This window comes from Pseudomonas sp. zfem002 (assembly GCF_032621685.1).
GTDB lineage: Bacteria > Pseudomonadota > Gammaproteobacteria > Pseudomonadales > Pseudomonadaceae > Aquipseudomonas > Aquipseudomonas japonica.
On record NZ_JAVYJH010000002.1, the window covers coordinates 449,665 to 565,007 of the forward strand.

Consider the following 115,343-nt stretch of genomic DNA (forward strand, 5'->3'; position numbering starts at 1 on the left):
GATCGGCAGCTCGGTGTTCGACATCCTCGGCGTGATCAGCGGCCTGTATCTGTTCTGGCTCGGCTGGCGCGCGCTGCGCAGCCGGCCGGGCGATGCCGCCGAACAGGGCGCGGTGCGCCAGCCGTTCTGGCATGGCGTGGTGTTCGGCCTGACCAACCCCAAGGCCTACCCGGTGGCGGTGGCGACCTTCACCGCGCTGCTTTCCAGCCGTGCCGAAGCCCTCGACTGGTCGATGCTGCCGGCGTTGATCGCGCTGAGCTTCCTGGGTGGCTTGCTGGCCTACCTGATCCTGATCGTGCTGGTCGGGGCGCGGCAGGTGCGCACCCTGTATACCCGCTATGAGCTGTGGATCACCCGGGCCTGCGGGTTGATGTTCATCGGGTTTGCCGTCAATGCGCTGATGCATGCGCTGCCGGGGCTGGTGCCGCGACGGGGGTGAAGCCCTCCGGGACCGCGTTGCGGTCCCGGCTATCTCAGGGCAATACCGGCGTCGTCTTGACCCGCGACTGATCCGCCTCGTCGCGCCTGACCTTGTTGCGCCACAACCGATACGCCCGGATCCCCGCGCGCACCGAGCCATACAGCAGGTGATTCTCCATCTCCCGGGCCAGCCCCGAGCGCACCAGCATGCGCAGGAAGGCGCCCCTGGCCCGCGCGATGCCCAGCTCGATCCCTTGCGCATTCAAGGTATCGCGCACTTCGCGCAACGCCGCGATGCCACTGACATCGATGCTGCTCACCGCCTCGGCATCGAACAGCACCGCCTTCGGTTCCGGCTCGCGCTGGACCGCTTCGAGCAGGCGCATCTTGAAGTAGTCGGCGTTGAAGAACAGGATCGCGTCGTCGAAGCGGTACACCACCAGCCCCGGTACGGTGCGCGCGTCCTGGTGCCGGCTGATGTCGACCTGGCCCTCGATCCCCGGGGCCCAGCCGAGCACGGCGTCGGTGGGCTGGTAGATGCTGTAGAGCAGGCGCAGGACCGCCAGGGTCACGGCGATGATGATCCCCGGCAGCACCCCGACGCCGAGTACGCCGAAGGTGGTGAACACGCAGAGGCAGAACTCGAAGCGGCTCAGCGTCCAGATCTTGCGCAGCGACTGCACGTCGATCAGGCCCCAGCCCGCCATCAGCAGCACCGCGCCCAGCGCCGCCTGGGGAATCCAGGCCATGGGCGCGGTGAAGAACATCAGGATCACGGCGATCACCAGCGCGGCGACGATGCCCACCAGTTGGCTCTTGCCGCCGACCATGTCGTTGACCGCGGTGCGCGAGTCGGCGCCGCTGATGGCGAAGCCCTGGGACACCCCGGCGGCCAGGTTGGACACGCCGAGGGCGACGAACTCGTGGTTGGCGTTGATCGCATAGCCATGCCGCGCGGCGAAGCTGCGGGCGGTGAGCATGGCGCTGCAGAAACTCACGGTGGCGATACCCAGGGCGTCGCGCAGCAGGCTCTTCATTTCTTCCAGCGAGGTCTGCGGCCAGGCCAGTTCCGGCATGCCGCCGGGGACATGGCCGAGCACCGCCACGCCCTGGCTGTCGAGGCCGAAGACTCCGGCGATCAGGGTGAACACCGCCACCGTCACCAGCGCCGAGGGCAGTTTCGGGTAGCGCCGTGGCAGCCAGATCAGCATGGCCAGGCCGGCCAGACCGATGGCCAGGGTCAGCCAGTGGATTTCGCCGAGCCGTTCGAAGAAGTTGATCATGCTGAGGATGAAGCCGTTGCCCTCGATCTTGAAGCCGACCACCTTGCCCAGTTGCCCGGCCAGCAGGCTCAGGCCGATACCGTTGAGGTAGCCGATGAGGATCGGCCGCGAGAAGAAGCTGGCGATGAACCCGGCGCGCGCCACCCCGGCGCAGATCAGCATCAGGCCGACCAGCACCGTGACCACCACCGACAGTTGCAGCAGGCGGTCCGGATCGCCCATGGCCAGTGGCGCGATGGCCCCGGCGACCATGGCACAGGTGGCGGCGTCGGGGCCGACCATCAACTGCCGCGAACTGCCCACCAGGGCGTAGACGATCATCGGCAGGATGCAGGCGTACAGGCCTACCTGCGGCGGCAGGCCGGCGATCTGGGCGTAGGCGATGGCGATGGGAATCTGGATGGCGGCCACCGACAGGCCGGCCTGCACATCCGGGCGGAACCATTCGCGACGGTAATGCAGCAGATTGGCCAGGCCCGGAAGCCAGCGGGAAAGAAACATGTTCAGGTCCTTTTGATGTATCTGACAGACGCTAGCGCAATACCCCGGCATCCGGCGCTTCAGGGACGAAGGTCGGGGTGATTGGGGGCATTTGGCCAGCATCGTACCCCAGCGGGAGGCAGGAGGCCATGTCTGCTCAGGACCTGTGGCTTGCCCGCGAAAGGACCTTGTAGGAGCGAGGCTTGCCCGCGAAGGACCGCGCAGCGGTCCCAGATAGCAGCGAGGTCCGGGACCGCTGTGCGGTCCTTTCGCGGGCAAGCCGCGCTCCTACGGTGTGTGGGGGGGTGTTACTCAGCCCACTCCGGATCCCCGGTGAACACCACGGTCAGCCAGCGATCCGGCCCTTCGCCGCCAATCGCATTGCCGATCTCGTCCCGCCAGGCATCCCACTCGGCGATGTTCCGCGCCGCCATGGTCCTGGGCACGATGAAGTACAGCTCGATCTCCCGCGAGCGCCCGACCTTGGCCACATAGGCCCGGTACGACAGCATGCTGTGCCGCTCGACGAAGGCCTGGGCCACTTCGTCGACATGCTGCTTGAGGTCCCCCGGGGTCACCAGGAACATGTCCGCCAGGGCCTGGCGGATCACCGACAGCGGCAGCGGGATGATCACCAGGCACACCAGCCCCAGTACCGCCGGGTCGATATAGGGCGAGATCCACTCCCACTCGGTCCCCTGCACCGCGATGCCGACGCAGAAGGCGACCAGCAGCGCCGCGGTGATGCTGGCGGACATCACCCAGCCCTTGACGTCCATGCGCACGAAGTCCGAGTTGATCCGGCGGTTGGCCCGGGCCTCCAGCACGGCGATGGTCAGGCAGGCGCAGACGGTGACCAGCGCATACGCCAGGGCCACGCCGAACTCCAGCTCGCGTCCGCCTTCCAGCAGGCTGAGCACGGCGTTGATCAGCGCATAGATCGCCACCCCGGTCAGGAGGATGCCGTTCAACGCCAGGACCATCGGCTCCAGATGCCAGAAGCCCATGCTGAAACGCTCGCGCAGCTTGCGCGACATATGGGCGCTGCGGGTATGCGCGGTGATCAGGCGCACCACCACCAGGGACAGGCCGCTCATGCTCGCGTCGACCATGGAATAGACGCCGTCGAAGACGATCGAGAACGACCCCGACGCCACGCCGAAGCCGATGCCGATCACGGCGATGAACAGGGTGACGGCGATGGAGGTACGCAGTACTCCCTGCTCGTCGGTCAGGTCGAAAAATCGTCTTGCCACAAAGGAACTCCTTAATTGAAACACCGGGCCATCAGACCCGGAATTGCTCCATCAGCGCCTGCTGCTGGTTGGCCAGGCGATTCAGCGCCTGGCTGATGCGCGCCGATTCGTCGGCACGGCCGGACAGCGATTCGGTGACGTCGCGAATACCGGCGACATTGCGGTTGACCTCCTCGGCCACGGCGCTCTGTTCCTCGGCCGCCGAGGCGATCTGCAGGTTCATGTCGCTGATCACCGTGACCGCTTCGCCGACCCGTTGCAGGGCCGGCACCGCCTGTTCCATGCGGGTGACGCTGTCCCTGGCCTGGCGCTGGCCATCGTGCATGGCCTCGACCACGCCCTGGGTGCCGCCCTGCAGAGCTTCGATCACCTGGCGGATTTCTTCCACCGACACCTGGGTGCGCTGGGCCAGGTTGCGCACTTCGTCGGCGACCACGGCGAAGCCGCGTCCCGCTTCGCCGGCCCGCGCGGCCTCGATGGCGGCGTTGAGGGCGAGCAGGTTGGTCTGCTCGGCGATGGCGCGGATCACTTCCAGCACCGAGCCGATCTGTTCGCTGCGCCCGGCCAGGGCCTGGACCCGTTCCATGGCCAGGTCCATGTCGGCGGCCAGTTGGTCGATGGCCTGGCGGGTGTTGCCGACCAGTTCCAGCCCCTCGCGGGTGGCCTGGTCGGCGCCGCGCGCGGCTTGGGCCGCCTGCGCCGCGTTGTTCGCCACGTCGTGGGCGGTGGCGCTCATTTCGTTGGCGGCGGTGGCAACCTGTTCGATCTCGCGCTGCTGTTGCTGCATGCCGTCGCTGGTCTGGCTGGCGATGGCGGCGGACTGGTCGGCGGTGCCGCGGGCTTCCTGCAGCGAGCCTTTGAGCTGGACGATCACCGGCTGCAGTTTGTCGAGGAAGCGGTTGAACCAGCCGCTGAGCTGGCCCAGTTCGTCGTCGCGGGCGTAGTCCAGGCGCTGGGTCAGGTCGCCGTCGCCGCTGGCGATCTCGCGCAGGCGCTCGGCCACGGCGAGGATCGGCCGGGTCACGCCGCGGGCGGTCAGCCAGATCAGCACCAGGCCGGCCAGGGCGGTCACCAGGGCGATCAGCAGATTGCTCAGGTTGGCGCTGCGGTTGCTCGCGTCGAGGTGCTGGTTGAGCTCGATGGCCGGTGCCTGCAGCACGGTTTCCGGCAGTTCCAGCAGCACCTGCCAGGGCGCAGCGTCGGGGATCGGCGCAAAGGGCCGGGCAACCCGCATCAGGCCGTTTTCCACGCTCGTCTGCAGCGGCTTGCCCAGTTGCCCGGCATCGGCGCTGTGCCCGGCGAGCAGGCCGGCGGGGCTGACGATGCTGACCTGGCCCTGGCCGGCGAAGAGTTCCTTGCGCCCGTCGACGGCCAGTTGCTGCAGGTTGTCGAGGCCGATATCCAGGCCGAGCACCCCGACCACCTTGCCGTTGTCCAGCAGCGGCAGGGCGATGCTGGTCATCAGCACCTGCTTGCCGTTGACCTCGTCGAAATAGGGATCGACCACGCAGGGCTTCGCGGTTTCCAGCGGGCAGGTCAGCCAGCGGTTGTAGGGCGAACCGTTGGCGCCGATGCTGGCATCGGCCAGCATGGCTTCGGGCATGGCTTCGGCTTCGAGCTCGCCGGCGGCATTGCGCGACCAGTACAGCGAGAAGCGTCCGCGGTCGTTGCTGCCCTGCGCGGCCTCGCCGAGGAAGCGGGCGTCCTGGCGGTCCAGGCTGTCGGGCTGGAACACCAGGAACAGGCCGATCAGGTCACGGTTGCCGGCCAGCGCCGCGCGGGCCTGTTCCACCAGGGCCGGACGCAGGTCGCCGTCGGCGCGCTGGCGCAGCACCTGGACCAGGCGGGCGAAGCCGTTGCCATATTGCCAGGCGTCCATGAAGTAGCGCTGGATGCGCAGCGCCTGGGTCTCGCCGTGGGCCTGCAGGCGCAGGCGCGCGTTGTCTTCGAGCAGCGCGGTATTGGCGGCAAAGACCTCGGCGGCGCTGCGCCGCGACTGGGTCAGCGAGGTGACCGCGAGGACCACGACGATGGCCAGCAGACAGAGGCCGGCGAGGAGGATGATCTTCCACTGGATGGACAGGCGGCGCGGGAGCATGAGGGCTTTCCTTCTCGGTCATGAACGACGCCCGCGATCTTCGCGGGCGTGCTCGACAGGCGGTCTCACTCGGCGAGGTAACTCGGTGGCGCGACCCGGAACGATTTGGTCAGCCAGGCCAGGTACAGCACGCCGCACAGCGCCCAGATGCCGCCGAACAGCAGGGAATGCTCGTTGAGGTCGAGCCACAGCACGGCAATGATGCAGAAGCCGATGGTGGGCAGCGCCAGGTGCTTGAGCTTGTTCGCCAGGCCCTGGTTCAGGCCCTGGCGGATGTAGCAGTGGCTGATGACCGAGAGGTTGACGAAGCTGAACGCCACCAGCGCGCCGAAGTTGATGATCGAGGTGGCGGTAACCAGGTCGAAGAAGATCGCCGACAGCGAGATGAACGCGACCACCAGCAGGTTCAGCACCGGCGTCTTGAAGCGCGGGTGCAGGCGGGCGAACAGGCCTTGCGGGATCACCTTGTCGCGGCCCATCACGTACAGCAGGCGCGACACGCTGGTCTGCGAGGCCAGGCCCGAGGCGATGGTGTTGATCACGGTGCAGGCGATGAAGATCGACTGGAACAGCTTGCCGCCGACGTACAGGGCGATTTCCGGCAGGGCCGCTTCATGGTCCTGGAAGCGCTCCATGGTCGGGAAATAGGCCTGGATGAAGAACGACGTCAGGATGAACACGGCGCCGCCGATCAGCGCGGTGAGGAAGATCGCCCGGGGGATGACCTTTTCCGGCTGGTGGGTTTCCTCCGACAGGGTGGTCACCGCGTCGAAGCCGAGGAAGGAGAAGCACAGAATGGTCGCCCCGGCCATCAGCGCGCCGAGCTGGGTCTTGTCGTCGGCGAAGGGCAGCAGGGTCCAGGCGGTGCCCTGGCCTTCACCCTGGTTCAGGCCGCGCAGGCACAGGTAGACGAACACCGCCATGATCACCACCTGCACGGCGACGAACAGGACGTTGAAGTTGGCCACCAGGTTGATGCTGCGGATGTTGATCAGGGTGATCAGGGTGACGAAGCCGACGACCCAGGTCCACTCCGGCACCTCGGGGAACATCGCCGACAGGTAGAGCTTGGCCAGCAGGGCGTTGACCATCGGCAGCAGCAGGTAATCCAGCAGCGACGACCAGCCCACCAGGAAGCCGACATGGGGATTGATCGCACGTTGGGTGTAGGTGTACGCCGAGCCCGATTGCGGGAAATGCCGCACCAGGATGCCGTAGCTCAGCGCGGTGAACAGGATGCCCAGCAGGGCCAGGACGTAAGCGCTGGGCACGTGGCCGGCGGTGAGGCCGGAGACGATGCCGAAGGTGTCGAACACGGTCATCGGCGTGAGGTAGGCCAGGCCGATGATCACCACCTGCCACAGGCGCAGGGACTTGCGGAGTTGGACGTTGCTGTGGGCGCTTGGCTCAGGCTGCATGCGGGCGATGCTCCTGCGACGGGACCACGGACGGGGTGTGCGACGGGCACGGCAAGTTCGAGCGGGTGGGCTCCATATTGTTCACCTTTTATGTCGGAGCTGGGGTTGGCGCGGGCGAGGCGCCGGTGTCACTGGCAGGACCGAAACGGAAAAGCGACGCGCAAGCGCGCGGACGCCGGGGCGTCAGGCAGCGGCGCTGTTGTTTTTCCTTATCGGGCGCTGGGCAAGGTGGGAAAAATAAGAAACGATCTGGCTGGATTGTGTCAAGTAAATCGTTACATTATTTTTCTTTCATGAATTCTTATGGCTTTTTCCTGTGGTTTTTGTGGTGGTGGTGACATTTTCAGTCGCAGCATGGTTTTTTATGTGCGTAAAAATTGACATGCCGTTCAGCGCGCATAGATCAGTTTTCCGGCGAACCAGGTCTGTTCCACACGGGTGTCGCGCAGCGCTCGCGCATCGACACTGAGCACATCGCGGTCGAGCACGATCATGTCGGCCTGCTTGCCCGGCGCGAGCGAGCCGATGCTCTGCTCCAGGCGCATCGCCCGCGCGGCATTGAGGGTGTAGGCCTGGAGCAGGGTCTGCCGGTCGATGGCTTCGTCGGCATTCAGCACACCTTTCGGGCCCTCGCGGGTGATCGCCTGGTAGATGGCCTTCCAGGGTTCCGGGGTGCTGATCGGCCAGTCGCTGGCGCCGGCGATGGTCGCGCCGTGCTTGAGCAGCGAGCGCGCCGGGAAGCTGTGCTGGAAAGCCATGGCGCTCACGTAGGGTTTGACCAGGTCGAGGTTGGCGGCGTCGGCGGCGGCCCAGTACAGCTGCATCGAGGCGATCACGTCGAGCTGCTTGAAGCGTGCGTATTCCCGCGGATTGACCAGTTGCAGGTGGGTGATGGAGTGGGGAATGCCGCTGCTGCGCGCGCGGCGTGCCTGTTCGATGCCGTCGAGGGCGGTGCGTACCGCGCGATCGCCGATGGCGTGGACATGCACCAGCCAGCCGCGGGCATCGGCGGCGCTGACCAGTTCGCCGAAATGCGCGGGATCGAGCAGCAGCTCGCCGCGCTGCCCGGAGTTGCGGTAGGGCTCGAGCATCGCCGCGCTCTGTGCCGGCATCTCCGCGACGCCATCGGCGAAGACCTTGATCCCCGGCAGAGTGAGATTGGGCACGCCAAGGAACTGCTGGCGCACCTTGTCCAGTTCGTCGAGGTCGGCGGGGCCGGCCTTGGCGTCGGCCATCAGCAGGGCCGCGACATGGGCGGTCAGCTCGCCGTTCTCGGCCAGCTCGCGGTACACCGGCAGCACGCCCAGGGAGTCGTTGCGCACATCGGCGCCGGGCAATTCGTTGGCCAGTGGGTCCATCCAGCCGGTGATGCCCAGTTGCTTCGAGTATTCCAGGGCGCGGCGTCCGGCCCTCAGCAGGGTTTCGTGGGACAGCGGCGGCAGCAGGTCGCTGACCGGGTACAGCGCAGCATCGACGAGAAAGCCGTTGGGGCTGCCGTCGGCGTGCTGGCCGATGGTGTTGCGGGCCTCGGCCGGCAGCGCGGCGATGCGCCTGGCATCGATACCGGCGCGCTGCAGCAGGGCCTGGTTGGCCCAGCCGGTGTGCATGTCGTTGGCGGCGAAGAGAATTGGCTGCGTGGCCCATTCACCCTGGTTGAAGCGTTGTTCCAGGGCGGCGATATCGTCCCAGTAGCTCACCGGCAGCCCGGCGACGCTGAGGAATTCGCCCCGTCGCGCCTTGCCGTCGTCGCGCCACTGGCGCAGGCGGCGCTCCAACTCGTCTAGGGGCAACTGCTCGCCCGCGAGGTCGGCCAGCTCCATCTGCAGGCCGCCCTTGATGGCGTGGGAGTGGGAGTCGAGCATGCCCGGCAGCAACAGCTTGCCGCCCAGGTCGATGAGCTGTGTGGCCTCGGTCTTCAGGCGCAGCACGGCCTGGTCCGAGCCCACTGCGACGATCCGCGCGCCGTCCACCGCGACCGCCTGCTGCAAGGGCTGGCCCGGCTCGGCGGTGTAGACCCTGGCGTTGTGCAGGATCAGGTCGACTGCCGCGACACTCGGCAGTGCACTGCAGGCCAGGCTGGCGCCGAGCGCGATGGTCAGGAAACGGTTCATGCAATGCCCTCGTCGTGGTGATGGGCGCAGCCTAGCCAGGCGGCGAGGGCAGTTAAACGCGCAGGCCGGCACAACTTTTTTTGCTTTGCGGAAAAAATCAATTGCCGTGGTGCAAGGGCAGGGCGCACCGATGCCATTTGCCGGTTTGCCCGTCGCGGCCAATACTCGGGCGTTCCCCTCTGTTCTTTTGTGCCCACCAGGAAGCAACCATGGACAAGATGACGGCCCTGACCATCTTCGTCGCCGCCGCCGATCACGGCAGTTTCAGCCGCGCGGCGGAGCAGTTGGGCAAGACCCCTTCGGCGGTGACCAAGGCCGTCGCCCACCTGGAAAGCGAGCTGGGCGTGCGCCTGTTCGAACGCACCACCCGGCGCATGGCCCTGACCGAGGCCGGCGCGCGCTACCTGGAGGGCGCGCGCCAGGCGCTGCTGCACCTGCAGCGGGTGACCGAGGAGGTGCAGCAACTGCAGCACGAACTGCGCGGCACCCTGCGCATCACTGCGCCGCCGTCGTTCGGGCCGGCGTTTCTCAACCAGGTGTGCTGTCGTTTCCTGCGTGAGCATCCGCAGGTGCGCCTCGAGGTGAACCTGAACGACGCCAACGAGGACCTGATCGATGGCGGTTACGACCTGTCGCTGCGCGACGGCCCTACCGACCAGCCCGAGCTGATCGCCCAGCCGCTGATGGAGAACCGCGTGGTGCTGTGCGCCAGCCCCGCGTACCTGGCGCGTCATGACGAGGCGATCACCCTGGACAACTATGCCCGGCATGACTGGCTGTTGTTGCGCCATCCGCTGGTCAACCGCAGCTACTGGTGGATCGAGCAGGGCGGGCAGACGATCCGCGTGCGCCAGCCGACGCCGCGGCTGGTCAGCGACAACTTCGATTTCCTCCTGGGCTGCCTGCTCGACGGCCAGGGCCTGCAGTTCGTGCCGACCTGGGCGGCGGCGCCGTACCTGAGCCGCGGCGAGCTGGTCGAGGTGATGCCCGAGTACTGGCGTTCGGTCAGTGCGTTCGGGCCCTGGGTGCATGTGCTGTACCTGCCGCATCGGCGCAATACGCGCAAGGTGCAGGCGTTCATTGCCTTGTTGCATGAGCAGTTGCGCGGGCAGGGGTTGGAGTGAGAATGGTTTTTCGCCGAGCTTTGTAGGAGCGTGGCTTGCCCGCGAAGGACCGCAACGCGGTCCCTGATTGCGGTGAGGTATGGGACCGCTGCGCGGTCCTTCGCAGGCAAGCCAGCTCCTACGGGGATTGTGCGAGGTCATGTCCGATCTTTTCCAATCCGGCACAAAAGTTGTGCGCCCCCTGACGATGATCCCCACCGCCCCGCTGGATAGTCTGCCCCTGCACGTCCGAGCGTGATTCTTTCCCGGACAGCACAGATGGCGCTTTCCACAGGAGTTACCCGCAGTGAAGATCCACACCCTCGTCAGCGAGATCCGCGACCCCCTCGAACGTGGCCGCGAGATCGGCGCACGTTTCGCCGAACAGATCCGCCACACCACCGCCCTCTACCTGGATTTCTTTCCCCAGGTCGGCGTGTCCCTGCGTGACGCCGAACGCATCGGCGACAACAGCCTGGCCGCACTGGAAGCCTGGAGCCCGGAGCTGGTAGCGGAAGTCATCGGCATGGCCGAGGGCGCCGCGCTCCCGCTCTGGCAACTGGCAAGCCTGAACGCCCGCACCGAAGTCCTCGCCGCGCGCACCCGCCACAGCGAATGCTCCACCACCGTCTTCGCCCCGCCCGGCGCGCAGGCACCGCGCACCCTGCAGACCTGGGACTGGCACGACTGCCTGTGTCCCCACGGCCTGATGCTCGACTTGCACACCGCGCGTGGCATGCAGGTGAAGCTGTTCTGCGAGTTCGGCATGCTGGCCAAGCTGGGGGTGAACAGCGCCGGCCTGGGCCTGCATTTCAATATCCTCCATCACGCCAGCGACCATGACGGCGGCGGCGTGCCGGTGCATGCCATCGCCCGCCGCGTGCTGGAGGAGGCGAGCAGCGTCGATGAGGCCATCGAGCTGGTGCGTTCGGCGCGGGTCAGCGCCTCCACCGTGCTCACCGTGTTTTCCCGTGAGGACAGCAGCCCGCGGGCAGTGAGCATCGAGATGAGTCCGCAGCGCACCGCGCTGGTCCTGCCTCGCGAGGACGGCTGGCTGCTGCACACCAATCACTTCCTCGACCCGCAGCTCAGCCTCGGCGAGCAGGTGGCGGACCGTGCCGATACCCACTGCCGTCTTGACCACCTGCAGCAGATGGTCGCCGGGATGGACAGCCCGGACCTGCGTGCCCGCGCCGAAGCCATGTGCGGCGCCGCCGGTGACAGCGCGCCGATCTGCTTCCATCCGGACCTGTCCCAGCCCGGCACCGAGCGCTGGGAAACCCTGCTCAGCGTGGGCATCGACACGGAGCGGTGCCTGCTGGAATACGTGGCGGGCACGCCGCTGCGCCTGGCCAAGGCCGGTTTCGAACGTTTCTGAGCCAACCCGGTGCCGTCGCCAAGGGCGGCACCCGTCAACGAGAACAACAACAATGACTGTGCAAGCTTCCCGCTCCGCGCTGCGGACCTTCTGCGTTTCCGGCCTGGGCACCGCGCTGGAGTTCTACGACTTCATCATTTATGGCACCGCCGCCGCCCTGGTGTTTCCCCAGGTGTTCTTCCCCGACCTGGATCACCTCACCGCCACCCTGGTGGCCTTCAGCGCTTTCGGCGCCGGCTTTTTCGCCCGGCCGCTGGGCGGCCTGGTGTTCGGTCACTACGGTGACCGCATCGGCCGGCAGAAAGTGCTGGTCACCACGTTGCTGCTCATGGGCCTGAGCACGTTCCTCATCGGTTGCCTGCCGAGCCATGCCAGCATCGGCGTGGCGGCGCCGATCCTGCTGGTGCTGCTGCGCCTGATCCAGGGCTTTGCCGCGGGCGGCGAATGGGGTGGCGCGGCGTTGTTCGGCATCGAATCGGCGCCGCCGGGACGGCGCGGGCTGTGGGGCAGTTTCACCAGTATGGGCATCGGTGTCGGCGGGATTCTCGGCGCGGCGGTGTTCGCCGTGGTCAGCGCGGCGGCCAACGACAACCTGGTGGATTTCGCCTGGCGCATACCGTTCTGGCTGGGCGGCACGCTGGTGCTGATCGGCCTGTATGCCCGGCTGCGCATGCCGGCAGCGGCAACGCCCGCGCAGGCCGAACCGGTGCGCGCGCCGCTGGCCGAGGCGCTGCGCCAGTGTCCGCGGCAGTTGCTGCTGTGCACCGGGGTCGCCTTCGGCTACTGCACCATCGCCTACATCGGCAGCACTTTTTTCCTGACCTATGCGACCCAGGTCGGTTACGGCAGCACCGAGGCGCTGATGTTCGATTTCACCCTGTCGGTGGCCATCGTCCTGTCGGCGCCGTTGTTCGGCCATCTGAGCGATCGCCTCGGGCGGCGCACGGTGATGGTCTTCGGCGCGCTGGTGATGGCCCTGGGGCTGTTCGCCTTCTTCAGCCTGGTCGGCATGAAGAGTTTCACCGTCGCACTGTTCGCCTACGGCCTGGCGGGAGCCTTGATGGGCGCGACCCAAGGGCCGATCCCGGCGTTTCTCGGCGAGCAGTTCCCGCGCAGCATGCGCTACTCGGGTATTTCCGCCAGTTACCAGATCGGTGCCGCGCTGGGTGGCGGAACGGCGTCGAGCATCGCCACGGCGATCCTGATTCTCACCGATCACGACCCGATGGGCGTGGCCTGGTACGGGGCGGCGGCATTGGTGTTGGTGGCGGTGTGTTCGTTGCTGCTGCGCGAAACGTCGCGGTTGAGCATGGAGGCGATCGATGAGGACACGCTCGGAACATGGTCGGCTGCAGAGGTTTCCAGGTAGCGCCAGGCGGGAATCAGGCTCCCTGCAGCACCTTCAGTGCGGCGGATGCCAGAAACCCTGAGCGGCTGCGCTGTTCGGGGTGGTGCTTCACGTACTCGTCGATGCGGCTCAGCAGGTGCTTGGGCAGGGTGATATTGAGCTTCTCGGCCTTGCCCATGTAGCGGGTGATGTCGATATCGACCAGCGCCCAGATGCAGCCCTCGAACTCGGGATTGGTCGAGTGAAAGGTGATTTTCTGCGCAACGGGAATTGCCGCGCCGTCTTCGGCGAGCAGCTCCAGATGCCCTTCGATGGCTTCCCGGGCCATGGCAAGCGCGTCATCAAGGTCGTCACCTGCGGAAAAGCAGCCCGGTATGTCCGGGACTTCGACGCCCCAGGCGTGTTCGTCGTCGCCGGGAAGAATCGCAATGGGATAGAGCACGTATGTCTCCTTTCGGTGTTCACAGTTGTGCTTGCTTGAGGATACTGCTGACGGTCTTCGCCAACAGATCCTTCTTTGGATGAGGAATGGTCACCAGACCCGCTTTCCAAGGGTGCTTGAAGTGATGATGGCTGCCTCTCGTCTGTACCAGATACCAGCCGTCAGCTTCGATCCGGGCTATCAGCTTGCGGCTGTCCACGGCCTCTCCTGGTGGTTAGTATATCCACCGACCTTAAATCATCAACACTATACCCACCGTCCATGCGGGGGAAGCAGGGAGGTGTATCAGGAAGCGTGCGAGGAAACGGACAGGCGCCGAAGCATCATGTGCTGGTTCGCAGGAGGTATCAGGGAAGGGGATGAAGCAGAGAGGAGGGAAACTGGAGCGGGTGAAGGGAATCGAACCCTCGTTATCAGCTTGGGAAGCTGGAGTAATGCCATTATACGACACCCGCTTGCAGGGCCACTTTGTACCAGAACCGCGAAACGATTTGAAGCTTTTATCGAGGGAACCTGCGTGCGACCTGTAGCGCCGGGGCGGTGATCTTCCTTTTGCCCGCTCGGGGCGTCGATACCGCTGACCGGGCTACAGGTGCCCGTTTCCTTCAGATGGCCAGTGCATGCTGGCCCTGCACGTACTGGTAGCGCGGACGTTGTTCACGCTGCGCCGGCTTCAGAAAACCCATCAGCGCGTCGCGGGTATCGCGGCAGGCGGACTTGTTTTCCATGTCGAGGAAGTGCCCGGCGCTGCGGATCTCGCTGAACTGCGAGTTGCGCACGTGCCGGCTGAACTGCCGCGCATCGGCGATGGTGGTGTATTCGTCCCACTCGCCATTGATGAACAGCACCGGAATGTCGATGACCCTGGCCGCGTTCAGCGCATTCTCCAGGTCGTGATCGAGCACCTGGTGGATGTGGAAGTGCATCTGCGCGTACTCGTGGTTGTCCAGGCTGCTGACGTGCCGGTAGTTGAAGCGTTTGAACAGCGGCGGCAGGTACTTGCCGATGGTGTCGTTGACCAGGTTGCCGACCTGGTAGCGATCGCATTCACGCAGGTACTTCGAGCCGCGCTCGAGGTAGTCGCGCATCGGTTCGTTGATGATCGGCGAAAACGAGCTGACCACCGCACGCTCGATGCGCCGCGGCTTGTGGGCCAGGGCCATGAGGGTGCAGGCACCGCCCCAGGAGAACGACATGACCTGGTCGGCGGCGAAGTGATCGATCAGTTCGAGGAGGATCTGCCCCTCGGTTTCCTTGGTCAGCAGACGCTCGTGGTGGTTGTGCGGCTTGGATTTGCCGGCGTACGGCTGATCGTAGAGGACCACGTTGAACTGCGGATGAAGATTGCGCACCGCCTGGGCGAACGAGGCGGTGGTAGCGAGCGAGCCGTTGATCAGGATGATCGTCTTCTCGGCTTCCTGCGAACGGTAGAACTCCGTGTAAACCCGGTACTGCCCCTGTATATCCAGCACAGCAATTTCTGGCCTCATGTCATCGACTCCTGGCGCAAAAAGGGTATCCGTCCAAGCAAGCTTGCACGATCTATGTGACAGGTAGGCATACGCCTTGAAGTGAATCGAGGGGCCCTTGTCGATCCGTTGCAGCCGTGGTCGACGGGTGTTGTTCTTGGCGGGCGATTTCGTCGGACGCCCGCGCTTCGAGGCTCGGGTCACCGGCGAAAAGGTGTCTTGGACTACGAGAGTGACTGTAGAGTCACATGAAGACCGACGATTCGATTCAAGCAGCCGATCGCCGATGTCGCAAGTGCCGTTCGGGTAATTGGTGAAATTTTTCTGGCGACAGGCCCGCTCGACTCAGATCGGCTGGATTTCGTCCGCGCGCAGTGCCCGGTACTGCCCCGGGGCGAGCTGCGGGTCGAGGCGCAGCGGCCCCATGCTTTCCCGGTGCAGGCGCACGACCTTGTTGTCGTAGTGGCCGAACATGCGCTTGACCTGGTGATAGCGCCCTTCGACGATGCTCAGCCGCGCGCTGTGGCTGCCCAGCGGGGTCAGTTCGGCGGGCTGGGTGGTGAGGTCTTCGAAGGCGAAATAGAAGCCCTCGCGAAAGCGCGCGACGTAGCCGGCCTCGATCGGCTGCTCGGTCTCGACGTAGTAGACCTTGGGCAGCTTGGTCTGCGGCTGGGTCAGGCGCCGCGACCACTGGCCGTCGTTGGTCAGGATCAGCAGGCCGGTGGTGTTGAAGTCGAGGCGGCCGGCGATGTGCAGCTCGTCCTTGTCCGGCTCGTCGATCAGGTCGAGCACCGTGGGGTGCTGCGGGTCGCGGGTGGCGCTGACGCAGCCGGCCGGCTTGTGCAGCATGAAGTAGCGCGCTGGACGCCCGACCTGGAGCAACTGGTCGTCGACCTCGACGCGGCTGAACACGCGCACCTCGTGGCGCGGGTCGTTGATGGCCACCCCGTCCACCCGCACGCGGCGTTCCACCAGCAGCAGGCGCACTTGCTGGCGATTGAAGCAGGGCAGGTTGGCGAGGAAGCGATCGAGACGCATGGCGGCAGCGGGGTGATGGAAAGGGCGCGCAGTTTAGCGCTTCGCGCTGGCGTCGGCAGCCTTCAGTCGTTCGTCGACCCGGGCACAGGACGGACACAGGCAGGCGGCGTTGCGCAGCGCGTCGGGCAACGCCGCGAGTACCTCCGGATCGATGCTCACGCTGTAGCACCAGCAGGCGCGATCCGCAGTGCGCGGATCGGCGAGGGTGCACTGGTTGCTGGCGCCACAGGCGGGGCAGCGGGTGGGATCAGGCGTGGGCATGGCGGGTGGGCTCGCGGCAGACACGGTTGCGCCCGCTCTGCTTGGCACGGTACAGCGCCCGGTCGGCGCGGGCGATCAAGGGTTGCAGGGTATCGCCGGTGGCGAACTCGCTCAAGCCGATACTGGCGGTCAGGGCAATGCGCTTGCCCTCGAAGGTGTACGGGTGTTCTTCGGTGCGCTGGCGGATCTTTTCCGCGATGCTCAGGCCATGGGCGGCATCGGTGTCCTTGAGCAGCACGATGAATTCCTCGCCGCCCCAGCGACAGAGAATGTCCGCCTGGCGCAGGCTGCCTTCGAGCACGCGGGCGAACTGGCGCAGCACTTCGTCGCCGGCGAGGTGGCCATGAGTGTCGTTGAGTTCCTTGAAGTGATCGAGGTCGATCAGCAGCGCGGTCAGCGGCGCGGGCGCGCGTTCCGCCTCGACCAGCGCCTGGGCGGCGAGCAGGTCGAAGGCGCCGCGGTTGTGCAGGCGGGTCAGGCTGTCGAGGGTCGCCAGTTCCTGGATGCCGTCCTGGTGACGGCGGATCATGGCGTCGATCAGCGCCAGCACCACCGCCGAGATGATCGCGCAGATCGCCAGGTTCAGGTACAGCGAGTGGCGCAGGTCGTCGAGGCTGTCGCCGGCCGGCTTCTCGACGAACAGGTAGAGGTCCAGCTCGGGAATGAAACGCACGTTGACGAAGTGGCTCTGGCCGTCGCGCTGGTACTCGCGGCTGCCGGTGCTCGGGGTGGGCATGCGCGCCAGCAGTCCGGCCATCGCCGGCACCTGATCGAGCAGGGTGCCGGCGCGTGCGCCGTCGGGGCCGCCGGAGGCGCCGGTGAGGACGATGCGGCCACGCGGATCGACGAAGTACACCGAGCGCTGGTAACGCAACTGGTAGGTGTCGATCAGCTTGACCACCGAGTCCACCGTCAGGCCGACGCCGGCGGCGCCGATGAAGTGCTCGTCGTAGTCGAACACCCGGTAGTTGATGAACACGGTCAGGCGGTCCTGGTTGGCCATGTCCAGGTCGACGTTGATCTCGTAGGGCTCCTGCATCTGCCGGACCCGCGCGTACCAGCGGTCGCGTTCGCTGTTCAGGTCGATCTGCTTGAGGATGCCCTTGGCCTGGTAGTAGGTGTGGCTGTTCTCCGAGACGAAGAACGCGGTGTAGGCCCGCTGCTGGCGCGCCACTTCGCCGAGATAGCGGGTGATTTGCGCCGGGTCGCGCTCGCCGGCGATGGCCCAGTCGCGCAGGAAGGTGTTCTGCGCCAGCATCGCCGACACGGTGATGGGGCGGATCAGGTCCTTCTGGATTTCCGAATAGACGGTGTCCGAGGTCAGCGGCAGCTCGGTATTGACGATGTTGTCGCGGATCGAGCCGAGCGAGGCGTAGTAGCTGACCAGCGTGGTCGAAAGGAAGCCGCAGCCGAGAAGAACCAGCAATGTCAGCAGCAAGGAGCGTTGCGAGAACAGGGCGGAGCGAAGGGGCATGGCAATCCCGGGGGCGGCGGACCAATGGCACCTATTCTAGAGGCGGCGAAGAAAAATAACTGGATGATTTTTGCGGACATAGCCATGTTACAAATTATTGCAGGGTGCGCACCGCACGCACTTTCCGTTGTCTCATTCCATGTCGATGAACGCTTGCCGATCGACGCCGTCCAGCGCCGCTGGAAACGGCAGTTCCGCGGTCCGGGAGGCCGCCATGTATCGCCGACTTGCTCTGCTTGCCGTATTGGGTTCGCTGATCACCGCCTGTGTGCCGTATGGAGGCTCCAGCTACTACCGCACCGATGTCTATTCCGCCGACCGCTACTCCTATCCCGGTTACTACGACCGCTCGTACAACCGCGGCTACTACGTGGTGCCGCAGCCACGGCGCTACTACGCACCAGCACCGCGCTACTACCAGCCGGCGCCCTCGTATCACCGGCCTTACCCGGTGCCGGATCACCGCTACTACGATGGCCGTGGCCGCCATGACGGTCCGGGCCGTCCCGGCAACCGTGGCTGGGACCGTGGTCGTGATCGCGGGGATCATGACGACTGGCGCGGTCACCAGCGCCAGTGGGGTGACCGCGATGGTCGGGAGCGGGGCAGGGATCGCTATCACTGATTGGATTTCGGGGCCGCTCTGCGGCCCCGATTGCATTTGATCAGAGCAGATCCGCCAACGGATGCCGGCCTTCCCAGGCCTTGCCGAAATGCGCCTGCACCACCGCCGCCGGCACCTGGGCGACATCCGGCCAGTGCCAGCGCGGGGCGTTGTCCTTGTCCAGCAGGCGGGCGCGCACGCCTTCGCTGAATTCCGGATGACGACAGCAGTTCAGGCTCATCGCGTACTCCATCTGCAACACCTGCCCGAGTGACAGGTAACGTGCCCGCGCCAGTTGCTCCCAGACCAGGTGCGCGGTCAGCGGACACCCCTTGAGCAGGCTGCGCGCGGCACTCGCCAGCACGGTGTCGTCCTGCTGCGCCAGCGGCGCGATGGCGCGCCAGGCGCAGGCCGGATCGCTGACGTCGAGCAGCCGGTCGATGCGTTCACGGCGCGGCAGCCATTGCGCCGCCGGCAACTCGTCGCGGGCTTCCTGTTCCAGGGCCTTGAGCAGGCTGCCCAGCTGCATGGCGGTCTGTTCCTGCCAGTTCAGTTGCAGCAGGCCGTCGATCAGTTCGTCCTGCGCCGCTTCCTGCATGAAGCGATCCGCCAGACCCAGGTCGAGGGCGTCGCGGGCATTGATCGGCGCGCCGGTCAGGCCGAGAAACAGGCCGAGGCGCCCGGGCAGGCGCGAGAGAAACCAGCCGCCGCCGACGTCCGGGTACAGACCGATGCTGATTTCCGGCATGGCCAGGCGGCTCGACGGCGTGACGATGCGCACCCCGGCCCCCTGCAGCAGGCCCATGCCGCCGCCGAGCACATGCCCGTGACCCCAGCACAGCAGCGGTTTGGGATAGTGATGCAAGAGGTGATCGAGCCGGTATTCGGCGGCGAAGAAGGTCGCCGCCAGCGGCGGCACCTCGCCGGGATGGGCGCGGCAGGCCTCGACCAGGCTGCGCACCTCGCCACCGGCACAGAAGGCCTTGGCGCCATTGCCGCGCAGCAGCACGCAGACGATCGCCGGGTCCTGCGCCCAGGTGCGCAGGTGGCTGCTCAACTGCTCGATCATCGGCAGCGACAGCGCGTTCAGGCTTGCTGGCGCATCCAGGGTGGCGATGGCCAGGCGCGCGCCGTCGGCGCCAACCAGTACTTCGAACTGCACGGACATGGACAACCTCGCGATCAAGACCCGACAAGTATGGTCGCTGCGCAGGATCGTGCCGGTCGCCGGTCGGATCGATTGACAAGCGCGGACAGCTTTCCTAGTGTCCGCCCCATTGTTCAACGGATGCCCCCATGACCGACGACGACCGTATCAAGCTCGAACCCAGCTGGAAGGAAGCGCTGCGCGCCGAATTCGACCAGCCCTACATGCACGAACTGCGCGAGTTCCTGCGTCAGGAGAAAGCCGCCGGCAAGGAGATCTACCCGCCCGGCCCGCTGATCTTCAATGCCCTGAATTCCACGCCGCTGGACCAGGTCAAGGTGGTGATCCTCGGCCAGGACCCGTACCACGGCCCGGGCCAGGCCCATGGCCTGTGCTTCTCGGTGCAGCCCGGGGTGCCGACGCCGCCGTCGCTGGTCAACATCTACAAGGAGCTGCAGCGCGACCTCAACATCGAGATCCCGCGCCACGGCTACCTGCAGTCCTGGGCCGAGCAGGGCGTGCTGCTGCTCAACACCACCATGACCGTCGAGCGCGCCAATGCCGCGTCCCATGCCAACCGTGGCTGGCAGCATTTCACCGACCGGATCATCCAGGTGGTCAGCGAGCAGCAGCCCAGCACGGTGTTCCTGCTCTGGGGCGCACATGCGCAGAGCAAGCGCAAGCTGATCGATGCGACCAGGCACCTGGTGCTGACCTCGGTGCACCCGTCGCCGCTGTCGGCCTATCGCGGCTTCCTCGGCTGCGGGCATTTCAGCCGCACCAACGCCTTCCTCGTGCAGCACGGCCTGAGCCCGATCGACTGGCGCGTCCCACCGCTGTAAAGCGGCGGTACCTGATATTTTTGTCAGTTTCGCGATCCTCGCCTTGAGCATTAAATGATCCGAGTGTCTTTGCCCGTGTCCCCGAGCCAGTGTGCCGGGGGCTCAGGGCCACTTGGAGAGTTCGCTCATGGTGGGAAAAACCTGTTGTGCAAGTTGTGCCGCGGCAACCAGTCTGCTGGCTCCGCCGATCGTTCCTGATGCGCTGCCGCCGCTGCCGGGTGAAAGCACCTGGCTGGTGCCGGTCGAGTTCCAGGGCGAGGCGCTGGCCGTCGAGATCGCCGAAGCCTGGAACGGTTATGAAGAGACCTTCGCCAGATGGCTGGATATGGAGCTCTACTGGGGCGAGCAACGGGTCGGTGTTGTCAGGCTGGAGAAACCCTACGATGCAGCCGCGGATTTTCCGCTGCATTTCTCGGTGCCGACCGATCAGTTCAACCTGCCGGGCACCACGGCCCTGTGGTACAGGGCGTTCGGCGACGACGGCAACTTCGCGCTTTCGGAAGAGGTGCTGGTCGAGATCGACCACCGCGCGCCCAATGGCAACAACCCGGGTGCTCAACTGATCTTTCCGCCTGATGTGGTGCAATTTGGCCTGACCGAACAGTGGCTGAAGGACAATGGCAACCGCCTGCCGGTGGAGGTGCCGCGCTGGACCGACATGAAGGTCGGCGACATCGTGCATTTCTACTGGGGCACGCTCATCGATGTCGCGCCGGTGGACACCCTGGAGATCACGCCGCAGCACCTGCAACCGGGCACGCCCATCGAGTTCGCCTATTCGGCGGACATCCTGCACCTCAAGGGCAACGGCACCCAGCATGGTTACTATGTCCTCGGCGATCGCTCGGGGAATCGCAACGACCCGTCCATCCCGGTACCGATCAATGTGATCGATTTGCCGGCGATCCCCGACGACTTCCCGGCACCGGTGGTACCCGCGGCGACAACCGACAACCTCGTCGACCTGAAAGACGTGCGCGCCGGTGTCGTCGTGGAAATCGGTCCGATCAGCGATACCCAGGCCGGCGACACGCTGCAGGCCTGGTGGAACGGCCGGCCGTTGCCGCTGGTGACCCTGGGCGATCCGCCCGACTGGCCGGAGCGCATTGCGGTCAGTTGGGACATTCTCTCGGCCGACGGCTTCGCCGCGCCGGTGCCCTGTGAGGTGCTCTATCGCTGGCAGCGTGGCAGCGCTCCAGGCGTCGACTCGCCCGTCACCCGTTTTACCGTCGACCTGACGGTCGCGGGACCTGACCCGATCGGTCCGGATCCGATCAACCCGGCGCTGGACCTGCTGGTGGTCAAGGGCCTCACCGGTGACAACGTCCTGGTCGGCGTCGACCACGGCCAGGCTGCGCGGGTGGTGGTCGATCTCTACGCCAATCCGGTGGCCGGGGAACTGCTCGAACTGTACTGGGGCGACCATCCGCAGGTGGCGGCGAGCTACCGTGTGCAACCCGGTGACCAGCCGCGCCAGGAGATCGAGTTCCGAGTGCCCTGGGAGATCATCGAGGCGGTGGGCAACAGCGCGGCGCTGCCGGTCTGGTACTGGGTTTCCAACGGCGTCAACGGGCAGCGCTCGGAGGACACTCCGGTGCGGGTGTCGGTGCGCCCGGTGGAAGGGCTGCAGCCGGTGTCGTTTCCCGATGCCTCGATCTTCGGCTGGATCGCCTGCGAGGACGAACCCTGGAACGGCATTCGCGTGAAGATTCCGGGCAACCCGGAAGTCCTGGAGGCGAACGATGTCATCGAGATGAGCTGGGAATTGTCCCGCGGCACCACCGGCGAGCAGCCGATTACCGAAGTGGTGTGGTTTCCCCCCAGGACGTTGACGGCCGAAGACGCCCGGGACGGGTTCGAGGTGCTGATGGAGCGCTTCACCGATCTGGTGTTGCCGCTGCAGCTCGAGGATGGTTCGGCCAACGTCGCTTATCGCCTGAGCAAGGTCGACGGCACGCCAGGTTTTCCCCCCAATAAAGTCATCAAGATATCCCTGGTGCGCCCCGGTAATGACAAACCCTGCGATGGAACTTCCTGACGGGATGGAAGTGGCTACCTGATATTTTTGTCAGGTGCGGATCTTGTGAAATTGGAATTTACTGAACGGCAGGAAGTTTAGTTTGGAACGCCACTTCGTGGCACTGGAAGAAGGACTGCACAGCATGAAATCGAAACAGCTCGATCCCCTCTTGATCCTCAATGCCCTGCCCGATAACGGTGACGGACAGGAAAATACCCTGCCGCGCCTTGAGCTACCCAAGGGCGTGAAAGTGCTGGTTCGGCCCTGGGAGCAGATGGTCAGTCCGCAGTACGAGTTGTCGTTCAGAATCGACGATGATAACTATGGTCACTCGATCCGGGTTCCCGCCTATTTCGAACCGCTGGAAGTCAGCATTCCACTGGCTGACCACATGTTCGCGCATGGACGTCACACGCTCGGTTGGATGTCCATGGACTTCGACACAGGGAATATCGCGGAGGGTGAGCCGAGCAACTTCTACGTCGATATCGTCGATCCCAACGTCTACCAGCAACCCGATCAGCTCCTGCTGCCCGCGGACTTGCCCGACGGCGACATCACCCAGGACTACCTGGAGCAGCATGGCGGCGTGACCTTCACCCTGCCGTCGTTCCTCGATCCGAAGCCGGGGGATTCCTTTCGCTTCTTCATCGACGATGACCTGATTCTGGATCGGCCGGCAGTGGCGCCGTACAGCTTTCTTGTCGATAAAACAGTGTTTGCCGGGCTGCCGGGCGGTGAACTGGTCCTGACCTATTCCATCAGCGATCGTGCCGGTAACCGCACGATCAATGCCGTACCGAAACGGGTCGATTATCACAGGTCCTGACTTTCAGCAGGACAGCGTGTTTACCTGAAGTTCTGCTTGGCGACGGCGTTGTGAACGTTGTCGAAGCTCATCGAGAGTACTTCGGCGAGGTTGTCAGGGACGTAACTTATCAACGTTTGCGCAAGCAGCGATCCGGCGAAGTGAGTGAAGGCGAGTTCCTGTTCCAGGGCAATGGCCTGGCGCGATAACAACAGGCATCCATTGAAGTGCTGGTCATGAGGTTTTCCTGAGTATTTTTCGGGACATGGAGTTTTAACGGAAAGTTACCGGGCCCGGTTCTTCCGCGGCGATCTTTCGCAAGAAAGGTCAACAGTGAACGTTTCAACAAGGAGTCTCGATCATGAACGATATCGAGAAACTGTCTTCGGACATTAAAAAACTACGGGTAATCAAGGCCAAGCAAGCCGGCGCAGAGCGGACCCGCGCGGACAGAAACAAACGCCTGGCGCCGAAAGTGGCTATCGCGGGTGGTGTTCTCGAAGAACTCGATCCGGCGGAAATCTTGAATGCGCTGCCGGATAATGGCGATGGTCAGCACAATACGCTGCTGCGTGCCGATCTGGTCACCGGTGTGGTTGTTCGCGTCAGTGCCTGGGATAGTATGCGAGAAGAAGATTATGATTTGACCTTCGCGGTCGATGATGATCCCTACGGTTATCTGGTCACAGTCCCGACCGGTTTCACTCCGCCTGTCGAGGTGACACTGGCGCTTGGCGATCATCAGTTCGAGCACGGTGTTCACACCGTAAAATGGAGTGCCTTTTACCACGGTGACGCGAATAGCTCGGAAAGTATCCCCGCGCCTTTCTTCGTCGATATCATCGATCCCAACTCCGATCAGCAACCGGATGCGATCCAGTTGCCCGCCGACCTGCCCAATGGCGAGGATATTACCCAGGAGTACCTGGATCAGCATGGCGGTGTAGTTTTCACCATGCCGCCGTTCTCCGCGCACAAGGAGGGTGACACCTACAGCTTCTACATCGATGGCCAGGCGGTCGTGGTGGACCAGCCCGCTGTGATTCCGTTCCAGTTCACGGTTGACCGGGCCGTTTTCGATGCCCTGCAGCCAGGCCTGCTCACGCTGACCTATACCGTCAGCGACCGCGCGGGCAATCGCACGACCGTGTCGATGGAGGAACACGTCCGTTATCACCAGGCGCCGACCCCGGTCCTCAACCCGCCCGATATTCCCGAAGCCCCGACGATCACCCTGGAAGATGCCCGTGATGGGGTCGCGGTGTTCCACAACTACAGCGAGCCCATGCCCGACGACTTCATCACCGTGCACTGGCACGGCCGGACGCAGGACTCGTACTGGATTCCGGATACCTTCATGGACGTACCGTTCGATGAGGTCAAGGCAATCGGCCTGGTGTACACCGCCACCGTGTACTACGAAGTGAACCGTGGTGGTGGGGTGTTCACATCGGGCGAGGTCACCGTCGACGTCGACCTGCAGTCCACCGGACCGGTCAACCCGGACGAGCCGAATATCGTCAACCCGAACCTCGAGCTGCTGGTACTGACCAGTTTCACCGGGCAAACGAACGCGATCGTTACCGCGGACAAATCCCAGGCCGCCACGATCACCGTGCCGATGTTCGATCCGGTCACTGTCGGGGACATGATCCAGGTGTATTACGCGAGCCTCGACAATCCCGTGGGGGCCGCAGTACAGATCACTCAACAGGATATCAATGCGGATGAAGTAACGGTGACGCTGCCCTGGGTAATGATCGATGCCGTTGGCAACGGCACCATCGAAGCCTTCTATCGCATCTATCCCGACGGCAAACCGGAAAACGCCCAACAGTCGCCGATGACCGAGATCGTCGTGACAGTGAACAATCTGGAAGACTTGACGCTGTGCGAATTCCCTGATCGGAACGTGCAGGTCGATGTCATCAACTGCGACAATAAGCCATGGGACAACGGGGTCAACGTTCGTCTGACCTACCCCTTCCTCGAAGAGGATGTCGTCACCCTGGACTGGGTTCTGGACTCGACCTACCCGACCCTGGGTGCCCCTGTTCCGACCACTCCGGTCGAGGCCAGCCGCAGGGAGTTCCGCCACCGGGTGAGCATCACCGAGCAGGATGCCGGCGTCGTTACGGTCAATGTGCCGTGGGGCGAGCATCTCAGTCTCGTGGAACTGGGCGCGATCGTGGTCGGATGGAGTCTCGAGCGGGGTGACGTGAGCGGGACGTCCGCACTGCACTACGTTCGCTACAGCCGGCAGAAGCCAGGCGAGGGCAACCCTACCTGCCCTTGATCGCTGCACCTGTACAGGCCCGGAACTTTGTTGTCGGGCTTGTCTGAAATAAAACGTGTCGTACTGGATAGACGATTTTTCGTGTGTGCTTTGTCGAAAATTCCTACAGACGTTTCTGTAGGGTAATTACTAATCTACGTTCCCGAAAAATGGATGTCGCTCGGAGCAGGTTTTTCTCAATTGTTTGATGACCCTTCGAATAATCAACGTAGGTATTAATTGTATGGCTACTCAAGTTCGTATATTCGGGCGGCACGTACTTCGTGTTGCGCCGCTGTTTCTATTGATTCCATTGTTGCTAAACATTCGCCTGGCCAATGCGGAAACCATCGATGGTGTTGTTCTGGATATCGACTCGAGTACGCCAGCGGGTATATATGATGTGAGAAACGGCGGTACTTTGAATTCCACGGGAGCAAATACTTTCGATCTCAGGGCGGATAATGATTCCACCCTCAACCTCAATGGTGGTTCGGTTACGGATAACCGGGCCCTTGGAGGTGGGGCCATCACTTTGGCGGGTTCTACCCTGAACATGACGGGTACCCAGGTCACCAGCGCTACCAGGTTCGGACTCGCGGTTGGTGCTGATAATATAAACGGGCTCGGCTCCCTCGCCCGGGTCACGGACAGCGTCATTAACGGTGCTGCCGCCGGTGCGCAGGTCAGCGGCGCCAGCACCCTGGAACTGGCTAATAGCGCGCTGACCGCCACCCGCGCCGACGGTATTGGTCTGATTTCTGTGTCCGGGATAGTACGTGCGCAAGGTGGCAGCATTACCGGTGGGGGCGAGGGCATTTCCATTCGCCAGGACGATCTCGACACGACCCGCGTCGGCACCCTGGTCCTCAACGGCACCCAGGTCACCGGCCAGGCCGGCTCGGCCATCGAACTGATCGACGGCGCCTCCGCCAACATCGACATCCTCAACGGCACCACCCTCACCGGCGGCAACGGCACCATCTTCGATGTGCTCGAGGGTTCCACCGCCACCGTCAAGGTCGGGCAGAGCAACCTCAGCGGCAATATCAACGTCGACGCCACCAGCACCGGCACCTTCGACTTCGACCGCGGCAGCCTGACCGGCGACCTGATCGTGGCCGAGGGCGGCACCGCGAACGTGGGCCTGGCCAACGGCTCGCAGTTCACCGGACGCATGCAGAACGTCCAGGCCGCGACCCTCGACGGCACCTCGCAGTGGATGATGACCGGCGACAGCAGCGTCGGCAGCCTGACCCTCAACGGCGGTCGGGTGACCATGGGCGATACCGACGCCTTCTACACCCTCAACCTCGAGTCGCTGTCCGGCAACGGCACCTTCGTCATGGGCTCGAACTTCGCCAGCAATGCCACCGACTTCCTCAACGTCAACGGTACCGCGACCGGCAGCCATGAGCTGCTGATCAGCGCCAGCGGCACCGATCCGGCCGCGGGCAATCCGTTGCACGTGGTGCATACCGGCGGCGGTGACGCGGCGTTCAACCTGGTCGGTGGGCAGGTCGACCTCGGTACCTATTCCTACAAGCTCAAGCAGGAAGGCACCGACTGGTACCTCGATCCGGAAAGCCGCGAAATCAGCCCCGGCACCAAGACCATCATGGCCCTGTACGGCGTGGCGCCGACCGTGTTCTACGGCGAGCTGACCACCCTGCGCACGCGCATGGGCGAACTGCGTTATAGCGAAGGTCGCTCCAGCGGGCTGTGGGTGCGTGCCCACGGCAGCCAGCACAACGTCGCCGATGCTTCGTCCGGGGTTGGCTACACGCAGAACCAGCAAGGCATGTCCTTCGGTGCCGACGCGCCGCTGCCCTATGGCGACGGTCAATGGCTGATCGGCGCCCTGGCCGGCTACAGCAAGTCGGACCTGAACCTGGCCCACGGCACCTCGGGGACCATCGACAGCTACTACCTGGGCGGCTACGCCACCTGGCTGGATGCGGCGACCGGCTACTACGTCGATACCGTGATCAAGTACAACCGCTACCAGAACCACGCCAAGGTCGGCCTGAGCGACGGCGAGCGGACCAAGGGCGACTACGACAACCACGGTATCGGTGGTTCGGTGGAAGTGGGCCGGCACATCAAGCTGAACGACGGTTTCTTCGTCGAGCCTTACGCGCAGATCGCCGGCACCGTGATCCAGTCCAAGGACTACGAGTTCGACAACGGCATGGAAGCCGATGGCGACGCCACCCGCTCGCTGCTGGGCAAGGTCGGTGCCACCGTGGGCAAGACCTACGACCTGGGTCAGGGCCGTATCGTCCAGCCGTACCTGAAGGCCGCCGTGGCCCACGAGTTCGTCAAGAACAACGAGGTCCAGGTCAACGACAACAGCTTCAACAACGACCTGTCCGGTTCGCGCGGCGAGCTGGGCGCCGGGGTGGCGCTGTCGCTGTCGAAGGACTTCCAGGTGCATGCCGACTTCGAGTACAGCAATGGCAAGAATATCGAGATGCCTTACAGCATGAATCTCGGGCTGCGGTATTTCTGGTAAGGCAGGCCCTTCGTATCGTGGATGCCCCGTAGGAGCGTGGCTTGCCCGCGAAGGACCGCGTCAGCGGTCCCAGGTGTCGGGCGCCAATCGGGACCGCTAGCGCGGTCCTTTCGCGGGCAAGCCACGCTCCTACGGGGCATCCAAGATACGAGTCATGCGCGATACGAGTCATGCACGATACGGGGCATCCGTAATCCGTCAAAGAGCGGAAGGACGATCCACCTCGCCGTGCCAATGCCGAAACAACGGCTCGGCCAGAAACAGCACGAACAACAGGCGCATCATCTGTAACGCCGTCACCAGCGGCACCGACAGCTGCAGCGTCTCCGCGGTCAGACTCATCTCGGCGATGCCGCCAGGCATCATGCCCAGGGTCAGCGAACGCAGGTCCAGACTGGTCGCGGCGCTCAGCGCCAGGGCGGCGATGGCGGCGATCAGCATGGTCAGCACGGTGGCCGCCAGGGTCCGGGCAAGAAACGACGGCGCGCGCCGGAAGAACGCGCGATTGAAGTGACAGCCCAGGCCGCTGCCGATCAACCACTGGCCGATCTGGCTGGCGCCATCCGGCAGGCCCAGGTGCAGGTTCCAGCCGATACTGGCCACCCCCGCCACCAGCAACGGCCCGAACAGCCACGGATTGGGCTGCTGCAGGCGCTGCCAACCCCAGGCCACCAGCGCGCCGAGGGGAAACACCACGGCCAGCCAGGCCCAGTCCACGCTGCCGGCATGTACCAGCGGCAGGCCATCGCCGAGCAGGTACTTGAACGCCGCCGGCACGCACAGCACCACCACCAGCACCCGCAGGCTCTGCCCGGCGGCGACACGGCCGAGGTTGGCGCCGTTGCGCGCGCCAAGGTTGACCATCTCCCCGGAACCGCCGGGCATGCTGGAGAAGAACGCGGTGGCGCGGTCTTCGCCAGTGCGCCGCAGCAGCCAGACCCCGACCACGCTGGACAGGCTGGTGATCAACGCGCCGAAGAAGATCAGGCCGAAGTGACTGGCGACCTGCTCGGCCACCTGCGGGGTGAAGTGCAGGCCGATGCCGATGCCGACGATCCATTGCCCGCACTTGCGTCCGTTGGGGATTTCGGCGAGCTGCCACGGGGTCAGGCAGCGCACCAGGATGATCGCCAGCAGCGACCCGACCATGAACGGCAGCGGCCAGCCGATGGCGCTGGCCGCGAACCCGCCGGCCAGGCCGACCAGCGGGGTTGCCCACCATTGCCTGAACGACGACTCAGACATTGGCCAGGGCGCGGCGCTGCTGCACGCGCCGACGCCAGATGCGCAGCAGCGGCAGGGCCAGCATCAGCGCAGTGAGGACCCACACCGCCAGGCTGATCGGGCTCGACCAGAGGATCTGCAGTTCGCCATTGGAGATCGACAGCGCGCGGCGCAGGTTCTGTTCCATCAGGCCGCCGAGGATGAAGCCCAGCAGGATCGGCGACAGCGGGAAGTCCAGCTTGCGCAGGATGTAGCCCATGATGCCGATGCCGACCATGAGGAACAGGTCGAAGGTGGTGGCGTGCACCGCGTAGACGCCGATCGCGGTGATGATCGCGATCACCGGCACCAGCGCCCAGTTCGGCACGGCGAGGATGCGGGTGAAGAGGCGGATCATCGGGATGTTGAGGATCACCAGCATGATGTTGGCGATGAACAGCGAGGCGATCAGGCCCCAGACGATGTCCGGTTGCTGTTCGAACAGCAGCGGGCCGGGGGTGATGTTGTACAGGGTCAGCGCGCCGATCATCACCGCGGTGGTGCCGGAGCCGGGGACGCCGAGGGTCAGCATCGGCACCAGGGCGCCGCAGCAGGAGGCACCGATGGCGGTTTCCGGGGCGGCCAGGCCGCGGGCGTCGCCCTTGCCGAACTTGCCGTTGGCCCCGGCGATGCGTTTCTCGGTCATGTAGGCCACGGCGCTGGCCAGGGTCGCGCCGGCGCCGGGCAGCACACCCATGACGAAGCCGAGCAGGCCGCAGCGCAGGTTGACGATGAACACCGAGGCCGCTTCCTTGACGTTGAACAGCATGCGCCCGGTGGCTTTCACCGCCTCGTGGCCGTGGTGGGTCTTCTCCAGCAACAGGAGGATCTCGCTGATGGAGAACAGGCCCAGGACCAGCACGACGAACTGGATGCCGTCGGCCAGGTGCACGCTGTCACCGGTGAAGCGGTACACGCCGCTGTTGGCGTCGATGCCGACGCTGGACAGGAACAGGCCGATCAGCGCGGCGATGAAGGTCTTCAGCGGGCGATCGCCGGCCATGCCGCCGAGACAGACGATGGCGAAGACCATCAGCACGAAGTACTCCGCCGGTCCGAAGGCGATCGCCCATTTCGCCAGGAGCGGCGCGAACAGGACCATGCCGCAGGTGGCGATGAAGGCGCCGATGAACGAACTCCACGCTGACAGCGACAGCGCCACCCCGGCCAGGCCCTGGCGGGCCATGGGGTAGCCGTCGAGGGTGGTCATCACGGTGGAGGCTTCGCCGGGGATGTTGAGCAGGATCGAGCTGATCCGCCCGCCGTATTCGCAGCCCAGGTAGACCGCGGCCAGCAGGATCAGCGCCGACTCCGGCGGCAGGCCGAGGGCGAAGGCGATGGGGATCAGCAGGGCCACGCCGTTGATCGGGCCCAGGCCCGGGAGCAGGCCGACCACGGTGCCGATCAGGGTGCCGCTGAGGGCGGTGACCAGGTTGTACGGGCTGAGGGCCACGCCGAAGCCCTGGCCCAGATAACTCAAGGTATCCATGTCAATTCTCCAGAACGTCGAGCAGGCCGAGGGGCAGCGGTACATCCATCACGCGGTCGAAGAGCACGTACAGGGCGATGCTCATGAAACCGACGATGACCACGCTGTGCAGCCAGCGGCCGCCGTACAGGCGGGCCATCGGTACACCGACGAGGATGCTGGCGACGATGAAGCCGAGGGCTTCGAAGGTGGCGGCGAAGACCATCAGCAGGCCGACGCAGAGGCCGATCTTGTTCAGGGTTTCCCGGTCCAGTTCCGGCTCGTCCTCGCCGCGCACGATGGGTGTCGGGCGAAAAGCCAGGTAGGCCAGGGCCAGGCCCATCAGGCCGAGCATCAGCAGGGGGTAGGCGCGCGGGCCCACCGGTTCGTAGGAAAACGCGGCCTGGTAGGGCCAGGCCATCACGGCCAGGGCGGCGCAGACCGCCAGCAGGGCCAGGGCGAAGATACGTTGCAGGATCATCAGAGAGTCCTCTGTGGGGCAGGGGACTGCCTTGCAGTCCTTCGCGGGCAAGCCACGCTCCTACGGCGGAACACATCACTTGCGTAGGAGCTGGCTTGCCTGCGAATGGACCGCAACGCGGTCCCGGAGACTGGGCTTACTGGATCAACCCGAATTCCCGAGCCAGTGCCTTGTAGTCGGCGACCTGTTTCTTGACGTAGGTGTCCAGCTCGTCCCCGGTCATGGCGAAGGGGAACAGCTCGCGCTGGTCACGCAGCTTGGCGAACTCCTCGGACGCCAGCAGCTTGTCGAACGAGGCCTTCCACCACTGGTAGTCCTCGTCGCTGACCTTCGGCCCGACATAGAAGCCGCGCACCACCGGCCAGACGATGTCGTAGCCCTGCTCCTTGGCGGTCGGGATGTCCTTCATCTCCGGCTCGTCCAGGCGCTTGTCGGCGAACACCGCGAGCAGGCGCATGTCGCCGCTCTGGATATGCGGCATGGAGTCGGAAATGTCGGTACTGCCGACCTGGATGTGCCCGCCGAGCAGCGCGGTGGCGATTTCGCCGCCGCCTTCCAGGGCGACGTAACGCAGGTCGCGCGGGTCGATCCCGGCGGCCTTGGCGATCAGCGCGGTCTGCATCCAGTCCTGGCTGCCGACGGTGCCGCCGGAACCGATCACCACCTTGCTCGGATCCTTCTTCAAGGCCGCGACCAGGTCGTCGAGGGTCTTGTAGGGCGAGTCCTTCTTCACCGCGATGGCACCGTAGCTGGTGCCCACCGCCGCCAGCCAGCGCACGGCGTTTTCGTCGAAGCGGCCGAACTTGCCCTGGGCCAGGTTCAGCAGCGAACCGCTGGACCAGGCCACCAGGGTCCCGGCGTCGCCCGGACGCTGGGCGACCACGGCGTTGTAGGCCACCGCGCCGACACCGCCGGGCATGTAGGTGACGCGCATCGGCTTGGTCAGGATCTTCTCGTTGACCAGGGCGCTCTGCACCAGCTTGCAGGTCAGGTCGAAGCCACCGCCCGGCGAGGCCGGGGCGATGCATTCAGGGCGTTTCGGTTCGCCGGCCAGCACCTGGCCGGCGAGCAACAGGCAACCGGTGGCGAGGGCGATTCGGCGCAGTGAAAAGGTCATCGTCAGTCTCCGTAGCTTTAGTTGTTATAGGCGGATTACCACAGGGCCACGCTGTAGCTCACCAGCACCCGCACCTCGTCCGCGTCGCGGGCGAAGTTCGAGCGGTAGGTCGCGTTGCGCAGGCGGACGGCGACGTTCTTCAGCGCGCCGCTCTGCACCACGTACTTGAGCTCGGTGTTGCGTTCCCATTCCTTGCCTTCGCTGCCGTTCGCCAGGCTGACGTTGTCCCCGTTGACATAGCGGGTCATGAAGCTCAGCCCTGGAACGCCAAGTTTGGCGAAGTCGTAGTCGTAACGCACTTGCCAGGAGCGCTCGTCGGCCCCGGCGAAGTCGTTGATCTGGACGAAGTTGACCAGGTACGGGTCGGCGCCATCCACGTAGGGGAAGGCGCTGTCGCCGGACATGCTCTGGTAGGCGGCGCTGAACTTGTGGCCGTTGAGGCCGTAGCTGAGCATGCCGTTGAGCGAGGTGTTGTCGATCTGGCCGCCGCGGGCCTGGCCCTGGTCGTCGCTGAGCGCCAGGCGCAGGTCGGCGCCGAAGGTGCCCGGGCCGAACGGCTGGGTCGCCACCAGGCCTGCGAAATGCTGGCGGTAGACGTCGTCGAGCTGGGCGAAGTGATAGCTGCCGGTGATGCGGTCGGTGAACTTGTAGTCGACGCCGGCGAGGTCGAAGTGGTTGCCGGCCACGGTGCCGAGGAAGCGACCGTTCTTGTTGTTCAGTGCGATGTCTTCCTTGTTGCTGTCATCGCGATCCTTGGCCTTTTCCAGGCGCCCGCCGGTGAAGGTCAGGTTCTTCAGTTCCTTCGAGGTCAGCAGGCCGCCTTCGAAGGTCTGCGGCAGGATGCGCCCGTCGTTGGGCTTGAGGGTCGGCAGTTCCGGGATCAGGGTGCCGATCTTCAGCTCGGTGGCGGAGATCTTCACCTTGCCGGTCAGGCCGAGCTTGGAATATTCGTCGGCGGCGCGGCCGTCGTCGTGGGTCGGTAGCAGGCCGGTGCCAGTACGGTCGGGGCTGGAGTCGAGCTTGACCCCGAGCATGCCCAGGGCATCGACGCCGAAACCGACGGTACCTTCGGTGTAGCCGGATTGCAGGTTGAGCATGAAGCCCTGGGCCCACTCGTCGCGCTTGGATTGCTGCGCGCTGGTGCCGTCGCGGAAATCGCGGTTGAAGTACATGTTGCGGGTTTCGAAGGTGGCGGAACTGTCCTTGATGAAGTCCGCCTGGCTCAGCGGCGCGACGCTGCAGAGGGCGATGGCGCTGGCGATCTTGTGGCGCGAGAAAGGACGACGGATAGGCGCGAACGCCCGCGGCTGTGCTGACAGCATCGTGGAATGACCCCGTTTATTGTTCTTATCGGTACGAACACTGCGGTTCGTTCATTCGGCTCCCGGAGAGGGCCGTGAAGCGATGCTAGGGGCTCAACCTTTCGCTAACCTTTCAATCGACTTTCATTCTTGCGGCGGCTTCACAGGACCTGCTTCCTCTGTAAACTCCGCGCCACTGAACGCGATGCGACCGGGAGAAACCGATGCGAGTGCTGCTCGTCGAAGACCATCTGCAGTTGGCCGAAAGCGTGGCCCAGGCCCTGAAAAGCCAGGGCCTGACCGTCGATGTACTGCACGACGGGGTGGCCGCCGACCTGGCCCTGGCCAGCGAGGACTACGCGGCGGCGGTGCTCGACGTGGGCCTGCCGCGGATGGACGGTTTCGAGGTGCTGGCGCGCCTGCGCGCCCGCGGCAAGACCCTGCCGGTGCTGATGCTGACCGCGCGCAGCGACGTCAAGGACCGGGTCCACGGCCTCAACCTCGGCGCCGACGACTACCTGGCCAAGCCGTTCGAGCTGACCGAGCTGGAAGCGCGGGTCAAGGCCTTGCTGCGGCGCAGCGTGCTCGGCGGCGAACGCCAGCAGCGCTGCGGGCCGCTGGTCTACGACCTCGACACCCGGCGCTTCACCCTCAACGACGAGCTGCTGACCCTGACTTCCCGCGAGCAGGCCGTGCTGGAGGCGCTGATCGCCCGTCCCGGGCGGGTGATGAGCAAGGAACAGCTGGCCTCGCAGGTGTTCGGCCTGGACGAGGAAGCCAGCCCCGACGCCATCGAGATCTACGTCCACCGCCTGCGCAAGAAGCTCGATGGGCATGCCGTGGCCATCGTCACCTTCCGCGGCCTCGGCTACCTGCTGGAACACCGCGATGCGTAACGCTGGCAGCCTGCGCGGGCGCCTGCTGGGGAACCTCGCGCTGCTGCTGGTGGTGCTGATGATCGCCAGCGGCCTGAGTGCCTACTGGAACGGTCGCGAGGCCGCCGACACCGCCTACGACCGCACCCTGCTGGCGTCGGCGCGGACCATCGCCGCCGGCCTCTCGCAGCGCGACGGCACGCTCAGCGCCGATGTGCCCTACGTGGCCCTGGACACCTTCGCCTACGACAGCGCCGGGCGTATCTACTACCAGGTCAACGACATCCACCAGAAGCTGATCTCCGGCTACGAGAACATTCCCGCGCCGCCGCCGGGAACCCCGCGCACCGACGACTACCCGGCGCTGGCGCGCTTCTACGATGCCCGTTACCTGGGCCAGGACGTGCGCGTGGTCAGCCTGCTCAAGGCGGTCAGCGAACCGAACATGAACGGCATGGCCGAGATCCGGGTCGCCGAGACCGAGGAGGCGCGGGTGCGCATGGCCCGCAGCCTGATGGCCGATACCTTGCTGCGCCTGGGTATGCTGGCGCTGGGCGCGTTGCTGCTGGTGTGGTTCGCCGTGAGTGCGGCGCTGCGTCCGCTGGAGCGTCTGCGCAGCGCGGTGGAAGAGCGCCAGCCGGATGACCTGCGGCCGTTGCCGACGGTGGAAGTGCAGCAGGAACTGGGGCCGCTGGTGGGCGCGCTGAACCACTTCACCGAGCGCCTGCGCGAGCAATTCGAGCGTCAGGCGCAGTTCATCGCCGATGCCGCGCACGAACTGCGCACGCCACTGGCGGCGCTGAAGGCACGGGTCGAACTGGGCCTGCGGGCGAAGCAGCCGGAAGTCTGGCACGACACCCTGCAAGCCACGGCGCAGAGCACCGACAAGCTGACGCACCTGGCCAACCAGCTGCTGTCCATGGCCCGGGTGGAGAATGGCGCGCGGGCGATCGCCGAGGGCGGCGCCGAACTGCTCGACCTGAGTCAGCTGACCCGCGAACTGGCCATGGCCATGGCGCCCCTGGCCCATGCCCGCGGCATCGCCCTGGCCCTGGAGGCCGAGGCACCGGTGTGGGTGCGCGGCGAGCCGACCTTGCTCAACGAACTGCTCAGCAACCTGGTGGACAACGCGCTGGCTCATACGCCCAAGGGCGGCAACGTGATCCTGCGGGTCAGCGCACCGTGCGAGCTGGAGGTGGAGGACGATGGCCCGGGCATTCCGCCGGAGGAGCGCGACAAGGTGTTCGAGCGTTTCTATCGGCGCAGCGTGCAGGGCACCGGGCTGGGGCTGGCGATCGTCGGCGAGATCTGCCGCGCGCACCTGGCGGCGATCAGCCTGCATGATGGCGAGAAGGGTGGGTTGAAGGTGCGGGTGAGTTTCAACCCCGCAGCCTGATGCGCATGCCCCCGTAGGAGCGCGGGCAAGCCGCGCTCCTACGGGGTGGTGGCGGGCTTTCTACCTGAACATCCGCTGCGCATCCAGCAGATCATCGTCGGACAGCAAGCCGCCCGCCGGCACCGCCAGGTGGCGCAGCGCCGGTAATTCCCGCAACGGCCGCCCGGCGCTCTCGCTCAGGGCGCGGGCGATCTGCACGATGTCCACGTAGTCGATCCGCGCCGAACGCCGTTCCAGGTTCTGCACTTCTCCCGGCAGGTTCGCCAGTTGCTCGGGAAACTCCCAGACACTGAGGATCTTGTCGCCCAGCTCCGGATGGATCTGCTCGATCACATGGTTCAGGCAGACCGGGTCGGAGAGCAGTTCGTTGTGCTCCTCTGCATAGGTCAGGATCGGCAGCACCCCGATCTGGTGGACCAGCCCGGCGAGGGCCGCCTGGTCCGGCTTGAGGTCGGTATAGCGCGAACTCAGTTCATAGCTGATGCCGGCGATTTCCAGGCTTTTCGCCCAGATTTCCCGCATCTTCTGTTCCACCGCTTCCGAGCGGGCATGGAAGATCTGCTCGATCACCAGGCCGATCGCCAGGTTGCAGCTGTAGTTCACCCCGAGGCGGGTGATCGCGGTCTGCAGGTCGGTGACCTCGGTGATCGCCCGCAGCAACGGGCTGTTGACCACCTTGATCAGGCGCGCGGCCAGGGCGGCGTCGCGGCCGATGACCTTGCTCAGGGTGGCGACGCTGATCTCGGTGTCTTCCGCGGCCTCGCGGATGCTCATGGCGACCTCGGGCAGGGTCGGCAGGACCAGGTCGTCATTGTCGATGGCGCGCAGCAACTGCGTTTGCACCATCCTGGCCAGCGTGTTCATGGTGTTTCTCTCCCGCGTTCAGGGATGGCCCCGCCGGTACATGGCGGGGCAGGGCGGGCTCAGCGCTGGATCTCGCGGTCGCGGTCCAGTTCGTAGGGCAGGTCCAGCAGGCCCAGGCGCGGGCCTTCGAGGCTGCCCAGGTGCAGGTTGCCGTCTTCCACCGAATCGGCGGTGAGCACCGCGAGCAGTTCGCCGCGGGCGGCCAGGACCACTTCGCCCACCGACGACGCATGGGTCGGCGAGAAGATCTCGCTGCCTGGCGCCGGCATTGGCCCTTCGCTCAAGGCCAGGCGGTACAGGCGGCGCTTGAGTTTGCCCAGGTACTGCATGCGCGCGACGATTTCCTGGCCGGTATAGCAGCCTTTCTTGAAGCTCACGCCACCGACCGCCTGCAGGTTGATCATCTGCGGGATGAACAGCTCGCGGGTCTGCGCCATGACCTGGCCGATACCGGCGCGGATCTGCCCCAGCAGCCAGTCGTCCAGCTCGCCTTGCGCCAGGCTGGCGGCGAGCTGCGTGCGCACGGCGTCGGCGCGTTCGGCGGGGACCCAGAGTTCGACACGCCGCGGCGACACGTTGATGGCGATCAGGCCGTCATGGCGCACGGTAGCACCGGCGTCGCCAGGGACTTCGAGGCCCAGGGCGGCGAGGGCGGCTTCGCCCTGGTCGAGGCCGAAGCGGACCCAGGCGGCGCTCTCGTCGGTCAGCTTGGCCTTGGAGAACACCGCGTACTTCTTCAGGTCGGCCAGTTGGGGCTCGAGCAGTTCGCGGGTCATGGCCAGGAGGAAACCGTCGCCCTCCGGCAGGATGCGGAAGCTCGACTGCATCCGGCCCTTCTGCATGCAGCGCGAGCCGAGGCTGGAGGTGTGTTCGTTGAGATAACCGATATGGCAGGTCAGCTGACCTTGCAGGAACTTGCCGGCGTCGGAACCGCGGACGGCGAGGATGCCTTCATGGGACAGGGTGCAGAAAAAAGCGGAATCGGCCATGGTTCATCGCAGGTAATCAAGACTGGCGGCCATCATAGAGTGCCATCGGCAAAATAGGTAGCAGCCTCACCACCCACTCGACCAACGCCGTGTGCCCATCGCGGGTTCCGTCTGTATACTGGCCGCCTATTCGAGGAGGGCCCCATGGTCGAACAAACTGAACTCAACCGCCTGTTCTGGCACAGCCGCCGCGGCATGCTGGAACTGGACGTACTGCTGGTACCTTTCACCCAGGAGGTCTACCCGACCCTGAACGAGACGGATCGCGAGCTGTACGTACGTCTGTTGAGCTGTGAAGACCAGGACATGTTCGGCTGGTTCATGGAGCGCACCGAATCGGAAGACCCGGAGCTGCAGCGCATGGTTCGCATCATCCTGGACCGTGTCCAGCCCAAGTGATCGCTTCGAATGCCGCTGGCGGGGCTCGAAGCACCTGCTGGCGGTTTACCTCGCCTGCCTGACTCTCGCCTGCGCGGCCTCGCTGCTGCTGGCGCTGCCCGTGTTTCTCTCCGGCATCGGCCTCGCCCTGTGCCTGGCCCATGCCGCCTGGGTCATCCCCCGGCACATCCTGCTGACCCATCCCGAGGCCATTACCGGCCTGCGTCGCGATGCCCAGGGCTGGTACCTGTGGAGCATTGCCCGCGGATGGCATCAGGTGCAACTGCGCCCCGACAGCATGGCGCTGCCGGGGTTGGTGATCCTGCGTTTTCGGCGGTCCGGGCAGTTTTTCGCCCGTAGCCAGTGCATCGGCCATGACGCGCTGGAACCGGTGCAGCACCGGCGCCTGCGCGTGCGCCTGAAGTTCAGTCGGCGAAGGTGGACGGCTGCAGGATAGTGTCCAGCGCCTCAGGCAGCAGCCCCGGGTAGTCGAGGGTGTAGTGCAGGCCGCGGGATTCCTTGCGCTGCATGGCCGAGAGAATCATCAGTTCGGCGACCTGGGCCAGGTTGCGCAGCTCGATCAGGTCGCGGCTGACCTTGTAGTTGCTGTAGAACTCGTCGATCTCGTCGAGCAGCAGGCGCACGCGATGCTGGGCGCGCTGCAGGCGCTTGCTGGTACGCACGATGCCCACGTAGTCCCACATGAATCGCCGCAGTTCGTCCCAGTTGTGCGCGATGATCACATCCTCGTCCGAATCGGTGACCTGGCTCGCGTCCCAGCAGGGCAGGGCTTGCGGCATGTCCACCTGGTCCAGCTGGGCGACGATGTCGGCGGCGGCGGAGCGGCCATAGACGAAACACTCCAGCAGCGAGTTGCTGGCCATGCGGTTGGCGCCGTGCAGGCCGGTGAAACTGGTCTCGCCGATGGCATACAGGCTGGGCACGTCGGTGCGGCCATCCTGGTCGATCATGACCCCGCCGCAGGTGTAGTGGGCCGCCGGGACCACCGGGATGGCCTGGCGGGTGATGTCGATGCCGAAGGTCAGGCAGCGCTCGTAGACGGTGGGGAAGTGGTTCTTGATGAAATCCGCCGGCTTGTGGCTGATGTCCAGGTACACGCAGTCGACGCCCAGGCGCTTCATTTCATGGTCGATGGCTCGCGCCACGATATCCCGCGGCGCCAGTTCGGCACGCGGGTCGAAGCGTTCCATGAAGCGCTCGCCGTTGGGCAGCTTGAGCAACCCACCCTCGCCACGCAGGGCTTCGGTGATGAGGAAGCTCTTGGCCTGCGGGTGATACAGGCAGGTCGGGTGGAACTGGTTGAATTCCAGGTTGGCGACCCGGCAACCGGCGCGCCAGGCCATGGCGATGCCGTCGCCGCAGGCGCCGTCGGGGTTGCTGGTATAGAGGTAGACCTTGGCCGCGCCGCCGGTGGCCAGCACGGTGAAGCGCGCGCCGTAGGTATCCACTTCGCCGCTGGCGCGGTTGAGCACGTAGGCGCCCAGGCAGCGCTCGCCGGCAAGGCCCAGGCGACGTTCGGTGATCAGGTCCACCGCCACGCGCTGTTCCAGCAACTCGATGTTCGGCCGCTGGCGGGCCTGGTCGAGCAGGGTCTTGAAGATCGCCGCGCCGGTGGCGTCGGCGGCGTGGATGATGCGCCGGTGGCTGTGACCGCCCTCGCGGGTCAGGTGGAACTCGAAGCCGCCGTCGTCGACGCTGGCGTGTTCGTCGCGGGTGAACGGCACGCCCTGGTCGATCAGCCACTGGATGGCCTCGCGGCTGTGTTCTACGGTGAAACGCACGGCGTCCTCGTGGCACAGGCCGCCGCCGGCGTTGAGGGTGTCTTCGACGTGGGACTGCACGGTGTCGGCGTCGTCCAGTACCGCGGCGACCCCGCCTTGCGCCCAGAATGTCGAGCCGTTGGCCAGGTCGCCCTTGCTCAGGACGGCGATGCGCAGGTGCGAAGGCAGGTTCAGGGCCAGGCTCAGGCCCGCGGCACCGCTGCCGATCACGAGGACGTCATGTTGGAATTGTTGGCTCATGTCTTGGATTTTCCGCGCGGGGCGACCACGTAGGACACTGGAATAAGGACAGTGGACTCGGCACAATGGTCAAGCGTTTATGGCATTGTGAAACTATCGTGAATCTGGGTGGGCTGCCTTTATAGCAGTCTCGATGCCCTGATTTCCATGTCATACACGGTTCTGCCTGCCGCGTGTGGGAACTTTCCGGGAATCGTGCGTATCCATAGGGGGTTGCCTATGAGTCAGCAGCCGTGATGACAGGAGGCAACGGCCGGTTTGAGCGGTTGCCCATGTATAGAAGACTGATTTATCGACGCAGCCGGTCAGGACCGTGCTGCGTTTTCGTGCGAGTCGTTCAAGGGCCGCAGGAAACTTGTCTGGAGGGGGAGAACTTTTGCAAAAAGCCCGAGTCTATGGTTGCAAGCCTGAACGATGGCAGATGCGAGACTCCTCCAGGTTCACCGAGGAGTGTTCATGCTAACCCAGGAAGAGGATCAGCAGCTTGTCGAGCGCGTGCAGCGCGGCGACAGGCGAGCGTTCGATCTGTTGGTGCTGAAGTATCAGCACAAGATTCTCGGGTTGATCGTGCGATTCGTGCACGACACCCATGAGGCCCAGGATGTGGCGCAGGAAGCGTTCATCAAGGCCTACCGTGCACTTGGCAATTTTCGTGGTGACAGCGCCTTCTACACCTGGCTGTACCGCATTGCGATCAACACGGCGAAAAACTATCTGGTGTCCCGCGGTCGGCGGCCACCGGACAGCGATGTAAGTTCCGAGGATGCAGAGTTTTACGACGGCGATCATGGCCTCAAGGATCTCGAATCCCCCGAACGCTCGCTGTTGCGCGATGAGATCGAAGGCACCGTCCATCGAACCATTCAGCAACTGCCAGAAGATTTGCGTACGGCGTTAACTTTACGTGAATTCGATGGTCTGAGTTACGAGGACATTGCCAGCGTCATGCAGTGTCCGGTGGGTACCGTGCGCTCTCGAATCTTCCGCGCTCGGGAGGCCATAGACAAAGCCCTGCAGCCGTTGTTGCAGGAAACCTGAGACAGCGGCGACAGCCAAGAGAGGAACCGTCATGAGTCGTGAAGCTTTGCAGGAATCGCTGTCCGCGGTGATGGATAACGAAGCGGACGAACTGGAGTTGCGTCGGGTATTGAATGCCGTCGACGACCCCGAAACCCGTGCCACCTGGTCGCGCTATCAGGTTGCCCGTGCAGCGATGCACAAGGAACTGCTGATGCCCAAGCTGGACATCGCCTCGGCAGTCTCCGCCGCGCTGGCCGACGAGGCCACGCCGGTCAAGGTCGCTCGCGGCCCATGGCGCAGCGTAGGCCGCCTGGCGGTTGCCGCGTCGGTCACCCTGGCGGTGCTGGCGGGTGTGCGCCTGTACAACCAGGACGAGATCACCGGTGCGCAACTGGCGGCGCAGCAACCGACCCAGCAGGGCCTGGTCGCACCGCAAGTTCAGGGCCCGGCGGTTCTGGCAGGCTATAGTGAAAGTTCCGAGCAGGCCCCTGGCCCGATGGCCAATGGCGTGCTGCAAGGTCAGAGCGGCTGGCAGGACCAGCGTCTGCCGGGCTACCTGCGCCAACATGCCCAGGAAGCTGCCGTGAAAGGTACTGAAAGCGCGCTGCCCTATGCCCGCGCGGCCAGCCTGGAAAACCGCTAGGACCCAGAACACCTGAAGGAGGATCATGCGCGCGCTACCTCTCATACCGCTCTTGCTCAGCGGCTTCATGACCTTGCCGGCCCACGCCGCCAATTCGTCGACCGATGCCGCCGACTGGCTCAATCGTCTGGCCAGGTCCGAGCAGGAGCAGAGTTACCAGGGCACTTTCGTCTACGAACGCAATGGCAGTTTTTCCACTCACGATATCTGGCATCGAGTCCAGGACGGCAAGGTCAGCGAGCGTTTGTTGCAGCTCGATGGCCCGGCTCAGGAAGTCGTGCGCGTGGATGGCCACACCCAGTGCGTGAGTGGGGCCCTGGTGTCGGGAGTCGGCAATGCGACGCAGTCGTCGGCACGTGTGCTCGATCCTCTGAAGTTGATGAGCTGGTACGACCTGGCTGTCGCAGGGCAGTCCAGGGTAGCCGGGCGTGATGTGGTAATCGTCACCTTGCGCCCCCGTGACCAGCACCGCTATGCCTTCGAACTGCACCTGGACCGGGAAACCGCGCTGCCGCTGAAATCCCTGTTGATCAACGACAAGGAACAGCTGCTGGAGCGCTTCCAGTTCACCCGCCTGGATACCCGCAACATCCCCGAGGACAGTCAGCTCAAGCCCAGCAGCAATTGCCGACCTGTGGCCCAGGTCAGCGCACAGGCCGCCGAGGCCGTGGCCGGCTGGCGTTCGGAATGGTTGCCGCCGGGTTTCGAACTGGTCACCAGCAATGTGCGCAAGGATGCCGACGGCAAGCACAACGTCAGCAGCCTGATGTATGACGACGGCCTCGCGCGTTTCTCGGTGTTCCTCGAGGCGCTGGATGGCGGTGGCGGTCTCGACACCCGCACCCAGCTGGGGCCGACGGTCGCGGTGTCGCGGCAACTGACCACGCCCAAGGGTGAAGTGATGGTGACGGTGGTCGGCGAGATTCCCATCGGTACCGCCGAGCGCGTGGCCCTGTCGATGCGCCCGCAGGACGCTCAGGCCAGCCAGTGACGACCGGTGTTGCAGGGTACAAGGACGACAAAGGATGAAAGGCATGTCCCAGAGCCGCTGACATGATTGGTAAGCCTTCAAGTTTGCAAAACCATCCAGAATTTTCTATAGGTCAGGCCCTCGCGGGTCTGGCCTTTCCTGCTGTTGCAGCCTCAAGAAATGCCGATGTTCCAGGCCTGGTCGCAGCCTTCGGGTTGCCGCCGGGCCTTTTTCATTGGCAGGTCCCTACCGCTTAACCACGCTCGTTGTGACGGGAGCCGTATGTCGATACCACGCTTGAAATCCTATCTATCGCTGTTCGCCGCCGTGCTCATGCTCGGTCAGATGGCGACCGCGCAAGCCGAAGCCCTGCCGGACTTCACCACCCTGGTCGAGCAGGCCTCGCCGGCGGTGGTGAACATCAGCACCAAGCAGAAGCTGCCGGATCGCAAGTACGCCCAGGGGCAGATGCCCGACCTGGAAGGCTTGCCGCCGATGTTCCGCGAATTCTTCGAGCGCAGCCTGCCGCAGCAGCCTCGCTCGCCCCGTGGCGACCGCCAGCGCGAAGCACAGTCGCTGGGCTCGGGCTTCATCATTTCCGATGACGGCTATGTCCTGACCAACAACCACGTGATCGCCGACGCCGACGAGATCATCGTCCGCCTTTCCGACCGCAGCGAGCTGCAGGCCAAGCTGGTGGGCACCGACCCGCGTACCGACGTGGCCCTGCTCAAGGTCGAGGGCAAGAACCTGCCGACCGTGAAACTGGGCGATTCGGCGAAGCTGAAGGTCGGTGAGTGGGTACTGGCCATCGGTTCGCCGTTCGGCTTCGACCATTCGGTGACCAAGGGCATCGTCAGCGCCAAGGGCCGTACCCTGCCCAACGACACCTACGTGCCGTTCATCCAGACCGACGTGGCGATCAACCCGGGCAACTCGGGTGGCCCGCTGTTCAACATGAACGGTGAAGTGGTCGGCATCAACTCGCAGATCTTCACCCGCTCCGGCGGCTTCATGGGCCTGTCGTTCGCCATCCCGATCGACGTGGCGCTGGACGTTTCCAACCAGCTGAAGAAAGACGGCAAGGTCAGCCGCGGCTGGCTCGGCGTGGTGATCCAGGAGGTCAACAAGGACCTGGCCGAATCCTTCGGCCTGGACAAGCCGGCCGGTGCCCTGGTGGCCCAGGTCCTGGAAGACGGCCCGGCGGCCAAGGGCGGCCTGCAGGTGGGCGACGTGATCCTCAGCCTGAACGGCCAGCCGATCATCATGTCGGCCGACCTGCCGCACCTGGTCGGCGGTCTCAAGGACGGCGCCAAGGCCAAGCTGGAAATCATCCGCAACGGCAAGCGCCAGAACCTCGACGTGACCATCGGCGCGCTGCCGGACGAAGACCAGGAAGTCACCACCAGCCCGAGCGGCTCGGTCGAGCGCAGCAGCAACCGCCTTGGCGTGACCGTCTCGGACCTGACCGCCGAGCAGAAGAAGTCCCTCGAACTGCAGGGCGGCGTGGTCATCAAGGACGTCCAGGAGGGGCCGGCGGCGCTGATCGGCCTGCGTCCGGGTGATGTCATCAGCCACCTGAACAACCAGGCGATCACCTCGGCCAAGGAGTTCACCGAGATTGCCAAGGAATTGCCGAAGAACCGTTCGGTGTCCATGCGCGTGCTGCGTCAGGGCCGCGCCAGCTTCATCACCTTCAAGCTCGCCGAATAACCCCCGGCAAGCCGCGAAAAAGGGCAGCCTCGGCTGCCCTTTTTCGTGGGCGCGGCAAGCCCTTGAATTGCCTGGCTTTGCCTGCCTACCTGGTATTTCTGTCAGTTGTGCCGCTGCGGCACTTGGCTCTTCAATCTGCTCAACCTCATCCGTGCCGCGCGCACGTCCATCGGGTTCGACATGATCTGGAGAGCACCCATGACCAGCACCGAAAGCTTCCCCGCCAACTCGCTTCTGGAAGAGCGCATCCGTCAGTTCAATGAGTGGGTCCGTGCGCGCCACGGCGAACGCGAGCGCAGCGGCGCCCTGGTGCTCGACCCGGTCTACATCCCCAACATGATCATGCCGGTGCAGACGGAGGGGGCGGTTGGCGGCGTCAACCACATGGCGGTGCACACCCATGCCTCGGGCCTGCTGATCATCATCCAGGCCTACCTGAACATGAAGGCGGGCGACTGGATCAAGGTGTTCTGGGGCAACGACAGCTCCCCCGTCACCTCCGGTCTCGTCCACCCCGGGCAGGAAGGCGAGAATTTCCCCATGTACATTGCCGCCAGCCAGGTGCCTGAAGGGGTCAATGATCTGTACTGCGTGGTGGTCCGGGCCGGCAGTGGCAACGAGGATGAATCCGAGCGGATCGGTGTGCTGGTACGCACGGTGTTTCCCGGCGGTACCGACCCCGAACCCGATGTGCCGGGCCACCAGCACCTGGCGGCCCCCGAGCCGGAGTTGCCGGACAGTGGCGTCATCGACGAGGAGGCGGCGAGGAACGGCGTCAAGGTCACCATCCCCGGCTACCCCAACATGCGCGTGTACGACACCATCACCCTGAGCTGGGGCGGACAACTGCTCGAGCATGAGGTGACCGAGGCCGACGTGGGCGCCGGTTCGGTGGATTTCCTGGTGACCGAGGAGGTGATCCTCGAGGCCGGCGACAGTGATGCCCTGATCCTGGTCTACCGGGTGATGGACGAGGTGCACAACCAGTCCAGTGAATGGTCGATCCGCACCAGCGTGCAGGTGGAGGTGGGGCTGGGTCTGTTCCCCGGCCCGGTGATCCTGAACCCCGATCCGGACGCCGACCCCTACGAGGTGATCGACCTCGACCTGCTGGGTACTGACGATCTGATCGTTCAGGCCTACGCCTACCCTGGAAGCGGCCTGCAGCTCAACGACGTGGTTGCGGCGACCTGGATCGGCACCACCGCACAAGGTGAAACCGTCACCGTGACGCCGGACGCGAAGACGGTGACACGGATGCCGATGGAGCTGGAGTTCGCCGTGCCCAACGCCGACGCCGTGAGGATGTCTGCCGGGCGTGCCCTGGCGTTCTATACGGTAACCCGCGATGGCAGCGTGGTCGGGCCGTCCAAGCGTTACTTCGTGAGCTTCCTCGGCAGCGAGCAGAAGCTGCCGAAACCGACGGTGCTCGAAGCGATCGAGGGCGTTCTCGCCCCGGACCTGGCGGAGGCCACCGTCAATGTGCCAGGCGATGCGCTGGGGGCGGGTGACACGGTGCGGCTGACCTGGCTCGGCACCCGCTCCGATGGCAGCGCGCTGCTCGAAGTGTTCGAGCACAACATCAGCGGCGGCAATGCCGGCAAGCCCTGGCTTGTGCCGATCCTCGGCGAAAAACTGATCGCGCCGCTGAATGGCGGCTCGCTGTCCCTCTATTACAAACTGCTCAAGTTCGCTGGGCCGGAGCTGGATTCGGAGCGCGAGTTGCTGCGGGTGGGCGAGGCCCAGTTCGAACTGCCGGCGCCGTTCACCCGACCACCGTCCGACGGCGGCGTGCTCGATCCCGAGGAGTTGCCCGCACAACTGGATATCGTCGTTTCCCCCTACTCGGGCATGAAGGCTGATCAGACGGTCCATCTGGTCTGGAGCGGCAGCGGCGGTACGGGCGAGTCGGACTACATGCCGATCAGCGAGCACATGGAAGGCAAGGAAGTGCTGTTCCAACTGGGCAAAGCCAAGGTCGAGGAATACCTGGGACAGGACATCGAACTGTCCTACCGGGTCGAAAGCGATGACGAGCCGACCCGCCTGTCCGCGATCGCCAGGTTCAGCATCGGGGCCAAACAGGCGCCACTGCCGCTACCGGTAGTGGTCGAGGCGGTCGACGGCATCCTCAATCCGTCCGATGCGCTGCAAGGTGCGACGGTGCGGATCCCGGTCGAGGCCGATCTGGAGTTCGGCGACGAAGTCGAGGTGACCTGGCAAGGCGACAAACCGGGTGGTGTCACCAAGGAAAGCAAGCAGGTGTTCCAGGGCGACGTTGGCAAGCCCTTCGACCTGACCATCGACTATGAGTACGTCGAGGCCAACGCCGAGGGCATGGTGGTGGTGTCCTATCAGGTGTTCAAACAGGACGGCTCCGCGCCAGTGTCCGGAACGCTGACCCTGCGGGTCCAGCGCGCCACCCTGCCGCTGCCGGTGATCCTCGAGGCCGAGGGCGATCAGCTCAACCCGGACGACGTCCTGAATGGGGCCACGGTGCGCATCGACGCCGCCGTGCAGGTCGAGGAGGGCAATACCGTGTACGTGCTGGTCGCCAGCAGTGCTTCGGGCGGCAGCACCACCATCTCTTATCTGGTACCACCAGGTGGCGGCGGGCAGCCGGTGCAGGTCACGATTCCCTATACGATCATCAACGCCAGCAACGGCACCACCTTCGATCTCGCCTACGAAGTCGAGCGAATCCCGGGTGGACCGGTGGAGGCGTCCGGCAAGCAGACCTACACGGTCAACCGCGAGGTCGGCTCCGGGCCGTTGCGGGTCATGGGCGCGCGTTTCAACGTCAACACCTACCGGGCGTCCAGCGCGCCGCGGATGATCAGTGCCTTCCACGACACCACCCTGGCGCCGATGCTCGCCGAGTGGCGCTACGAAGACAGCCAGCAATGGACGGCCAGGACGCACTGGTTTGACAACAAGCCGTGGCTGAAGCTCTACGTGCGCAGCGAAAGCCAGACCCTGGAGCTGCGTCCGTGCAATGTCGTCGGCAACGGTGCCGATACCACCGCCGACGGTGCCGCCGCCTTCGTCGCGATGCGCGACGAGGTCGTGGTCGGCAGCGAGCCGGAAGTCGACATGCGCGCCTGGGGCAACGAAACCTACGGCGGCAAATTGTCCCCGACTCTGATCACCATCAAGAACGTTGCCGAGATCACTGGCAGCGGCAATGGCTACGTGGCGCGCCTGCGCGATGGTTATGTGGTGCGCTGGGGTGGGGCGGCGGCGCCGGAGAAGAACGGCACCTTCGAGCAGGTGCGCAGCAATGCCCAGGCGTTCGTCGGTCGCCTGAGCGATGGCTCGCTGTATGCCTGGGGCCCGGCGACCCATGGGGTCCCGGTGTCGCAGGCGGTCGAGCAGCACAGGGACTACGTCGAGGTGCTCGGCGCGGCTATGGCATTCGCCGCGCGGCGGGCCAGCGGGCATGTGGTGGCCTGGGGCGACGTGAGCATGGGCGGGCAGATGAAGGAAGGCCAGGAGGCCATGGGCAACATCGTCCAGTTGGCCGGCAACTACGGCGCGTTCGCCGCGCTGCGCGACGGCGGCGGCTCGAAGACGGTGATCGCCTGGGGGCACACCAGCTACGGTGGCGATGTCTCCTCTGATGTCGCCAAGCTCACCAACATCAAGGCCCTCGGTGCCGCAACGGCCCAGGCCTTCAGTGTCCTGCTCGACGATGGTGGCCTGCAGGCCTGGGGAGCGGAAACCCATGGGGGCGTGGTGCACCCCGATATCCTGGCGATGAAGGACATCGTGGAAATCAGCAGCACCTGGCATGCCATGTGCGCGCGGCGCGCCAACGGCCATGTAGTGGCCTGGGGCAATGAGGACAACGGTGGAGACGTGGGGGAGGACATTGCCAAGATCTCCAACATCGTCTCGGTGGTCGGCAGTGCCTGGAGCTTCGCCGCGCTGCGTCGCGACGGCACGGTCGTCGCCTGGGGCGATGCGAAGACCGGTGGCGATACGACGCCGGTGGCCGCGCAACTGGTCAACGTGCGGGCCATCTATGCCAACAGCCACGGCTTCACCGCGCTGACCCACGACGGCCGGGTGGTGACCTGGGGTGTGGCGGCGGGTGGTGGCGACAGCTCGGCGGTGCAGCCGGACCTGACCGGCAAGCTCACCCACAGCCGCGTCGTGCCGCCCGGCGAAGCCGCGCTGCTGGACCCGGCGGCGGCGCAAGAGCAGGGCAAAGCCTGACATTGACGGCGATCGCGGCCCTGGCGATTGAAACCAGGGCCGCGCACAGAGGATCAAGCAGATGAACTCGATCAAGATGGACCTCGCCGCGCCCAGTGTCGATGGCGTGCTCAATGGCGAGCTGGACCCCAACAGCGTGCCGGAAGACGGTGCCAACGCGCATGTCCTGGAAGTACTCCCGGCGTGGGGGGGAGAGACCCTGACCCTGTACCTGCGCGACGACGACGGCACGGTACTGTTCGAACTGCCATGGCCGATCGGCCCCCATGGCCGGCCGATCACCCTCCCCATCGACAAGGACATCCTGCTGGCCAACATCGGCAAGGATGTGGCGGTGAGCTACAGCATCACCAATGTCGGCGACTCCGTTCCCCTCGAATTCAAACTGGCGCAGGGGTTTTCCGGGGCGGTGGAGTTCGATCTGTCGCCGCACAACTACCTGGTCGCCTACACCCATTCGCAGGCCCGGCCGCCCGCCGAGCTGCCGGCCTTTACCCGCATGCAGCGGGCCTTGCCCGGTGCCACCGGCTACAGCAGCAGCGACGAGAAAGTGGCCGTGGTGGACAGCCTCGGCATCGTCACCGCGCTGAGCAACGGCGCGGCCAGCATCACCGCGTCCGGCGCGCCGTCGGGGCCGGCCAGCTATCAGCTGACGGTCAAGGGTATCGACGAACTGCATGTGCTGAGCAGTGCCGCGGACTGGTCCGGGGCCGACCAGCTGTGCCGGGACACCGGCCTGAGCCTGCCCACGCTGGCGGATTTCTCCCGGCTGAAGCTGTTCTATCCGTTGCCCATCGGCTTTTACCTGGAGCTGCCGGACTACCCGGTGTGGGGCACGCTCATCGGCGCCGGAACCGCCAACACCTTCGACCTCAACAGCGGCGCCGCCGAGGGCATGGACATCAGTGCCCTGCTGCAGGCGGTGGGTGTTCTGCACGGCTGAGACTCGACCACCACCGCGGGCGCCGAGCCTGATCCGACGGTCGGCGCCGGGGAGACAGGAACATGAGCAATCTTTTGCTGCAAGGGTGCGGCAGGCTGGCACTTTGCCTGGTGTTCGCCCTCGGGACGCTGCAGGCCCATGCCCTCAACGGGCCGGAGGTCGCCCAGCGCCTGAACCAGGCCCACATCAGTACCCCGGAGCGCTGCGTGGGCAACCGCGCGGCCTATCACTGCAGCGGGGTGATGGCCAAGCAGGTGCTGCCCGGCGATCCGCAGCCGTTCTGGAGCCACGGACCGGACGCCATCGCCCGTGGCGCCGAGCGCTTCGACTATCTGCGCAGCGATGTCGCGGCGGGGCCGCTGGCCCAGGACAGCGGCTACATCCTCGCCGACCGCTTCACCGCCATCGGCCAGAACAAGGATTACCAGTTGCAGGGCGATGACGGCATGAACCGTCCGCCGGAGTTGCTGGTGGTCAACTGGGGGGCGGCGGCGCCGGCGCGGCTGCCGGTGCAGGCGCTGTACTACCGCTCGCTGGCCGGGCTGAAGCTGGCCCTGCGCGATCAGCTCGACTGGTTCGAGGCCACCGGCGACTGGCTGCCGGTCCTGCGCTTCGACCCCGGCGCCAGTCCCGGGCAGCAGTTCGGTTTCAACCAGCGTGATCAGCTCTACGGCGGCTATCAGGTGGCGGAGCGGATCAACCGGCGCTTCGCCGATACCGCCGATACCTGTCCCGATGGGCGTTCGGCGCTGTACTGCAATGGCGTGATCATCCGCGGGACCGGGTACGGTACCGGCTTCCACTCATGGAATCCCAGTCCGAATTCGGTCTCGCGCGACGGTGTGTCGTTTTCATATGTGCGCAGCGATGTCGGCACCGTCGGGGTGGTCGGCAACGAGGGGCTGATCTTTCACGAACTGGGCAGGCCCGCTGCCCATTCGGTGCGCTTTCGCTGCGCCTATCCGGCCAATGCGGGTACCAGCAGTATCCCCAACAGCTGTCGGGCCAGCTGCAAGTCGGAAAACATCACCACGGTCGCGGCGTGGAGGGCGAAGTACAACGCCAACCCCGGAGCGAGCTGCACCTTCCTCGACACGCCGGCCGAGTTTCAGCTCAACACCGATGTGCGGGTCGGGCAGGGCTGGGCCAACGGTCACAACGAACTGATCATCGGCGCCTGGCCGCAGGACATCCCGACCCAGTTGCCGATCGAGGCGGTCTTCTGGGAAGGCCCCGGGTTGACCGGTGCCCGTTATATCCAGAACGACTTCCTGCAGGAAACCGGAAGGTTCATGCCCATCGTGCGGGTCGACCTGGGCGCCCCGGCCGGCGCGAAGTTCGTCTATGTGCCGGCGGACCAGAGCTATTGAACGGGAGGGAATAACATGTGTGGATCCCTGTGTCGCTGGCTGTTCGTTCTCTGGCTCTGCCTCGACGTGGGGCAGGCCCTGGCGCTCAACGGTCCGGAACTGGCCCAGCGTCTGAACCAGGCCTGGAACAGCACGCCCGAGCACTGCGTGGACAACCACGCGGCCTATTACTGCAGCGGGGTGATGGCCAAGCCGATCCTGCCCACCGACCCCGCGCCGTTCTGGAGTCACGGGCCGGATGCGATCCAGCGCGGCGCGGAGCGCTTCGATTACCTGCGCCGTGATATCACGCCGGGTCCACTGAGCGAGGCCAGCGGTTACCTGTTCGCCGATCGTTTCACCGCCATCGGTCAGAACAAGGACTACCAGTTGCTCGGCGATGATGGCATGGACCGTCCGCCCGAGTTGCTGGTACGCAACTGGAATGCCACGCCGCCGACGCTATTGCCGGTGATTGCCGTGTACTACCACATCCACCAGCCTGCGGGCCTGGGCACGGCGTTGCGCAACCAGCGCGCCTGGTTCCAGGCCACTGGCGAATGGCTGCCGGTACTGCGCCTGGACAGCAGCGCGGAGCAGAATCCATTCGGATTCGATCTCAGGGAGCAGATGTATGTTGGCTACCAGGTGGCGGCGCGGCTCAACCAGCGTTATCAGGACGACAGGGCGATCTGTGCCGATGGCAAGGCGTCCCTGTACTGTGACGGGGTGCTGATCCGTGGCACGGTGCCCGGTCCGCCGCCGTCCTGGAACCCCAAGCCGAATGCCTACCAGGACAACGGTGTATCGTTTTCCTACCTGCGCCAGGACCTGGGCTCGCGCACCATCTTTTATGCGCAGGGCTTCATCTTTCGCGAGCTGAGCTTTCCGGCCAGTTATCCGGTGACCTTGCGTTGTGCCTATGCCGGCGACGCGGGAACCGGTCCTCCCGATCGCTGCCGTGCCGATTGCAGCCTCAAGGGCATTCATACGCTGGCCGACTACCGCAGGCATTATCCGACCGGCTACGCCCGAGACTGCAGCCTGGGCCCCAGTGCCCAGGCCTTCGACCTGAACAACCAGGTACGCCACAACCAGACCTGGACCGCCGGCACCTGGAACGAAATCATCATCGCGCCCTGGCCGCTGGATATTCCCAGGCGACTGCCGCTGGAGGCCTTCTTCTATAACTGGGCGCAGCCCGCAGGAGTGCAGGGCGCCCAGTACATCCAGCGCAATTACGCCCAGGTGACCGGCGGATTCCTGCCCATCGTGCTGATCGATCTCAGCGCGCCACCGGGCTCGGTGTTCACCTTCGATCCGGTGCAGCAGTCCATGCCGTGAGCGTGTTGCTTCCGGCCGCCCGTGCAAGACGGGCGGTCGTCGTGGCGCTGTTGCGCCCGGCGAATGGAATCTCCCATAACCCTTCGGCATCAGGTACAATTCCCGGCTATTTTTCGGCGGGCGTCCGGCCCGCGGCCTTTTTGAGTGTTGATCCGTGAGTGATTTGAGTCATATCCGCAATTTCTCCATCATCGCCCACATTGACCACGGCAAGTCGACCCTGGCTGACCGGTTCATCCAGATGTGCGGTGGCCTGAGCGACCGTGAGATGGAAGCGCAGGTCCTCGACTCCATGGACCTGGAGCGTGAACGCGGGATCACCATCAAGGCCCACAGCGTCACCCTGCATTACAAGGCCGGCGACGGCAAAACCTACCAGCTGAACTTCATCGACACCCCCGGCCACGTCGACTTCACCTACGAAGTCAGCCGCTCCCTGGCGGCCTGCGAGGGCGCGCTGCTGGTGGTCGATGCCGGTCAGGGCGTCGAGGCGCAGTCGGTAGCCAACTGCTACACCGCCATCGAACAGGGCCTGGAAGTCATGCCGGTCCTGAACAAGATGGACCTGCCGCAGGCCGATCCGGACCGCGTGAAGGAAGAAATCGAGAAGATCATCGGCATCGACGCCACCGACGCCGTAGCCTGCTCGGCGAAGAGCGGCATGGGCGTGGACGAGGTGCTGGAGCGCCTGGTGCAGAGCATTCCGGCGCCGGAAGGCGAGATCGACGCGCCGCTGCAGGCGCTGATCATCGACTCCTGGTTCGACAACTACCTGGGCGTCGTGTCCCTGGTCCGCGTGCGTCACGGCCGCGTGAAGAAGGGCGACAAGATCCTGGTCAAGTCCACCGGCAAGGTGCACCTGGTCGACAGCGTCGGCGTGTTCACGCCGAAGCACACCCAGACCACCGATCTCAAGGCCGGTGAAGTGGGCTTCATCATCGCCAGCATCAAGGACATCCATGGCGCGCCGGTAGGCGACACCCTGACCCTGTCCTCGACCCCGGAAGTGGCCGTGCTGGATGGCTTCAAGAAGATCCAGCCGCAGGTCTATGCCGGCCTGTTCCCTGTCAGTTCCGACGATTTCGAAGATTTTCGCGATGCGTTGCAGAAACTGACCCTGAACGATTCGTCGCTGCAGTACACCCCGGAAAGCTCCGACGCCCTAGGCTTCGGTTTCCGTTGCGGCTTCCTCGGCATGCTGCACATGGAGATCATCCAGGAGCGCCTGGAGCGCGAATACGACCTGGACCTGATCACCACCGCGCCAAGCGTTATCTTCGAGGTCAAGCTCAAGACCGGCGAAACCATCTACGTCGACAACCCGTCGAAGCTGCCGGACGTGTCCTCGGTCGAGGACTTCCGCGAGCCGATCGTCGCCGCGACCATCCTGGTGCCGCAGGAGCACCTGGGCAACGTCATCACCCTGTGCATCGAGAAACGCGGCGTGCAGCGCGACATGCAGTTCCTCGGCTCGCAGGTGCAGGTGCGCTATGACCTGCCGATGAACGAAGTGGTGCTGGACTTCTTCGACCGTCTCAAATCCACCAGCCGTGGCTATGCTTCGCTGGATTACCATTTCGACCGTTATCAGTCGGCCAACCTGGTCAAGCTCGACGTACTGATCAACGGCGACAAGGTCGATGCCCTGGCATTGATCGTTCACCGTGACAATGCGCACTACAAAGGTCGCGCGTTGACCGAGAAGATGAAGGAACTGATTCCTCGGCAGATGTTCGATGTGGCGATCCAGGCAGCCATTGGCGGCCAGATCGTTGCCCGGACCACGGTCAAGGCACTCAGAAAGAACGTACTGGCCAAGTGCTATGGTGGCGACGTGAGCCGTAAGCGCAAGCTGTTGGAGAAACAGAAGGCTGGTAAGAAACGCATGAAACAGGTGGGCAACGTGGAGATTCCACAGGAAGCCTTCCTCGCCGTGCTCCGCTTGGATAGCTAGGTCCTATGTCACTAAATTTCCCGCTGTTGCTTGTCATTGCAGTCGCTGTCTGTGGGCTGCTGGCGCTGCTCGATCTGCTGTTCCTGGCACCGCGCCGGCGGGCAGCGATCGCCACTTACCAGGGCAGCGTCAGCCAGCCCGAGATGTCGGTGGTCGAGCAGTTGAACAAGGAGCCGTTGCTGGTCGAGTACGGCAAGTCGTTCTTTCCGGTGCTGTTCATCGTGCTGGTGCTGCGTTCGTTCCTGGTCGAGCCGTTCCAGATCCCTTCGGGGTCGATGAAACCGACCCTGGAAGTGGGCGACTTCATCCTGGTCAACAAGTTCTCCTATGGCATCCGCCTGCCGGTGATCGACAAGAAGGTCATCGAGGTCGGTGATCCGCAACGCGGCGATGTGATGGTGTTCCGCTACCCGAGCGATCCGAACGTCAACTACATCAAGCGCGTGGTCGGCCTGCCGGGCGACCAGGTGCGCTATACCAGCGACAAGCGCCTGTACGTCAACGGCCAGTTGGTCGCCGAGCAACTGGTCGGTGCCGAGCCGGGCACGCTGGGCAGCGCGGAGCTGTTCAAGGAAAAGCTCGGCGAGGCCGAACACCTGATCCGCAAGCAGATGAGCCGCTACAACGTACCGGCCGACCAGCAGTGGACGGTGCCCGCCGGGCACTACTTCATGATGGGTGACAACCGCGACAACTCCAACGACAGCCGCTACTGGGACGATCCGTCGATTCCCAAGGAGCTGCTGGGCATGGTTCCGGACCAGAACATCGTCGGCAAGGCCTTTGCCGTATGGATGAGCTGGCCGGAGCCGAAACTCAGCCACTTCCCGAGCCTGTCGCGGGTAGGGCTGATCAAGTAGCACCTTCACGGCGCTGTCCCTCGGGACGGCGCCGAATGCTTTTCTGGCATAGGCTGTATCGAGGGGCCCCGCCGCGGCTCCCGGCCCTTGCAGGCCAGCAGGCATGATTCCATACCGTCTTTCAGGATCTGCATTTGAACAACGCTTTTCTGAACCACCAAGAACATCGCGTGGGTACACCGTGAGCCCTTCCCTGAGTCGCCTCGAGCGCAAGCTCGGCTACACCTTCAAGAACCAGGAGCTGATGCTGCTGGCCCTGACCCATCGCAGTTTCGCCGGGCGCAACAACGAGCGCCTGGAGTTCCTGGGCGATGCGATCCTCAACTTCGTCGCCGGCGAAGCCCTGTTCGAACGTTTTCCCCAGGCCCGCGAAGGCCAGCTGTCGCGTCTGCGCGCCCGCCTGGTGAAGGGCGAGACCCTGGCCCTGCTGGCCCGTGGCTTCGAGCTGGGCGACTACCTGCGCCTGGGCTCGGGCGAGCTGAAAAGCGGCGGTTTCCGTCGCGAGTCGATCCTCGCCGATGCCCTCGAGGCGCTGATCGGCGCGATCTACCTCGACGCCGACATGCAGACCGCCCGTGAGCGCGTGCTGTCCTGGCTGGCGGGCGAGTTCGACAGCCTGACCCTGGTCGACACCAACAAGGACCCGAAAACCCGCCTGCAGGAATTCCTCCAGTCGCGGGCCTGCGAACTGCCCCGCTATGAAGTGGTGGATATCCAGGGCGAGCCGCACTGCCGGACGTTCTTCGTCGAGTGCGAAGTGACCCTGTTGACCGAAAAGAGCCGGGGGCAGGGTGTCAGCCGGCGTATCGCCGAGCAGGTGGCAGCCGCCGCGGCACTGATCGCCCTGGGCGTGGAGAATGGCAATGACTGAAGAACTGAACACCACCCGTTGCGGCTACGTCGCCATCGTCGGCCGTCCCAACGTGGGCAAGTCGACGCTGCTCAACCATATCCTCGGGCAGAAGCTGGCGATCACCTCGCGCAAGCCGCAGACCACCCGCCACAACATGCTCGGGATCAAGACCGAGGGCGATATCCAGGCGATCTACGTCGATACCCCGGGCATGCACAAGAGCAACGAGAAGGCGCTCAACCGCTACATGAACAAGACCGCCTCGGCGGCGTTGAAGGACGTCGACGTGGTGATCTTCGTGGTCGACCGCACCCGCTGGACCGACGAGGACCAGTTGGTGCTCGAGCGCGTGCAGTACGTGCAGGGCCCGGTGATCCTGGCGATCAACAAGACCGACCGCATCGAGGAGAAGGCCGAGCTGATCCCGCACCTGCAATGGCTGCAGGAACAACTGCCGAACGCCGAGATCGTGCCGATCTCCGCGCAGCAGGGGCACAACCTCGACGCCCTGGAAGGCCTGATCGCCAAGCACCTGCCGGAGAACGAGCACTTCTTCCCGGAAGACCAGATCACCGACCGCAGCAGCCGCTTCCTCGCCGCCGAGCTGGTGCGCGAGAAGATCATGCGCCAGCTCGGCGCCGAGCTGCCGTACCAGATCACCGTGGAAATCGAGGAATTCAAGCAGCAGGGCCATGTCCTGCACATCCATGCGCTGATCCTGGTGGAACGCGACGGGCAGAAGAAAATCATCATTGGCGACAAGGGCGAGCGCATCAAGCGCATCGGTTCCGAGGCGCGCAAGGACATGGAAGTGCTGTTCGACGCCAAGGTCATGCTCAACCTCTGGGTCAAGGTCAAGGGCGGCTGGTCCGACGACGAGCGCGCCCTGCGTTCGCTGGGTTACGGCGACCTGTAAGCCCCCGCGCCCGGCGGCGTCCGCTGCCGGGCCAAGCCTTCTTCGAAGCCGATCATGGAACAGCCAGAGGCCCTGCCGGCCTACGTCCTGCACAACCGCGCCTACCGCGAAACCAGCGCCCTGGTGGATTTCCTCACCCCGCAGGGGCGGGTCCGCGCGGTCATGCGCCGCGCCCGCGGCAAGGGCGGCAGCCTGGCGCGGCCGTTCGTACCGCTGGAAGTGGAACTGCGCGGGCGTGGCGAGCTGAAGAACGTCGGCCGCCTGGACAGCGTCGGCGTTGCCGCCTGGTTGCATGGCGACGCGCTGTTCAGCGGGCTGTACCTGAATGAACTGCTGATCCGCCTGTTGCCGGCGGAAGATCCCCATCCCGTGCTGTTCGACCACTACGCCGCGACCCTGCAGGCGCTGGCCGCCGGGCGTGCGCTGGAGCCGCTGCTGCGCAGCTTCGAATGGCGCCTGCTGGACGAGCTGGGCTATGCCTTCGCCCTCGACCAGGACATCAACGGCGATGCCCTGGTGGCGGATGGCTGGTACCGCCTGCAGGTGGATGCCGGGCTGGAGCGGGTCTACCTGCTGCAGCCGGGGTTGTTCAGCGGTGTCGAACTGGCGGCCATGGCCAACGCCGACTGGGACGCGCCCGGCGCCCTGAGCGCGGCCAAGCGCCTGATGCGCCAGGCCCTGGCCGTTCATCTGGGCGGCCGGCCCCTGGTCAGCCGGGAACTGTTTCGCAAGCGTTGAGCTCGTCGTATGCTGTCGGGCTCAACTTTCAGGAGAGCTTCTTCGTGACTCACAGCAACCGCATCCTTCTCGGCGTCAACATCGACCACGTGGCGACCCTGCGCCAGGCCCGTGGCACCCGATACCCCGACCCGGTCAAGGCCGCGCTGGATGCCGAAGAGGCCGGTGCCGACGGCATCACCGTGCACCTGCGCGAAGATCGCCGGCACATCCAGGAGCGCGACGTGCTGGTGCTCAAGGACGTGCTGCAGACCCGCATGAACTTCGAGATGGGTGTCACCGAGGAAATGATGGCGTTCGCCGAGCGCATCCGTCCGGCGCATATCTGCCTGGTGCCGGAGACTCGTCAGGAACTGACCACCGAGGGCGGCCTCGACGTGGCTGGCCAGGAAGCACGGATCAAGGCGGCGGTGGAGCGCCTGTCGCGTCTTGGTTCGGAAGTGTCGCTGTTCATTGACGCAGACGAGCGCCAGATCGAAGCCTCGCGCCGGGTTGGCGCACCGGCGATCGAACTGCATACCGGGCGCTATGCCGATGCGCACACCCCAGGCGAGGAAGCCGACGAACTCAAGCGCATCGCCGATGGTGTGGCCTTTGGCCTGGGCCAGGGGCTGATCGTCAATGCCGGGCATGGCCTGCACTACCACAATGTGGAGGCGGTGGCGGCGATCAAGGGCATCAACGAACTGAACATCGGCCATGCGCTGGTGGCCCATGCGCTGTTCGTCGGCTTCAAGGGCGCCGTGGCGGAGATGAAGGCGCTGATCCTGGCGGCCAGCCGCGGTTAAAGACGCTTCCGGCCGTTGTTGTAGGAGCGGGCTTGCCCGCGAAAGGACCGCAAAGCGGTCCCAGACCTCGCTGCTATCCGCTATCAGGGACCGCTTTGCGGTCCTTTCGCGGGCAGCGCCCGCTCCTACAGGCTCGCCACGACCGTTTACCCCGGAAACACCAGGCTGAACCGCGTCGGCCCCCGCAGCGAACTGCTCACCTCGACCCGCCCACCATGCACCTGCATGATCGAGCGCACGATCGCCAGGCCCAGCCCGGTTCCGCCATCCAGCCGCGAGCGGCCGCTGCCCACCCGGTAGAAGCGCTCGAACAGATGGGGCAGATGCTCCGTGGCTATTCCCGGTCCGCCATTTTCCACCCAGCAATGCAGGCCGTCGTCCCGCGCGCCGATGCCGATGCGCACCACGCTGCCCTCGGGCGCATGCCGGATGGCATTGCTCAACAGATTCGACAACGCCCGCTGCACCATCAGCCGATCGCCACTCACCGTGCCCCAGCCGCTGACCTTCAATGTGATCCCGCGGCTTTCCGCGCTGATATCGAACAACTCCGCTACCCGCCGCGCCTCGTCGTCCAGGGCCACCGGGTTGAGCTGCATCTTCACCAGGGGTTGCTCGACCTGCGCGAGAAACAGCATGTCGGTGATGATCCGGCTCAGGCGGGTCAGCTCCTCGATGCTGTCTTCCAGGGCCACCTTGTAATCCGCCGTCGGCCGCTCGCGGCTGAGGGTGACCTGGGCCCGGCCCATCAGGTTGCTGATCGGCGTGCGCAACTCGTGGGCGAGGTCGTCGGAAAACTGGGACAACTGCTGTACGCCGTTTTCCAGGCGATCGAGCATGACGTTGATGCTTCGCGCCAGGGTCTGCAGTTCCTGCGGCAGGCGGGTTTCCGGCAGGCGGTGGCCGAGGTCCTGGGCGGACACCTGCTCGGCGATACGGCGAAACCGGCGCAGGGGCGACAGGCCGCGCTGCACCAGCTTCCAGGCGCAGACGCCGATCAGCAGCAGCAACAGCGGCAGGGCGAACAGGGTGGAGCGCAGGTAGGCATGAAGCAGGTCGAGGTCTTCGCTGCGATTGAGGGTCAGCAGCACCTGCACCGCCGTGCCGTCCTGCAGACGCATGCTGTGGGTGGCGCTCAGCAGCGAGTTGTTGCGGCTGTCGGTCCACTCGCTGAAGGCCAGGCGCGGACCGATCGGCAGCGGCTCCTTCGGTGTCTCCAGTGCCGGGCCGAGGCTAAGCCGGGCCGGATGGCGGGCGCTGAGCTCGATCACACTGAGGCTCAGGTTGTCATGGCCCATCACCACATCCAGCAACGGGTGGGCACGGGCGCGCAGGTCGCTGACCCGCAGATCGACGTTCAGGCTGTGCTCGATCTGTTCCATCTTGCGTTCGAGATGGTCGCGGGCGCGCCGTTCCAGTTCGCGATCCAGGGCCATCACCGCCAGCGCCGCGAGCAACAGCACCAGCGCCGCGCCCATCAGGATCACGCTCAGGCCCAGGCGCAGCGACAGGCGCGCAGGCCTCACGGGCGGGCTTCCAGGACGTAGCCGACACCGCGCAGGGTATGGATCAGTTTGTCCTCGAACGGATCGTCGATCTTCGCCCGCAGGCGGCGGATCGACACCTCCACCACATTGGTGTCGCAGTCGAAATTCATGTCCCAGACCAGCGAAATGATCTGCGTGCGCGACAGCACCTCGCCGCTCTGGCGCATCAGCAGGTGCAGCAGGGCGAATTCCTTGGCGGTCAGGTCGATGCGCTGGCCGGCGCGCCAGGCACGGTGGCGGCCGGGGTCGAGCTCGAGGTCGGCGACTTTCAGCGTCGATGGTTGCAACGACTGCTCACTGCGTCGCAGGAGGCTGCGCACCCGTGCCAGCAGCTCGGGAAACTCGAAGGGCTTGAGCAGGTAGTCGTCGGCACCCAGGTCGAGGCCCTTGACCCGGTCGGACAGGCGGCCGTGGGCGGTCAGCATCATGATCCGCGTCGCCGACTGCGCGCGCAGGCGTTGCAGCACGGTCCAGCCGTCCAGCTGCGGCAGGTTGACGTCGAGAATGACCAGGTCGTAGGTCTGCTGCAGGGCCAGGTGCAGGCCGTCGGCGCCGTTGCGGGCGCAGTCGACCACGTAGCCGTTCTCGCTGAGGCCCTGCTGCAGGTAGTCGGCGGTACGGACCTCGTCCTCGATGACAAGTAGGCGCATGAAAGTCTCGAACTGAAGAAAAGCGGCGATTCTCGACCTTGAAGCAGCTTCAGGGTCAAGGGCGGGGGAAGGAATGGTATGACAGGGTGTTGCGAAGGAGGGGTAAGTTACAGATTTGTAATGTTTCAGCCATTTGGGGGTTAGGTGATCTTTCGGCCCGTATAGCGGGCTTGTTGTGGGAGCGAGCTTGCTGGCGAACGGCGGCGTAGCCGTCGTAAAACCTGAGTCCTGGGTTTGGAGGGCATAACGGGGACTCAGGTTTCGTGGCCGCTTCGCGCCCATTCGCGAGCAAGCTCGCTCCCACAAGGGTTGTGTTTGCCCCCTATTTTCTGGCCACCAGCACCGCCCGGCGTGGCGCCGGCAGGCCCTCGACGGTCCGGCTGTGATCCTGCGGATCGAGGAAATCGCTCAGCGACTGGTACTTCATCCACTCGGTGCTGCGCTGTTCCTCGACGCTGGTCAGGCTGACGTCGACGCAGCGCACCTCGCGGAACCCGGCACGGCGCAGCCAGCGCTCCAGCGCCGGCACCGACGGCAGGAACCACACGTTGCGCATCTGTGCGTAGCGGTCTTCCGGGACCAGCACCTGGTTCTCGTCGCCTTCGATCACCAGGGTCTCCAGCACCAGTTCGCCGCCCTTGAGCAAACAGTCCTTGAGCGCCAGCAGGTGCTCGATGGGCGAACGCCGGTGATAGAACACGCCCATGGAAAACACTGTGTCGAAGCCTTCCAGGGCCGGCGGCAGGTCTTCCAGGGCGAACGGCAGGTGCCAGGCCGGCAGGTCCGGCAGGTAGCGCTGGACCGCCTGGAACTGGCAGAAGAACAGCCAGTTGGGGTCGATGCCGATCACGCTGTCGGCGCCGGCGCCGAGCATGCGCCACTGGTAGTAGCCATTGCCGCAACCGACATCCAGCACGCGCTTGCCGCGCAGGTCCAGGTGCGGCGAGACCCGTGACCATTTCCAGTCCGAGCGCCATTCGGTGTCGACATGCACGCCGAACAGGTCGAACGGGCCCTTGCGCCACGGCGACAGGCCCATCAGCGCGGCGCGGGCCTGCTCGCGGGTGGCGTCGTCGCAGGCGAAGTCCAGGCGCAGGCCGTTGACCAGGTCGACGTCGCTGGGCGCCAGGTCAGGCAGGCCGTCCAGCGCGCTCTGCCAGCGTTCCAGGTCGCCATGACCCTTTTCCAGCTTGGTATCGAGTTGCGCCTGCAGGCCTTGCGACCAGGGGGCCAGGGGAGTGCCCGCCAGACGGCGGACGAGGGAAGACAGATCGATCATGGCAGGGCAATCAGAGAGGCGAAGTTCAGGCACTGGAACCACGGCACCACCTTGGAGAAACCGGCGGCCTCGAGGCGTGCGCGGTGTTCTTCGAGGCTGTCGGGTTTCATCACGTTTTCGATGGCGCTGCGTTTCTGGGCGATTTCCAGTTCGCTGTAGCCGTTGGCACGCTTGAAGGCGATATGCAGGTCGGTGAGCAGGGCGTGTTCATCTTCGTCGGCGAAGCGCAGTTTTTCCGAGAGGATCAGCGCACCACCGGGCACCAGGGCCTGGCGGATCCGCGCGAGCAGGGCCAGGCGCGCCGCCGGTTCGATGAACTGCAGGGTGAAGTTCATCGCCACCACCGAGGCCGGTTGCAGTTCAAGGGCGGTGATATCGGCTTCGATCACCTGCACCGGGAGCAGCTCCTGGTGCATGGCGTCCTGGGCCTTGAGGTACTCGGTGCAACGCTCGACCATGGCCGGCGAGTTGTCCACCGCCAGCACCCGGCAGCCTTCGCTGCGCACATGGCGGCGCAGGGCCTGGGTCACGGCGCCGAGGGAACTGCCGAGGTCGTAGAGCAGGGTATCCGGGCGGGCGAACTGCGCGGCGAGCACGCCGATGTTCTCGACGATGGTCGGGTAGCCGGGCACCGAGCGCTTGATCATGTCGGGGAAGACCCGCACGACATCTTCGTTGAAGGTGAAATCGGGAACCTGGGCCAGGGGAGTGGCGAACAGGCGATCGGGCTCTTTGCTCACGGCGTCATCACGGGGCAGTCGGACAGGGCGGGCATTTTAGCCAAGTTGCCCTGTCGATGCATGCCGCTTCGATCAGCGTACCTCGATGTCGCAGTCGAAGGTGCGCGCGGGTTTCTCTTCCGGGGCCCAGGGTTGCTGGTAGACCAGCAGCAGATGGCCGCTGCCGGGCTGGCTGGCACGCCAGCGCCAGGTGGACTGCCCGGCGCTGCCGACCATGCCGTCGCTGTCGGCGCTGCTGTAGACCTCGGGGCCGAGGGCGGTGAGCACGGCGGTGGCAGGGTTCTGCAGCAGCCAGCGGTAGCCGGTGCTGGGGTTGCTCGGCAGGCTCAGGGTCAGGGCCTGGCCGACAGCGAGGTGGACGGGGCACTGGCTCTGCGCTTCCAGCACCACCGGTTCGGTGCGGGTGGCGTCGTGGGAACAGGCGGCCAGCAGGCTGACGCCCAGCAGCAGGGCGGCACGGCGGATGGTCATGGGCACTCCGGGTCGCAGGGTGGGATGCGGCGGGAGCTTAAACCGGAACGGTGATGTGGTTCTAGCGGATTGCATATGTCTGTAGGAGCGGGCTTTGCCCGCGAAAGGACCGCGCAGCGGTCCCAGACAGCAGCGCCATCAGGGACCGTTTCACGGTCCTTTCGCGGGCAAAGCCCGCTCCTACAGGCCTTTCAAGCAGGTATCAAGGCTGGAACAACACCTTCGCCACATCCGCGAAGCGCTTGGCGAAATGCACCGTCAGCCCCTGCTTCAGGTAATCCGGCAATTCGAGGAAGTCACCGCGGTTCGCCTCCGGCAGGATCAGTTCGAAGATCTTCTGCCGGCGCGCCGCAATCACCTTCTCGCGCACCCCGCCAATCGGCAGGACATGCCCGGTCAGGGTCATTTCCCCGGTCATCGCCACGCCTTTCTTCGGCACCTGGTCGCGGGCCAGGGACAGCAGGGCGCTGGCCATGGTGATACCGGCGCTGGGGCCGTCCTTCGGCGTCGCGCCTTCCGGCACGTGCAGGTGGACGAAGGCTTCGTTGAAGAAGGTCGGGTCGCCGCCGAACTGCTTGAGGTGCGAGCTGACGTAGCTGTAGGCGATCTCCGCGGACTCCTTCATCACATCACCCAGTTGCCCGGTGAGCTTGAAGCCGCGATTGAGCGTATGGATGCGCGTCGCTTCGATCGGCAGGGTGGCACCGCCCATGCTGGTCCAGGCCAGGCCGGTGATCACGCCCTTGCCGGCCAGCACCTGCTCGCTGCGGAACACCGGCATGCCCAGCGCCGCTTCGAGGTCCTTGGGCCCGATCTTGATGGTGGCATCCGGCTCGTCGAGCAGGCGCACCACGGCCTTGCGCACCAGTTTGCCCAGCTGCTTCTCCAGCTGGCGCACCCCGGACTCGCGGGCATAGCCCTCGATCACCGTGCGCAAAGCGGCGTCGCTGATGCTCAGGCTGGTCTTGGCCACCCCGGCTTTGTGCAACTGCTTGGGCCACAGATGGCGCTTGGCGATGGCCAGCTTTTCCTCGGTGATGTAGCCGGACAGGCGGATCACTTCCATACGGTCGAGCAGCGGCCCGGGAATCGAGTCGAGGGTGTTGGCGGTGCACACGAAGAGCACCTTGGACAGGTCCAGGCGCAGGTCGAGGTAATGGTCGAGGAAGTCGACGTTCTGCTCCGGATCCAGGGTCTCCAGCAGCGCCGAGGCGGGGTCGCCCTGGTAGCTCTGGCCCATCTTGTCGATCTCGTCGAGCATGATCACCGGGTTCATCACCTCGACATCCTTCAGCGCCTGCACCAGCTTGCCCGGCTGGGCGCCGATGTAGGTGCGGCGATGGCCCTTGATCTCGGCCTCGTCGCGCATGCCGCCGACGCTGAAGCGATAGAACGGCCGCCCCAGCGACTCGGCGATGGATTTGCCGATGCTGGTCTTGCCCACCCCGGGCGGTCCTACCAAAAGGACGATGGAACCGCTGATCTCGCCCTTGTAGGCGCCGACCGCGAGGAATTCGAGGATACGGTCCTTGACGTCTTCCAGCCCGGAATGGTGCTGGTCGAGGACCTTGCGTGCGTGCTGCAGGCTGAGCTTGTCGCTGCCGTACACGCCCCAGGGCAGGGCGCTGGCCCATTCCAGGTAGTTGCGGGTGACGGCGTATTCCGGCGAACCGGTCTCGAGGATCGCCAGCTTGCCCATTTCCTCGTCGATGCGTTTCTGCGCGGCGGCCGGCAGGGTCTTGCCCTCCAGGCGCTGCTTGAACTGTTCGAGGTCGGCGCTGCGGTCGTCCTTGGTCAGGCCCAGCTCCTGCTGGATGACCTTGAGCTGTTCCTTGAGGAAGAACTCGCGCTGGTGCTCGCCGATCTGCCGGTTGACCTCGGCGGAAATCTCGTTCTGCAGGCGCGCCACCTCGACTTCCTTGCGCAGCATCGGCAGGACTTTTTCCATGCGCTTGAGCATCGGCACGCAGTCCAGCACTTCCTGCAGCTGGTTGCCGGTGGCCGAGGTCAGCGCCGCGGCGAAGTCGGTGAGCGGCGACGGATCGTTGGGACTGAAGCGGTTGAGGTAGTTCTTCAGTTCTTCGCTGTACAGCGGGTTGAGCGGCAGCAGTTCCTTGATCGCGTTGATCAGGGCCATGCCGTAGGCCTTCACCTCGTCGGTGGGCTCGGCAGGCTGGTGCGGGTATTCGACTTCCACCAGGTACGGCGGGCGGTGGTGCTTGAGCCAGGTACGGATGCGCACCCGGGTCAGGCCCTGGGCGACGAACTGCAGCTTGCCGTTCTCGCGGCTGGCGTGGTGCACCTTGACCAGGGTGCCGTACAGCGGCAGGGCCGAGGTGTCGAAATGGCGATGGTCCTGCGCCGGCTCGTCCATGAAGAACAGGGCCAGGGTGTGGTGGTCGGTCTTGGCCACCAGGTCGAGGGTTTCCGCCCAGGGTTCTTCGTTGACGATCACCGGCAGCACCTGCGCCGGGAAGAACGGGCGGTTGTGGATCGGGATCACGTAGACCTTGTCCGGCAACTGCTGACCCGGCAGGGCCAGGTGGCGGCCGGTGGGGTCGGCATCGTCGAGATGCTCGACTTGCGCGTAGTCGTCGGGATGTTCCGGGAGATCCTGCTGGTCGCTCATGGGGCACCTGCGTAAATGACTATGGTGCTTAGATGGGGCGGTAGGAGGGTGGTTTCAATGCTTGACGGCTTTTGTCGGGTAGCCCTGTACGAAAACCGCGTTGATCCAGCGTAGTGCAAGGTCGCGGTGGATGATTGCCAAATGCTACTGTGGCCAACTCACCTGCACAGGAAGTCACCCATGCCTACGGCATTGAAACGTATCGATCACGAATTGCACGATTTCAGCAAGAACCCGCCGGAGAACTGCAGCGCCGGGCCGGTTGGCGACGACCTGTTCCACTGGCAGGCGACGATCATCGGGCCGCGTTATTCGCCGTACGAGGGGGGCGTGTTTTTCCTCGATGTGCAGTTTCCCGAGGACTACCCGTTCAAGGCGCCGACGGTGAAGTTCTTCACCCGGATCTATCACCCGAACATCGGTGAGGACGGCGAGATCGGCCTGGATATCCTGGGTGAGAACTGGTCGCCGGCGCTTACCTTGGCCAAGGTGTTGCTGAGCGTCACCTCGTTGTTGTCCGAGCCGGAGGGGCGGGAGGCGTTGCGGCCGCAGATCGGGACGGAATTCCAGCGCACCCGGGCGGAGTTCGAGAAGCGGGCGCGGGAGTGGACCGAGCGATACGCCAAGTAGGTTTCGGGACCGCTTTGCGGTCCTTCGCGGGCAAGCCACGCTCCTACGGGCCAAGGGGCCGCAAAGCGGCCCCCGGCTTACCTCAATTCGCCAGCTTGTAGGCGATGATGTAGTCGCCCATCTTGGTCCCCAGCGAGCCATGTCCCCCCGCGGTGACCAGCACGTACTGCTTGCCATCCTTGCCGGTGTAGGTCATCGGCGTCGCCTGGCCGCCGGCCGGCAGGCGCGATTTCCACAGTTCCTTGCCGGTGTTGACGTCATACGCGCGCAGGTACTGGTCCAGGGTGCCGCTGAGGAAGCCCAGGCCGCTGGCGGTGACGATCGAGCCACCCATGCTCGGCACGCCGATCGGCAGGCCGATGGGGATCGGCGAGCTGTCGCGGCTGGTGCCGTTCTTGTGTTTCCACACCACCTTGTTGCTCAGCAGGTCGATCCCGGCGACATAGCCCCAGGCCGGGGCCTGGCACGGTACGCCCAGCGGCGACATGAACGGGTGCATGATCACCGCGTACGGCGCGCCGGCATTCGGTTGCACGCCGCTGGTTTCGCTCTCGCGCTTGCTGCCTTCGGCCACGTCGGCCCGCGGCACCATCTTCGAGACGAAGGCCATGTAGTTGGGGCTGGTGAACAGCAGCTGGCGCACCGGGTCCACCGACACGCTGCCCCAGTTGAACACCCCGACGTTACCCGGATAGACCAGCGAACCCTGCACCGACGGCGGGGTGTACTGGCCTTCGTAGCGCAGCTGGCGGAACTGGATGCGGCAGAGCATCTGGTCGAACGGACTGGCGCCCCACATGGCCTGTTCGCTGAGGTCCGGGCCGAGCAGGTTGAGGTCGGAGCGGGCCTGGGTCGGCGCGGTATGGTCGCCTTCCACCGCGCCCTGTGGCGCCGGCACTTCGCGGATCGGCACGATGGCGCTGCCGTCGCGACGGTCGAGGACATACAGGCTGCCCTGCTTGGTCGGCGCGATCAGCGCCGGCTTGATGCCATCGGCGGTGCGCAGGTCGAGCAGGGTCGGCTGGCTGCCGACGTCCATGTCCCACAGGTCGTGGTGGGTGAACTGGTAGTTCCAGCGCACCTTGCCGCTGGCCAGGTCCAGGGCGACGATGCCGGCGCTGAACTTCTCCGCGCCCGGGGTGCGGTCGGCGCCCCACTGGTCCGGGGTCTGGTTGCCCAGGGGCAGGTAGACCATGCCGAGTTTCTCGTCGACGCTGGCCAGCGACCACATGTTCGCCGAGTTGCGGCTGTAGGTCTGGCCGGGCGCCAGCGGCTTGGTGTCGTCCGGTCGGTTGCTGTCCCAGTTCCACACCAGGCGGCCGTCGTGGACGTCATAGGCGCGGATCACGCCGGACGGTTCGTTGGTCGATTCGTTGTCGGTGACATGGCCGCCGATGATCACCAGGCTGCGGGTGATCGCCGCCGGCGAGGTGGAGTAGTAGCCACCGGCGGTGAACGGGCCGATGCCCTGGGTCAGGTCGATGGTGCCCTGGTTGGCGAAGCCTTCGCAGACCTTGCCGTTGTCGGCGTTGAGCACGATCAGGCGGGCATCGGCGGTAGGCAGGTAGAGACGCCGCGGGCAGCTGCGGGCCACGGCCTGGCCGGCTTCGGAGATCTTCGGCGCCGGGCTGCCGTCGGTATTGAGGTAGTTGTTCTCGTCGTAGTACGAGACACCGCGGCAGGTCATGTGGGCGAAGCCCTTGAAGCTGCCGACCGGGCTCTTGATCTGCGGGTCGAAGCGCCAGATTTCCGCACCGGTGTCCGGGTCCAGGGCCAGCACCCGGCTGTGCGCGGTGCAGGCGTAGAGCATGCCGTTGACTTTCAGCGGGGTGTTCTGGTTGGTCAGCTCCACCGGGTCGTCGGCGCTGGGCAGGTCGCCGGTGCGGATGCGCCAGGCTTCTTCGAGCTGGTAGATGTTGGTCGGGGTGATCTGCCGCAGCGGCGAATAGCGGTCGCCGAACTCGGTGCGGCCGTAGGCCTGCCAGTCGCCGTCGGGCATGTCCGGGGCGGTGTTGAACAGGGTCGTGGTGTCCCGGCCCAGCTCGCCCTTGATCTCGCCCGGATGGGTGAACTGGCTGCCGATGGCGCTGGCGCCGGACGCCACCACGGCAACGCCGAGGATCGCCAGGTTGACTCGCGCCGGCTGGCCGGCCAGGCCGCGCAGCGGGCGCCGGGCCCAGGGCAGCAGGAGGACCACGCCGAGGGCGAACCACAGCGACAGGCGCGGCACCAGTTGCCACCAATCCAGGCCCACTTCCCACAGCGCCCAGGCCGTGCTGCCGAGCAGGACCAGGCCGTACAGGCCCAGCGCATGTTTGCGCAGTGCCAGCAACAGCACACCGGACACGGCGAAACCGAAGCCTGCGATCAGGTAATACAGCGAGCCCCCCAGGTTCATCAGCTTGATGCCCCCGGCCACCAGGGCCATGCCCATCAGCAACAGCAGGACACCGAGCAGTCTCGGTAGCCAGCGGGTTCCTTCAGTGCGCATTGAATGTTCTCCATCAGGTTGAAAGCGTCAGGCCCGCGGGCCGGTTAAAAGTGGCTCTGGATCTTCAGGCCGCCGACCAGTGCGTCATCGACCCGGCCGACCCCGCCCGGATGGCGGATGTACTGCAGGTTCGGGCGCAGGGTGAGCCAGTCGGCCAGGTGGATGCCGTAGTACAGCTCGGCGCTGTACTCGGTGTCCTGGACCGGCAGGTAGGCGGGATCGTCGAAATCGCTGACACCGGCGGCGCGGTTGTGCGCTTCGGCGTTCTTGCGGTAGGCGGGATTGACGTGCACGCGGGCCAGGGCGAAACCGATATCGTCCTTGGCGCGAGCGTCGAACGGCCCCCTGTACACCACCCCTGCCTGAACATAGTTGTCGATGACATTGGTCTTCTTGTCGTGCAGCGTGGCATTGGCGAACACGCTCAGGCCACGGGAATGATCGCTGGCCAACGACGTCACCTGCTGCTGTGCCCCCAGCCAGAAACCGTGCTTGCCCGAACGGCTGCGGTAGTTCTGGCCGCTCAGTGCGGCGGACTGGTCGTTGTCGTCGCGGTAAACATCCTTGGTATTGGCATTACTGTAGTAGTAGCCCGCCCGATATTCCCCTTTCAGGCCTCTGATCTCCGGGCTCCACACCAGTTCAAGTGGAAACATCGCGCCTTGCGTGCCGCTGCCGCTGAGCTTGAAGCCGTTGTGCCGCTCGAGGTTCGACGGATTCTGCTCGAAGGCGCCGACCTGGGCGTACAGCTCGGGGCTCAGGTTGTAGCGCAGGCGCGCGGCCCACTGGCTGACCGGCCAGTTGTACCAGCTGTCGCCGACCCAGTTGCCGACCTGCGAGCCGCAGAAGGCCAGGTTCTGGAAGTCGCAGGGGAAGCTGTTGAAGTCCTCGCCTTCACCGAAGCGCCCGACCTTGAGGTCCAGCGCGCCGTCGAAATACCTCTGCTTGAGCCACATCTGCGTCAACCGCCAGGTCTGGCCGCGGCCCCAGACCTCCTGGGCCGAGGTGAAGCCGCCGACCCGCGGGTCGTTGATGTGGTCGTTGCTGATGTTGTTGCCATGGCGCTCGGTGACGGTGAGCTGGAACTCGCTGGCGTCCCAGCCGAGGATCTTCTCCAGGTCCAGATGGCTGCCGAAGGCGAACTGGTCGCTGTAGCGCGCAGTGCGGTCGTGATCATGCCCGCCGTGCAGGTTGCTGCCCATTTCGCCGGTGTAGTCGAGGTTGAAGGTGTAGCCGCGTTCGGCCAGTTCGCTGCGGCTGCCGTTCCAGTCGCCGAGCATCCACGGCGAGTCGGATTCGAACGGTGCCGCGCCGTGGGCGGCGGCAGTGAAGGCGCACAGCAGCGGCGCGGTGAAAGGGCGAAGGGCAGGGAAACGGGGCATGAGATAGCGCTATCTTTTGAAAGTATGAAAAAACGGCAAATGTCCCGGCGCGGGGGATCTCGCCAGGATGGGTTGGGTGGTTTGGGTAAGTGAAGCGTTTCAGCTTGTGGCGCGGAGGATACAGGGGGATGGCGGGGAGGGGAAGGTTGGGTGTGGTGAGGGTGTGTTGTCGGTTCGGTAACAATCGGTGCTCTTGAGGGCCTCATCGCGGGCAACGCCCGCTCCCCCAGGGACCGCATGCACCGCCGGACATTGTGGGAGCGGGCCGGGCGGCGTTCCGATTGCCCGCGATGGGTTCACCCGGATCAGAAGGTCGTGCGCAACCCGACCTCCACACTGCGCCCCGGCGCCGGGGTGATATCGCGCAGGATCGAACTGGCATAGCGCACGGTCTGGTCGGTCAGGTTCTCGCCGCGCACGAACGCCAGCCAGTCGCTCTCACCCACATTGAAGCGATAGCCAACGCTGGCCCCCAGGGTGGTGTAGCCATCAGTGCTGGTCTCGTTCGCCGGCTTGCGATGCTGCGATGCGGCGTGCTGCACGTCGATCCGTGCCTGCCAGCGGTCCAGGTTCCACAGCAGCCCGCTGTTCAGGCGCAGCGGGGCGATGCGTGGCAGGTCCTCGCCGCTGTCGAGGTTCTTCGCCCGGGTATAGTCGCCGGACAGTTCCAGGGCGAAGCTGCCATAGCGGTTTTCCAGCAGTTGCCAGCGGTCCTGGGCCTCGATGCCGTAGAAGCGCGCGCGCACCCCGCGGTACAGATACTCCGGTACGCCTTCGGCCGCATGCTCGTGATCGTGGTCATGCGCCTCGTCGTCATGGTCATGGTCGTGACCTTCGCGTACCTCGCCGCTGGCCAGCAGCCCGATGTAGTTGCGGAAGTGGCTGTAGAACACGCCGACGCTGCCCTTGTGGGTGCCGTTGTCGAAGCGCAGGGCCAGGTCGCTGGCGATGGCCTTTTCCTTGGCCAGGTTCGGGTCGCCGACTTCATAGCTGCCGGTGGCTACATGGGCGCCGTTGGCATACAGCTCGTAGAAGGTTGGCGCACGCTCGGTATAGCCGAGGCTGGCGGCCAGGGACCAGACCGGGGTCAGCTGATACAGCGCACCGGACGACAGGCTGGCGGCGGTGAAGCTGCTGGCGCGGTCGGCGTCGGCGAAGCGTTCGCTGCCCTGGCTGTCCGGGTCGACCCGGGTGTGCTCCAGGCGTCCGCCCAGGCTCAGGTTCAGGCGCTCGCTGGCTTGCCACTGCTCCAGCAGAAACAGGGCGAGGCTGTCGGTATCGGTCTGCGGTACGAAGGCTTCCTCGCCGAGGGCGGAGAATTCGTTGCGGCTGACCTGGGCGCCGATCACCCCTTCCAGCGGACCCAGCGGCTGGTGCCGGGCTTCGACGCGGGCTTCGTAGCCTTTGTTCTTGAAGGTGGTGTGGACTTCGCCTTGTTCCAGTTCGCGGTGCTCGTAGTCGGTGTAGCCAAGGTCGATCTTCAGCGAACTGAACGGCCCCTGCAGATCGCGGATCTCCGAGGCGAAGCCGTAGTGATCCTGCTCCATCGCCAGGCGCACGCCGGGTTCGGCCACGGAGCCGTAGTTGGCGTCGTAGCGGCTGTAGGAAACCCCCGTGTAGCCATGCTCCCAGGTGTAGGAGCCGCCAACGGCGCCGCCGTCCTGGCGCCCGTCGCTGTTCTCCAGGCGATGGCGGCGGCCGGGTGCGTCGGCATCGCGGACCTTCGCGCTCTGCGCGTAACCGGGAATGCGCAGGTCGTTGAACTGGCGGCTGTTGGCATCCAGATGCAGGGCGAAGGTGCCGTCGCCGGCCTCCAGCTTGCCGGCGCTGCTGCGGGTGGTGTCGGCACCGCCGTAGCGCAGCTCGCCGGCGCCATGGATGCCTTCGATGGCGGCAGTCGGGATGCGGTTGTCGAAGGTGTTGACCACGCCGCCGATGGCACTGCCGCCATAGAGCAGGGCGGCGGGGCCGCGGACGATTTCCACGCGCTCGACATTCACCGGATCCAGCGGTACGGCGTGGTCGTAGGACAGCGACGAAGCGTCCAGGGCGCCGACACCATTGCGCAGCAGACGGATGCGGTCGCCGTCCAGGCCGCGAATGATCGGCCGGCTGGCACCCGGGCCGAACCAGGTGGACGACACCCCGGGCTCACCGTTGAGGGTCTCGCCGAGGCTGCCTTTCTGCTCCAGCAGCAGCCGGTCGCCTTCGAGCACGCTGCTCGGGGTCGCCAATTGCGCGTTGCCCAGCGGGTTGGCGGTGATCACCTGGGGTTGCAGTTCCAGCGCCTGACTGGACGTCGAAGCGAGCCAGAGGGCGACGGCAAGGGGGGAAAGGGGGAGGGGCAGGTAACGCATGCAGGGTCCTTGGCAGAGGTCATGAATGGTTACACTATAACATTTCAATTGAATCAGAATGCAATCCTCCTCCGGCGCAGGCCGCCGACTAGACTGCTGACAGCATCTGGCCACTGGGCTAAGGTGCGCACCTTCGTTTGGCTGGAGACAGGCATGAGTGCCGCTGACAAGAACCCGCTGCATGGCGTGACCCTGGAACAGATCGTCACCGCGCTGGTGGCTCACTACCAATGGGACGGACTGGCGCAACGCATCGATATCCGCTGCTTCAAGAGCGATCCGAGCATCAAGTCGAGCCTGACCTTCCTGCGCAAGACGCCCTGGGCCCGGGAGAAGGTCGAGAGCCTGTACCTGAAGATGCTGCGTGACCTCAAACGCGGGCAGTAAGGCGATGACCCCGCGCAGCCTGACCGGCGCGGCGGCGGTGCTCGGCTGGTTCGCCCTGGCGGTGCAGATGTACCTGATTCTCCTGGCGCGCTGGCAGGACCAGGCCAGCCTGCTGGGCGGGCTGGTGAATTTCTTCGGTTTCTTCACCGTATTGAGCAATGTGCTGGTGGCCACGGTACTGACGCAGGCGGCCTTCGGTCGCGCCGCGTCGGCGTGGCGCTTGTGGCTGCTGCCGTGGGTCGCTTCCGGGGTGCTGGTAAGCATTCTGTTCGTGGCGATCGCCTACAGCCTGCTGCTCCGTCATCTCTGGCAACCCCAGGGCTGGCAATGGCTGGCGGACGCTCTGTTGCACGACGTGATGCCGGCGCTGTTCGCGCTCTACTGGTGGCGGCGGGTGGCGAAGGGAACGTTGCGGCTCAGGCACCTGCTGGCCTGGGTCCTGTATCCGCTGGGCTATTTCGGCTATGCGCTGCTGCGTGGCCACTGGGTCGGTTTCTACCCGTACCCGTTCATCGATGTGCCGACGCTGGGCTATGCGCGAGTGCTGGGCAATGCCCTGGTGATGCTGCTGGCGTTCATGCTGCTGGGCCTGGGCATCATCGGCCTCGATCGCTGGCAGGGCAGGCGCGTGGCGCGCCTGCCATAAGTCCCTGAGTCAGTCGTCGTCGTTCGGGTCGAGACGCCAGTAGGCAGCGGCCTTGATGCGATCGTCGGCGATGCCCTTGTGTTCCAGCAGCAGCGCCTTGGCCTTGCGGGTCAGGGCTTTTTCCAGCGCGACCCAGGCGTACAGATCGCCGGAGGGCAGGCTGAGGTCGGCCAGCACCTGCAGCAGGTCGTCGCGCTGGCGCTCGATCCAGATCACCTCGACATCGGCCTTGCTCGGCAGCGGCTGGCGCTCCTGTTCGTCCTCGATCTCGATCAGCGCCAGAACCTTGCGCCCGGCCGGCAGTTCCTCCAGACGCCGACCGATGGCCGGGATCGCGGTTTCGTCACCCACCAGCAGGTAGCTGTCGAAAATGTCCGGTACCACCAGCGAGCCGCGCGGCCCGGCGATGTTCAGCCGCTGGCCGGGTTCGGCCTGGGCCGCCCAGGTCGAGGCGGGGCCGTCGCCGTGGAGGACGAAGTCCAGGTCCAGTTCGTTGTTGACCAGGTCGATGCGCCGCGGGGTGTATTCGCGCATCGTCGGCTTGATGCCGTCGCGAGGCAGGTCGAGGGCGTCCATGGCCGCCTGTTCCTCGGCGTTGTTGGCGAACAGCAGTTTGACGTGGTCGTCGCTGCCGAGGCTGATGAAGCCTTGCAACTGCACGCCGCCGAGGGTGATGCGGCGCATGCGTGGGGTCAGCTCGGTCACCCGCAGCACGGTCAGCTGGCGGTGACGGATTTCGTGCATGACGCGGTGGATGGTGGTTTCGCTGGCTGTCATTCGGAGGGCTCCTGGGAAGGTTGATGTGCCGGGCCGGCAACGATGGCCTTGGCGGTGTCGTTGAGCAGTTTGCGCACCCGCTCGATTTCCTGTGGGTTCCAGCGCCCGCTGTGCATCTGCAGGGCGTGACGCAGGTTGTGCACGGCTTCGTGGATCTCCGGCGGACGGTCGTGACCGCGCAGCGAGCGCTTGCTCACTTCGATGCGGGTGCGTACGCCGTCGAGGGCCACCGCCTGTTCCTTGAGCGACGCGCGACCGGCGTCGGTGGCCTGGTAGCGCTTCTTGCTGCCGTGGGTTTCGCCGCTGATCAGTTCGCTTTCTTCGAGAAAGGTCAGGGTCGGGTAGATGACCCCGGGGCTGGGGCTGTAGCTGCCGTCGAACAGGGTTTCGATCTGGCGGATCAGGTCGTAGCCGTGGCACGGCTGTTCGGCCAGCATCGACAGCAGCAGCAGTTTCAGGTCGCCGGGGGCGAATACCCGGGGGCCGCGGTCGCCGCGTTCGCGACGGCGTTCGAAGCCCTCGGTGTCTCGGTGGCCATGGTGGCCGTGGTGGTGATCGCGCATGGGGTGTCTCCTTGGTTGCGTGCGATATGTCTTAAGATATTACTCAAGATATATCTTATTGCAACCCCGACCCCCAACGATCTCTCCCGTAGGAGCGCGGCTCGCCCGCGAAAGGACCGCAGAGCGGTCCCTCAGTCCGACCAGTTTCTGATTGGCTATGGGACCGCTCTGCGGTCCTTTCGCGGGCGAGCCGCGCTCCTACGGGGAGGTGCCAGCAGCGGGTTCAGTGCGCCTGGGTCACGCTCGACCCCGGCTCCGCCATCAGCGGCACCGCGCATTGGGTGTTGCCACCCGGCTTGAGATACGGCAGCAGGATCGGCGCCATGCCCTTGAGCACCTGCACCGGCAGCGCCGAGGTGAATTTGAACGACTCCGCCGCGCGCCCCGGGACGAAGGCGGTGAGGGTGCCGAAGTGGTTGTCGCCCAGGAAGAACACGAAGGTCGCGGTGCGGTTCAGCGAGCGCGAGCCGATCAGCCGGCCACCGGCACCGAAACTTTCGATACGGTTGTCACCGGTCCCGGTCTTGCCGCCCATGGTCAGCACCGTGCCATCGTCGAGCTTGAAGGTACCGGCCACGCGCCGCGCGGTACCGGCATCCACCACTTGCGACAGGGCGCCGCGCAGGGCCCGGGCGACTTCCACCGAGAGCACCCGCTCGCCACGGTCCGGATCACCGGCCAGGCTCACTTCATAAGGCGTGCCGGCTGCGAAGTGCAGGGTGTCGATACGCAGCACCGGCAGGCGCACGCCGTCGTTCTGGATGATCCCGATCAGCTCGGCGAGGGCCGCCGGACGGTCGCCGGAGCTGCCGATGGCGGTGGCCAGCGACGGCACCAGGTGATCGAAGGGATAGCCGACGCGCTTCCAGCGCTGGTGGATATCGAGGAAGGCCTCGACCTCGACCAGGGTGCGAATCCGGCTGTCGCGGGCGCCCTGGTGCTTGCTCTTGAACAGCCAGCCATACACCTCCTGGCGCTCGAAATGACTGGCCAGCACCGCTTCCTGGAAGCTCGCGCTGGGGTGCTTGAGCAGGTAGCCGAGCAGCCACAGGTCCAGCGGGTGGGCCTTGGCGATGAAGCCCTGGTCGGGCAGGTCGTATTTGCCCGGGCCATAGGCGTAGTACAGGGTGTCCAGGCGCTCTTCGCTGAGCGGGTCCTTCTTGCCGCTGACAGGCTTGCTCACCAGGCCCTCTTTTTTCATGTGGGCCCGCACGAAGGCGTTGAAGGTGGCCTGGTCGGCCTCGGGGAACAGGTAGCGATGCACCGCCGCCAGGCGGATCGGCGTGACGCGCATGCCGTCGAGGAAGGTGTCGAGGCGTTCCTGGGAGGTCTTGCGCTGATACTTCTTCCAGAACCGGCGCAGGTAGTCGGTGCCTTCGCGATCGGCGAAGCGTGCCAGGTATTCCTGACGGCGCGGCTCGGCATCGTCGCGCAGCAGCGCCGCGCTGTTGCCTGGCGCCTGGTAGGTGCTGTAGCGCACCAGGTCGCGCATCAGGCGGATGAAGGGCAGGTTGATCGACTCGCGCAGGGAGTCCTTGAGCGTCGGGATGCGGCCGTTGTCTTCCTTGCGGAAGTTGTTGAACACATGCAGGCCGCCGCCGGTGAAGAAGGCTTCGCCGGGGCTGGCGGAATACTTGCGCTCCAGCGCCGCGTCGAGCATGGCGTTGATATCGCGGTCCTTGTTCTGGATCAGCCAGTCGATGGACCAGCGGGTGATGAAATCGAGTTCGGCCACCTCGACCTTCTTCAGCTCAGGCACCGTCATCTTGCCGTAGCGGTCATGCAGCTCGGAGATGATTTCCAGGTAGCTGGTCAGCACCCGCAGCTTGGCGGTGGAGCCCAGTTCCAGCTTGCTGCCTTCGTTGATGTCGAACGGCTGGTCGGTGCTGTCGGTCTGCACCCGTACCCGCGAGCCGTCGGCGGTACGTTCCATCAGGGTGAAGCTGTAGCGCACCTGCGTGGTGCTGGTGGGGGTCAGCAGGCGTTCGCCGAACAGGCCCATCTTGGCGGCGAACTCAGGGTTGGCGAGGTTCTTCAGGTACTCGCTGATCTGGTTCTGCAGGCCCGACTGCAAGGTGCTGGTGGCTGACAGGTCGAGACGGTCGAGGTCGTACAGCGGCCGCGCGAGCATGTTCGACAGGCGGCTGCGGGCAACGCTGATGCCCTTGTTGGTGACGATCGGCACGATGGTCGGCTGCGCCACCCAGTCGCGGTAGATCGCCTTGCTGGCCAGGGCGGCGTCGGCCAGCGGCTGGTCGATGATGGCGTTGGCGGCGAGCAGGCGGATATGGCTGTCGGTCAGGGTCGCCAACTCGTTGCGCCCCTTGGCCAGGAAATGCGAGGGGCGCCGCTGGGCGATCATCAGCGAGAGTACCTGGCGCAGGGCCAGGCCGCGTGCGGCGAGGCTCTGCGCATCGCTGGCGTTCGATGCCAAGAGGCGGTTGACCTCGGCGAAATCGGCGCCGTACCAGACGCGCAGGCCTTCGGCCATGCCGTGTACTTCGCCATGCCCGGGGACCGCCGACAGCGGCACGCTGTTGAGGTAGTCGCGGACGATGCGCTGGCGCGCGTCGAGGGTCTGCGGGCCGTCCTGATAGGCGCGCACGCTGGCGGAAATCATCTGGCGGATCTTCTCCGCGCCGGACACGGTCAGACCGTCAGGCGAGTGGCGGTACTTTTCCAGCTGGGTCGCCAGGGTGCTGCCACCGGCGGACTGGCCGGGCAGGGCCAGGTACTTGGCGACCTGGGTGTAGGCGGCCTTGGCGAACCGTGGCCAGTCCACCGCCGGGTTGGCGTTGGGGTCGTTGGGGTCGAGCAGGTCGCGGTTCTCGATGAACAGCAGGCTGTGCACGATCACCGGCGGAATCGAGGTGAAGTCCGGATACAGGTGTTGCGGATACTGGTACTGGTAGAGCACATCGCCCTTGCAGTCGGTGATGCTCAGGCCGCTCTGGATCTTCTCGGTATAGGGTACGAAAAAGCCGTGATCGACGTAGTTCATCAGTGCAGGCGAGAAGCGCGTCTGCTGGACTATCACGTAGTCCCGCTTCAGCAGACGTGGAATGAATTCTCCCAGCGAGCTGTAGCCCAGGCGCTTGTCGAACGGCCCTTCGCCGGGATAGACCATGGCGTCGGTCGGGCCCTTGTCCAGGGAGTAGGTGAGGGTCCTGGCGAACTTGCTGAATTCGCGGGACTGCACGGCCGAGGTCTGCATCTCCTTGCTCGCGGCATAGGCGATCAGGGCCAGGGTGGCGAGCACGATCAGCAGGATCAGCCACCACAGGTAGCGCAGCGGGGAACGGCGGCGGGGCGATGACGGCGACGGTTGTTCCGTTGGCTCAGGGGCCAGATTTTTGTCGTGATCCGAGTGCCACTGTGCGCCCATAGTCTTAAGCCTGATTTCGTTATTTCTCTTGCATTGTCTGAAGCTTAGACGCTGGCCGGGCATGGTGAAAAAATTGTTGAGACCTGCCAGCTATTTCATAAAACCATGTGCGAAAAGCACTCATTTGCCCGTTTTTTTCTGTCCGCCCCGTTTTACCGCCTACGCCACGCCAGCCGTGGTTTTCTGGGAAATGCCACTCCGTAAAGGGCATTTCTGCCGAGACTTATCGCCAAATATCACTGCTTTTATAGTGGAAAGCCCTGCTTATGCCTCCCTATACTGCACGCCCTTCGCTCTGCTGGCACCTTGACTGCCCGCGGACGGTTTCACCCACAAGGTCGAAGCCGGCGAGGCGCCGCGTCCTGCCTATCGGCGATGCGCGCGTCTGCACGATTGCTCATATCCAATAACAAGATGAGGTTGTATCTCATGCCAGTCGGCAATCCCTCCACTCACGACGGGACCGTTCAGGGCGGCCCGCTGAAACGTGAACTCGGCGAACGGCACATTCGTCTCATGGCCCTTGGTGCCTGTATCGGCGTCGGTCTGTTCCTCGGTTCGGCCAAGGCCATCGAAATGGCCGGTCCGGCCATCATGCTCTCCTACATCATTGGCGGCCTGGCGATCCTGGTGATCATGCGCGCCCTTGGCGAAATGGCCGTGCACAACCCGGTGGCCGGTTCCTTCAGCCGCTATGCCCAGGACTACCTCGGCCCGCTGGCGGGCTTCCTCACCGGCTGGAACTACTGGTTCCTGTGGCTGGTGACCTGTGTCGCCGAGATCACCGCGGTGGCCATCTACATGGGTATCTGGTTCCCCGACGTACCGCGCTGGATCTGGGCCCTGGCCGCCCTGGGCAGCATGGGCGCGGTCAACCTGATCGCGGTCAAGGCCTTCGGTGAATTCGAGTTCTGGTTCGCCCTGATCAAGATCGTCACCATCATTGCCATGGTCATCGGCGGCGTTGGCGTGATCGCCTTCGGCTTCGGCAACGACGGGGTCGCGGTGGGGATTTCCAACCTGTGGAGCAACGGCGGCTTCATGCCCAATGGCGTGACCGGTGTGCTGATGTCGCTGCAGATGGTGATGTTCGCCTACCTCGGCGTGGAGATGATCGGCCTCACCGCCGGTGAAGCGCGCAACCCGCAGAAGACCATCCCGCACGCCATCGGCTCGGTGTTCTGGCGCATTCTGCTGTTCTATGTCGGTGCGCTGTTCGTGATCCTCTCGATCTATCCGTGGAACGGCATCGGCAGCGCTGGCAGCCCGTTCGTCATGACCTTCGAACGCCTGGGCATCAAGACCGCCGCCGGCATCATCAACTTCGTGGTCATCACCGCCGCGCTGTCGTCGTGCAACGGCGGCATCTTCAGCACCGGGCGCATGCTCTACAGCCTGGCGCAGAACCGCCAGGCCCCGGCAGTGTTCGCGCGTACCGCGAGCAACGGCGTACCGCGCAATGCCCTGCTGCTGTCGATCGGTGCGTTGCTGCTGGGCGTGCTGGCCAACTACCTGGTGCCGGAGAAAGTGTTCGTCTGGGTGACGTCGATCGCCACCTTCGGCGCGATCTGGACCTGGGCCATGATCCTGCTGGCGCAACTGAAGTTCCGCGCCGGTCTGAGCACTGCCGAGCGCGACCGCCTGCAGTTCCGCATGTGGCTGTGGCCGCTGAGCTCGTACCTGGCGCTGGCTTTCCTGATCCTGGTGGTGGGTTTGATGGCGTACTTCGAGGACACCCGCGTGGCCCTGTATGTCGGTCCGGCGTTCCTGGTGCTGCTGACGGCCCTGTACTACGGGTTGAAGCTGGCGCCGAAAGGGGACGAGGCTGGAGTGGTACGAACCGCGTCCTGACCTCGCGACTCACCGACTTGTAGGAGCTGGCTTGCCTGCGAAAGGACCGCATAGCGGTCCCAGATTTCATTGCGCTCTGGGACCGCTATGCGGTCCTTTCGCAGGCAAGCCAGCTCCTACAAGGATTTGGGTAGCTCTACACGGTCTGTACCGCCACCACCCGATTCAACCGCCTGTTCCAGTCCAGCCAAACCGCCAGCCCCATCATCAGGCCCATCCCCGCCAGTGCCGTCAGCACCTGTACGGCCCAGTGATCGTCGCTCAGCGCATTGGCCATGTCCGCCAGCGGCGCCAGCAGCACCCCGAAGCAGAACACCTCCAGCGAGTAGCGCCCCATGCGGCAGCTTTGTCGCGCCAGCCAGCTTTCCACCCACGGACCGCTCGGCAGCAAACGCGCCGTGCAGTAGGCCAGGGCGAGGAAATGCAGCAAGCGCGCCGGCGACAGGTTGGTCTTGCTGATCGGGTACAGCCACTCGGCCAGCAGCTTCGGCATCAGCGCGTCATGCACCTGCGGCCAGCGCCAGGACAGGGCGATCGCCGCGCACACCAGCAGATACCCCGCCGCGACCATGAACAACGGCTGCCGCCACACCGGTCGCAGTTCCGGCACCTGCTCGCGTTGGGCATGGATCGCCACCGCGCCACCGAGGATGAACAGCAGCTGCCAGGCCAGCGGATTGAAGAACCACACCCCGCCTTCCTGCGCCGCCAGGTTCCACTGGAACATCGGCGCCATCAGGTACAGCGCCGCGGAAAACCCCACCACGTACTCGGCCCGGCGCAACAGCAGCGGCAGCACCAGCGGCAGGCCGAGCAGCAGGAGGATGTACAGCGGCAAGGGGTCCATCAGGTTGGGCTTGAAGCGCAGGAGCAATTCGTCCACCAGCGCCTGCTGCGGGTTGCCGAGGAAATAGTAGAGGCCCATGTCCTCGATCATGTCGCGGGTTTCCACATGGTTGTTGGCGACGAAGACAATGCCCATCAGCAACACCAGCAGGAAAATGTGCACCACGTACAGCACCCAGGCGCGGCGCAGGATGCGCACGCAGGCCACCACCCAGCCATCGCGCAGCGCCACCTTGCCGTAGGCCAGCACCGCGGCGTAGCCGGCGAGGAAGACGAAGATCTCCGCGGCATCGCTGAAGCCGACATTGCGCACGGTGAGGTTGGCCAGCGGGTTGCCGGGAATGTGGTCCCAGAAGATGAAGACCAGCGCCAGGCCACGGAAGAAGTCGATTCGATGGTCGCGGGCGTTGGTCATGATCGGCGCTCTTGCACAGGTGTGTTTCAGTAGAGGATCGGGATCGGCGCCTGGCGGTTCCACACCACGGATCTTTGCCGATCAGTGGCGCGGAGGGTGGGGAGTTTTGCCGGACATTGCAAAGTGACGATGTTACCGAATGTCTCTCAGGCGGCCTCGGCCCGCGGTTCGAAACTGTCGGCTCGCGCCATCGCCCACATGCGCTGGTAGAACTCGCCGCTGATCTCGCCGCTGAGCAGTTCGCCCGGCTTGAGGAACACATGGGTCTGGGAGAACAGCTTGATCTCGGTCGCCGACATGCGCCGCACCAGGTGCCTGGCCTCCAGTTGCGACGGGTGTTCGAGGCCGGCGGCGGCGAGCATTTCGGCCAGCGCCTTGAGGGTGTTGCGATGGAAATTGAACACCCGCTGCGCCTTGTCCGGCACCACCAGGGCGCGCTGGCGCAGGCCATCCTGGGTGGCCACGCCGGTCGGGCACTTGTTGGTGTGGCAGCTCTGCGACTGGATGCAGCCGATGGCGAACATGAAACCGCGCGCGGCGTTGGCCCAGTCGGCGCCGATGGCCAGCACGCTGGCGATATCGAAGGCGCTGACGATCTTGCCGCTGGCGCCGAGCCTGATCTTGTCGCGCAGGTTCAGGCCGACCAGGGTGTTGTGCACGAACAGCAGGCCTTCGCGCATCGGCACGCCGATATGGTCGGTGAACTCCATTGGCGCCGCGCCGGTGCCGCCTTCCTTGCCGTCGACGACGATGAAGTCGGGGAGGATTCCGGTTTCCAGCATGGCCTTGGCGATGCCCATGAACTCCCACGGATGGCCGAGGCAGAACTTGAAGCCCACCGGCTTGCCGCCGGACAGCTCACGCAGCCTGGCGATGAAGTGCATCATCTCGATCGGCGTGGAGAAGGCGCTGTGCGCCGACGGCGAAATGCAGTCCTCGCCCATGCTCACGCCGCGGGTCTCGGCGATCTCGCGGGTGACCTTGTGCTTGGGCAGGATGCCGCCGTGACCGGGCTTGGCGCCCTGGCTCATCTTGATCTCGATCATCCGTACCTGCGGGTTGCGTGCCTGCTCGGCGAAGCGCTGCGGATCGAAATGGCCGTCGGCGGTGCGGCAACCGAAATAGCCGCTGCCCAGCTCCCAGGTCAGGTCGCCGCCGTGTTCGCGGTGGTAGGGGCTGATGCTGCCCTCGCCGGTGTCATGGGCGAAATTGCCCAGCTTCGCCCCCTGGTTCAGCGCGCGGATGGCGTTGGCGCTGAGGGAGCCGAAGCTCATCGCCGAGATGTTGAACACCGAGGCCGAATAGGGCTGGGTACATTGCGGCCCGCCGACGGTGACGCGGAAGCTGTCCGGGTCGCTCAGCGGCGCCGGGCGCATGGAATGGCTGATGAACTCGAAGCCGGACTGGTAGACATCGATCAGGGTGCCGAAGGGCTTGTCCGACTGCTCGTTCTTGGCCCGTGCGTAGACCAGCGAGCGCTGCGCGCGAGAGAAGGGCAGGGCATCGCTGTCGGCTTCCAGCAGGTACTGGCGGATCTCCGGGCGGATGCCTTCGACCAGGTAGCGGATATTGCCGAGGATCGGGTAGTTGCGGCGTACCGCGTGGCGGGTCTGCAACAGATCGAACAGGCCGATCAGGCTGAGCACGGCGGTCAGCAGGGTGAACGGCCACAGCCAGTCGTAACGCAGGAACGGCAGGCTGGCGAAGGTGAAGAGGACGCAGGCGACGAAAAAGGCGTAGCGGCTCAGGAGTGACAGGCTCATACGGTTTCCTTGGTGGAGTCGTCGGGCAAGCCATAAACCATATAGCGGATGGGGGCATGAAGCCAGTCAGCGGCCCCGTATCAGACGCTCGCGCAGCATGTTTTCATCTTTCTCCGGCACTTCTGGCCAGAACTGCACCGCCCCCGCCACCAGCGCCGCCACCGGCACCCCGTCGCGATACAGCAGGCGATTGCCCGTCAGCGCCGGCACCCTGGCCCCCGGCAGCAGGCTGCCGCTGAGATTGAGCGGATCGCTGCCGCTGACCACGAGCAGATCGCCGTCCACAGGTCGGCGCCGCACGCTGCGCAACACGGCGATGGCTTCCGGCAGGGCGAACTGCTCCCCGGCCAGGCCGCTGACGAAGCGCCCGCCACGAATCTCGCCACGGGCCTCCAGGCGGTGGAAGGTGCGCAGCAGTTCGCGCCAGCTCGGCAGCCAGTCGGCTTCCCGCTCCAGCAGGCGCCAGAACACCATGCCATAACGCCGCAGCAGGGTGCGGGCGATGTGTTCGTGGACCGCTTCGCGATCATCGCCGCTACCGCCGCGGCGTAGCAGGGCCCAGCGCCCGGCGTCGTCCATGCCACCGAACAGCGGACCACGTCCGCGCCGGCTGCCATGGGCCTGGCGCTTGCTCGCCGGGGTGATCAGGGCGCGCAGGCCGGCGAAGCTGTCGGCGCTGACCAGGCCGGCGGCGACCAGCTCCTGCAAGGCATTTTCCAGTTCGCTGGGCAGCAGGCGGGCCTCGTCGCGCAGTTCGTCGAAGAACAGCGCGCCGTGCTGGTTCAAGGCGGTATGCACTTTCTGCGCCCTTGGCGACAAGGCGTCGCTGTCGAATGGCTGTCCCAGGCCCTGCCACAAGCCCAGGCGACTGCGCGGCAGCAGCACCAGCGGCGTGCTGCGCAAGGTACTGGCGGCGGCTTTGCCGGTCGGCGCCAGGCGCGCCCAGACGAACTTGCCGGCACGGCAGGCTTCGTCCAGCCAGCGCGGGCTGTAGTCGCCCAGGCGCGCCGGCAGCAGGTCGCTTTCCCAGGCGCCGGCGGCCGCGGCATAGCCTTCGAACTGTTCCAGCAGCTCACCGAGGGCGGCGTTGCCCTGCAGGCGGGTGGCGCTGGACAGGTGCTGCCAGTCGCACAGGAAACGCATGAAATCCTGCAGGCTGACCGGCTCGATCTCGCGGCGCAGGCGCTTGAGGGTGTAGCGGTGGATGCGTGCCAGCAGGTGGCGCTCGCACCACTGCTCGCCGGGCTGGTCGGGATGGAACCGGCCACGCAGCACGTAGCCTTCGCCTTCGAGGCGGACCAGGGCCTGCTCGATCGACGCGCGGCGCAACTGCAACGGCGCGGCGAGCTGTTGCGCGGTCGAGGGGCCGAAGCCGCCGAGGCGGGCGCGGACCAGTTCCAGCAGCGCGTCGTCCTCGTCCACGCGGCTGTCGAAACCCGGCAACGGCGTCAGGGTCGGCGCCAGCGGCGCGTCGGGATACACCGCGCGCAGGCCATTCAAGCGCTCCCGCGCCAGCCACAGGCCGCCGCCTTGCAGTTGCAGGCGGCAGGCGCGACCGCCTTGGGCCAGCTCTTCCAGCCACGGCGCCCAGGCGCTATTGGCGGCCACCTCGGCATCGCTGATCGCGGCCAGGGTCATCAGCGCTTCGTGCATTTCATCGCTGTTGCCCGGTGTCGGCCAGGCTTCGGCGGCCACCGCGGCAATCGCCTCGCGGTCCAGCGCGCCGAGGTCGTCGCCAGGCTGGACGTCGTTCCAGCGCCGGTTGAGCACGGCCTGGGTGCGCCGCTCCTCCAGCGGGGCATCGTCGAGGAAGGCGTAGGGGCGGGCATTGAGGATGGCCGCGGCCAGCGGCGAGGGCGCCGGCAGGTCGCGGCAGATCAGGCCGATCGCGCCGCTCTCGATCCGCCGCAGCAGGGCCAGCCAGCCTTGCGCATCCATGGCCTCGTGCAGGCAGTCGTCGAGGGTCTGTTCCACCAGCGGATGATCCGGCACCTCGCGCTCACCGGCGAGGTTTTCCAGGCAGGCCAGTTGGTCGGGAAACACCGCGGCGGTCAGGTCCTCGCTGCGCATGCGCTGGATCTGCGGGGCGATGCGCTTGCCGCCGGCGAAGCGCGGCAGGGCCAGGGCGACCCCGGCGTTCCAGCGCCAGCGCACGCCGAACAGCGGGGCGTCGAGCACGGCCTGGATCAGCAGGTGCTCGGCGCTGGCACTGGGCAGGTAGCGCCAGACGTCTTCCAGCGGGAAGCTGTGGCCGGCCGACAGCGACAGGATGATCGCGTCTTCGCTGGCCGCCGCCTGCAGTTCGAAATTGAAGGTGCGGCAGAAACGCTTGCGCAGGGCCAGGCCCCAGGCGCGGTTGATGCGGCTGCCGAACGGCGAGTGGATGATCAGCTGGGTGCCGCCGGACTCGTCGAAGAAGCGCTCCATCACCAGGGTGTCCTGGGACGGCAGGGCGCCGAGCACCTGGCGCGTGCGCCCCAGGTAATCGAGCAGTTGCCCGGCGCTGTCCGGGCCGAGGCCGAGGGTACTCGCCAGCCAGTCCAGCAACGGCTGGTCGCGGCCGTCGCTGGCGGCCAGGCGCTGGTCGATCTGCGCCTGCAGACGCGCCACCGCACGGGACAGTTCGTCGCTGCGCCCCGGCGCTTCGCCGAGCCAGAACGGAATGTTCGGCGGCTGGCCCTGGGCATCCTCGACCCGCACCCGACCCGGCTCGACGCGCAGGATGCGGTACGAAGCATTGCCGAGCTGGAAGATATCGCCGGCGATGCTTTCGACGGCGAAATCCTCGTTGACGCTGCCGATGTTCAGCGCCTGCGGCTCCAGCAGCACGGCGTAGTCGGCATTGTCGGGAATGGTGCCGCCGCTGGTCAGGGCGGTCAGCTGGCTGCCGCGACGACCGCGCAGCTCGCCGCTCACCGCATCGCGGTGCAGGTAGGCGCCGCGCACGCCCTGGCGCCCGCTGTAGCCTTCGGCAAGCATGCGCAGCAGGGCCTGGTAATGCGTTTCATCGAGTTGCGCATAGGGCTCGGCGCCACGGAAACAGTCGAGCAGCGCCTGCTCCGGCCAGGCCTGGCAACTGACTTCGGCGATGATCTGCTGCGCCAGCACGTCCAGCGGTGCCCGCGGTATCTGCACTTCATCCAGTTCGCCGCGGTTCACGCAGTCGAGCAGGGCGACGCATTCGATCAGGTCGTCGCGACTGGTGGGGAACAGGCGGCCCTTGGGCGTGCCGTCGACCTGGTGCCCGGAACGCCCGACTCTCTGCAGAAAGGCGGCGATGGAGCCCGGCGACGCGATCTGGCAGACCAGTTCCACCTCGCCGATATCGATGCCCAGCTCCAGCGAGGCGGTGGCCACCAGCACCTGCAGTTCGCCCCGTTTCAGGCGTTGCTCGGCCTCCAGTCGCGCCTCCTTGGCCAGGCTGCCGTGGTGCGCGGCCACCGCCTCGCGGCCGAGGCGTTCGCTCAGGTGGCGGGCCAGGCGTTCGGCCAGGCGCCGGGTGTTGACGAAGATCAGCGTGGTGCGGTGTTCGCGGGCAAGCACGGCGAGGCGATCGTAGACCTGCTCCCAGACATCGTTGGCCATCACCGCGCCGAGTGGCTGCGGCGGTACTTCGATGCCCAGGTCGCGCTGGCGGGCATGGCCGATGTCGACGATGGCGCAGGGACGCTCGCGGCCCACCAGAAAGCGCGCGACCCGTTCCACCGGGCGCTGCGTCGCCGACAGGCCGATACGTCGCAACGGTCGTCCGCACAAGGCCTGCAACCGCTCCAGAGTCAGGCTCAGATGGCTGCCGCGCTTGTTGCCGGCCAGGGCGTGGATCTCGTCGACGATCACCGTGTGCACCGTGGCCAGGCCCTTGCGTCCGGATTCGGAGCCGAGCAGCACGTACAGCGATTCCGGGGTGGTCACCAGGATGTGCGGAGCCTGCCGGCGCATGGCCGTGCGCTCTTTCTGCGGCGTGTCGCCGGTGCGCACGGCGGTGCGGATGCGCGGGGGCGGCAGGCCCAGTCGCTCGAGTTCGGCACTGATCCCGGCCAGCGGCTCCTGCAGGTTGATCTGGATATCGTTGGACAGCGCCTTGAGCGGCGAGACGTAGACCACCAGGGTGGCGTCCGGCAGTTGGCCGTCATGCTCCAGGCCCTGGACGAACAGCTCGTCGAGCACGGCGAGAAAGGCGGTGAGGGTCTTCCCCGAACCGGTGGGCGCGGCTACCAGCAGCGATTCGCCAGCGTGGATCAACGGCCAGGCGCGGGCCTGGGCGCTGGTGACCGTGGCGAAGCGACGGCGGAACCAGGCGCGCAACGCGGGGTGGAAGGCGTCCAGTACCGGATGATCGAGGGCGGGCAGGTTCATGGCCTGTTTATGCGTCCGCGGGCCGATGGTTGCAAGAGGCCACTGGTCAGCTGGCCGGTGGCGTGTGATCCTTGCTCGTCTTTTTTCACGAGTCGCCTTCATGAGCAAGACCATCCGTATCGCCGCTGCCCTGCTGATCGACCCGCGCGGCCAGACCCTGCTGGTGCGCAAGCGCGGCACCCTGGCGTTCATGCAGCCGGGCGGCAAGATCGAGGCGGACGAGTTGCCGGTGACGGCACTGGCGCGGGAGCTGTTCGAGGAGCTGGGCTTGCGCATCGACGTGACGCAGGCCTGTTATCTCGGTAATTTCAGCGCGCCGGCGGCGAACGAGCCGGGTTTCGAGGTGGTCTGCGAGCTGTTTCGGGTGGAAACCGCCGAGGCGGTGGTGCCGGCGGCCGAGATCGAGGAGGCGGTGTGGGTAGATGCCGCTGCTGCCCTTGAACTGGAACTGGCGCCGCTGACCCGGGATCGGATTTTGCCGATCTACCGTGGTGCCTGATGTCTTGCTCGCGTTTCGTGTAGGAGCGCGGCTTGCCCGCGAAAGGACCGCAAAGCGGTCCCGTTTTCTATCACCTGCGGGGGGGACCGCTGACGCGGTCCTTTCGCGGGCAAGCCACGCTCCTACAAGCACTGATCACAACAATATTGCCAAGGAGTGCCCCTGATGATCCCCCTCAACGACTGGCTGCTGTTCACCGGCGCCGCCCTGCTGATGGTCCTCACCCCCGGACCGAACATGATCTACCTGATCTCCCGCTCCATCTGTCAGGGCCGCGTGGCCGGAATCACGTCCCTGCTGGGCGTGGTCGCCGGCTTCCTGGTGCACATGACGGCCGCGGCCGTGGGCCTGACCGCGCTGTTCATGGCCGTGCCGCTGGGCTACGACCTGCTGCGCTGGGCCGGTGCCGGCTACCTGCTGTGGATGGCCTGGCAGGCGGTGAAACCCGGGGCGCGCTCGCCCTTCGAACCCCGCGAGCTGACTCCGGACTCGCCGCGCAAGCTGGTGCTGATGGGCTTTCTCACCAGCCTGCTGAATCCCAAGGTGGCAATGTTCTACCTGTCGATCCTGCCGCAGTTCATCACCCCGGAACACGGCTCGGTGCTGGCCCAGAGCCTGATCCTCGGTATCACCCAGATCAGCGTGAGCTTCACCGTCAACCTGCTGATCGCTCTGTTCGCCGCCGGCATTTCCGCCTGGTTCATGCGCTACCCGCTGTGGCTGATGCTGCAGCGCTATGTGATGGGCTTCGTCCTCGCCGCCCTGGCGCTGCGCCTGGTGCAGGAGCAGCGCAAGCTGGCCTGAGCCTCAGCGCACGGCACTGACGCCGTCGAGGGTGGAGAACGAGGTGTCCTTGGCGGTGAGGAGGAAATCACGCATGTACGGCGCGTCCAGCATGTCGCTGCGCACCGCGGCGTACAGCGTGGCGAACAGGCCTTTCTCGCCGAGGCGCTTGGCCTTCACGTAGCCCCGTGAGCTGTATTCGTGCAGCGCCCAGTGCGGCATGCCGCAGACGCCACGGCCGCTGGCCACCAGTTGCATCATCATCACCGTCAGCTCCGCCGTGCGTACCTGCGCGGGTTCGACATCGGCCGGTTCGAGGAAGCGCGTGAAGATATCCAGGCGGTCGCGTTCCACCGGGTAGGTGATCAGGGTTTCCGCGGCCAGGTCTTCCGGCAGCACATAGGGCCTGCTCGCCAGCGCGTGCTGGTTGGCCACGGCGAGCATGGCTTCATAGGTGAACAGCGGGACGTAGGTGATCCCGGCCAGGTCCACCGGGTCGGAGGTCACCACCAGGTCGAGGTCGCCGCGGGCCAGGGCCGGCAGCGGGGCGAAGGCGAAACCCGAGGCCAGGTCCAGCTCGACTTCCGGCCAGGCATCGCGGAACTGGTCGATGGTCGGCATCAGCCACTGGAAGCAGCTGTGGCATTCGATGGCCATGTGCAGGCGTCCGGCAGTGCCGCCGGCGAGACGGGCGATATCCCGTTCGGCGCCGCGCAGCAGGGGCAGGGTGGCATCGGCCAGTTGCAGCAGGCGCAGGCCGGCGCTGGTGAAGCGGATCGGCTTGGTCTTGCGCACGAACAGCGGCATGCCCAGGCGTTCTTCCAGTTCCTTGAACTGGTGGGACAGCGCCGATTGGGTCAGGTGCAGGCGCTCGGCGGCTTCGACCAGGCTGTCGGCCTCGCGCAGGGCGTGCAGGGTTTTCAGGTGGCGGATTTCGAGCACCCGGGTTCTCCATGAGAGCAATTTGACGAAAACGCAATGTCGTTGAGTTTGTCTCATGCAGCCGTGGCTGTCGACCCGCCCTCCAGAGAACGCCGGTACTGCCGTGGGCCACGGCAATACCGGCGCTGCCGTCAGTGCTCGGCGGCCTGGCGGAACAGCTCGGCGAAGTGCTTTTTCGCCATTGGCTTGCCGATGTCGCCGCGCCAGATGCGTTCGGCGGCGTCACCCTGCGCCAGTTGCCATTGCAGGCCCAGGCGGCGTTGCTCGGCGGTCTTCAGGTGGGCCTTGGTGAAGCGCTCGAAGCCGGGCGTCTGCACCGGGTAGTGGAAGTGCGCATACCACACGACTCGTGGCTCGCCCAGGGTCAGGTCGCGGACCTCGTACTCCTGGAGGAAGTCCGTGCGGCCCTCGATGCGCTTCGGCAACGGGGTCAGGCTGCCGAGCTTGCGCAGCTCCACCGCCCCCTGCGCGAGCAGGTAATCGAGCAGGCCTTCGCTGGGCGTCCTGCTCGCCAGCGACTGGCGGATGCGCAAGGTCCGCCCGCTACCCACCAGTTCGTCGGCCTTGCCGCGCAGGGTGACGACCAGTTCGGCATGCGGGTTCTGTTCGGCGATGCGCTCGGCCCGCACGCGCAGCTCGTTGGCCTCGCTGAGCAGCAGGTGTTCCAGGTTGCGCGGCAGCATGTCCTGGCGCGCGTAGCCCTCGACCTTGTCCAGGTAGGCCGGCAGCTTGCCCAGGCGCTCGCGGGCTTCGCGCAGCAGGCGGTTGATGTCCACCGGTGTCCCCGGTGCCGAATGGCCCGGGGTGTTCAGCAGGCGCCAGCGCCCGGCCTCGCCCGGCACGTAGACTTCGGTGCGGTTGTTGATGCGGTTGATGGTGATGCGCCGTTGCGGTCCGCCGACGTCCTCTTCGACACCAATGAAGAACTGGTTGTCCTCGGTCTCGAAGAGTTTGCGGGCTACCGACGGGCCACGTTCGGAAGGGGCCTTGATCGCGGTTTCGGGAATCTTCTGCTTCCAGCGCTCGGCCAGGTCGCTGATCGACTCCAGGTGCTCCAGCAGCGGCTCGACGAAGTCCTGGTCGAAGCAGTGCGGGTAGCTGGTGGTCCAGGCCCGCAGGTTGTGGCTGTAGCGCTCGAAGGTGTCGATGCAGGCTTCGAGCATGCGCCGGCGCTGCTCGGCGTTGCTGCGTACCTGGGGCAGGTGGAACAGGTTGTTCAGGCTGCGGTCCACTTCGGCCCAGGCCTTGGCCACCGGGACCTGCAGGTAGAACCACGACTCGTCGGTGGCGGTTTCGTAGCGGCTGATCACTTCCAGGTAGTTGCGCACTTTGAGGATGTCGCAGGTTGCCTGGTTGAAATTGCGCCGGGCGTACTCGATGTCTGCGCTGACTTTGGATTTCTGCGTGGCATTGGTGATGCGCTTGCCCCACATCTCGATGGCGTGGGTGTAGTTGGCCACCGCCTGCAGTTTGCCGATCACCTGGATGCGCAGGACCTTGCGTCGTTTCATGATTTCCAGGTGCCGCCCCACCTCGGTGGCCGGGGTGTTGCCGGTCTGCTCGATCAGGCGGTCGACCTGGTCGAGGAGTTCCGTGGCGCTGCGCTTGAGCGCATTGAGTTCATTGACCAGGCGATTGACCTGCAGCCAGGACACCCGGCTCATCAGGTCGCGGGCGCGGGTGCGGTTGTTGCCGGCGCTCAGTTGCGCCAGCTCCTCCAGTTGCGGGTAGATCCTGTCGGCGAGCTGGCGCTCGTAGGCAAAGTGGTTGGCCAGCTTCTCGGCCTGCTGGTAGCGCTGCTGGTCGTCGGTCATGCGATTGAACAGGCGCTGCTCATCCACTGTTTGTCGGTTGAGCCGGTCCAGCTCGCGCAGTTGGTAGTCGGTGCTGCTGCGCAGCGCACGCAGGCGGCGCAGGGCCGGATCGGTCCACCAGCGCGGCAGGCGTTCGCGGATCGCCGCCGGCCACAGCGGGTCGAGGCCGTCGGCCAGGACCCCGAGCACGGCACCGCCACCGCTGACCGGGCTGAGGATGTTGACGCCGAAAAGCGCGCCGTGGGTGTCCCAGTGGCCACTGTCGTCCAGGGCGATCGGCTGACGGTAGCCTTTGCCCTGGCCGAACAGGCGCCAGGTATGTCGGGCTTCGTCGAACGTCACCTGGTACAGGCGGCCGTGGTTGAGGATGAAGTCGCCCTGCTGCAGGCGATAGACGTTGCGGTAGATGCCTTCGCTGCCTGGCGTCAGGCCGGCCAGGGACAGGCGCTCGGGGTACTCGTAGCCGCTGAAGCGCTGCACCGCGCGGTGCTGGCCCGGCGCCGATGCAGGCAGGCCGGTGAGGCGCGTCGCCTGGCGCTGGCGCGTGACCCGGCGCAGGGCGGTCGGGTTGATGCCGGCCCCCGGCAGCACATCCATCAGGGCGTCGATGACGCACATCAGCACCGACTCCAGGTGCTCCAGGGCTTCGCCCGGCTCGCCCCGCTGCAGCGCCGCGGCCGCCTCGTTGGCCGCCAGCCAGCCGTCGAACACGGCAACCGCGGCACCGACGAAGGGTAGCGCGCCCAGGGCCATCTTGATGTAGTTGAACAGCATGCCGCTTTCCAGGGCATAGCCTTCCATGAACAGGTCGTGGGCGGAGCGCGAGGACGAGCGGTGCGCGACGATCAGCCGGCCCTTGTGCGCGTCGCACAGGTGGCGGGCCAGGGAGGTGGTCGCCGGCCAGGCCAGGCCCACGCCGATGATGCCGTCGAAGTGGCGCAGGCAGGCCTGCTGGAGGCGGCTGACATGGGCGCTGACCTCGCCGGCCAGCGCCCGGCCGCCGAGGTATTCGGCCATGCGGCTGTCGAAGCAGAGCTGGAACAGCGCCTTGCGCGCGCTTTCCAGGGTGTCGTACTGGCGCAGGAAAATCCCGTCCGGGCTGTCTGGCAGATAGAGCAGGGTGATGCCCACCGCCGCGGAGTGGATCAGGGTCACGCCGGACAGTCCGGCGCTGTGGCCGGCGGTATCGTCGCCGCCGCTGGTCAGCAGCAGGGGCAGCAGGCTGACCTGCAGGGCGTGGCGGTTGTACGCCTGCTGCGAGTTCGCGTCGATGGCGGTCTCGAGAATCGCCCGTCCGCGTTCGTCGATGCGCTGTTGCTGCAGGGCCGCCTCGCCCTGGATGCGCAGCATCAGGCGCAGCGGATCGAGCAGGCATTCCTCGCGGTACTCGGCGGCGAAGGGTGTTTCGCCGGCGCTGCCCATGAAGGCATCGACGAGGCAGCGCTCGTAGTGGCCGCCGACGTCGAGTTCGCTGACCGTGTCGCGCAGCCAGGCCAGGGTCACGCCCGCCAGCACGCGCGGATGCGCGTCGCTGTCGCCGCCGCTGACCAGTACGCGCATGAACCACAGGCGTTGTTCCAGCGTCTCGTCGAGCTGTTGCAGGGCGAGGTCTTCCAGGCTCAGGCGGCTGCGTTCGAGACTGGCAATCGGCACCCGCTTGACCGGGGTACCCGGTGCGCCGGAACCGGGGATGGGCTCGCGGCGCTGTACCACGCTGTCGGGCAGATCGAGCTGGATCTGCACGTCGTGGTCAAGGGCGAAGGCCTGGCGCACGCGACGGGCGACCTGCCGGCGGACGAATTCGCCGCGATTGGGCAGTACGCCGGCCAGGTAGGCCCGCGAACGCTGTACCGCTTGCAGGTAGTCTTCGATCAGTTGCCGCAGTTGCCTGCGTCCTTGCTCGTCGAGTCGACCCAGCCAGGCCGGGCGCTGCTGCGCGAGCTGCAGGGCGCGCTGTTGTTCCAGCCACTGCTGGTGGGCCAGGTCACGGGCGGCGTGGGCGGCAACCTGCAGGTTGTCCCGGGTCTGCTGGCGCAGGGCCTGGAGCGCGTCGTCGAGCACCTCCGGGGTGTCGCCCAAGTGCTGCTGGTACAGGGCGCGCAGGCTGGCTTCGTAGCGGGACAACTGCCGGGCGAGGCTGTACGCGAAGGCATCCTCCTCCAGCGTCAGTACCTGCAGGCTGCGGTCGCCAGGCGCGGACTTGAAGAACGCGCTTTCCAGCGACTGGCGCGAGTCGAAGCCCTGCAGGCCACCACTCACGCCCGGCCAGTAGAGCAGCACCGGCTGGTCGGCGGCGAGATCGCCCGCGCTGTCGCCATGGCCGATCAGCAGCACACCGTCCAGCTCATGGGTTCCCTCGGCGGAGTGCAGGTGCAGGGTGGCAACGCTGACCGGGTCGAGGCGCTGGCTGGCCAGGGGCGCCTGCAACACTGCGTCGAGCAGGGCGCGCTGCGGGCTGTCGAGCAGGCGCAGGGCCTGCTGGATATCCGCTTCGGCGCGCAGGCCGGCGACCCGTGCCTGCTGCAGCGCCTGGCAGTGGGGGCTGGTCCGGTCGGGGATCGGCGTGGCGAGCAAGGCCGAGGCTGCGGTGAAACTGTCGTGTTGGGCGCTGTCCAGGGCCGCGAGTGCCGCCTGCAGTGGGGCGGGCAGGCGTGCGCCGTCGGCCACGGCGTCGAAGGCGGCGAGTTGCCGGTCAACCTTGTGCAGGCGCGTGCTGAGCGGCAGGTCGCGGTACAGGGCGCCGAAGCCATCGCTCGCCAGCGCCGCGTCGTCCAGCAGCGCCACTGCAGGCGCGTCGGCGAGCAGCGGTGTGCCGGTGCGCCAGGTCTCGAAACTGGCCGGCTCATCCAGGCGGCGGGTGCGCAGGGCGTTCATCAGGCGCTTGCAGGCGCTGTCCAGCGCGGCGGCAACGCTTTCGTAGTCGATGCCGACACTGTCGGGCAGGAGGTCCTGGCGTTGCCGCAGGTGCTGGTCCAGTTCGTCCTGGCTGGCGAACGCCTGCATGACCGGCTCGTGGGTCGGCACATAGAGCAGGCGGCTGGCGCCTTCATCGATGACCAGCGCGCCAGGCAATGCCAGCTGGGCGCCCGAGGCGAGGCGCCCGTGGGGAATCCGCGCGGGTCCGTCGCCGTCGACCAGTCGCTGCAAGGCCTGGCACTGCGCGGCGCTCAGTTGACCCATGGCCAGGGTCCGCGCGCCGGCGGCCTGGAAGTGCCGGCGGTAGTGCCGCGCGCCATCGTCCTGGCGGGACAGCGCGGTGCCCGGGGCGCGAGCACGCCAGTAGGCGAGCCATTCGCGGTCGAGCTGTTCGCGCAGGTCAGGGTCTGTGCCGGTGCGGGTCGCGGGCGCGTCGCGCAGCAGGTCGAACAGGCGCTGGCGGCTCTGGCGCCAGGCGCGGGTCGCGGCGAGGAAGAGGTTCTCGTCTTCGGGGAGAAGGGTATCGAGCTGACGGGCGAGGTCGAAATCGACCACGTCCATGAAGGATTGATCCGGGGTATCGAGCATGCTGGCTTGTCCTTGCTTGGGGCGGCTGGAAGCACCGTGAAGCGCGGATTTCAGGGCAAGCCCTGGGGGCTGGGGCGGTAGATAGGTATTTTTCGCAGGACGGCGCTGCTGGGGAGGGGCGCCATGTCCATTCAGCGGGGTTCATGAAATTGTCATCGAACTGTGGCAGCGCGCTCGCATGAACATCATCACACTCGCGCTCTACTGGGGATTTCGTTTTCGGTGTTTTTCATGCGGGCCTATTTATTTCTCCTCGCGCTGTTCTGCGCGTTTCCGTCGTTCGCCGCGTCGCGCTGCGATGTCCACGCGCCTGTCCAGCAGGTGCGGCTCAAGCAGGTCAGCCTGGCCTACCAGAGCGTCGGTCGTACCAACGATCCGGCCCTGCTGCTGGTGATGGGCCTGGGCGGGCAGTTGATCCACTGGCCCGACGAAGTGGTCGAGGCGCTGTGCCGCCAGGGTTTCCGGGTGATCCGCTACGACAACCGCGACGTCGGCCTGTCGCACTGGAACCAGGCGCCGGCGGACGCCAGCCTGACCTACGAACTGCTGCGCTATCGCCTCGGCCTGGCGGTGAGCGCGCCCTACACCCTGGAAGACATGGCCGAAGACGGCCTGGAACTGATGGATCAGCTGGGGCAGCCTCGCTTTCATGTGCTGGGCGTAAGCATGGGCGGGATGATCGCCCAGCACCTGGCGGCCATGGCGCCGCAGCGGGTCGAGAGCCTGACGCTGATCATGTCCAGCTCCGGCGCCCAGGGCCTGCCGGCACCGAGCCCGGCGCTGATCCGCCAGCTGGCCCGGCGCAGCGCGCCGAACCGTGATGTCGCCATCCAGCAGCAGGCCGACCTGCTGGCGGCACTGGGCAGTCCGCAGGTAACGGACGATCGTCAGGCATTGCTGGAGCAGGCGGCGGTCTCCTACGACCGCGCCTTCAACCCTGAAGGGGTCAAGCGGCAGATCCTGGCGATCCTCGCCGAACCGAGCCGGGTCGAACTGCTCGACCGCCTGCGCGTGCCGACCCTGGTGGTGCACGGTACCGCCGATCCGCTGCTGCCGGTCATGCACGGGGTGCACCTGGCGGCGCATATCCAGGGCAGCCAGCTGAAACTGATCCCCGGCCTGGCCCATCGTTTCCAGGAACCGTTCAAGGCGGCGTTGCTGGCGGCGGTGCTGCCCTACCTGCAGTCACACCGGGCGGACGATATCGGCCATATCGCCCAGCGTTAATGCAGGCGGACCCAGGCGCTGACGAGGATCCCCGCCGCCACCAGCCAGGCCAGCGCCGCCAGGGCCAGCGAGGCTTCCAGGCGCAGGCGGTCGACCAGCACATACAGCGCCGCGAGATAGACGAAGTAGGGAATGATCGACCACATGCCGAAGACGATGGTGGTCTTCAGGTCGTCGAGGGAGCGGCCCTTGCCGACGATGTAGTGGGCGATCAGGGCGAAGGTGGGGAACAGCGGCACCAGGCCGGCGATGTAGTAATTGCGGGTCTTGGCCAGCATGGCGAGGATCACCACCACGGCGGCGCCGAGGCCGGCCTTGAGTAGCAGGTCCATGCGTGTCTCCTCAACCCAGACCGTATTTCTTCACTTTGTCGAACAGGGTGGTCTTGGCCATGCCCAGTTCCTGGCTGGCCTGGCTGAGATTGCCGCCGGTGCGCTGCAGGGCATCGCTGAGCAGGTTGCGCTCGAAGGCTTCCACGGCCTCGGCGAAGCCCACGCCCTGCGAGGTGGCGGCCCCGGCTTTCTTGAACGCCGGCAGGCCGAGGGCGAAGCGCTCGGCGACATTGCGCAGCTCGCGCACGTTGCCCGGCCAGTCGTGGCTCATCAGTCGCGACAGGGTCTGGCTGTCCAGTTGCGGCGCCTCGCGGTCGAAGCGCAGCGACGATTGCTGGAGGAAGTGTTCGAACAGTTGCAGGATGTCCTCGCGGCGTTCGCGCAGCGGCGGCAGTTCCAGGGTCACCACGTTGAGGCGGTAGTACAGGTCGCTGCGGAACTGGCCGCTCTGGCCGAGGGATTCGAGGTCCGACTTGGTCGCCGCGACCACCCGGCAGTCCACCGCAATGCTCTGGTTCGAGCCGAGGCGTTCCAGGGTGCGTTCCTGCAACACCCGCAGCAGCTTGATCTGCAGGTTGATCGGCATGCTCTCGATCTCGTCGAGGAACAGCGTGCCGCCGTTGGCGTGTTCGATCTTGCCGATGCGGCGCTTGCCGGCACCGGTGAAGGCGTTCGCCTCATGGCCGAAGATCTCGCTTTCGAACAGGTTCTCCGGCAGGCCGCCGCAGTTCAGGGCGACGAAGGGCTGGGCCTGGCGCCGGCTGAAGTCGTGCAGGCAGCGCGCGACCAGTTCCTTGCCGGTGCCGGTCTCGCCTTCGATCAGCACGTTGGCCGAGGTGTCGGCGACGTTGGCGATCAGCTCGCGCAGGTTCTGCATGGCCGGCGAACGCCCGATGATGCGCCCCTCCAGGGTGCTGCGCTCGGCCAGCTGGCGGCGCAGGGCGAACACTTCGCGGGCCAGGCCGCGCTGTTCCAGGGCGCGGCGTACCACGTCCACCAGGCGCTCGGGCGAGAAGGGTTTCTCCATGAAGTCGTAGGCGCCGTTGCGCATGGCCCCGACCGCCATGTCGATGTCGCCGTGACCGGTGATCAGCACCACCGGCAGGCTGCTGTCGCGGGCCTTGAGGCGGCTCAGCAGTTCCAGGCCGTCGATGCCGGGCAGGCGGATATCGCTGACGACGATCCCGGCGAAGTCATCGCCGATGCGCTCCAGCGCCTGCTCGGCGCTGCCCACGCCTTCGCTGACGATATCTTCCAGGGCCAACGCCTGCTGGCAGCCGAGCAGCACATGCGGGTCGTCTTCGACGATCAGGACGGTAAGGGGCGATGTGTTCATAGGGACTCGGCGGATTCGGTGGGGGCGGGCAGCAGCGGCAGGCTGATGACGAACGCGGTGCCGCCGCTGGCGGGGTGTTCGACGTTCAGGCTGCCGCCGGCGGCGGCGGCGAGGCTGGCGGACAGGGTCAGGCCGAGGCCCAGGCCGTGTTCACCCGGCTTGGTGGTGAAGAAGGGTTCGAACAGGTGCTTGCGCGTTTCGTCGTCGATGCCGTGGCCGTTGTCGCGCACGCGCAGGCGGTACTTGCCGTCCTGCACGTCGCCTTCCAGCCACAGCTCCGGCAGCGGCACCGCGGCCATGGCGTCGAGGGCGTTGCCGATCAGGTTGACGAGGATCTGCTCCAGGCGGGTCTGGTCGATGGCCAGGGTCTGCTCGCTGTAGTTGCTGTGCAGTTTCAGGTGGCAGCCGTCGATACGCGCGGCCAGCACCTGCAGGGTGGCTTCCACCGCCTTGCCCAGCGAGGCCTGGCCGCGGTCGTCGCCACGCCGGGCGAAGGAACGCAGGCTGGCGGTGATGCGGCCCATGCGGTCGATCAGGTCGTTCATGGTGCGCAGGTTGGCGCTGGCCACTTCCAGCGAGCCGCGCTCGAGGAAGCGCACGGTGTTGCCGGACAGGGTGCGCAGCGCTGCCAGCGGCTGGTTCAGCTCGTGGGCGATGCTGGTGGACATCTGCCCGATTGCCGCCAGCTTGCCGGCCTGGACCAGTTCGTCCTGGGCGTGGCGCAGGGTCTGTTCGGCCTGGCGCCGTTCGCGGATCTGCGCCTTCAGGCGTTCGTTGCTGGCGCGCAGGTCGGCGGTGCGTTCGGTGATCCGCCGCTCCAGCTGGTTGTTGGCTTCTTCCAGCGCTTCGCGGGCGGCGAGGCGGGTGGCGATGACCTTGCGCCGTTCGTTCCAGGCGATGGCGAGGATGGTCAGCAGGGCGAAGGCCACGGCCACCAGCACGCCCTGGATGATCGATTCGCGGCGCAGGTCCTGCAGCGGGGTGAGCAGGGTGAAATGCCAGGGTGTGTCGGCGAGGCGGCGGGTCTGCGCCAGGTAGCTGACCTGGCGGGCCCCTTCGTCGAGCCGGGCATTGGCCGGGAAGGTGAGTTTCTCCAGGCCGTCGCCGAGCTTTTCACGGGCCAGCGGTTGCAGCTCGTTGAGCGAGAACCAGTAGTACTGCAGGCTGCGCGCCAGGCGCTCCTTGACTTCCGCGGTCAGCGGCCGCACCGATTTCAGGCGTCGTGCCGGGTCGCTGGAGAGGATGATGATGCCGTTCTCGTCGCTGACGAAGGCTTCCAGGCGGGCGCGCTGCCAGCGTTCCTCGAGGTTCTCCAGACGCACCTTGATCACCGCCACGCCAATGATCTTGCCGTGTTCCTCGAGGCCGTGGGCCAGGTAGTAGCCGGGTTCGCCGGTGGTGCTGCCGATGCCGTAGAAACGTCCCGGCTGGCCGCGCACGGCGTCCTGGAAATAGGCCCGGAACGACAGGTCTTCACCGAGGAAACTGTCGACGTCGCGCCAGTTGCTGGTGGCCTGGACCCGGCCGGTGGTGTCGAGGACGAAGATTGCCCGGCTGCGGCTGCGCCGGTTCAGGCCCTCGAGGTATTCGTTGACCCTCTGGCGGTGTTCGCCATCGGGTTCGGTGAGCAGCTTCGACACGCTGTCTTCCAGCTCCAGCAGGCTGGGCAGGTAGGTGTACTTGCTGATTTCGCTCTCGACCGTGCGCGCGTGCAGTTCGAGCTGGCGCTCGCCGTTGTCGCTCAAGGTGCGGATGCCGTTGTGTTCGCTGACCAGGTAACCGCCGACACCGAGGCCGATGGTCAGCAGGAGGATCAGCGGCGGAATGAGCAGTTGGCGGATCAGACGGGGTTTCACGGCAAGGGCAGGCTTGGCTGGGCGAAGGAGCGTGGGATCGCATTTCATCACAGAGGCCTTGTAACGACCAGCGCCCCGCGTCCGCCGAAGCGGAGGCGGGGCGCCAGTTGCTTAGTGCTGCAGGATTTTGCTGAGGAAGTGCTGGGTGCGCTCGTGGCGGCCCGACGGATCGCCGAAGAATTCTTCCTTCTGGCAGTCCTCGATGATGCTGCCCTTGTCCATGAAGATCACCCGGTTGGCGACCTTGCGGGCGAAGCCCATTTCGTGGGTCACGCACATCATGGTCATGCCTTCGTGGGCCAGTTCGACCATCACGTCCAGTACTTCGTTGACCATTTCCGGGTCCAGCGCCGAGGTCGGTTCGTCGAACAGCATGACGATCGGGTCCATGGACAGCGCCCGGGCGATCGCCACGCGCTGCTGCTGGCCGCCGGAGAGCTGGCCGGGGTGCTTCTTGGCATGGGCGCCGAGGCCGACGCGGTCGAGCAGGGCCAGGCCTTTCTTGGTCGCTTCCGCTTCGCTGCGGCCGAGCACCTTGCGCTGGGCGATGGTCAGGTTCTCGGTGATGCTCAGGTGCGGGAACAGCTCGAAGTGCTGGAACACCATGCCGACCCGGGAGCGCAGCTTGGGCAGGTTGGTCTTCGGATCGGCGATCGAGGTGCCGTCGACGATGATGTCGCCCTTCTGGAACGGCTCCAGGGCGTTGACGCACTTGATCAGGGTCGACTTGCCCGAGCCGGACGGTCCGCAGACCACCACCACTTCACCTTTCTTGACCTCGGTATTGCAGTTGGTCAGTACCTGGAAGTCGCCGTACCACTTGCTGACGTTCTTGATGGAAATCATACGGTTATCCTTTTCTGCAGACGCTTGACCAGGAAGGAAGCGGAGAAGCTGATGACGAAGTAGACAGCGCCGGCGAAGAGCAGGAACTCATGGGAGCGTCCGATGATGTCGCCGTTGGCGCGGGCCGAGTTGAGGAAGTCCACCAGGCCGACGGTGTAGACCAGCGAGGTGTCCTGGAACAGGATGATGCTCTGCTGCAGCAGCAGCGGGGTCATCTTGCGGAACGCCTGGGGCAGGATGATCAGACGCATGGTCTGCCCGTAGTTCATGCCCAGGGCCTGGGCCGCGCCCATCTGGCCCTTGGAGATCGATTGCACGCCGGCCCGGACGATTTCGCAGAAGTAGGCCGCCTCGAACATCATGAAGGCCACGACGCAGGAGGTGAAGGCGCCGACCGGGGTGTCCTCGCCGGTGATCCAGCGCAGCACGAACGGCACCGCCAGGTAGAACCAGGTGATCACCAGCAGCAACGGGATCGAGCGGAAGTAGTTGACGTAGGCGCCGGCCACGTTGGCCAGCAGCTTGCTCGACGACAGGCGCATCAGGGCCAGGACGGTGCCCAGCGCGATACCGCCGATGACGCCCATGACCATCAGTTGCAGGGTCATGAGCATGCCGTCCCACAATGCGGGCAGGGCCGGGATGATTTCGCTGAAGTCCAGTTCCATCATTTACCTCCCACGGAAATCAGGCCGGGCACCGCGACTTTCTTCTCGACCATGCGCATGACCAGCATCAGGCCCATGTTCAGGGTGAAGTAGATCAGCGTCGCGAGGGTGAAGGCTTCGAACAGGTTGGCGGAGAACTCGGCGGTCTGCTTGGTCTGCGCGAGCAGTTCCATCAGGCCGATCAGCGAGGCCACCGAAGAGTTCTTGAAGACGTTGAGGAATTCCGAGGTGAGCGGCGGAATGATGATCCGGTAGGCCTGGGGCAGCAGCACGTTGTTGTAGATCTGCGGCAGGCTGAAGCCCATGGCGCGGGCGGCGGCTTCCTGGCCGCGAGGCAGCGCCTGGATACCGGTGCGCACCTGTTCGCAGACCCGCGCCGCGGTGAACAGGCCCAGGCAGATGACCACGCTGATCAGCGCCGAGGTGGTCGGGTTCAGGTCCTGCTTGAACCACTCCTGCACGCTCTCGGGCAGCAGGTCGGGGACCAGGAAGTACCAGATGAACAGCTGCACCAGCAGCGGTACGTTGCGAAAGAGTTCCACGTAGCAGGTGGCGATACCCGATACCACGCGGTTCGGCACGGTGCGCATCACGCCGAGCACGGAGCCCAGCAGCAAGGCGATGATCCAGGCGGCGATGGCAATGGCGATGGTCCAGCCCAGGCCGGTGATGTACCAGTCCAGATAGGTTTCGTCGCCCACGCCGGTGGACTTGAAGAATACGCCCCAGTCCCAGTTGTAATTCATCGGGGTCTCCCCTCGGATAGGTTGTTTCACGGGCACCTTCGAGCATCCGGGGGCGCAAGCGCCCTCGGATGAAAGGTTAGACACTAACTAGACGGGGTTCAGGACTTCTTTTCGTCCGCGGCTTTGTCGGTCGGCTCGGCGATCAGCTTCTTCAGTTCGTCGCTCATCGGGAACTGCAGGTTCAGGCCTTTTGGCGGGACTGGCTGCTGGAACCACTTGTCGTAGATCTTGTTGATCTCGCCGGACTTGTACAGGGCGACGATGGCGTCATCCACGGCTTTCTTGAACGCCGGGTCGTCCTTGCGCACCATGCAGCCGTAGATCTCGTAGGACTGCGGGGTACCGGTGATGACCCAGTCGGACGGCTTCTTGGCCTTGGCCATTTCGCCGGCGAGGAGGGCGTCGTCCATCATGAAGGCGACGGCGCGATTGCTTTCCAGCATGTTGAAGGCTTCGCCGTGGTCCTTGGCCGAGATCACGTTCATGCCCATCTGCTTGTCGGCGTTCATTGCCTTGAGCAGGCGCTCGGAGGTGGTCCCGGCGGTGGTCACCACGTTCTTGCCTTTCAGGTCTTCGAAGTCCTTGTAGGCCGGCTGGCCGTCCTTGACCTTGGTCAGCAGGCGGGTACCGACTTCGAAGATGCCGACCGAGAAGGCGACCTGCTGTTGGCGCTCGACGTTGTTGGTGGTGGAGCCGCACTCGACGTCGACGGTGCCGTTCTGCACCAGCGGGATACGGGTCTGCGAGGTGACCAGGTTGTAGCGCGCCTTCAGCTCTGGAGCGTTCAGTTGCTTCTTCAGGTGCTCGACGATGGCCAGCTGGATGTCGTGGGAGTAGCCGATCGGCTCGGGCTTGCCGGCCAGGTAGGAAAACGGAATGGACGAGTCACGGTGGCCCAGGGTGATGGTGCCCTGGTCCTTGATCTTCTTCAGGGTGCCGGTCAGTTCTTCGGCCATGGCCGGGGAGGCGATCACGGCGGCGGTGATGGCGGCGCCCAACAGATGACGAACGATACGCATCGAATTTTCCTCGAGGTGTGTTTGTTTTTTTTATGAGGCCGTTGATCGGCCGTTCGTTCAGCGACCGGCGCGTTCAAGCGCTGGCGCATCCGGGTTTTGAGTGTAGAGCATGAGTCGTGCCAGGCCGTGATTTCGATCAGCAAGGCCCGTGCTAAAGGGGTAGCAGGGTTTTCTGACGGGGGAATTGCAGGAGTGTTCGGTCGGCTGGCCGAATAGTGGCATTGTTTGCTGTTCGGAAAACCGAATGCAGAGGCCGGCGGCTAGCCGCCGCAGGAGCGCGGCTTGTCGGAATGCCGCGCTACCGCGAAAGGACCGCAAAGCGGTCCCGGTATTCATGGGCCGCCTGGATCAGGCCGCGCGGCTCAGCTCGCGGCGCTGCAGATAATCGCGCAACCCCTGCTGCTCCGCCGCGCTGAGGAACAGCCCCAGCTTGGTCCGCCGCCACAGGATATCGTCCGCCGACAGCGCCCATTCTTCGCTGCAGAGGTAATCCACTTCCCGGCTGAACAGTCCGCCGCCAATGGCTTCGCCCAGATCCTCCGGCCCTTGCACGCCTTCCAGCAGACGCCAGGTGCGGCTGCCGTAGGTCAGTGCCCAGCGCTTGGCCAGTGCACTCGGCAACCAGCCATGGCGGGCGAGGATCTCGTCGCACAGGGCCTGCGCCGTGCTCATGCCTTCGCCACCCGGCAGCGGCGCGCTGGCGGTCCAGCTGGCGCTCATCTGGGGGAACCAGGGCGCCAGTTCGCTCATCGCCGACTCGGCCAGCTTGCGGTAGGTCGTCAGCTTGCCGCCGAACACCGACAGCAACGGCGCCTGGCCAGCCTCGGAGGACAGCGCCAGGGTGTAGTCGCGGGTCACTGCCGACGGGTTGTCCGACTCGTCGTTGCACAAGGGGCGCACACCGGAATAGGTGTGGAGGATGTCGGCCCGGCTCAGTTGATGGTTGAAGTGCTGGTTGACCACGTTCAGCAGGTAGTCGGTCTCGGCCTCGGTGATCGCCACCCGGGCCGGGTCGCCGCTGTATTCGCGGTCGGTGGTGCCGATCAGGGTGAAGCGCTCCAGGTACGGAATGGCGAAGACGATGCGCTGGTCTTCGTTCTGCAGGATGTAGGCATGCTCGCCGTCGTACAGCTTCGGCACGATCAGGTGGCTGCCCTGGATCAGGCGGATGCCGTAGGGGGCGTCGAGCTTGAGGTCGTCCTCGATGAACCGCGCGACCCACGGGCCGGCGGCGTTGACCAGGGAGCGGGCCTGGAGGGTCTGCTGGCTGCCGTCGGCGCGTTCGATCTGCACCTGCCACAGGTTGCCGCTGCGACGGGCGCTGACGCAGCGGGTGCGGGTGAGGATATGCGCGCCGTGTTCGCGGGCGGCCATGGCGTTGAGCACCACCAGGCGGGCATCGTCCACTGCGCAGTCGGCATATTCGAAACCGCGGCTGATCGCCGGCTTCAGCGGGTTGCCCGGGCCGAAGCGCAGGCTGCGCGAAGCACCGAGCTGCTTGCGCTTGCCCAGGTGGTCATAGAGGAACAGGCCGGCGCGGATCATCCAGGCCGGACGCAGGTGCGGGCGGTGCGGCAGGACGAAACGCATCGGCTTGACGATGTGCGGCGCCTTGGCCAGCAGCACTTCACGCTCGGCCAGGGCTTCGCGGACCAGGCGGAATTCGTAATGTTCGAGATAGCGCAGGCCGCCGTGGATCAGCTTGCTGCTCGCCGAGGAGGTATGGCTGGCGAGGTCGTCCTTTTCGCAGAGGAACACCGAAAGGCCGCGTCCGGCGGCATCGGCGGCGATGCCGACACCATTGATGCCGCCACCGATGACGGCGACGTCATAGACCTCGGCAAGGATGGGAGAGCTGGATTGGGACACGGCGCGGCCTCTCGAAAAGTCGTTCTGATATCTTTTATGAACATTAATGTTCGTATTCGAAAATGTTAGCCGAACGAAAAGGCCGCGACCAGTGACTTTTCATAGAAAATACTGATCGTGTTACAAACAAATGAAAAATTCCGAACATTCGCGCCGCCAGCCTTGCGCTGGCGGCGATGCTGGGCTCAGACCACTTCGAGGCGAATCTTGTACTGGTTGAGCAACTGGGTCAGGGCGCTGACCGGCGCCTGGTCGGTCACCAGGCAGTCGATCAGGCTGATCGAGCCCAGGCGCACCATGGCGTTGCGTCCGAACTTGCTGGAGTCGGCGGCGAGGATCACCTGGCGCGCATTGGCGATGATCGCCTGGGACACCCGCACTTCCTGGTAATCGAAGTCCAGCAGGCTGCCGTCCTCGTCGATGCCGCTGATGCCGACCAGGGCGAAATCCACCTTGAACTGGTTGATGAAGTCGACGCTGGCCTGGCCCACCACGCCGCCGTCGCGGCGCACGTTGCCACCGGCGAGAAGGACTTCGAAATCGTCCTTGGCACTGAGGATCGAGGCCACATGCAGGTTGTTGGTGATGATCTTCAGGTGGTTGTGGTTGAGCAGGGCGCGGGCGATGGATTCGGTGGTGGTACCGATATTGATGAACAGCGAGGCGTGATCGGGAATCTGCCGCGCCACGGCTTCGGCGATGCGTTGCTTTTCGTCGCGCATCTGGTCGGCGCGCATGGCGTAGGCGGTGTTTTCGATACTGGAATCGTAGGCCGCGCCACCGTGATAACGGCGCAGCAGATTGACTTCCGCCAGCTGGTTGATATCGCGGCGGATGGTTTGCGGGGTGACGACGAACAACTGCGCCATTTCCTCGATACTGACGTAGCCACGCTCGCGGACCAGTTCGAGAATTTGTTGTTGGCGGGGAGGCAGATTCATGGGCGTCCTATGGGGCGGCCGAAAAATGCCTGCAATGATGCCGGAGGAAGGCGCGGGGGACCAGTCCGGGGACGGCACCGGCATGGCGTTTGGCGCAGCCGTCCCCGAACGGGAAGGGCCGCGCCTCGCCGCTGAAACGTTACTCTTCGTGAGGCTCCCAGTCGCGGGTACGATCCACGGCCTTGAGCCAGCCGCTGTAGAGCTTCTCTTTCGCTGCTTCATCCAGCTGCGGCGTGAACTCGCGCTCGATCAGCGCCTTGCCGCGCAGTTCGTCCAGGCCGCTCCAGAAACCGCAGGCCAGGCCCGCCAGGTAGGCGGCGCCGAGCGCGGTGGTTTCACGCATCTGCGGACGTTCGACACAGGTGCCGAGGATGTCCGCCTGGAACTGCATGAGGAAGTTGTTGGCCACCGCGCCGCCGTCCACGCGCAGGGCGCTCAGGCGCTGGCCGCAGTCCTGCTGCATGGCGTCGAGGACGTCGCGGGTCTGGTAGGCGATGGACTCCAGCGCGGCGCGGATGATGTGGTCGACCTTGACCCCGCGGGTCAGGCCGAACAGCGCGCCACGGGCGTACGGATCCCAGTACGGCGCGCCGAGACCGGTGAAGGCCGGCACCAGGTAGACGCCGTTGCTGTCCTTGACCTTGCTGGCGAAGTACTCGGTGTCGTGGGCATCGTTGACGATCTTCAGTTCGTCGCGCAGCCACTGCACGGTGGAACCGCCGTTGAATACCGCGCCTTCCAGCGCATAGGCCACCTCACCGCGCGGACCGCAGGCGATGGTGGTGAGCAGGCCGTGGGACGATTGCACGGCCTTCTCGCCGGTGTTCATCAGCAGGAAGCAGCCGGTGCCGTAGGTGTTCTTGGCCTGGCCCGGTTCCACGCACATCTGGCCGAACAGCGCGGCCTGCTGGTCCCCGGCGATGCCGGCGATGGCGATGTTGCTCTTGGTGTAGCCGTAGATTTCCGAGGACGGGCGCACCGGCGGCAGCATCTGCTTGGGGATGCCCAGTACGTCGAGCATCTTTTCATCCCACTGCAGGGTATGAATGTTGAACAGCATGGTCCGCGAGGCGTTGGTGTAGTCGGTGACATGCACCTTGCCGCCGGAGAATTTCCAGATTAGCCAGGTGTCGATGGTGCCGAACAGCAGTTCGCCGCGCTCGGCACGTTCGCGCACGCCGTCGACGTTGTCGAGGATCCACTTCAGCTTGGTCCCGGAGAAGTACGGGTCGGTGACCAGGCCGGTGGTTTCGCGGATGTAGTCCTGCAGGCCGTCGCGCTTGAGCTGCTCGCAGATCTCGGTGCTGCGGCGGCACTGCCAGACGATGGCGTTGTACACCGGGCGTCCGGTTTCCTTGTCCCAGACCACGGTGGTTTCGCGCTGGTTGGTGATCCCGATGGCGGCTACCTGGTCGTGGCTGATGCCCGCCTGGGCCAGGGCCTCGACCATGGTCGCGCTCTGCGTGGCGAAGATCTCCATCGGGTCGTGTTCGACCCAGCCGGCTTGCGGATAGTGCTGGGCGAACTCGCGCTGGGAGGTACCGACAACGTTTGCGTCACGGTCGAAGATGATGGCCCGCGAACTGGTCGTGCCCTGGTCGAGGGCGATGATGTAGTTCTTGTTCTGAAGGTCTGTCATGTCGTTGGCCTTGCAGTGAAATAGGTTGAGGTCAGGGCTCGCTGATTCGTGCAGGAATCAGGAAGTCTGGGTCTTGCCCTGAGCGTTGTCGTCGGTCTGCGCGGCGGTCGCGGCGGCATTGGGCAGGCTGCGGGCGAACACGCCACGGTACAGGGCGGCACCCACGCTGGCTCCCATGATCGGCGCGAAAACCGGAACGAGGAAGTAGGGAATATCGCGACCGCCAGTAAAGGCCACATCGCCCCAGCCGGCGAGGAAGGTCATCAGTTTCGGCCCGAAATCCCGTGCCGGGTTCATCGCGAAGCCGGTCAGCGGCCCCATGGCGCTGCCGATCACGGCGATCAGCAGGCCGATCAGCAGCGGTGCGAGAGGACCGCGGGGCAGGCCGTTGTTGTCATCGGTCAGGGCCATGATCACGGCCATGAGGATGGCGGTGATGATCACTTCGACGAGGAAGGCCTGGCCGGTGGACAGCGCCGCGTGCGGGTAGGTGGAGAATACCGAAGCCAGTTCCAGGCTGGCCTGGCTGCCGCGGACCATGGCGTGGGTCTGTTCGTAATCGAAGAACAGGCTGCTGTACAGCGCGTAGACGAGCGCGGCGCCGCAGAAGGCCCCGGCGATCTGGGCGACGATATAGAAGGGCAGTTTGCCTTTTTCGAATCCGGCGAACAGGCACAGGGCGATGCTCACGGCCGGGTTCAGGTGCGCGCCGGAAATCCCCGCGGTCAGGTAGATCGCCATGCTGACGCCGACACCCCAGATGATGCTGATTTCCCACAGGCCGAAGCTGGCACCCGCGACCTTGAGCGCGGCGACGCAACCGGTGCCGAAGAAGATCAGGAGCGCGGTGCCGAAGAATTCGGCCATGCATTGGCTGGACAACGTCGGTTGTTGTAGAGCAGTCGTCATTCGATACCTCGGTTCTTGTTGTTGTGAGGCGCACTGAGCGCTCGACGGAAACCCGGCAGAAATCCCCATTTCGGCCAGGTGGACGGTGTTGATGCGCTTAATGAGGGCATCGCCATATTCAGATTCGAAAAAATATAGACAAGAAACGCTTATGTCAAAGGTCGAAAGCGAACCATCATCCACAAATTGACTGATGGCCCACGCACTGTCTCGCCTTGTCCTACAAGACCATGGTTGCGGACTAGGTTTTGTCCTACAGTAGCCAGCGAACGGAAACCGAACTCAGTTGTTGGAGCCCCCGCATGACCCCTGCCCTGGATCTGTTGAAGAAGGTTCGCGCCGAACATCGTATTCACAGTTACGAACATGACCCCAAAGCCGCTTCCTATGGCTTGGAGGCCGCGGAGAAGCTCAACCTGAACCCCCAGCAGGTGTTCAAGACCCTGCTTGCGGCCACGGAAAAGGGCGAGTTGCTGGTGGCGGTGGTACCGGTGGTGGGGACGCTGGACCTGAAGGCGCTGGCCCAGGCCGCGGGGGTGAAGAAGTGCGAAATGGCCGATCCGGCCGCAGCCCAGCGTTCGACTGGCTATCTAGTTGGCGGAATTAGCCCACTCGGTCAGAAGAAACGTCTGAGGACTTTTATCGATCAATCCGCGGAAGGTTTTCCTACCATCCACGTGAGTGCCGGCCGGCGCGGGTTGGAGGTGGAGTTGGCGGCTGCGGTGCTGGCTGAGCATACCCAGGGCAAGTTCGCCGATATCGGCCGGGAGTAGGCAGGCATCGTTGAACGAAAAAGGCCGTCACGGTTGTGACGGCCTTTTTCGTTCAGTGCGCCACGCTGTGGCGGCGAACGCCGTTGTCTGCGGCTGGCAGTCTGGCTTCGACGCTGCCCGAGGCGGCGAACAGCACCAGGTGATCCGCCGCCACGGTGATGCCGACGTCCTGGCCAATCGGGAAGTCCAGATGGCTGGGGAAGATCGCTTCGAGCTGGGTGCCTGTGGCCAGTTGCAGGCGGTACAGGGTCGAGGCGCCCTGGAAGCTCTTGCCGCTGACCCGCGCGCTGAGGGCGCTGTCGGGGGCATGCACGATATCGTCGGGACGCAGCAGGACATCCACCGCACCGCCCACCGGCAAGGTGTAGGCGCGGTTGCCGCGCAGCTCGCCGAGCTCGGTCTGCACCGTTTCCGGGCTGAGCAACTGGCCGCGGATGAAGTAGCCCTGGCCGACGAAGCTGGCGACGAATGGCGTGGCCGGTTCGTGATAGAGGTTGTAGGGCGTGTCCCACTGCTCCAGGCGGCCTTCCTTGAACACGCCGACATGGTCGCTGACGGCGAAGGCTTCTTCCTGGTCGTGCGTGACCAGGATCGCGCTGGTGCCGCGGCTCTTGAGGATGTCGCGAACCTCATGGCTGAGACGGCGGCGCAGTTCCACGTCGAGGTTGGAGAAGGGTTCGTCGAGCAGCAGCAGTTGCGGCTCGGGCGCCAGGGCGCGGGCCAGGGCCACACGCTGCTGCTGGCCGCCGGACAGTTCGTGCGGGTAGCGCGCGCCCAGGCCGTCGAGCTTGACCAGCTCCAGCATGTCCTTGACCACGTCCTGGCGGCGCGGGTGCTTGCCGAGGCCGAAGGCGACGTTTTCCGCCACGCTCAGGTGGGGGAACAGTGCGTAGTCCTGGAAGACCATGCCGATCCGGCGTTTTTCCGGGGCCAGGGTGAACCCGGCCCGGGAGATGACTTCGCCCGCCAGCTGGATTTCGCCGCCATGCACCGGCTCGAAGCCGGCGATGGCGCGCAGGGTGGTGGTCTTGCCGCACCCGGAGGAGCCCAGCAGGCAGCCGATGTCGCCGGCGTTGAGGTGCAGGTTGAGGTTCTGGACGATGCGCGCCTCGCCATAGCCGCAGGCGAGGTCGCGAAGGTTGAGCAGTAGAGGTTGACTCATGCGTGGTGGTAGGCCGGTTCGACAAGGAATTCGAGAAGCGCCTTCTGTGCATGCAGACGGTTTTCCGCCTGGTCCCAGGCGACCGAACGTGGGTCGTCGAGCAGATCCATGCTGATTTCCTCGCCACGGTGGGCGGGCAGGCAATGCATGAACAGGGCATCGGGGGCGGCCAGGTCGAGCAGTTCGCGGGTTACCTGGTACGGCGCGAAGCGCTCCAGGCGCCGCGCGGTTTCCTCTTCCTGGCCCATGGAGGTCCAGACGTCGGTGCTGACCAGGTGGGCGTCACGTACCGCCTCCTTGGGATCGCGGACGATCCGCACGCGGTCACCGGCCTGGGCGACGAACTTGGCGTTGGGCTCGTAACCTTCGGGGCAGGCGATGCGCAGCTGGAAGTCGAACTGGATGGCCGCTTCTATATAGCTGTTGCACATGTTGTTGCCGTCGCCGATCCAGGCCACGGTCTTGCCCTGGATCGAGCCGCGGTGTTCGAGGAAGGTCTGCATGTCGGCCAGCAGTTGGCACGGGTGCAGGTCGTCGGACAGGCCGTTGATCACCGGTACGCGGGAATTGGCGGCGAATTCGGTCAGGGTGCTGTGGGCAAAGGTACGGATCATCACCGCATCGAGCATGCGCGACATGACGATGGCGCAGTCGCCGATCGGCTCGCCGCGGCCCAGCTGGGTGTCGCGCGGGGAGAGGAAGATCGCCTGGCCGCCGAGCTGGATCATGCCGGCTTCGAAGGACAGCCGGGTGCGGGTCGAGGACTTCTCGAAGATCATGCCCAGCACGCGATTTTTCAGGGGCTCGAAGAGTACGCCGCGGTTACGCAGGTCTTTCAGCTCGATCCCTCGGCGGATCACACTGACCAGTTCTTCGGCGGTGAAATCCATCAGGGAGAGAAAGTGCCTAGCGCTCATCATTGACTACCTTTTTTGCAACAGACCGCAGATCAGCAACAACCGGTTTTTCGGAAACACGGATGAGACCTGCGGCGTAAGCCGCACGGGGCGACGAAATAGGGGAAGGCGCAATACTATAATTAAATGTCGCGTCTTACCAAGTGGGGTTGCGCCGTGACGCGGGTGGCGCAGTGGAGGTCGCTTTGCGACCTTTCGCTGGCACAGCGGCTCCAGCCAGGGGAGCGGCGTTGCCGTTGGTCTGCTTTTTCGACAGAGCAAGCGACCTTTGTACACTGCCCGCAGCGGGCTTTGCAATCGACGGGCAGGGCTTTGTCGGGCGCCGGGGCCATCGTCCGGGCTGATGCCGGAGGATTCACGCGACGAAGATCGCTGGCGGCACGCCGGGGCCGCAGCCATAGTCGGGGACGGCATTCCCCCGATCGCAGAACAAGAGGCGGCCATGACCAAGACCGTGCACCACCGAGCCTGTCACCTGTGCGAGGCCATTTGCGGCCTGACCTTCGAGCTGCAAACCGACGACGGCGCCGCGCCGCGCATCGCCTCGATCAAGGGCGATCCGCAGGACAGCTTCAGTCGCGGCCATATCTGCCCCAAGGCGGTGGCGCTGCAGGATATCCAGAACGACCCCAACCGCCTGCGCGGCCCGGTCATGCGGGCCGGCGAGCAGTGGCTGCCGATTTCCTGGGACGAAGCCTTCGAACTGGCCGCGCGCAAGCTGCACGACATCCAGCAGCGCCACGGGCAGAACGCCGTGGCGGTCTATCAGGGCAACCCCAGCGTGCACAACTATGGGTTGATGACCCACAGCAATTACTTTCTCGGCCTGCTGAAAACCCGCAATCGTTTTTCCGCCACGTCCGTCGACCAGTTGCCCCATCACCTGAGCAGCTATCTGATGTATGGCCACGGCCTGCTGCTGCCGATCCCGGACATCGATCACACTGATTTCATGCTGATCCTGGGGGGCAATCCATTGGCCTCCAACGGCAGCATCATGACCGTGCCGGACGTGGAAAAGCGCCTCAAGGCCCTGCAGGCGCGCGGCGGCAAGCTGGTGGTGGTCGATCCGCGCCGCAGCGAAACCGCGGCGATGGCCGACCAGCATCTGTTCGTTCGTCCGGGAGGCGACGCGGCGCTGCTTTGCGGGGTGCTCAATACGCTGTTCGAGGAAGGCCTGACCCGCGCCACGCACCTGCCGGTCAGCGGCCTGGATGAGGTCCGCGCGGCCTTGCGACCGTTCACCGCGGAAGTCATGAGCATGCTCTGCGGCATCGAAGCCGGCCTGATCCGCCAGTTGGCGCGGGATTTCGCCGCCGCCGACAAGGCCGTGTGCTACGGGCGCATGGGCGTCTCCACCCAGGCCTTCGGCACGCTCTGCCAGTGGCTGGTGCAACTGATCAACCTGGTCAGCGGCAACCTCGACCGGGTCGGTGGGGCGCTGTGCACGGAGCCGGCGGTGGACCTGGTGGCGATCACCAGTGGCGGGCATTTCAATGTCTGGCAGAGCCGTGTTTCCGGGCTGCCGGAGTACGGCGGTGAGTTGCCGGTGGCGGCCCTGGCCGAGGAGATGCTCACCGAGGGCGAGGGCCAGGTCCGCGCCCTGGTGACCGTGGCCGGCAACCCGGTGCTGTCGACGCCCAACGGGCGGCAGCTGGAGCAGGCGCTGGATGGCCTGGAATTCATGCTCAGCGTCGACCTGTACATCAACGAGACCACGCGCTACGCCGACCTGATCCTGCCGTCGACCTCGGCACTGGAGAATGATCACTACGACACCACCTTCAACCTGTTCGCGGTGCGCAATGTCACGCGCTTCAACCGCGCCATCCTGCCCAAGCCGCAGGGCGCGCTGCACGACTGGGAGATCTTCGTCGGCCTGGCCGAAGCCTTCGCGCGGATCGCCGGCAAAGCGCTCAAGCCGACCTTGCCGCCGGCGCAGATGATCGACCTGGGCCTGCGTGGCGGCCGCTATGGCCAGGGCTCGCCGTTCGATCTGTCGCTGCAGACCCTCGACCAGCATCCGCACGGCATCGACCTGGGGCCTCTGCAGCCCAATCTGGCCGCGCGCCTGAAGACCGAGAGCGGGAGCATCGAGGCGGCCCCCGCAGCGCTTCTCGCCGATCTGCAGCGCTTTGCCGCGCAACAGCCGCCCAGCGCCGCGCAATTGCTGTTGATCGGTCGTCGCCATGTGCGCAGCAACAATTCCTGGATGCACAACTTTCACCGCCTGGTGAAGGGCAAGCCGCGCCATCAACTGCTCATGCACCCGCAGGACCTGGCCGGGCGCCAGTTGCAGGACGGGCAGCGGGTGAGAGTGACGTCGCGGGTCGGCTGCATCGAGGTGGAAGTGCAGGCCAGCACCGACATGATGCCCGGCGTGGTCAGCCTGCCCCACGGTTTTGGCCACGCTCGGCCGGGTGTGCTGCTGGACATCGCCAGCGCCCAGTCCGGGGCCAGCGCCAACGACCTGACCGATGAACGCCTGGTCGATGCGTTGTCCGGCAATGCCGTGTTCAACGGTGTGCCGGTGGAGGTGGTCGCCGCATGATTGTCGGCAAGGCCGAGCGTCGTGCTCGGCTTTCCGATACAATGCGTCACCGTGCCGACAAACCAGGTCGGAAAGTTCAGCCGAGGTGCTTCATGGATATCATTGAAACAATCAAAGAGCAGATCGCCAACAACACCATTCTGCTTTACATGAAAGGTTCGCCGAATGCCCCGCAGTGCGGCTTCTCGGCCAAGGCAGCGCAGTGCGTGATGGGTTGTGGCGAGAAGTTCGCTTACGTCGACATCCTGCAGAACCCGGAAATTCGCGCCAACCTGCCGAAATACGCCAACTGGCCAACCTTCCCGCAACTGTGGGTGGGCGGTGAGCTGGTCGGCGGCAGCGACATCATGACCGAGATGTTCCAGAACGGTGAGCTGCAGACCCTGATCAAGGATGCCGCCGCCAAGGCCAAGGCTGCCGAAGCCTGATTGCCTGGTGTTGTCGAGGAGCCCCGCGATGCGGGGCTTTTTCGTTTCTGGTGGGCTGAAATGCAAAAACGCCGCGCTCCGGGTGGGAGCGCGGCGTTTTCGTGTGCCGGAAAGCGTGGCTTATTCGCCGTCGCCCATCTGCGATTGCAGGTAGTTTTCCAGGCCGACCTTGTCGATCAGGCCCAGTTGGGTTTCCAGCCAGTCGATGTGTTCTTCCTCGGACTCGAGGATGTCTTCCAGCAGCTCACGGCTGCCGAAGTCGCCGACGGTTTCGCAGTGGGCGATGGCGGCTTTCAGGTCGATCAGGCCCTTCTGCTCGATCTTCAGGTCGCACTCGAGCATTTCCCGGGTGTGTTCGCCGATCAGCAGTTTGCCCAGGTCCTGGACGTTGGGGATGCCCTCGAGAAACAGAATCCGCTTGATCAGTTTGTCAGCGTGCTTCATTTCGTCGATGGATTCTTTGTATTCGTGCTTGCCGAGCTTATCCAGACCCCAGTCTTCGTACATGCGGGCATGCAGGAAGTATTGGTTGATCGCGACCAGCTCGTTTCCGAGGATCTTGTTGAGATGCTGGATGACGCTTACGTCGCCTTTCATGGTGGGGTCCCGCCCTGTCAGAGTGTCAATGAGCGGAAGTTTGATCCTGACAACTTTCGCTGTCAAACCTAAGTTATTGAATAATAAATAAAAATTAATCGGAATAAGAATGTTTTTGGTCCGCGTTCTATACCTAACTATTTGAATTTCAGGCATAAAAAAACCGGACACGGGGTCCGGTTCTTCAGGAATGCGGGAAAATTATTTTTCAGGCCGCGGTGAATTCCACGGGATAGGGCAGGGCAGCGGCCTGGCTGATCTGGATTTCGGCGAGGGTCTCGCGTACCACCTGCTTGGCGACGCACGCACATTTGCCACACTGGCTTGCCACATTGGTGGCGGCGCGGACTTCCTTGTAGCTACAGCATCCTTCATAGATCGCATCGCGGATCTGTCCGTCGGTTACACCAACACAAAGACACACATACATAGAAGAAAACCATCAGGGCGTTAGGCTCGAATAAGAGAAGCCTAATGGTAATGAGAATGCTTGTCAAAGCACTTTCTTCAAGGGGCGAAATAGAGCGACCGCCGGTAGGAAAAAGAG

Annotated in this window: 91 protein-coding genes, 1 tRNA gene and 1 pseudogene (1 of these 93 running past the window's edge); 38 read left to right on the forward strand and 55 right to left on the reverse strand. The window is 65.3% G+C overall.

Annotated elements, in window-relative coordinates; all coding sequences use genetic code 11:
• Window positions 1-439, forward strand: the 3' portion of a protein-coding gene (locus RTI28_RS05410) for a LysE family translocator (protein WP_042130596.1). Its footprint begins 197 nt before the window's first position; 439 of the gene's 636 nt are visible here — the last part of the coding sequence; the start codon falls outside the window, past its left edge; its stop codon occupies window positions 437-439.
• A 34-nt stretch (window positions 440-473) separates the two neighbouring features.
• Here the strand turns inward: RTI28_RS05410 and RTI28_RS05415 are convergent, their stop codons facing one another.
• From RTI28_RS05415 to RTI28_RS05435, 6 genes and pseudogenes are all read right to left on the reverse strand, one after another.
• Complete coding sequence (locus RTI28_RS05415; protein WP_316919478.1) at window positions 474-2,204, reverse strand: SulP family inorganic anion transporter; 1,731 nt, start codon at window positions 2,202-2,204, stop codon at window positions 474-476.
• A gap of 287 nt (window positions 2,205-2,491) precedes the next feature.
• A complete protein-coding gene (locus RTI28_RS05420; RefSeq protein WP_316919479.1) occupies window positions 2,492-3,439 on the reverse strand; it encodes a cation diffusion facilitator family transporter in 948 nt (315 codons plus the stop codon).
• 31 nt (window positions 3,440-3,470) lie between these two features.
• Window positions 3,471-4,226: a methyl-accepting chemotaxis protein gene (locus tag RTI28_RS30260; protein WP_401248605.1), complete on the reverse strand. Its 756-nt coding sequence runs from the start codon at window positions 4,224-4,226 to the stop codon at window positions 3,471-3,473.
• A 102-nt stretch (window positions 4,227-4,328) separates the two neighbouring features.
• A pseudogene (locus tag RTI28_RS30265) lies at window positions 4,329-5,537 on the reverse strand (HAMP domain-containing protein); the annotation flags it as partial.
• Window positions 5,538-5,602: 65 nt separating this feature from the next.
• The gene (locus RTI28_RS05430; RefSeq protein WP_316919481.1) at window positions 5,603-6,955 is read right to left on the reverse strand and encodes an APC family permease; all 1,353 of its coding nucleotides are present in this window, start codon (window positions 6,953-6,955) and stop codon (window positions 5,603-5,605) included.
• Between the two features lie 389 nt (window positions 6,956-7,344).
• The gene (locus RTI28_RS05435) at window positions 7,345-9,066 is read right to left on the reverse strand and encodes an amidohydrolase (protein ID WP_316919482.1); all 1,722 of its coding nucleotides are present in this window, start codon (window positions 9,064-9,066) and stop codon (window positions 7,345-7,347) included.
• Window positions 9,067-9,275: 209 nt separating this feature from the next.
• Here RTI28_RS05435 and RTI28_RS05440 point away from each other — a divergent pair, with 209 nt between their 5' ends.
• The 3 genes from RTI28_RS05440 to RTI28_RS05450 all read left to right on the forward strand — a co-directional run bounded on the left by RTI28_RS05440 (window position 9,276) and on the right by RTI28_RS05450 (window position 12,916).
• Complete coding sequence (locus tag RTI28_RS05440; protein ID WP_316919483.1) at window positions 9,276-10,190, forward strand: LysR family transcriptional regulator; 915 nt, start codon at window positions 9,276-9,278, stop codon at window positions 10,188-10,190.
• A gap of 286 nt (window positions 10,191-10,476) precedes the next feature.
• Window positions 10,477-11,547, forward strand: a complete 1,071-nt coding sequence (locus RTI28_RS05445; protein WP_316919484.1) for a C45 family peptidase — start codon at window positions 10,477-10,479, stop codon at window positions 11,545-11,547.
• A 52-nt stretch (window positions 11,548-11,599) separates the two neighbouring features.
• Entirely contained in the window at window positions 11,600-12,916 is a 1,317-nt protein-coding gene (locus RTI28_RS05450; protein WP_316919485.1) for an MFS transporter, read from the forward strand.
• A gap of 13 nt (window positions 12,917-12,929) precedes the next feature.
• On the opposite strand, the gene RTI28_RS05455 is transcribed toward RTI28_RS05450, so the two are convergent.
• The 7 genes from RTI28_RS05455 to RTI28_RS05485 form a co-directional block, all read right to left on the reverse strand.
• Window positions 12,930-13,337 carry a type II toxin-antitoxin system HicB family antitoxin gene (locus tag RTI28_RS05455; protein WP_316919486.1) on the reverse strand — a complete coding sequence of 136 codons (408 nt, stop codon included), beginning with the start codon at window positions 13,335-13,337 and terminating at the stop codon, window positions 12,930-12,932.
• A 19-nt stretch (window positions 13,338-13,356) separates the two neighbouring features.
• Window positions 13,357-13,536, reverse strand: coding sequence for a type II toxin-antitoxin system HicA family toxin (locus tag RTI28_RS05460; RefSeq protein WP_316919487.1), 180 nt, complete (start codon window positions 13,534-13,536; stop codon window positions 13,357-13,359).
• 182 nt (window positions 13,537-13,718) lie between these two features.
• Window positions 13,719-13,792: transfer RNA gene (locus RTI28_RS05465), tRNA-Gly, on the reverse strand.
• A gap of 150 nt (window positions 13,793-13,942) precedes the next feature.
• Entirely contained in the window at window positions 13,943-14,827 is an 885-nt protein-coding gene (locus RTI28_RS05470; RefSeq protein WP_316919488.1) for an alpha/beta hydrolase, read from the reverse strand.
• 324 nt (window positions 14,828-15,151) lie between these two features.
• Window positions 15,152-15,844, reverse strand: coding sequence for a 16S rRNA pseudouridine(516) synthase (locus tag RTI28_RS05475; RefSeq protein ID WP_316919489.1), 693 nt, complete (start codon window positions 15,842-15,844; stop codon window positions 15,152-15,154).
• Between the two features lie 33 nt (window positions 15,845-15,877).
• Window positions 15,878-16,105 carry a cysteine-rich CWC family protein gene (locus RTI28_RS05480; protein WP_316919490.1) on the reverse strand — a complete coding sequence of 76 codons (228 nt, stop codon included), beginning with the start codon at window positions 16,103-16,105 and terminating at the stop codon, window positions 15,878-15,880.
• Entirely contained in the window at window positions 16,092-17,579 is a 1,488-nt protein-coding gene (locus RTI28_RS05485) for a diguanylate cyclase (protein WP_316919491.1), read from the reverse strand. The genes RTI28_RS05480 and RTI28_RS05485 overlap by 14 nt, the downstream gene beginning before the upstream one ends.
• A gap of 214 nt (window positions 17,580-17,793) precedes the next feature.
• Between RTI28_RS05485 and RTI28_RS05490 the strand changes: the two genes are divergently transcribed.
• The gene (locus RTI28_RS05490) at window positions 17,794-18,204 is read left to right on the forward strand and encodes a hypothetical protein (RefSeq protein WP_316919492.1); all 411 of its coding nucleotides are present in this window, start codon (window positions 17,794-17,796) and stop codon (window positions 18,202-18,204) included.
• A 40-nt stretch (window positions 18,205-18,244) separates the two neighbouring features.
• On the opposite strand, the gene RTI28_RS05495 is transcribed toward RTI28_RS05490, so the two are convergent.
• Complete coding sequence (locus RTI28_RS05495; RefSeq protein ID WP_316919493.1) at window positions 18,245-19,351, reverse strand: enoyl-CoA hydratase/isomerase family protein; 1,107 nt, start codon at window positions 19,349-19,351, stop codon at window positions 18,245-18,247.
• 128 nt (window positions 19,352-19,479) lie between these two features.
• Between RTI28_RS05495 and ung the strand changes: the two genes are divergently transcribed.
• The 3 genes from ung (at window position 19,480) to RTI28_RS05510 (ending at window position 23,021) form a co-directional block, all read left to right on the forward strand.
• Window positions 19,480-20,172 (forward strand): uracil-DNA glycosylase, encoded by a 693-nt coding sequence (ung, locus tag RTI28_RS05500; RefSeq protein WP_316919494.1) that lies wholly within the window; start codon window positions 19,480-19,482, stop codon window positions 20,170-20,172.
• 127 nt (window positions 20,173-20,299) lie between these two features.
• Window positions 20,300-22,210 carry a hypothetical protein gene (locus RTI28_RS05505; RefSeq protein WP_316919495.1) on the forward strand — a complete coding sequence of 637 codons (1,911 nt, stop codon included), beginning with the start codon at window positions 20,300-20,302 and terminating at the stop codon, window positions 22,208-22,210.
• A gap of 82 nt (window positions 22,211-22,292) precedes the next feature.
• The gene (locus RTI28_RS05510; protein WP_316919496.1) at window positions 22,293-23,021 is read left to right on the forward strand and encodes a hypothetical protein; all 729 of its coding nucleotides are present in this window, start codon (window positions 22,293-22,295) and stop codon (window positions 23,019-23,021) included.
• A 20-nt stretch (window positions 23,022-23,041) separates the two neighbouring features.
• On the opposite strand, the gene RTI28_RS05515 is transcribed toward RTI28_RS05510, so the two are convergent.
• A complete protein-coding gene (locus RTI28_RS05515) occupies window positions 23,042-23,212 on the reverse strand; it encodes a hypothetical protein (protein ID WP_316919497.1) in 171 nt (56 codons plus the stop codon).
• Between the two features lie 149 nt (window positions 23,213-23,361).
• Here RTI28_RS05515 and RTI28_RS05520 point away from each other — a divergent pair, with 149 nt between their 5' ends.
• Window positions 23,362-25,296: a hypothetical protein gene (locus tag RTI28_RS05520; RefSeq protein ID WP_316919498.1), complete on the forward strand. Its 1,935-nt coding sequence runs from the start codon at window positions 23,362-23,364 to the stop codon at window positions 25,294-25,296.
• Between the two features lie 535 nt (window positions 25,297-25,831).
• On the forward strand, window positions 25,832-27,790 hold the full coding sequence (locus tag RTI28_RS05525; protein ID WP_316919499.1) for an autotransporter outer membrane beta-barrel domain-containing protein: 1,959 nt from the start codon (window positions 25,832-25,834) through the stop codon (window positions 27,788-27,790).
• Between the two features lie 198 nt (window positions 27,791-27,988).
• Here RTI28_RS05525 and RTI28_RS05530 read toward each other — a convergent pair whose 3' ends face one another.
• From RTI28_RS05530 to RTI28_RS05550, 5 genes are all read right to left on the reverse strand, one after another.
• Window positions 27,989-29,035 carry an AbrB family transcriptional regulator gene (locus tag RTI28_RS05530; protein ID WP_316919500.1) on the reverse strand — a complete coding sequence of 349 codons (1,047 nt, stop codon included), beginning with the start codon at window positions 29,033-29,035 and terminating at the stop codon, window positions 27,989-27,991.
• The gene (locus tag RTI28_RS05535; protein ID WP_316919501.1) at window positions 29,028-30,542 is read right to left on the reverse strand and encodes a tripartite tricarboxylate transporter permease; all 1,515 of its coding nucleotides are present in this window, start codon (window positions 30,540-30,542) and stop codon (window positions 29,028-29,030) included. The genes RTI28_RS05530 and RTI28_RS05535 overlap by 8 nt, the downstream gene beginning before the upstream one ends.
• A 1-nt stretch (window position 30,543) precedes the next feature.
• Window positions 30,544-31,002: a tripartite tricarboxylate transporter TctB family protein gene (locus RTI28_RS05540; protein ID WP_316919502.1), complete on the reverse strand. Its 459-nt coding sequence runs from the start codon at window positions 31,000-31,002 to the stop codon at window positions 30,544-30,546.
• Between the two features lie 136 nt (window positions 31,003-31,138).
• A complete protein-coding gene (locus tag RTI28_RS05545; protein WP_316919503.1) occupies window positions 31,139-32,119 on the reverse strand; it encodes a tripartite tricarboxylate transporter substrate binding protein in 981 nt (326 codons plus the stop codon).
• A 35-nt stretch (window positions 32,120-32,154) separates the two neighbouring features.
• Window positions 32,155-33,441: an OprD family porin gene (locus RTI28_RS05550; RefSeq protein ID WP_316919504.1), complete on the reverse strand. Its 1,287-nt coding sequence runs from the start codon at window positions 33,439-33,441 to the stop codon at window positions 32,155-32,157.
• Between the two features lie 203 nt (window positions 33,442-33,644).
• On the opposite strand from RTI28_RS05550, the gene RTI28_RS05555 reads away from it, so the two are divergent.
• Both RTI28_RS05555 and RTI28_RS05560 read left to right on the forward strand, forming a co-directional pair.
• Complete coding sequence (locus tag RTI28_RS05555; protein ID WP_316919505.1) at window positions 33,645-34,316, forward strand: response regulator; 672 nt, start codon at window positions 33,645-33,647, stop codon at window positions 34,314-34,316.
• Window positions 34,309-35,691, forward strand: coding sequence for a sensor histidine kinase (locus RTI28_RS05560; protein WP_316919506.1), 1,383 nt, complete (start codon window positions 34,309-34,311; stop codon window positions 35,689-35,691). The genes RTI28_RS05555 and RTI28_RS05560 overlap by 8 nt, the downstream gene beginning before the upstream one ends.
• Before the next feature lie 60 nt (window positions 35,692-35,751).
• Here the strand turns inward: RTI28_RS05560 and RTI28_RS05565 are convergent, their stop codons facing one another.
• The gene (locus RTI28_RS05565) at window positions 35,752-36,555 is read right to left on the reverse strand and encodes an HDOD domain-containing protein (RefSeq protein WP_316919507.1); all 804 of its coding nucleotides are present in this window, start codon (window positions 36,553-36,555) and stop codon (window positions 35,752-35,754) included.
• A 59-nt stretch (window positions 36,556-36,614) separates the two neighbouring features.
• Window positions 36,615-37,544, reverse strand: a complete 930-nt coding sequence (locus RTI28_RS05570) for a folate-binding protein YgfZ (RefSeq protein WP_316919508.1) — start codon at window positions 37,542-37,544, stop codon at window positions 36,615-36,617.
• Window positions 37,545-37,688: 144 nt separating this feature from the next.
• Between RTI28_RS05570 and RTI28_RS05575 the strand changes: the two genes are divergently transcribed.
• Both RTI28_RS05575 and RTI28_RS05580 read left to right on the forward strand, forming a co-directional pair.
• Window positions 37,689-37,943: a succinate dehydrogenase assembly factor 2 gene (locus tag RTI28_RS05575; RefSeq protein ID WP_003252043.1), complete on the forward strand. Its 255-nt coding sequence runs from the start codon at window positions 37,689-37,691 to the stop codon at window positions 37,941-37,943.
• On the forward strand, window positions 37,927-38,379 hold the full coding sequence (locus RTI28_RS05580; RefSeq protein ID WP_316919509.1) for a protein YgfX: 453 nt from the start codon (window positions 37,927-37,929) through the stop codon (window positions 38,377-38,379). Before RTI28_RS05575 ends, RTI28_RS05580 begins: the two co-directional genes overlap by 17 nt.
• Here RTI28_RS05580 and nadB read toward each other — a convergent pair.
• Window positions 38,348-39,964 carry an L-aspartate oxidase gene (nadB, locus tag RTI28_RS05585; RefSeq protein WP_316919510.1) on the reverse strand — a complete coding sequence of 539 codons (1,617 nt, stop codon included), beginning with the start codon at window positions 39,962-39,964 and terminating at the stop codon, window positions 38,348-38,350. The genes RTI28_RS05580 and nadB overlap by 32 nt on opposite strands.
• A 456-nt stretch (window positions 39,965-40,420) precedes the next feature.
• Between nadB and rpoE the strand changes: the two genes are divergently transcribed.
• From rpoE to pdxJ, 14 genes are all read left to right on the forward strand, one after another.
• The gene (gene rpoE, locus RTI28_RS05590) at window positions 40,421-41,002 is read left to right on the forward strand and encodes an RNA polymerase sigma factor RpoE (RefSeq protein ID WP_003252049.1); all 582 of its coding nucleotides are present in this window, start codon (window positions 40,421-40,423) and stop codon (window positions 41,000-41,002) included.
• Window positions 41,003-41,033: 31 nt separating this feature from the next.
• Window positions 41,034-41,627, forward strand: coding sequence for a sigma-E factor negative regulatory protein (locus RTI28_RS05595; RefSeq protein WP_316919511.1), 594 nt, complete (start codon window positions 41,034-41,036; stop codon window positions 41,625-41,627).
• A gap of 25 nt (window positions 41,628-41,652) precedes the next feature.
• Entirely contained in the window at window positions 41,653-42,618 is a 966-nt protein-coding gene (locus tag RTI28_RS05600) for a MucB/RseB C-terminal domain-containing protein (protein WP_316919512.1), read from the forward strand.
• Window positions 42,619-42,930: 312 nt separating this feature from the next.
• Entirely contained in the window at window positions 42,931-44,310 is a 1,380-nt protein-coding gene (locus tag RTI28_RS05605) for a DegQ family serine endoprotease (protein WP_316919617.1), read from the forward strand.
• Between the two features lie 198 nt (window positions 44,311-44,508).
• The gene (locus RTI28_RS05610; protein ID WP_316919513.1) at window positions 44,509-48,528 is read left to right on the forward strand and encodes a hypothetical protein; all 4,020 of its coding nucleotides are present in this window, start codon (window positions 44,509-44,511) and stop codon (window positions 48,526-48,528) included.
• Between the two features lie 61 nt (window positions 48,529-48,589).
• On the forward strand, window positions 48,590-49,471 hold the full coding sequence (locus RTI28_RS05615; RefSeq protein WP_316919514.1) for an Ig-like domain-containing protein: 882 nt from the start codon (window positions 48,590-48,592) through the stop codon (window positions 49,469-49,471).
• Between the two features lie 62 nt (window positions 49,472-49,533).
• Window positions 49,534-50,841, forward strand: coding sequence for a hypothetical protein (locus RTI28_RS05620; RefSeq protein WP_316919515.1), 1,308 nt, complete (start codon window positions 49,534-49,536; stop codon window positions 50,839-50,841).
• 15 nt (window positions 50,842-50,856) lie between these two features.
• Window positions 50,857-52,164 carry a hypothetical protein gene (locus tag RTI28_RS05625; protein WP_316919516.1) on the forward strand — a complete coding sequence of 436 codons (1,308 nt, stop codon included), beginning with the start codon at window positions 50,857-50,859 and terminating at the stop codon, window positions 52,162-52,164.
• A gap of 154 nt (window positions 52,165-52,318) precedes the next feature.
• Entirely contained in the window at window positions 52,319-54,118 is a 1,800-nt protein-coding gene (lepA, locus tag RTI28_RS05630) for a translation elongation factor 4 (protein WP_316919517.1), read from the forward strand.
• A 5-nt stretch (window positions 54,119-54,123) separates the two neighbouring features.
• Complete coding sequence (gene lepB, locus RTI28_RS05635; RefSeq protein WP_316919518.1) at window positions 54,124-54,978, forward strand: signal peptidase I; 855 nt, start codon at window positions 54,124-54,126, stop codon at window positions 54,976-54,978.
• A gap of 181 nt (window positions 54,979-55,159) precedes the next feature.
• On the forward strand, window positions 55,160-55,849 hold the full coding sequence (gene rnc, locus RTI28_RS05640; protein ID WP_042122669.1) for a ribonuclease III: 690 nt from the start codon (window positions 55,160-55,162) through the stop codon (window positions 55,847-55,849).
• Window positions 55,842-56,747, forward strand: coding sequence for a GTPase Era (gene era, locus RTI28_RS05645; RefSeq protein ID WP_042122670.1), 906 nt, complete (start codon window positions 55,842-55,844; stop codon window positions 56,745-56,747). The genes rnc and era overlap by 8 nt, the downstream gene beginning before the upstream one ends.
• A 54-nt stretch (window positions 56,748-56,801) precedes the next feature.
• Window positions 56,802-57,485, forward strand: a complete 684-nt coding sequence (gene recO / locus RTI28_RS05650; RefSeq protein WP_316919519.1) for a DNA repair protein RecO — start codon at window positions 56,802-56,804, stop codon at window positions 57,483-57,485.
• A 44-nt stretch (window positions 57,486-57,529) separates the two neighbouring features.
• Complete coding sequence (gene pdxJ / locus RTI28_RS05655) at window positions 57,530-58,273, forward strand: pyridoxine 5'-phosphate synthase (RefSeq protein ID WP_316919520.1); 744 nt, start codon at window positions 57,530-57,532, stop codon at window positions 58,271-58,273.
• A 146-nt stretch (window positions 58,274-58,419) separates the two neighbouring features.
• On the opposite strand, the gene RTI28_RS05660 is transcribed toward pdxJ, so the two are convergent.
• From RTI28_RS05660 to lon, 6 genes are all read right to left on the reverse strand, one after another.
• Window positions 58,420-59,799, reverse strand: coding sequence for a heavy metal sensor histidine kinase (locus tag RTI28_RS05660; RefSeq protein ID WP_316919521.1), 1,380 nt, complete (start codon window positions 59,797-59,799; stop codon window positions 58,420-58,422).
• Complete coding sequence (locus tag RTI28_RS05665) at window positions 59,796-60,470, reverse strand: heavy metal response regulator transcription factor (RefSeq protein WP_042122674.1); 675 nt, start codon at window positions 60,468-60,470, stop codon at window positions 59,796-59,798. Before RTI28_RS05665 ends, RTI28_RS05660 begins: the two co-directional genes overlap by 4 nt.
• Window positions 60,471-60,792: 322 nt before the next feature.
• Window positions 60,793-61,749, reverse strand: a complete 957-nt coding sequence (gene cmoB, locus RTI28_RS05670) for a tRNA 5-methoxyuridine(34)/uridine 5-oxyacetic acid(34) synthase CmoB (RefSeq protein ID WP_316919522.1) — start codon at window positions 61,747-61,749, stop codon at window positions 60,793-60,795.
• Window positions 61,746-62,489, reverse strand: coding sequence for a carboxy-S-adenosyl-L-methionine synthase CmoA (gene cmoA / locus RTI28_RS05675; protein ID WP_316919523.1), 744 nt, complete (start codon window positions 62,487-62,489; stop codon window positions 61,746-61,748). Before cmoA ends, cmoB begins: the two co-directional genes overlap by 4 nt.
• Window positions 62,490-62,561: 72 nt before the next feature.
• Window positions 62,562-62,960 carry a protease inhibitor I42 family protein gene (locus RTI28_RS05680; RefSeq protein WP_316919524.1) on the reverse strand — a complete coding sequence of 133 codons (399 nt, stop codon included), beginning with the start codon at window positions 62,958-62,960 and terminating at the stop codon, window positions 62,562-62,564.
• A 202-nt stretch (window positions 62,961-63,162) separates the two neighbouring features.
• Window positions 63,163-65,589 (reverse strand): endopeptidase La, encoded by a 2,427-nt coding sequence (lon, locus tag RTI28_RS05685; protein ID WP_316919525.1) that lies wholly within the window; start codon window positions 65,587-65,589, stop codon window positions 63,163-63,165.
• A 180-nt stretch (window positions 65,590-65,769) separates the two neighbouring features.
• Between lon and RTI28_RS05690 the strand changes: the two genes are divergently transcribed.
• Entirely contained in the window at window positions 65,770-66,219 is a 450-nt protein-coding gene (locus tag RTI28_RS05690; RefSeq protein WP_316919526.1) for a ubiquitin-conjugating enzyme E2, read from the forward strand.
• Between the two features lie 82 nt (window positions 66,220-66,301).
• On the opposite strand, the gene RTI28_RS05695 is transcribed toward RTI28_RS05690, so the two are convergent.
• From RTI28_RS05695 to RTI28_RS05705, 3 genes are all read right to left on the reverse strand, one after another.
• Complete coding sequence (locus tag RTI28_RS05695) at window positions 66,302-68,710, reverse strand: glucose/quinate/shikimate family membrane-bound PQQ-dependent dehydrogenase (RefSeq protein WP_316919527.1); 2,409 nt, start codon at window positions 68,708-68,710, stop codon at window positions 66,302-66,304.
• Window positions 68,711-68,754: 44 nt separating this feature from the next.
• A complete protein-coding gene (locus RTI28_RS05700; RefSeq protein WP_316919528.1) occupies window positions 68,755-70,092 on the reverse strand; it encodes a carbohydrate porin in 1,338 nt (445 codons plus the stop codon).
• A gap of 305 nt (window positions 70,093-70,397) precedes the next feature.
• On the reverse strand, window positions 70,398-72,449 hold the full coding sequence (locus RTI28_RS05705) for a TonB-dependent receptor (RefSeq protein ID WP_316919529.1): 2,052 nt from the start codon (window positions 72,447-72,449) through the stop codon (window positions 70,398-70,400).
• Window positions 72,450-72,602: 153 nt separating this feature from the next.
• Here RTI28_RS05705 and RTI28_RS05710 point away from each other — a divergent pair, with 153 nt between their 5' ends.
• Window positions 72,603-72,836, forward strand: coding sequence for a VF530 family DNA-binding protein (locus RTI28_RS05710; protein ID WP_042122684.1), 234 nt, complete (start codon window positions 72,603-72,605; stop codon window positions 72,834-72,836).
• Between the two features lie 4 nt (window positions 72,837-72,840).
• On the forward strand, window positions 72,841-73,482 hold the full coding sequence (locus tag RTI28_RS05715) for a Pr6Pr family membrane protein (RefSeq protein WP_316919530.1): 642 nt from the start codon (window positions 72,841-72,843) through the stop codon (window positions 73,480-73,482).
• Window positions 73,483-73,491: 9 nt separating this feature from the next.
• On the opposite strand, the gene RTI28_RS05720 is transcribed toward RTI28_RS05715, so the two are convergent.
• The 3 genes from RTI28_RS05720 to RTI28_RS05730 all read right to left on the reverse strand — a co-directional run bounded on the left by RTI28_RS05720 (window position 73,492) and on the right by RTI28_RS05730 (window position 78,207).
• Window positions 73,492-74,259 carry a siderophore-interacting protein gene (locus RTI28_RS05720; RefSeq protein ID WP_316919531.1) on the reverse strand — a complete coding sequence of 256 codons (768 nt, stop codon included), beginning with the start codon at window positions 74,257-74,259 and terminating at the stop codon, window positions 73,492-73,494.
• Window positions 74,256-74,822, reverse strand: coding sequence for a PadR family transcriptional regulator (locus RTI28_RS05725; protein WP_316919532.1), 567 nt, complete (start codon window positions 74,820-74,822; stop codon window positions 74,256-74,258). The genes RTI28_RS05720 and RTI28_RS05725 overlap by 4 nt, the downstream gene beginning before the upstream one ends.
• A gap of 223 nt (window positions 74,823-75,045) precedes the next feature.
• A complete protein-coding gene (locus RTI28_RS05730) occupies window positions 75,046-78,207 on the reverse strand; it encodes a transglycosylase domain-containing protein (protein ID WP_316919533.1) in 3,162 nt (1,053 codons plus the stop codon).
• Window positions 78,208-78,636: 429 nt separating this feature from the next.
• On the opposite strand from RTI28_RS05730, the gene RTI28_RS05735 reads away from it, so the two are divergent.
• Window positions 78,637-80,058 (forward strand): amino acid permease, encoded by a 1,422-nt coding sequence (locus RTI28_RS05735; RefSeq protein ID WP_316919534.1) that lies wholly within the window; start codon window positions 78,637-78,639, stop codon window positions 80,056-80,058.
• Between the two features lie 136 nt (window positions 80,059-80,194).
• Here the strand turns inward: RTI28_RS05735 and RTI28_RS05740 are convergent, their stop codons facing one another.
• The 3 genes from RTI28_RS05740 to RTI28_RS05750 all read right to left on the reverse strand — a co-directional run bounded on the left by RTI28_RS05740 (window position 80,195) and on the right by RTI28_RS05750 (window position 87,438).
• Complete coding sequence (locus RTI28_RS05740) at window positions 80,195-81,319, reverse strand: OpgC domain-containing protein (RefSeq protein ID WP_316919535.1); 1,125 nt, start codon at window positions 81,317-81,319, stop codon at window positions 80,195-80,197.
• A gap of 146 nt (window positions 81,320-81,465) precedes the next feature.
• The gene (locus tag RTI28_RS05745; protein WP_316919536.1) at window positions 81,466-83,082 is read right to left on the reverse strand and encodes an FMN-binding glutamate synthase family protein; all 1,617 of its coding nucleotides are present in this window, start codon (window positions 83,080-83,082) and stop codon (window positions 81,466-81,468) included.
• Between the two features lie 66 nt (window positions 83,083-83,148).
• A complete protein-coding gene (locus tag RTI28_RS05750; protein ID WP_316919537.1) occupies window positions 83,149-87,438 on the reverse strand; it encodes a DEAD/DEAH box helicase in 4,290 nt (1,429 codons plus the stop codon).
• 100 nt (window positions 87,439-87,538) lie between these two features.
• Between RTI28_RS05750 and RTI28_RS05755 the strand changes: the two genes are divergently transcribed.
• Together RTI28_RS05755 and RTI28_RS05760 are read left to right on the forward strand one after the other, a co-directional pair.
• Window positions 87,539-87,937 (forward strand): NUDIX domain-containing protein, encoded by a 399-nt coding sequence (locus RTI28_RS05755; RefSeq protein ID WP_316919538.1) that lies wholly within the window; start codon window positions 87,539-87,541, stop codon window positions 87,935-87,937.
• Between the two features lie 165 nt (window positions 87,938-88,102).
• Complete coding sequence (locus tag RTI28_RS05760) at window positions 88,103-88,741, forward strand: LysE family translocator (protein WP_316919539.1); 639 nt, start codon at window positions 88,103-88,105, stop codon at window positions 88,739-88,741.
• 3 nt (window positions 88,742-88,744) lie between these two features.
• Here the strand turns inward: RTI28_RS05760 and metR are convergent, their stop codons facing one another.
• Together metR and RTI28_RS05770 are read right to left on the reverse strand one after the other, a co-directional pair.
• Window positions 88,745-89,662: a transcriptional regulator MetR gene (metR, locus tag RTI28_RS05765; protein WP_316919540.1), complete on the reverse strand. Its 918-nt coding sequence runs from the start codon at window positions 89,660-89,662 to the stop codon at window positions 88,745-88,747.
• Between the two features lie 131 nt (window positions 89,663-89,793).
• The gene (locus tag RTI28_RS05770) at window positions 89,794-94,980 is read right to left on the reverse strand and encodes a dermonecrotic toxin domain-containing protein (protein WP_316919541.1); all 5,187 of its coding nucleotides are present in this window, start codon (window positions 94,978-94,980) and stop codon (window positions 89,794-89,796) included.
• Between the two features lie 231 nt (window positions 94,981-95,211).
• Here RTI28_RS05770 and RTI28_RS05775 point away from each other — a divergent pair, with 231 nt between their 5' ends.
• Window positions 95,212-96,207 (forward strand): alpha/beta hydrolase, encoded by a 996-nt coding sequence (locus tag RTI28_RS05775; RefSeq protein WP_316919542.1) that lies wholly within the window; start codon window positions 95,212-95,214, stop codon window positions 96,205-96,207.
• Here the strand turns inward: RTI28_RS05775 and RTI28_RS05780 are convergent.
• The 11 genes from RTI28_RS05780 to RTI28_RS05830 all read right to left on the reverse strand — a co-directional run bounded on the left by RTI28_RS05780 (window position 96,204) and on the right by RTI28_RS05830 (window position 108,368).
• Window positions 96,204-96,539, reverse strand: a complete 336-nt coding sequence (locus RTI28_RS05780; protein ID WP_316919543.1) for a GlpM family protein — start codon at window positions 96,537-96,539, stop codon at window positions 96,204-96,206. The genes RTI28_RS05775 and RTI28_RS05780 overlap by 4 nt on opposite strands.
• 10 nt (window positions 96,540-96,549) lie before the next feature.
• The gene (locus tag RTI28_RS05785; RefSeq protein WP_316919544.1) at window positions 96,550-97,875 is read right to left on the reverse strand and encodes a sigma-54 dependent transcriptional regulator; all 1,326 of its coding nucleotides are present in this window, start codon (window positions 97,873-97,875) and stop codon (window positions 96,550-96,552) included.
• Window positions 97,872-99,779: an ATP-binding protein gene (locus RTI28_RS05790; protein ID WP_316919545.1), complete on the reverse strand. Its 1,908-nt coding sequence runs from the start codon at window positions 99,777-99,779 to the stop codon at window positions 97,872-97,874. Before RTI28_RS05790 ends, RTI28_RS05785 begins: the two co-directional genes overlap by 4 nt.
• A 63-nt stretch (window positions 99,780-99,842) precedes the next feature.
• The gene (locus RTI28_RS05795; RefSeq protein WP_316919546.1) at window positions 99,843-100,577 is read right to left on the reverse strand and encodes an amino acid ABC transporter ATP-binding protein; all 735 of its coding nucleotides are present in this window, start codon (window positions 100,575-100,577) and stop codon (window positions 99,843-99,845) included.
• Window positions 100,574-101,245 (reverse strand): ABC transporter permease subunit, encoded by a 672-nt coding sequence (locus RTI28_RS05800; RefSeq protein ID WP_316919547.1) that lies wholly within the window; start codon window positions 101,243-101,245, stop codon window positions 100,574-100,576. Before RTI28_RS05800 ends, RTI28_RS05795 begins: the two co-directional genes overlap by 4 nt.
• Window positions 101,245-101,991: an amino acid ABC transporter permease gene (locus RTI28_RS05805; RefSeq protein ID WP_316919548.1), complete on the reverse strand. Its 747-nt coding sequence runs from the start codon at window positions 101,989-101,991 to the stop codon at window positions 101,245-101,247. The genes RTI28_RS05800 and RTI28_RS05805 overlap by 1 nt, the downstream gene beginning before the upstream one ends.
• Window positions 101,992-102,089: 98 nt before the next feature.
• Complete coding sequence (locus RTI28_RS05810; protein WP_316919549.1) at window positions 102,090-103,010, reverse strand: glutamate/aspartate ABC transporter substrate-binding protein; 921 nt, start codon at window positions 103,008-103,010, stop codon at window positions 102,090-102,092.
• 348 nt (window positions 103,011-103,358) lie between these two features.
• Window positions 103,359-104,879 (reverse strand): glycerol-3-phosphate dehydrogenase, encoded by a 1,521-nt coding sequence (gene glpD, locus RTI28_RS05815; protein ID WP_316919550.1) that lies wholly within the window; start codon window positions 104,877-104,879, stop codon window positions 103,359-103,361.
• 185 nt (window positions 104,880-105,064) lie between these two features.
• On the reverse strand, window positions 105,065-105,820 hold the full coding sequence (glpR, locus tag RTI28_RS05820) for a DNA-binding transcriptional repressor GlpR (RefSeq protein WP_316919551.1): 756 nt from the start codon (window positions 105,818-105,820) through the stop codon (window positions 105,065-105,067).
• A gap of 139 nt (window positions 105,821-105,959) precedes the next feature.
• Entirely contained in the window at window positions 105,960-107,459 is a 1,500-nt protein-coding gene (glpK, locus tag RTI28_RS05825; RefSeq protein WP_316919552.1) for a glycerol kinase GlpK, read from the reverse strand.
• A 57-nt stretch (window positions 107,460-107,516) separates the two neighbouring features.
• Window positions 107,517-108,368: an MIP/aquaporin family protein gene (locus RTI28_RS05830; RefSeq protein WP_316919553.1), complete on the reverse strand. Its 852-nt coding sequence runs from the start codon at window positions 108,366-108,368 to the stop codon at window positions 107,517-107,519.
• Window positions 108,369-108,670: 302 nt separating this feature from the next.
• Here RTI28_RS05830 and ybaK point away from each other — a divergent pair, with 302 nt between their 5' ends.
• Window positions 108,671-109,141 (forward strand): Cys-tRNA(Pro) deacylase, encoded by a 471-nt coding sequence (gene ybaK / locus RTI28_RS05835; RefSeq protein ID WP_042122736.1) that lies wholly within the window; start codon window positions 108,671-108,673, stop codon window positions 109,139-109,141.
• A gap of 52 nt (window positions 109,142-109,193) precedes the next feature.
• Here the strand turns inward: ybaK and RTI28_RS05840 are convergent, their stop codons facing one another.
• Both RTI28_RS05840 and argF read right to left on the reverse strand, forming a co-directional pair.
• Window positions 109,194-110,303, reverse strand: a complete 1,110-nt coding sequence (locus tag RTI28_RS05840; RefSeq protein WP_316919554.1) for an ABC transporter ATP-binding protein — start codon at window positions 110,301-110,303, stop codon at window positions 109,194-109,196.
• Window positions 110,300-111,220, reverse strand: coding sequence for an ornithine carbamoyltransferase (gene argF / locus RTI28_RS05845; RefSeq protein ID WP_316919555.1), 921 nt, complete (start codon window positions 111,218-111,220; stop codon window positions 110,300-110,302). The genes RTI28_RS05840 and argF overlap by 4 nt, the downstream gene beginning before the upstream one ends.
• 442 nt (window positions 111,221-111,662) lie before the next feature.
• On the opposite strand from argF, the gene RTI28_RS05850 reads away from it, so the two are divergent.
• Both RTI28_RS05850 and grxD read left to right on the forward strand, forming a co-directional pair.
• Window positions 111,663-113,771: a molybdopterin oxidoreductase family protein gene (locus RTI28_RS05850; protein WP_316919556.1), complete on the forward strand. Its 2,109-nt coding sequence runs from the start codon at window positions 111,663-111,665 to the stop codon at window positions 113,769-113,771.
• Window positions 113,772-113,863: 92 nt separating this feature from the next.
• On the forward strand, window positions 113,864-114,199 hold the full coding sequence (grxD, locus tag RTI28_RS05855; protein WP_316919618.1) for a Grx4 family monothiol glutaredoxin: 336 nt from the start codon (window positions 113,864-113,866) through the stop codon (window positions 114,197-114,199).
• A gap of 120 nt (window positions 114,200-114,319) precedes the next feature.
• Here the strand turns inward: grxD and bfr are convergent, their stop codons facing one another.
• Together bfr and RTI28_RS05865 are read right to left on the reverse strand one after the other, a co-directional pair.
• The gene (bfr, locus tag RTI28_RS05860) at window positions 114,320-114,796 is read right to left on the reverse strand and encodes a bacterioferritin (RefSeq protein WP_316919557.1); all 477 of its coding nucleotides are present in this window, start codon (window positions 114,794-114,796) and stop codon (window positions 114,320-114,322) included.
• 208 nt (window positions 114,797-115,004) lie between these two features.
• Window positions 115,005-115,226 carry a bacterioferritin-associated ferredoxin gene (locus tag RTI28_RS05865; RefSeq protein ID WP_042122752.1) on the reverse strand — a complete coding sequence of 74 codons (222 nt, stop codon included), beginning with the start codon at window positions 115,224-115,226 and terminating at the stop codon, window positions 115,005-115,007.
• Window positions 115,227-115,343 lie beyond the last annotated feature (117 nt).

Bases quoted from the DNA above. Each gene is read 5' to 3' on its own strand.
- RTI28_RS05415 (WP_316919478.1), bottom strand. From the start codon at position 2,204: ATGTTTCTTTCCCGCTGGCTTCCGGGCCTGGCCAATCTGCTGCATTAC.
- RTI28_RS30260 (WP_401248605.1), bottom strand. From the start codon at position 4,226: ATGCAGCAACAGCAGCGCGAGATCGAACAGGTTGCCACCGCCGCCAAC.
- RTI28_RS05430 (WP_316919481.1), bottom strand. From the start codon at position 6,955: ATGCAGCCTGAGCCAAGCGCCCACAGCAACGTCCAACTCCGCAAGTCC.
- RTI28_RS05435 (WP_316919482.1), bottom strand. From the start codon at position 9,066: ATGAACCGTTTCCTGACCATCGCGCTCGGCGCCAGCCTGGCCTGCAGT.
- RTI28_RS05440 (WP_316919483.1), top strand. From the start codon at position 9,276: ATGGACAAGATGACGGCCCTGACCATCTTCGTCGCCGCCGCCGATCAC.
- RTI28_RS05450 (WP_316919485.1), top strand. From the start codon at position 11,600: ATGACTGTGCAAGCTTCCCGCTCCGCGCTGCGGACCTTCTGCGTTTCC.
- RTI28_RS05470 (WP_316919488.1), bottom strand. From the start codon at position 14,827: ATGAGGCCAGAAATTGCTGTGCTGGATATACAGGGGCAGTACCGGGTT.
- RTI28_RS05475 (WP_316919489.1), bottom strand. From the start codon at position 15,844: ATGCGTCTCGATCGCTTCCTCGCCAACCTGCCCTGCTTCAATCGCCAG.
- RTI28_RS05480 (WP_316919490.1), bottom strand. From the start codon at position 16,105: ATGCCCACGCCTGATCCCACCCGCTGCCCCGCCTGTGGCGCCAGCAAC.
- RTI28_RS05485 (WP_316919491.1), bottom strand. From the start codon at position 17,579: ATGCCCCTTCGCTCCGCCCTGTTCTCGCAACGCTCCTTGCTGCTGACA.
- RTI28_RS05490 (WP_316919492.1), top strand. From the start codon at position 17,794: ATGTATCGCCGACTTGCTCTGCTTGCCGTATTGGGTTCGCTGATCACC.
- RTI28_RS05495 (WP_316919493.1), bottom strand. From the start codon at position 19,351: ATGTCCGTGCAGTTCGAAGTACTGGTTGGCGCCGACGGCGCGCGCCTG.
- ung (WP_316919494.1), top strand. From the start codon at position 19,480: ATGACCGACGACGACCGTATCAAGCTCGAACCCAGCTGGAAGGAAGCG.
- RTI28_RS05505 (WP_316919495.1), top strand. From the start codon at position 20,300: ATGGTGGGAAAAACCTGTTGTGCAAGTTGTGCCGCGGCAACCAGTCTG.
- RTI28_RS05520 (WP_316919498.1), top strand. From the start codon at position 23,362: ATGAACGATATCGAGAAACTGTCTTCGGACATTAAAAAACTACGGGTA.
- RTI28_RS05525 (WP_316919499.1), top strand. From the start codon at position 25,832: ATGACGGGTACCCAGGTCACCAGCGCTACCAGGTTCGGACTCGCGGTT.
- RTI28_RS05530 (WP_316919500.1), bottom strand. From the start codon at position 29,035: ATGTCTGAGTCGTCGTTCAGGCAATGGTGGGCAACCCCGCTGGTCGGC.
- RTI28_RS05535 (WP_316919501.1), bottom strand. From the start codon at position 30,542: ATGGATACCTTGAGTTATCTGGGCCAGGGCTTCGGCGTGGCCCTCAGC.
- RTI28_RS05540 (WP_316919502.1), bottom strand. From the start codon at position 31,002: ATGATCCTGCAACGTATCTTCGCCCTGGCCCTGCTGGCGGTCTGCGCC.
- RTI28_RS05545 (WP_316919503.1), bottom strand. From the start codon at position 32,119: ATGACCTTTTCACTGCGCCGAATCGCCCTCGCCACCGGTTGCCTGTTG.
- RTI28_RS05550 (WP_316919504.1), bottom strand. From the start codon at position 33,441: ATGCTGTCAGCACAGCCGCGGGCGTTCGCGCCTATCCGTCGTCCTTTC.
- RTI28_RS05555 (WP_316919505.1), top strand. From the start codon at position 33,645: ATGCGAGTGCTGCTCGTCGAAGACCATCTGCAGTTGGCCGAAAGCGTG.
- RTI28_RS05560 (WP_316919506.1), top strand. From the start codon at position 34,309: ATGCGTAACGCTGGCAGCCTGCGCGGGCGCCTGCTGGGGAACCTCGCG.
- RTI28_RS05565 (WP_316919507.1), bottom strand. From the start codon at position 36,555: ATGAACACGCTGGCCAGGATGGTGCAAACGCAGTTGCTGCGCGCCATC.
- RTI28_RS05570 (WP_316919508.1), bottom strand. From the start codon at position 37,544: ATGGCCGATTCCGCTTTTTTCTGCACCCTGTCCCATGAAGGCATCCTC.
- RTI28_RS05575 (WP_003252043.1), top strand. From the start codon at position 37,689: ATGGTCGAACAAACTGAACTCAACCGCCTGTTCTGGCACAGCCGCCGC.
- nadB (WP_316919510.1), bottom strand. From the start codon at position 39,964: ATGAGCCAACAATTCCAACATGACGTCCTCGTGATCGGCAGCGGTGCC.
- rpoE (WP_003252049.1), top strand. From the start codon at position 40,421: ATGCTAACCCAGGAAGAGGATCAGCAGCTTGTCGAGCGCGTGCAGCGC.
- RTI28_RS05595 (WP_316919511.1), top strand. From the start codon at position 41,034: ATGAGTCGTGAAGCTTTGCAGGAATCGCTGTCCGCGGTGATGGATAAC.
- RTI28_RS05600 (WP_316919512.1), top strand. From the start codon at position 41,653: ATGCGCGCGCTACCTCTCATACCGCTCTTGCTCAGCGGCTTCATGACC.
- RTI28_RS05605 (WP_316919617.1), top strand. From the start codon at position 42,931: ATGCTCGGTCAGATGGCGACCGCGCAAGCCGAAGCCCTGCCGGACTTC.
- RTI28_RS05610 (WP_316919513.1), top strand. From the start codon at position 44,509: ATGACCAGCACCGAAAGCTTCCCCGCCAACTCGCTTCTGGAAGAGCGC.
- RTI28_RS05615 (WP_316919514.1), top strand. From the start codon at position 48,590: ATGAACTCGATCAAGATGGACCTCGCCGCGCCCAGTGTCGATGGCGTG.
- RTI28_RS05620 (WP_316919515.1), top strand. From the start codon at position 49,534: ATGAGCAATCTTTTGCTGCAAGGGTGCGGCAGGCTGGCACTTTGCCTG.
- RTI28_RS05625 (WP_316919516.1), top strand. From the start codon at position 50,857: ATGTGTGGATCCCTGTGTCGCTGGCTGTTCGTTCTCTGGCTCTGCCTC.
- lepB (WP_316919518.1), top strand. From the start codon at position 54,124: ATGTCACTAAATTTCCCGCTGTTGCTTGTCATTGCAGTCGCTGTCTGT.
- era (WP_042122670.1), top strand. From the start codon at position 55,842: ATGACTGAAGAACTGAACACCACCCGTTGCGGCTACGTCGCCATCGTC.
- recO (WP_316919519.1), top strand. From the start codon at position 56,802: ATGGAACAGCCAGAGGCCCTGCCGGCCTACGTCCTGCACAACCGCGCC.
- RTI28_RS05665 (WP_042122674.1), bottom strand. From the start codon at position 60,470: ATGCGCCTACTTGTCATCGAGGACGAGGTCCGTACCGCCGACTACCTG.
- cmoB (WP_316919522.1), bottom strand. From the start codon at position 61,749: ATGATCGATCTGTCTTCCCTCGTCCGCCGTCTGGCGGGCACTCCCCTG.
- RTI28_RS05680 (WP_316919524.1), bottom strand. From the start codon at position 62,960: ATGACCATCCGCCGTGCCGCCCTGCTGCTGGGCGTCAGCCTGCTGGCC.
- lon (WP_316919525.1), bottom strand. From the start codon at position 65,589: ATGAGCGACCAGCAGGATCTCCCGGAACATCCCGACGACTACGCGCAA.
- RTI28_RS05690 (WP_316919526.1), top strand. From the start codon at position 65,770: ATGCCTACGGCATTGAAACGTATCGATCACGAATTGCACGATTTCAGC.
- RTI28_RS05695 (WP_316919527.1), bottom strand. From the start codon at position 68,710: ATGCGCACTGAAGGAACCCGCTGGCTACCGAGACTGCTCGGTGTCCTG.
- RTI28_RS05700 (WP_316919528.1), bottom strand. From the start codon at position 70,092: ATGCCCCGTTTCCCTGCCCTTCGCCCTTTCACCGCGCCGCTGCTGTGC.
- RTI28_RS05705 (WP_316919529.1), bottom strand. From the start codon at position 72,449: ATGCGTTACCTGCCCCTCCCCCTTTCCCCCCTTGCCGTCGCCCTCTGG.
- RTI28_RS05710 (WP_042122684.1), top strand. From the start codon at position 72,603: ATGAGTGCCGCTGACAAGAACCCGCTGCATGGCGTGACCCTGGAACAG.
- RTI28_RS05715 (WP_316919530.1), top strand. From the start codon at position 72,841: ATGACCCCGCGCAGCCTGACCGGCGCGGCGGCGGTGCTCGGCTGGTTC.
- RTI28_RS05720 (WP_316919531.1), bottom strand. From the start codon at position 74,259: ATGACAGCCAGCGAAACCACCATCCACCGCGTCATGCACGAAATCCGT.
- RTI28_RS05725 (WP_316919532.1), bottom strand. From the start codon at position 74,822: ATGCGCGATCACCACCACGGCCACCATGGCCACCGAGACACCGAGGGC.
- RTI28_RS05730 (WP_316919533.1), bottom strand. From the start codon at position 78,207: ATGGGCGCACAGTGGCACTCGGATCACGACAAAAATCTGGCCCCTGAG.
- RTI28_RS05735 (WP_316919534.1), top strand. From the start codon at position 78,637: ATGCCAGTCGGCAATCCCTCCACTCACGACGGGACCGTTCAGGGCGGC.
- RTI28_RS05740 (WP_316919535.1), bottom strand. From the start codon at position 81,319: ATGACCAACGCCCGCGACCATCGAATCGACTTCTTCCGTGGCCTGGCG.
- RTI28_RS05745 (WP_316919536.1), bottom strand. From the start codon at position 83,082: ATGAGCCTGTCACTCCTGAGCCGCTACGCCTTTTTCGTCGCCTGCGTC.
- RTI28_RS05750 (WP_316919537.1), bottom strand. From the start codon at position 87,438: ATGAACCTGCCCGCCCTCGATCATCCGGTACTGGACGCCTTCCACCCC.
- RTI28_RS05755 (WP_316919538.1), top strand. From the start codon at position 87,539: ATGAGCAAGACCATCCGTATCGCCGCTGCCCTGCTGATCGACCCGCGC.
- RTI28_RS05760 (WP_316919539.1), top strand. From the start codon at position 88,103: ATGATCCCCCTCAACGACTGGCTGCTGTTCACCGGCGCCGCCCTGCTG.
- RTI28_RS05770 (WP_316919541.1), bottom strand. From the start codon at position 94,980: ATGCTCGATACCCCGGATCAATCCTTCATGGACGTGGTCGATTTCGAC.
- RTI28_RS05775 (WP_316919542.1), top strand. From the start codon at position 95,212: ATGCGGGCCTATTTATTTCTCCTCGCGCTGTTCTGCGCGTTTCCGTCG.
- RTI28_RS05780 (WP_316919543.1), bottom strand. From the start codon at position 96,539: ATGGACCTGCTACTCAAGGCCGGCCTCGGCGCCGCCGTGGTGGTGATC.
- RTI28_RS05785 (WP_316919544.1), bottom strand. From the start codon at position 97,875: ATGAACACATCGCCCCTTACCGTCCTGATCGTCGAAGACGACCCGCAT.
- RTI28_RS05790 (WP_316919545.1), bottom strand. From the start codon at position 99,779: ATGAAATGCGATCCCACGCTCCTTCGCCCAGCCAAGCCTGCCCTTGCC.
- RTI28_RS05795 (WP_316919546.1), bottom strand. From the start codon at position 100,577: ATGATTTCCATCAAGAACGTCAGCAAGTGGTACGGCGACTTCCAGGTA.
- RTI28_RS05800 (WP_316919547.1), bottom strand. From the start codon at position 101,245: ATGGAACTGGACTTCAGCGAAATCATCCCGGCCCTGCCCGCATTGTGG.
- RTI28_RS05805 (WP_316919548.1), bottom strand. From the start codon at position 101,991: ATGAATTACAACTGGGACTGGGGCGTATTCTTCAAGTCCACCGGCGTG.
- RTI28_RS05810 (WP_316919549.1), bottom strand. From the start codon at position 103,010: ATGCGTATCGTTCGTCATCTGTTGGGCGCCGCCATCACCGCCGCCGTG.
- glpR (WP_316919551.1), bottom strand. From the start codon at position 105,820: ATGAATCTGCCTCCCCGCCAACAACAAATTCTCGAACTGGTCCGCGAG.
- glpK (WP_316919552.1), bottom strand. From the start codon at position 107,459: ATGACAGACCTTCAGAACAAGAACTACATCATCGCCCTCGACCAGGGC.
- RTI28_RS05830 (WP_316919553.1), bottom strand. From the start codon at position 108,368: ATGACGACTGCTCTACAACAACCGACGTTGTCCAGCCAATGCATGGCC.
- ybaK (WP_042122736.1), top strand. From the start codon at position 108,671: ATGACCCCTGCCCTGGATCTGTTGAAGAAGGTTCGCGCCGAACATCGT.
- RTI28_RS05840 (WP_316919554.1), bottom strand. From the start codon at position 110,303: ATGAGTCAACCTCTACTGCTCAACCTTCGCGACCTCGCCTGCGGCTAT.
- argF (WP_316919555.1), bottom strand. From the start codon at position 111,220: ATGAGCGCTAGGCACTTTCTCTCCCTGATGGATTTCACCGCCGAAGAA.
- RTI28_RS05850 (WP_316919556.1), top strand. From the start codon at position 111,663: ATGACCAAGACCGTGCACCACCGAGCCTGTCACCTGTGCGAGGCCATT.
- grxD (WP_316919618.1), top strand. From the start codon at position 113,864: ATGGATATCATTGAAACAATCAAAGAGCAGATCGCCAACAACACCATT.
- bfr (WP_316919557.1), bottom strand. From the start codon at position 114,796: ATGAAAGGCGACGTAAGCGTCATCCAGCATCTCAACAAGATCCTCGGA.
- RTI28_RS05865 (WP_042122752.1), bottom strand. From the start codon at position 115,226: ATGTATGTGTGTCTTTGTGTTGGTGTAACCGACGGACAGATCCGCGAT.